This is a genomic window from uncultured Methylibium sp. (assembly GCF_902826655.1).
Lineage (GTDB): Bacteria > Pseudomonadota > Gammaproteobacteria > Burkholderiales > Burkholderiaceae_C > Methylibium.
The window spans coordinates 1-95,932 of sequence record NZ_CADEFR010000011.1; the positions used below are offsets into that span (position 1 = coordinate 1).

Annotated in this window: 91 protein-coding genes; 50 read left to right on the forward strand and 41 right to left on the reverse strand. The window is 70.6% G+C overall.

Annotated features, from left to right (window positions below; genetic code table 11):
* The coding region (locus QZV97_RS06930) for a DnaA/Hda family protein (RefSeq protein WP_295640516.1) at nt 1-727 on the reverse strand (727 nt) is incomplete at its 3' end.
* Nucleotides 728-1,010: 283 nt separating this feature from the next.
* Between QZV97_RS06930 and rpmH the strand changes: the two genes are divergently transcribed.
* From rpmH to QZV97_RS06960, 6 genes are all read left to right on the forward strand, one after another.
* Nucleotides 1,011-1,145 carry a 50S ribosomal protein L34 gene (rpmH, locus tag QZV97_RS06935; RefSeq protein WP_295640518.1) on the forward strand — a complete coding sequence of 45 codons (135 nt, stop codon included), beginning with the start codon at nt 1,011-1,013 and terminating at the stop codon, nt 1,143-1,145.
* 28 nt (nt 1,146-1,173) lie between these two features.
* Complete coding sequence (locus QZV97_RS06940; RefSeq protein ID WP_295640520.1) at nt 1,174-1,599, forward strand: ribonuclease P protein component; 426 nt, start codon at nt 1,174-1,176, stop codon at nt 1,597-1,599.
* Nucleotides 1,596-1,940: a membrane protein insertion efficiency factor YidD gene (gene yidD / locus QZV97_RS06945; RefSeq protein ID WP_295640522.1), complete on the forward strand. Its 345-nt coding sequence runs from the start codon at nt 1,596-1,598 to the stop codon at nt 1,938-1,940. The genes QZV97_RS06940 and yidD overlap by 4 nt, the downstream gene beginning before the upstream one ends.
* Complete coding sequence (gene yidC, locus QZV97_RS06950) at nt 1,937-3,592, forward strand: membrane protein insertase YidC (RefSeq protein ID WP_295640524.1); 1,656 nt, start codon at nt 1,937-1,939, stop codon at nt 3,590-3,592. The genes yidD and yidC overlap by 4 nt, the downstream gene beginning before the upstream one ends.
* A 22-nt stretch (nt 3,593-3,614) precedes the next feature.
* Nucleotides 3,615-5,021 (forward strand): tRNA uridine-5-carboxymethylaminomethyl(34) synthesis GTPase MnmE, encoded by a 1,407-nt coding sequence (mnmE, locus tag QZV97_RS06955; RefSeq protein ID WP_295640526.1) that lies wholly within the window; start codon nt 3,615-3,617, stop codon nt 5,019-5,021.
* A gap of 116 nt (nt 5,022-5,137) precedes the next feature.
* Nucleotides 5,138-5,605, forward strand: coding sequence for a cyclic nucleotide-binding domain-containing protein (locus QZV97_RS06960; RefSeq protein ID WP_295640528.1), 468 nt, complete (start codon nt 5,138-5,140; stop codon nt 5,603-5,605).
* Nucleotides 5,606-5,623: 18 nt separating this feature from the next.
* Here the strand turns inward: QZV97_RS06960 and QZV97_RS06965 are convergent, their stop codons facing one another.
* From QZV97_RS06965 to QZV97_RS06975, 3 genes are read right to left on the reverse strand one after another with little or no spacing between them, the layout of a single operon-like run.
* Entirely contained in the window at nt 5,624-6,166 is a 543-nt protein-coding gene (locus tag QZV97_RS06965) for an adenine phosphoribosyltransferase (protein WP_295640530.1), read from the reverse strand.
* Between the two features lie 24 nt (nt 6,167-6,190).
* Complete coding sequence (locus QZV97_RS06970; protein WP_295640532.1) at nt 6,191-6,766, reverse strand: histidine phosphatase family protein; 576 nt, start codon at nt 6,764-6,766, stop codon at nt 6,191-6,193.
* 4 nt (nt 6,767-6,770) lie between these two features.
* On the reverse strand, nt 6,771-8,768 hold the full coding sequence (locus QZV97_RS06975) for a monovalent cation:proton antiporter-2 (CPA2) family protein (RefSeq protein ID WP_295640534.1): 1,998 nt from the start codon (nt 8,766-8,768) through the stop codon (nt 6,771-6,773).
* A 176-nt stretch (nt 8,769-8,944) separates the two neighbouring features.
* Between QZV97_RS06975 and QZV97_RS06980 the strand changes: the two genes are divergently transcribed.
* The 4 genes from QZV97_RS06980 to QZV97_RS06995 are packed head-to-tail and all read left to right on the forward strand — an operon-like array spanning nt 8,945 to nt 11,969.
* A complete protein-coding gene (locus QZV97_RS06980) occupies nt 8,945-9,883 on the forward strand; it encodes a KpsF/GutQ family sugar-phosphate isomerase (protein WP_295640694.1) in 939 nt (312 codons plus the stop codon).
* Nucleotides 9,884-9,893: 10 nt separating this feature from the next.
* Nucleotides 9,894-10,487 carry an HAD hydrolase family protein gene (locus QZV97_RS06985; protein ID WP_295640536.1) on the forward strand — a complete coding sequence of 198 codons (594 nt, stop codon included), beginning with the start codon at nt 9,894-9,896 and terminating at the stop codon, nt 10,485-10,487.
* A 7-nt stretch (nt 10,488-10,494) separates the two neighbouring features.
* On the forward strand, nt 10,495-11,196 hold the full coding sequence (gene lptC, locus QZV97_RS06990; protein ID WP_295640539.1) for an LPS export ABC transporter periplasmic protein LptC: 702 nt from the start codon (nt 10,495-10,497) through the stop codon (nt 11,194-11,196).
* Entirely contained in the window at nt 11,193-11,969 is a 777-nt protein-coding gene (locus tag QZV97_RS06995) for an SDR family oxidoreductase (RefSeq protein ID WP_295640541.1), read from the forward strand. Before lptC ends, QZV97_RS06995 begins: the two co-directional genes overlap by 4 nt.
* Before the next feature lie 107 nt (nt 11,970-12,076).
* Here the strand turns inward: QZV97_RS06995 and QZV97_RS07000 are convergent, their stop codons facing one another.
* Nucleotides 12,077-12,571, reverse strand: a complete 495-nt coding sequence (locus tag QZV97_RS07000; RefSeq protein ID WP_295640543.1) for an RNA-binding protein — start codon at nt 12,569-12,571, stop codon at nt 12,077-12,079.
* A 196-nt stretch (nt 12,572-12,767) separates the two neighbouring features.
* On the opposite strand from QZV97_RS07000, the gene QZV97_RS07005 reads away from it, so the two are divergent.
* The 7 genes from QZV97_RS07005 (at nt 12,768) to QZV97_RS07035 (ending at nt 20,411) form a co-directional block, all read left to right on the forward strand.
* On the forward strand, nt 12,768-13,541 hold the full coding sequence (locus QZV97_RS07005; RefSeq protein WP_295640544.1) for a helical backbone metal receptor: 774 nt from the start codon (nt 12,768-12,770) through the stop codon (nt 13,539-13,541).
* A gap of 30 nt (nt 13,542-13,571) precedes the next feature.
* A complete protein-coding gene (locus QZV97_RS07010) occupies nt 13,572-14,210 on the forward strand; it encodes a MarC family protein (protein WP_295640546.1) in 639 nt (212 codons plus the stop codon).
* An 8-nt stretch (nt 14,211-14,218) separates the two neighbouring features.
* The gene (locus tag QZV97_RS07015) at nt 14,219-15,865 is read left to right on the forward strand and encodes a GMC family oxidoreductase N-terminal domain-containing protein (protein WP_295640549.1); all 1,647 of its coding nucleotides are present in this window, start codon (nt 14,219-14,221) and stop codon (nt 15,863-15,865) included.
* Nucleotides 15,866-16,166: 301 nt separating this feature from the next.
* On the forward strand, nt 16,167-16,928 hold the full coding sequence (locus QZV97_RS07020) for a TSUP family transporter (RefSeq protein WP_295640551.1): 762 nt from the start codon (nt 16,167-16,169) through the stop codon (nt 16,926-16,928).
* A 47-nt stretch (nt 16,929-16,975) separates the two neighbouring features.
* On the forward strand, nt 16,976-18,454 hold the full coding sequence (locus tag QZV97_RS07025; protein ID WP_295640552.1) for an alpha/beta fold hydrolase: 1,479 nt from the start codon (nt 16,976-16,978) through the stop codon (nt 18,452-18,454).
* Nucleotides 18,451-19,248 carry an ATP-binding cassette domain-containing protein gene (locus QZV97_RS07030; RefSeq protein WP_295640554.1) on the forward strand — a complete coding sequence of 266 codons (798 nt, stop codon included), beginning with the start codon at nt 18,451-18,453 and terminating at the stop codon, nt 19,246-19,248. The genes QZV97_RS07025 and QZV97_RS07030 overlap by 4 nt, the downstream gene beginning before the upstream one ends.
* On the forward strand, nt 19,245-20,411 hold the full coding sequence (locus QZV97_RS07035) for an ABC transporter permease (protein WP_295640556.1): 1,167 nt from the start codon (nt 19,245-19,247) through the stop codon (nt 20,409-20,411). The genes QZV97_RS07030 and QZV97_RS07035 overlap by 4 nt, the downstream gene beginning before the upstream one ends.
* A 133-nt stretch (nt 20,412-20,544) precedes the next feature.
* Here the strand turns inward: QZV97_RS07035 and QZV97_RS07040 are convergent, their stop codons facing one another.
* Complete coding sequence (locus QZV97_RS07040; RefSeq protein ID WP_295640558.1) at nt 20,545-20,871, reverse strand: hypothetical protein; 327 nt, start codon at nt 20,869-20,871, stop codon at nt 20,545-20,547.
* A 266-nt stretch (nt 20,872-21,137) separates the two neighbouring features.
* On the opposite strand from QZV97_RS07040, the gene QZV97_RS07045 reads away from it, so the two are divergent.
* From QZV97_RS07045 to QZV97_RS07060, 4 genes are all read left to right on the forward strand, one after another.
* Entirely contained in the window at nt 21,138-21,863 is a 726-nt protein-coding gene (locus tag QZV97_RS07045; RefSeq protein WP_295640560.1) for an autoinducer binding domain-containing protein, read from the forward strand.
* A 365-nt stretch (nt 21,864-22,228) separates the two neighbouring features.
* Nucleotides 22,229-23,515 carry an HlyD family efflux transporter periplasmic adaptor subunit gene (locus QZV97_RS07050; RefSeq protein ID WP_295640562.1) on the forward strand — a complete coding sequence of 429 codons (1,287 nt, stop codon included), beginning with the start codon at nt 22,229-22,231 and terminating at the stop codon, nt 23,513-23,515.
* 8 nt (nt 23,516-23,523) lie between these two features.
* On the forward strand, nt 23,524-25,668 hold the full coding sequence (locus QZV97_RS07055) for a peptidase domain-containing ABC transporter (protein ID WP_295640564.1): 2,145 nt from the start codon (nt 23,524-23,526) through the stop codon (nt 25,666-25,668).
* Between the two features lie 118 nt (nt 25,669-25,786).
* Nucleotides 25,787-26,008: a DUF2061 domain-containing protein gene (locus QZV97_RS07060; protein ID WP_295640566.1), complete on the forward strand. Its 222-nt coding sequence runs from the start codon at nt 25,787-25,789 to the stop codon at nt 26,006-26,008.
* Between the two features lie 13 nt (nt 26,009-26,021).
* Here QZV97_RS07060 and QZV97_RS07065 read toward each other — a convergent pair whose 3' ends face one another.
* On the reverse strand, nt 26,022-26,786 hold the full coding sequence (locus QZV97_RS07065) for an SDR family oxidoreductase (protein WP_295640568.1): 765 nt from the start codon (nt 26,784-26,786) through the stop codon (nt 26,022-26,024).
* 156 nt (nt 26,787-26,942) lie between these two features.
* On the opposite strand from QZV97_RS07065, the gene mnmG reads away from it, so the two are divergent.
* The 13 genes from mnmG to QZV97_RS07130 all read left to right on the forward strand — a co-directional run bounded on the left by mnmG (nt 26,943) and on the right by QZV97_RS07130 (nt 41,483).
* Entirely contained in the window at nt 26,943-28,931 is a 1,989-nt protein-coding gene (gene mnmG, locus QZV97_RS07070; RefSeq protein WP_295640570.1) for a tRNA uridine-5-carboxymethylaminomethyl(34) synthesis enzyme MnmG, read from the forward strand.
* Complete coding sequence (gene rsmG, locus QZV97_RS07075) at nt 28,928-29,596, forward strand: 16S rRNA (guanine(527)-N(7))-methyltransferase RsmG (RefSeq protein ID WP_295640572.1); 669 nt, start codon at nt 28,928-28,930, stop codon at nt 29,594-29,596. Before mnmG ends, rsmG begins: the two co-directional genes overlap by 4 nt.
* A gap of 51 nt (nt 29,597-29,647) precedes the next feature.
* Entirely contained in the window at nt 29,648-29,896 is a 249-nt protein-coding gene (locus tag QZV97_RS07080) for a type II toxin-antitoxin system prevent-host-death family antitoxin (RefSeq protein WP_295640574.1), read from the forward strand.
* Entirely contained in the window at nt 29,893-30,309 is a 417-nt protein-coding gene (locus QZV97_RS07085; RefSeq protein ID WP_295640576.1) for a type II toxin-antitoxin system VapC family toxin, read from the forward strand. Before QZV97_RS07080 ends, QZV97_RS07085 begins: the two co-directional genes overlap by 4 nt.
* Before the next feature lie 14 nt (nt 30,310-30,323).
* Complete coding sequence (locus QZV97_RS07090; RefSeq protein ID WP_295640578.1) at nt 30,324-31,097, forward strand: AAA family ATPase; 774 nt, start codon at nt 30,324-30,326, stop codon at nt 31,095-31,097.
* A gap of 21 nt (nt 31,098-31,118) precedes the next feature.
* Nucleotides 31,119-31,913 (forward strand): GNAT family N-acetyltransferase, encoded by a 795-nt coding sequence (locus QZV97_RS07095; RefSeq protein ID WP_295640580.1) that lies wholly within the window; start codon nt 31,119-31,121, stop codon nt 31,911-31,913.
* Nucleotides 31,914-32,013: 100 nt separating this feature from the next.
* The gene (locus QZV97_RS07100) at nt 32,014-33,555 is read left to right on the forward strand and encodes a S41 family peptidase (RefSeq protein ID WP_295640582.1); all 1,542 of its coding nucleotides are present in this window, start codon (nt 32,014-32,016) and stop codon (nt 33,553-33,555) included.
* Between the two features lie 8 nt (nt 33,556-33,563).
* The gene (locus QZV97_RS07105; protein WP_295640584.1) at nt 33,564-34,109 is read left to right on the forward strand and encodes an alpha/beta hydrolase; all 546 of its coding nucleotides are present in this window, start codon (nt 33,564-33,566) and stop codon (nt 34,107-34,109) included.
* A gap of 54 nt (nt 34,110-34,163) precedes the next feature.
* Nucleotides 34,164-35,069 (forward strand): ParB/RepB/Spo0J family partition protein, encoded by a 906-nt coding sequence (locus tag QZV97_RS07110; protein ID WP_295640586.1) that lies wholly within the window; start codon nt 34,164-34,166, stop codon nt 35,067-35,069.
* Between the two features lie 362 nt (nt 35,070-35,431).
* Nucleotides 35,432-37,354: a PrkA family serine protein kinase gene (locus tag QZV97_RS07115; RefSeq protein WP_295640588.1), complete on the forward strand. Its 1,923-nt coding sequence runs from the start codon at nt 35,432-35,434 to the stop codon at nt 37,352-37,354.
* A 31-nt stretch (nt 37,355-37,385) separates the two neighbouring features.
* Nucleotides 37,386-38,702, forward strand: a complete 1,317-nt coding sequence (locus QZV97_RS07120) for a YeaH/YhbH family protein (protein ID WP_295640590.1) — start codon at nt 37,386-37,388, stop codon at nt 38,700-38,702.
* Nucleotides 38,699-40,324: a SpoVR family protein gene (locus tag QZV97_RS07125; RefSeq protein ID WP_295640592.1), complete on the forward strand. Its 1,626-nt coding sequence runs from the start codon at nt 38,699-38,701 to the stop codon at nt 40,322-40,324. Before QZV97_RS07120 ends, QZV97_RS07125 begins: the two co-directional genes overlap by 4 nt.
* Nucleotides 40,325-40,430: 106 nt before the next feature.
* Entirely contained in the window at nt 40,431-41,483 is a 1,053-nt protein-coding gene (locus QZV97_RS07130; RefSeq protein WP_295640594.1) for a sensor domain-containing diguanylate cyclase, read from the forward strand.
* 21 nt (nt 41,484-41,504) lie between these two features.
* Here the strand turns inward: QZV97_RS07130 and QZV97_RS07135 are convergent, their stop codons facing one another.
* Together QZV97_RS07135 and QZV97_RS07140 are read right to left on the reverse strand one after the other, a co-directional pair.
* Complete coding sequence (locus QZV97_RS07135) at nt 41,505-42,050, reverse strand: hypothetical protein (RefSeq protein WP_295640596.1); 546 nt, start codon at nt 42,048-42,050, stop codon at nt 41,505-41,507.
* A gap of 79 nt (nt 42,051-42,129) precedes the next feature.
* Nucleotides 42,130-43,545 carry an FAD-linked oxidase C-terminal domain-containing protein gene (locus QZV97_RS07140; protein WP_295640598.1) on the reverse strand — a complete coding sequence of 472 codons (1,416 nt, stop codon included), beginning with the start codon at nt 43,543-43,545 and terminating at the stop codon, nt 42,130-42,132.
* A gap of 170 nt (nt 43,546-43,715) precedes the next feature.
* Between QZV97_RS07140 and QZV97_RS07145 the strand changes: the two genes are divergently transcribed.
* Nucleotides 43,716-44,225 carry a TlpA disulfide reductase family protein gene (locus QZV97_RS07145; RefSeq protein ID WP_295640600.1) on the forward strand — a complete coding sequence of 170 codons (510 nt, stop codon included), beginning with the start codon at nt 43,716-43,718 and terminating at the stop codon, nt 44,223-44,225.
* Nucleotides 44,226-44,245: 20 nt separating this feature from the next.
* Here the strand turns inward: QZV97_RS07145 and QZV97_RS07150 are convergent, their stop codons facing one another.
* The 3 genes from QZV97_RS07150 to QZV97_RS07160 are packed head-to-tail and all read right to left on the reverse strand — an operon-like array spanning nt 44,246 to nt 46,853.
* Entirely contained in the window at nt 44,246-44,587 is a 342-nt protein-coding gene (locus QZV97_RS07150) for a ribbon-helix-helix domain-containing protein (protein WP_295640602.1), read from the reverse strand.
* Nucleotides 44,588-44,621: 34 nt separating this feature from the next.
* On the reverse strand, nt 44,622-46,190 hold the full coding sequence (locus tag QZV97_RS07155; RefSeq protein ID WP_295640604.1) for a GMC family oxidoreductase: 1,569 nt from the start codon (nt 46,188-46,190) through the stop codon (nt 44,622-44,624).
* Between the two features lie 36 nt (nt 46,191-46,226).
* Nucleotides 46,227-46,853: a twin-arginine translocation signal domain-containing protein gene (locus tag QZV97_RS07160; protein WP_295640606.1), complete on the reverse strand. Its 627-nt coding sequence runs from the start codon at nt 46,851-46,853 to the stop codon at nt 46,227-46,229.
* Nucleotides 46,854-46,994: 141 nt separating this feature from the next.
* Between QZV97_RS07160 and QZV97_RS07165 the strand changes: the two genes are divergently transcribed.
* Nucleotides 46,995-47,573 (forward strand): cob(I)yrinic acid a,c-diamide adenosyltransferase, encoded by a 579-nt coding sequence (locus tag QZV97_RS07165; RefSeq protein WP_295640608.1) that lies wholly within the window; start codon nt 46,995-46,997, stop codon nt 47,571-47,573.
* Between the two features lie 12 nt (nt 47,574-47,585).
* On the opposite strand, the gene QZV97_RS07170 is transcribed toward QZV97_RS07165, so the two are convergent.
* The 4 genes from QZV97_RS07170 to tldD form a co-directional block, all read right to left on the reverse strand.
* On the reverse strand, nt 47,586-47,891 hold the full coding sequence (locus QZV97_RS07170; protein WP_295640610.1) for a hypothetical protein: 306 nt from the start codon (nt 47,889-47,891) through the stop codon (nt 47,586-47,588).
* A 153-nt stretch (nt 47,892-48,044) separates the two neighbouring features.
* The gene (locus tag QZV97_RS07175) at nt 48,045-49,163 is read right to left on the reverse strand and encodes a 3-deoxy-7-phosphoheptulonate synthase (RefSeq protein ID WP_295640612.1); all 1,119 of its coding nucleotides are present in this window, start codon (nt 49,161-49,163) and stop codon (nt 48,045-48,047) included.
* A gap of 245 nt (nt 49,164-49,408) precedes the next feature.
* Complete coding sequence (locus tag QZV97_RS07180; protein ID WP_295640614.1) at nt 49,409-50,626, reverse strand: threonine ammonia-lyase; 1,218 nt, start codon at nt 50,624-50,626, stop codon at nt 49,409-49,411.
* Nucleotides 50,623-52,086, reverse strand: coding sequence for a metalloprotease TldD (gene tldD, locus QZV97_RS07185; protein ID WP_295640616.1), 1,464 nt, complete (start codon nt 52,084-52,086; stop codon nt 50,623-50,625). Before tldD ends, QZV97_RS07180 begins: the two co-directional genes overlap by 4 nt.
* Nucleotides 52,087-52,229: 143 nt before the next feature.
* Between tldD and QZV97_RS07190 the strand changes: the two genes are divergently transcribed.
* Nucleotides 52,230-52,565, forward strand: coding sequence for a hypothetical protein (locus QZV97_RS07190; protein WP_295640618.1), 336 nt, complete (start codon nt 52,230-52,232; stop codon nt 52,563-52,565).
* Between the two features lie 8 nt (nt 52,566-52,573).
* On the opposite strand, the gene rsmI is transcribed toward QZV97_RS07190, so the two are convergent.
* Entirely contained in the window at nt 52,574-53,512 is a 939-nt protein-coding gene (rsmI, locus tag QZV97_RS07195) for a 16S rRNA (cytidine(1402)-2'-O)-methyltransferase (protein ID WP_295640621.1), read from the reverse strand.
* On the opposite strand from rsmI, the gene QZV97_RS07200 reads away from it, so the two are divergent.
* From QZV97_RS07200 to QZV97_RS07210, 3 genes are read left to right on the forward strand one after another with little or no spacing between them, the layout of a single operon-like run.
* On the forward strand, nt 53,505-53,873 hold the full coding sequence (locus QZV97_RS07200; protein WP_295640623.1) for a YraN family protein: 369 nt from the start codon (nt 53,505-53,507) through the stop codon (nt 53,871-53,873). The two genes, rsmI and QZV97_RS07200, sit on opposite strands and share 8 nt — an antisense overlap.
* Before the next feature lie 59 nt (nt 53,874-53,932).
* Nucleotides 53,933-54,529, forward strand: coding sequence for a phosphoheptose isomerase (locus tag QZV97_RS07205; RefSeq protein ID WP_295640625.1), 597 nt, complete (start codon nt 53,933-53,935; stop codon nt 54,527-54,529).
* On the forward strand, nt 54,526-55,176 hold the full coding sequence (locus tag QZV97_RS07210; RefSeq protein WP_295640627.1) for a BON domain-containing protein: 651 nt from the start codon (nt 54,526-54,528) through the stop codon (nt 55,174-55,176). The genes QZV97_RS07205 and QZV97_RS07210 overlap by 4 nt, the downstream gene beginning before the upstream one ends.
* 33 nt (nt 55,177-55,209) lie before the next feature.
* On the opposite strand, the gene QZV97_RS07215 is transcribed toward QZV97_RS07210, so the two are convergent.
* The 4 genes from QZV97_RS07215 to QZV97_RS07230 all read right to left on the reverse strand — a co-directional run bounded on the left by QZV97_RS07215 (nt 55,210) and on the right by QZV97_RS07230 (nt 58,997).
* Complete coding sequence (locus QZV97_RS07215; protein WP_295640629.1) at nt 55,210-56,103, reverse strand: NAD(P)-dependent oxidoreductase; 894 nt, start codon at nt 56,101-56,103, stop codon at nt 55,210-55,212.
* A gap of 64 nt (nt 56,104-56,167) precedes the next feature.
* On the reverse strand, nt 56,168-57,304 hold the full coding sequence (locus tag QZV97_RS07220; protein ID WP_295640631.1) for a PilT/PilU family type 4a pilus ATPase: 1,137 nt from the start codon (nt 57,302-57,304) through the stop codon (nt 56,168-56,170).
* Nucleotides 57,305-57,337: 33 nt separating this feature from the next.
* A complete protein-coding gene (locus QZV97_RS07225) occupies nt 57,338-57,919 on the reverse strand; it encodes a cyclic nucleotide-binding domain-containing protein (protein WP_295640634.1) in 582 nt (193 codons plus the stop codon).
* Between the two features lie 34 nt (nt 57,920-57,953).
* Nucleotides 57,954-58,997: a type IV pilus twitching motility protein PilT gene (locus QZV97_RS07230; protein WP_295640636.1), complete on the reverse strand. Its 1,044-nt coding sequence runs from the start codon at nt 58,995-58,997 to the stop codon at nt 57,954-57,956.
* A gap of 51 nt (nt 58,998-59,048) precedes the next feature.
* Here QZV97_RS07230 and QZV97_RS07235 point away from each other — a divergent pair, with 51 nt between their 5' ends.
* The gene (locus QZV97_RS07235) at nt 59,049-59,747 is read left to right on the forward strand and encodes a YggS family pyridoxal phosphate-dependent enzyme (RefSeq protein WP_295640638.1); all 699 of its coding nucleotides are present in this window, start codon (nt 59,049-59,051) and stop codon (nt 59,745-59,747) included.
* Between the two features lies 1 nt (nt 59,748).
* Here the strand turns inward: QZV97_RS07235 and QZV97_RS07240 are convergent, their stop codons facing one another.
* From QZV97_RS07240 to QZV97_RS07270, 7 genes are all read right to left on the reverse strand, one after another.
* Nucleotides 59,749-60,741, reverse strand: coding sequence for a branched-chain amino acid ABC transporter permease (locus tag QZV97_RS07240; RefSeq protein ID WP_295640640.1), 993 nt, complete (start codon nt 60,739-60,741; stop codon nt 59,749-59,751).
* Entirely contained in the window at nt 60,738-61,622 is an 885-nt protein-coding gene (locus QZV97_RS07245; RefSeq protein ID WP_295640642.1) for a branched-chain amino acid ABC transporter permease, read from the reverse strand. Before QZV97_RS07245 ends, QZV97_RS07240 begins: the two co-directional genes overlap by 4 nt.
* 33 nt (nt 61,623-61,655) lie before the next feature.
* Nucleotides 61,656-62,876 carry an ABC transporter substrate-binding protein gene (locus tag QZV97_RS07250; protein WP_295640644.1) on the reverse strand — a complete coding sequence of 407 codons (1,221 nt, stop codon included), beginning with the start codon at nt 62,874-62,876 and terminating at the stop codon, nt 61,656-61,658.
* A gap of 40 nt (nt 62,877-62,916) precedes the next feature.
* Entirely contained in the window at nt 62,917-63,636 is a 720-nt protein-coding gene (locus tag QZV97_RS07255; protein WP_295640646.1) for an ABC transporter ATP-binding protein, read from the reverse strand.
* 1 nt (nt 63,637) lies between these two features.
* The gene (locus QZV97_RS07260) at nt 63,638-64,408 is read right to left on the reverse strand and encodes an ABC transporter ATP-binding protein (RefSeq protein ID WP_295640648.1); all 771 of its coding nucleotides are present in this window, start codon (nt 64,406-64,408) and stop codon (nt 63,638-63,640) included.
* Between the two features lie 152 nt (nt 64,409-64,560).
* Entirely contained in the window at nt 64,561-66,312 is a 1,752-nt protein-coding gene (locus tag QZV97_RS07265) for an MFS transporter (RefSeq protein WP_295640650.1), read from the reverse strand.
* A gap of 70 nt (nt 66,313-66,382) precedes the next feature.
* Nucleotides 66,383-66,901 (reverse strand): Lrp/AsnC ligand binding domain-containing protein, encoded by a 519-nt coding sequence (locus QZV97_RS07270; protein WP_295640652.1) that lies wholly within the window; start codon nt 66,899-66,901, stop codon nt 66,383-66,385.
* 68 nt (nt 66,902-66,969) lie between these two features.
* Between QZV97_RS07270 and QZV97_RS07275 the strand changes: the two genes are divergently transcribed.
* The 4 genes from QZV97_RS07275 to QZV97_RS07290 all read left to right on the forward strand — a co-directional run bounded on the left by QZV97_RS07275 (nt 66,970) and on the right by QZV97_RS07290 (nt 73,735).
* On the forward strand, nt 66,970-69,975 hold the full coding sequence (locus QZV97_RS07275; protein WP_295640654.1) for an L-glutamate gamma-semialdehyde dehydrogenase: 3,006 nt from the start codon (nt 66,970-66,972) through the stop codon (nt 69,973-69,975).
* Between the two features lie 4 nt (nt 69,976-69,979).
* A complete protein-coding gene (proC, locus tag QZV97_RS07280) occupies nt 69,980-70,813 on the forward strand; it encodes a pyrroline-5-carboxylate reductase (protein ID WP_295640656.1) in 834 nt (277 codons plus the stop codon).
* Nucleotides 70,814-70,966: 153 nt separating this feature from the next.
* Nucleotides 70,967-72,277, forward strand: a complete 1,311-nt coding sequence (locus QZV97_RS07285; protein WP_295640658.1) for a Glu/Leu/Phe/Val dehydrogenase — start codon at nt 70,967-70,969, stop codon at nt 72,275-72,277.
* A gap of 66 nt (nt 72,278-72,343) precedes the next feature.
* Nucleotides 72,344-73,735, forward strand: coding sequence for an amidase (locus tag QZV97_RS07290; protein ID WP_295640660.1), 1,392 nt, complete (start codon nt 72,344-72,346; stop codon nt 73,733-73,735).
* A gap of 3 nt (nt 73,736-73,738) precedes the next feature.
* On the opposite strand, the gene ubiA is transcribed toward QZV97_RS07290, so the two are convergent.
* The 4 genes from ubiA to QZV97_RS07310 all read right to left on the reverse strand — a co-directional run bounded on the left by ubiA (nt 73,739) and on the right by QZV97_RS07310 (nt 78,485).
* Entirely contained in the window at nt 73,739-74,620 is an 882-nt protein-coding gene (gene ubiA / locus QZV97_RS07295; RefSeq protein ID WP_295640661.1) for a 4-hydroxybenzoate octaprenyltransferase, read from the reverse strand.
* A gap of 79 nt (nt 74,621-74,699) precedes the next feature.
* On the reverse strand, nt 74,700-75,200 hold the full coding sequence (locus QZV97_RS07300; protein WP_295640663.1) for a Dps family protein: 501 nt from the start codon (nt 75,198-75,200) through the stop codon (nt 74,700-74,702).
* 97 nt (nt 75,201-75,297) lie between these two features.
* Nucleotides 75,298-77,448, reverse strand: a complete 2,151-nt coding sequence (katG, locus tag QZV97_RS07305) for a catalase/peroxidase HPI (RefSeq protein ID WP_295640665.1) — start codon at nt 77,446-77,448, stop codon at nt 75,298-75,300.
* 116 nt (nt 77,449-77,564) lie between these two features.
* Entirely contained in the window at nt 77,565-78,485 is a 921-nt protein-coding gene (locus tag QZV97_RS07310; RefSeq protein ID WP_295640666.1) for a LysR substrate-binding domain-containing protein, read from the reverse strand.
* Nucleotides 78,486-78,655: 170 nt separating this feature from the next.
* Between QZV97_RS07310 and QZV97_RS07315 the strand changes: the two genes are divergently transcribed.
* The gene (locus QZV97_RS07315) at nt 78,656-81,349 is read left to right on the forward strand and encodes a transporter substrate-binding domain-containing protein (protein ID WP_295640667.1); all 2,694 of its coding nucleotides are present in this window, start codon (nt 78,656-78,658) and stop codon (nt 81,347-81,349) included.
* Between the two features lie 7 nt (nt 81,350-81,356).
* Here QZV97_RS07315 and QZV97_RS07320 read toward each other — a convergent pair whose 3' ends face one another.
* From QZV97_RS07320 to QZV97_RS07330, 3 genes are all read right to left on the reverse strand, one after another.
* Nucleotides 81,357-83,396, reverse strand: coding sequence for a diguanylate cyclase (locus tag QZV97_RS07320; RefSeq protein ID WP_295640668.1), 2,040 nt, complete (start codon nt 83,394-83,396; stop codon nt 81,357-81,359).
* Nucleotides 83,397-83,404: 8 nt separating this feature from the next.
* Nucleotides 83,405-84,409: an ABC transporter substrate-binding protein gene (locus tag QZV97_RS07325; RefSeq protein ID WP_295640670.1), complete on the reverse strand. Its 1,005-nt coding sequence runs from the start codon at nt 84,407-84,409 to the stop codon at nt 83,405-83,407.
* A gap of 137 nt (nt 84,410-84,546) precedes the next feature.
* A complete protein-coding gene (locus tag QZV97_RS07330) occupies nt 84,547-86,721 on the reverse strand; it encodes an ATP-dependent DNA helicase RecG (RefSeq protein ID WP_295640672.1) in 2,175 nt (724 codons plus the stop codon).
* A 143-nt stretch (nt 86,722-86,864) separates the two neighbouring features.
* On the opposite strand from QZV97_RS07330, the gene QZV97_RS07335 reads away from it, so the two are divergent.
* Genes QZV97_RS07335 through queA form a run of 3 tightly spaced genes read left to right on the forward strand, consistent with a single transcriptional unit; the run spans nt 86,865 to nt 89,090 of the window.
* Nucleotides 86,865-87,434, forward strand: a complete 570-nt coding sequence (locus QZV97_RS07335; RefSeq protein ID WP_295640674.1) for a hypothetical protein — start codon at nt 86,865-86,867, stop codon at nt 87,432-87,434.
* The gene (locus QZV97_RS07340; RefSeq protein WP_295640676.1) at nt 87,418-88,011 is read left to right on the forward strand and encodes a hypothetical protein; all 594 of its coding nucleotides are present in this window, start codon (nt 87,418-87,420) and stop codon (nt 88,009-88,011) included. Before QZV97_RS07335 ends, QZV97_RS07340 begins: the two co-directional genes overlap by 17 nt.
* Before the next feature lie 20 nt (nt 88,012-88,031).
* Nucleotides 88,032-89,090: a tRNA preQ1(34) S-adenosylmethionine ribosyltransferase-isomerase QueA gene (queA, locus tag QZV97_RS07345; RefSeq protein ID WP_295640678.1), complete on the forward strand. Its 1,059-nt coding sequence runs from the start codon at nt 88,032-88,034 to the stop codon at nt 89,088-89,090.
* 6 nt (nt 89,091-89,096) lie between these two features.
* On the opposite strand, the gene QZV97_RS07350 is transcribed toward queA, so the two are convergent.
* The 6 genes from QZV97_RS07350 to QZV97_RS07375 form a co-directional block, all read right to left on the reverse strand.
* Complete coding sequence (locus tag QZV97_RS07350; RefSeq protein ID WP_295640680.1) at nt 89,097-89,792, reverse strand: potassium channel family protein; 696 nt, start codon at nt 89,790-89,792, stop codon at nt 89,097-89,099.
* Between the two features lie 42 nt (nt 89,793-89,834).
* Nucleotides 89,835-90,536, reverse strand: a complete 702-nt coding sequence (locus QZV97_RS07355) for a Fe2+-dependent dioxygenase (protein ID WP_295640682.1) — start codon at nt 90,534-90,536, stop codon at nt 89,835-89,837.
* A 23-nt stretch (nt 90,537-90,559) separates the two neighbouring features.
* Entirely contained in the window at nt 90,560-92,854 is a 2,295-nt protein-coding gene (locus tag QZV97_RS07360) for a TonB-dependent siderophore receptor (protein WP_295640684.1), read from the reverse strand.
* Nucleotides 92,855-93,013: 159 nt separating this feature from the next.
* Nucleotides 93,014-93,430, reverse strand: coding sequence for a biopolymer transporter ExbD (locus QZV97_RS07365; RefSeq protein WP_295640686.1), 417 nt, complete (start codon nt 93,428-93,430; stop codon nt 93,014-93,016).
* Between the two features lie 13 nt (nt 93,431-93,443).
* Nucleotides 93,444-94,193, reverse strand: a complete 750-nt coding sequence (locus tag QZV97_RS07370) for a MotA/TolQ/ExbB proton channel family protein (protein WP_295640688.1) — start codon at nt 94,191-94,193, stop codon at nt 93,444-93,446.
* Nucleotides 94,194-94,196: 3 nt separating this feature from the next.
* Nucleotides 94,197-94,916 (reverse strand): energy transducer TonB, encoded by a 720-nt coding sequence (locus QZV97_RS07375; RefSeq protein WP_295640690.1) that lies wholly within the window; start codon nt 94,914-94,916, stop codon nt 94,197-94,199.
* A 139-nt stretch (nt 94,917-95,055) separates the two neighbouring features.
* Between QZV97_RS07375 and tgt the strand changes: the two genes are divergently transcribed.
* Nucleotides 95,056-95,932, forward strand: an 877-nt coding sequence (gene tgt, locus QZV97_RS07380; RefSeq protein ID WP_295640692.1) for a tRNA guanosine(34) transglycosylase Tgt, incomplete at its 3' end; no start/stop codon positions are given.

The following is a 95,932-nucleotide window of genomic DNA, read 5'->3' on the forward strand; positions in this document are numbered from 1 at the left end:
AGAACTGCACGTCGTCGATCAGCAGCAGGTCGAGCGAGTGGTACTTGGCCTTCAGTTCGTCGAAGGTCTTGCGCTGGTAGTTCTTGACGACGTCGGTGATGAACTGCTCGGCGTGCAGATACAGCACGCGGGCATCGGGCCGGTCGCGCAGCAGCGCGTTGCCGACGGCGTGGATCAGGTGGGTCTTGCCCAGGCCGACGCCGCCGTAGATGAACAGCGGGTTGTACATGACGCCCGGCGCGCCGGCGACGTGCAGCGCCGCGGTGCGGGCCATCTGGTTGGCGCGGCCGGGGACCAGGGTGTCGAAGGTCAGCACGGTGTTGAGGCGGTGCTTCGACGGCGGCGGGCTGGCGGGCGGGGCGGGCGGCGGCACGGTGCCAGCCTGCGCGCCCGCGGCGCCGAGCCAGGCCCCGACCGCCTGCGGATGGCCGTTGCTGCGCGAGGTTTCGGGGCCGCGCGCCGGCATCGCTTCGCGCGCGGCGAGCTGCAGGTCCAGGCGCACCGGCTTGCCGGCCACGTCGCTCATCACGCTTTCGATGCGTGCGGCGTACTGATTGCGGATCCAGTCGAGCTTGAAGCGGTTGGGCACGCGCAGCACCGCCACCGCCGCCCCGTCGCGGTCGACGACATCGGCCGCAGGCAGCGGTCGGATCCAGGTGTTGAACTGCTGTTCGGGCAGCTCGGAAGCCAGGCGTTCGCAGCTTCGAGACCAGAAATCAGCGCTCATGTCGTTGTGGACAATTCATGGCGAGACCCACGATTCTAGCCTCGCGAAGACCGCCGGCGACCGGGTTATCCACAGTTCCGAAGCCGGCGGTGCGCGCTCTCGCCCCTGCGCGGCAGTGGGCCAAGTCATTGACCGGGAATGGGATTCTTGATGTAATCCGCGGTTTTCCGCAGCGGGAGCGGGTGCGCCTTGCGCCAAGGTCCGAACCCGCGGAACCCGCGGACGCATCAGGCGGCTCGTCCACCGATCCGCACATCGCCCGCGCTGCGGGACAGAGGCTCACATGAAACGCACCTACCAGGCATCCAAGACCCGTCGCGCCCGCACCCACGGCTTCCTCGTCCGCATGAAGACCCGCGGCGGCCGCCAGGTGCTGAACGCGCGTCGCGCCAAGGGCCGCAAGCGCCTCGGCGTCTGAGCCGCCGGGGCCTCGCGGCCAGTCGGGCGTGAGCGTCGACCTGGCCGGTCTGCAGGCCACCGATTTCGAGCAAGCGCTCACCTCGCGGCCCTGCGCGCGGACGGAGCACTTTGCCTTGCATCATTTGCCAGCCCGCATCTCAGCGGCGGAGCCCAAGTTGTCAACAGCCGGGTCGTCACAAGACGTAAGTGCTGTGGACGAGCGGCGCCGGCTGGGTCTGGTCGTGCCCAAGCGCCACGCACGGCGCGCGGTGACGCGCAACCTGGTCAAGCGCCAGGGCCGGGCGGCCTTTTCCCGCCACGCCGCGGCAATGGCTCCCGGTTCCTGGGTGCTGCGCCTGCGCGCGCCGTTCGATCCCAGGCGCTTTGTCAGCGCCGCATCCGACGCGCTGCGCAGTCAGGTCCGGGCCGAGCTCGACACGCTCTGGCTCGCCAGCCCGGGCTACCGGCGATGAGCCGCCTGCCGGCGCCGGCCGACTGGCCCCGTGAGGGCCTGATGCTGCTGGTGCGCGGCTATCGACTCTTCTTCAGTGCCTGGCTGGGCAGCAGCTGCCGGTTCACGCCCAGCTGTTCGGCCTATGCGCTGGGCGCGCTGGAACGCCACGGGGCGCTGGCCGGCAGCTATCTCACCGGCCGGCGCCTGCTGCGTTGCCATCCGGGCTGCGACGGCGGGCACGATCCGGTGCCGGATCGTGCGCCGGGCTGGCTGACCCGGCCCGGTCACGCGGCGAACGCAGCATCCCATCACGACAGCGGCGCGCCGGCGGCGCGCCATCCCTCCGAGATCTCGACATGACCGATATACGCCGCACCCTGCTGTGGGTGGTGTTCACGATGTCGCTCGTCCTGCTGTGGGACGGGTGGAACAAGCACACCGGCCAGCCTTCGCTGTTCGGGCCGACCGCGCGGCCGGCCCCGGCCGCCACCGCACCGGCGACGCCGGGCAGCGGCGTGCCGTCGGCCACGGCCGTGACGGCCCCCGGCAGTGTCGTGACCCCCGGTGCCGCGCCGGCCGCCGCGGGCGCGGTGGCGCAGACCACCACGATCACGACCGACCTGATGAAGGTGACGCTCGACGCGCGTGGCGGCGACGTCGTCCGTGTCGAGCTGCTGACGCACAGCGACCAGAACGACGCGAAGAAGAACGTCGTGCTGCTGGACCGCTCGGCCGAGCGCTACTACGTTGCCCAGACCGGCCTGGTCGGCGCACCCGACCTGCCCAACCACCTGACGACCTACCGTCTGCTGCCCGGCGAGACCACGCTGGCGGCCGGCCAGGATGCGCTGACGATCGCCTTCGAGTCGCTCGCGCAGGGCGGCGTCACGCTGAAGAAGACGCTGACGTTCAAGCGCGGCAGCTATTCGGTGGACGTGAAGCACGAAGTGAGCAACGGCGGCGCCGCGGCGCTGTCGCCGCAGCTCTACACGCAGCTGGTGCGCGACGGCAATGCGCCGCCCGGGGAGTCGAGCTTCTACTTCACCTTCACGGGCCCGGTGATGTACACCGACGCCAGCAAGTTCCACAAGGTCGACTTCAAGGACATCGAGAAGGGCAAGGCCGAGCACGACAAGACGGCCGACAACGGCTGGGTCGCGATGGTCCAGCACTACTTCTTCTCGGCCTGGCTGCACAAGGACAAGGCCCCGCGCGAGTTCTACACGCGCAAGGTCGACACCAACCAGTACGCGATCGGCCAGCTGTTCCCGCTGGGCGCCATCGAGCCGGGCGCGAGCAAGAGCTTCGACAGCCTGCTCTACATCGGCCCGCAGGAGGAGAAGAAGCTCGAGCTCCTGGCGCCGGGCCTGGAGCTGGTCAAGGACTACGGTTTCTTCACCATCCTGTCCAAGCCGCTGTTCTGGCTGCTCGACCAGCTGCACAAGCTGCTGGGCAACTGGGGCTGGGCCATCGTCGCGCTGGTCGTGCTGCTGAAGGCCGCCTTCTACAGCCTCAACGCCAGCGCCTACAAGTCGATGGCCAAGATGAAGGCCATCAACCCGCGCATCATGGAGCTGCGCGAGCGCATGAAGGACAAGCCCCAGCAGATGCAGCAGGAGATGATGCGCATCTACAAGGAAGAGAAGGTCAACCCGATCGGCGGCTGCCTGCCCATCCTGATCCAGATGCCGGTCTTCATCGCGCTGTACTGGGTGCTGCTGTCCAGCGTCGAGATGCGCAACGCGCCGTGGATCGGCTGGATCGCCGACCTGTCGGCCAAGGACCCGTTCTACATCCTGCCGGTCGTGATGACGGCGACGACGCTGCTGCAGACCTGGCTGAACCCGACGCCGCCCGATCCGGTCCAGGCCAAGATGATGTGGATCATGCCGCTGGTGTTCTCGGTGATGTTCTTCGTCTTCCCGGCGGGCCTGGTGCTGTACTGGATCACCAACAACCTGCTGTCGATCGCGCAGCAGTGGGTGATCAACCGCCGGCTCGGCGTGGCCTGATCCGCGCCTGACAATCGCGGCCATGCTGCCGCGCCACGAGGACCCGATCGTCGCCATCGCCACCGCGCCGGGGCGCGGCGCGGTCGGCATCGTGCGGGTCTCGGGGCGCGGGCTCGGTCCGCTGGCGATGGCGCTGTGCGGCCGCGTGCTGCAGGCGCGCCACGCCCACTACGGCCCCTTTCTCGACGCGCACGGCGAGCCGCTGGACCAGGGCCTGGCGCTGCACTTCCCGGCGCCGCACAGCTACACCGGCGAGGACGTGCTGGAGCTGCAGGCCCACGGCGGGCCGGTGCTGCTGCAGCTGCTGCTGGCGCGCTGCCTGCAGGCCGCGGCCGAGCTCGACCCGGCCAGCGGCCGGCCGCGCCTGGCCGGCCTGCGCGTCGCCGAGCCCGGCGAGTTCACCGAGCGCGCCTTCCTGAACGACAAGCTCGACCTGGCCCAGGCCGAGGCCGTGGCCGACCTGATCGACGCCAGCACCGAAGCGGCGGCGCGCTCGGCCGGTCGCTCGCTGGCGGGCGCCTTCTCGCGCGAGGTCGAGACGCTGCGCGAGCGGCTCGTCGAGCTGCGCGTGCTGGTCGAGGCGACGCTGGACTTCCCCGAAGAGGAGATCGACTTCCTGCAGAAGGCCGATGCGCGCGGTCGCCTCGACCGCGTGGCCGACGCGCTGGCGGCCGTGCAGGCGCGGGCGCGCCAGGGCGCGCTGCTGCGCGAGGGCCTGCACGTCGTGCTGGCCGGGCAGCCCAACGTCGGCAAGAGCTCGCTGCTCAATGCGCTGGCCGGCGCCGAGCTGGCGATCGTCACGCCGGTGGCCGGCACCACGCGCGACCGCATCGCCGGCACGATCCAGATCGAGGGCGTGCCGCTGCACCTGGTCGACACCGCCGGCCTTCGCGGCGAGCACGAGACGCACGACGAGGTCGAGCGCATCGGCATGCAGCGCAGCTGGCACGCCATCGGCGAGGCCGATGCGGTGATCTTCCTGCACGACCTGACGCGGCACGGCGAGGCCGGCTACGACGCCGCCGAGCGCGAGATCGCCACGCGCCTGCCGGCCGGCGTGGCAGTGCTGGACGTCTACAACAAGCACGACGCGGCGCCCGCCGCCGCGCTGCCGCCGGACGGCCTGGCGCTGTCCGCGCGCACCGGCGAAGGCCTGGCTGCGCTGCGCGCGAGGCTGCTGCAGCAGGCCGGCTGGCAGGCCGGCAGCGAAGGCGTGTTCGTGGCCCGCGAGCGCCACCTGCAGGCGCTGCAGCGCACGCGCGAGCACGTCGGGCGGGCGCAGGCGCTGGTGGCGCAGCGCGACGCGGCGCTGGAGCTGCTGGCCGAGGAGCTGCGGCTCGCGCACGACGCGCTGGGCACGATCGTCGGCCACACCACGGCCGACGACTTGCTGGGCCAGATCTTCGGCCGGTTCTGTATCGGAAAGTGATGCACTTCACACCGCGTAGCACCCTCGCGCCGGGGGCGCGCGCTTGGATCGCCGGCGCGAGGCGCCGATAATCGAAAGACGCTCCCGACACCACAACAACAACCGGACCTGCCACCATGACGCACGAAGAACTGCTGCAAGCGATCCAGTCGCTCAATGCCGAGGACGCCTTCCGGCCGCGGCTCGATCCGTCGCAGTGGCGCACCTTCCTGCAGTACCTGACGCGCCACGAGGTCCGCTCCGGCGACCTGCTGCTGAAGCAGGGCGACATGGACCGCACGCTGTACTTCCTGGGCCAGGGCACGCTGCAGGTCTACGCGACCGGCGGCGCGCCCGGCTCCAACAAGATCGCGATCCTGCGCGCCGGCGGCATGTGCGGCGAGCCGGGCCTGTTCGCCGACGGCGAGCGCACCGCCAACGTCGAGGCCATGACGCCTTGCGTGGTTTGGGCGCTGCGGCTGCCGCGCTTCGAGGAGCTGTGCGCCCGAGCGCCGGTGATCGCGCTCGAGGTGCTGCGCGCGGCCGGCACGGTGATGGCGCTGCGCATGCGCGCCAACATCTCGCGCCAGCTGCCGATCACCTGAGGCGCGTTGCCGCGGGGCTCAGTGCCCCTCGAAGCTCACCAGCGTGAACAGGCTCAGGCCGGCCTCGCGCACGCGGGCCGAGCCGCCGAGTTCCGGCAGATCGACGATCACCGCGGCCTCGATCACCGTGGCGCCCAGCCGCTCGAGCAGGCGCTTGCCGGCGAGCATGGTGCCGCCGGTGGCGATCAGGTCGTCGATCAGCAGCACGCGCGAACCCGGCCGCACGGCATCGGTGTGGATCTCGACCGTGGCCGAGCCGTACTCCAGCTCGTAGCTCTCGGCGACGGTGTCGAAGGGCAGCTTCCCCTTCTTGCGGATCGGCACGAAGCCGAGGCCCAGCTCGTAGGCCAGCACCGAGCCGATGATGAAGCCGCGTGCGTCCAGGCCCGCCACCGCATCGGCCTTGAGGCCGAAGTAGCGATGCACGAACTGGTCGATCAGCACGCGGAACACGCGCGGGTTCTGCAGCAGCGGCGTGATGTCGCGGAACTGCACGCCCGGCGCGGGCCAGTCGGGCACGGTGCGGATGGTGTCGCGGATCAGTGCGCGGTCGTCGTCCATGACGGGTCTCCCGGGGTCGCGCGCTCAGGGTGGCGGCAGCCGCGCCAGCAGCTCGACGCTGCCGTCGGCGCGCGGGCCGAGCACCAGGCCTTCGCCCGAGGACGTGCTGCCGCCGGCCAGGGCGCTCAGGGTGAACTGGTGGCTGACCCAGACCTCGAAGCGGCCCGCCTCGACGCGCGCCAGGGCCGTGCGCAGCGCCGCCAGCTGGCCGGCTTCGTCGGCCGACGCACGCGGCGAGCCGAGCGGCGCCCAGGCCTCGGCCTGGCCGAAGGCCAGGCGCGCGGTGTCGAGGCAGCGGCACCAGGGGCTGGAGCGCACCGCCGCGGGTGTCAGCCGCTGCTCGCGGAACCAGGCGCCGAGGCGGCGCGCCTGCTCGCGGCCGGCGTCGTCGAGGTTGCGCTGGGTGCCGCACTCGCCGAGCCTGAAGCCCGGCGGGTCATAGGTGCCCGGCGCGTTGGCGTGGCGAAACGCGGCCACGACGCCGCCGCGGCGCAGCCGGTCCACGACGGCCGCATCGGCCATCGCGGCGCCGGGGAGCCAGGCCGAGAGGCCGGCGAGGCCGGCGAGGCCGGCCAGGATCAGTTCGCGTCGTGCGGTCATCGGGTCAACCTCGCAGCAGTCGGGCCTCGGCGCGCGCGAGCGCGTCGGAACGGCCCGACAGTACCAGCGTGTCGCCGGGCGCGAGGAACAGCGCGTCGGACGGCCGCAGCACCGCGCCGCCGGCGCGCCGCAGCGACACGACCTGCACGCCGAAGGCATCGAGCCCCTGATGGCCCAGGGTCTGGCCAAGGCAGGCGCAGCTGTCGGACAGCGTGAGGGTCTGCAGGCGCGCCTGCTTCAGTTCCTCGACCGTGTCGTCGTCGGCACCGTGGAAGTAGCCGCGCAGCAGGCCGTAGCGCGCGTCGCGCTGGTCCTGCACCACGCGGATCACGCGCCGCATCGGCACGCCGACCAGCGCCAGCACATGCGAGGCCATCATCAGCGAGCCCTCGATGGCCTCGGGCACGACCTCGGTGGCGCCGGCCGCCTGCAGCTGCTCGAGGTCGCTGTCGTCGATGGTGCGGACGATGACCGGCACGGTCGGCGCATGCTCGCGCACGAGGCGCAGGATCTTCAGCGCCGAAGCGGTGTCGTGGTAGCTGACGACCACCGCGGTGGCGCGCGCCAGACCGGCGGCCATCAGGCTCTGCAGGCGCGCGGCGTCGCCGAAGACGACGCTCTGGCCGGCGGCGGCGGTCTGGCGCACGCGGTCGGGGTCGAGGTCGAGCGCCATGTACGGGATCTGCTCGGCCGACAGCAGCTGCGCGAGGTTCTGCCCGCTGCGGCCGTAGCCGCAGATGATGACGTGCGCATCGGCGTGGATGGCGCGCTTGGCGATCGTCGTCAGCGCCACCGACTGCAGCAGCCAGTCGCTGGCCGCCAGTCGCATCACGATGCGGTTGCTGTACAGGATCAGCAGCGGCGTCGCGAGCATCGACAGCACCATCGAGGCCAGCACCGGATTGGCCAGCTCGGGCGGAATCAGCCGGTTCTGCGCGGCCAGCGTCAGCAGCACGAAGCCGAACTCGCCGGCCTGCGCCAGGTAGATGCCGGTCCGCAGTGCCACGCCGGCCGGTGCGCCGAACAGCCGCGCCAGCGCCGTCACCAGGCCGAACTTGAACAGCACCGGCAGCACCGTCAGTGCCGCGACCAGCGCCCATTGCTCCCACACCGCGCGCCAGTCGAGCTTCATGCCGACGGTGATGAAGAACAGGCCGAGCAGCACGTCGTGGAAGGGCCGGATGTCGGTCTCGACCTGGTGCTTGAACTCGGTCTCGGCGATCAGCATGCCGGCGATGAAGGCGCCGAGCGCCAGCGACAGGCCGGCGTGCTCGGTCAGCCAGGCCAGGCCCAGCGTGACGAGCAGCAGGTTCAGCACGAACAGCTCCTCGCTGCGCGCGCGCGCCACCTGCGTCAGCCACCAGCGCATCACGCGCTGGCCGCCGACCAGCAGCAGGGTCAGCAGGGCGACGGCCTTGAAGGACGCGATCAGCAGCGCGCGGGTCAGGGTCTCGGCCGACTCGGCGAGCGCCGGCACCAGCACCAGCAGCGGCACCACGGCCAGATCCTGGAACAGCAGCACGCCCATCACGCGCTTGCCGTGCGGCGTCTCGAGCTCGAGCCGCTCGGCCATCAGCTTGACGACGATGGCGGTGCTGCTCATCGCCAGCGCGGCGCCGAGCGCCAGCGCGCCCTGCCAGCCCAGGCCCCAGGAGCGGCCGGCCATCGCCAGGCCCCAGGCCAGCAGCGCGTTGCCGGCCAGCGCCGCGAGCATCGTCAGCGCCACCTGCGACAGTCCGAGCCCGAACACCAGGGTGCGCATGCTGCGCAGCTTGGGCAGGTTGAACTCGAGCCCGATGACGAACATCAGGAAGACGACGCCGAACTCGGCGAGGTACTGCATGCCGCCGGCATCGCCGGCCAGCGCGAGCGCATGCGGCCCGATCAGCACGCCGACGGCCAGGTAGCCGACCATCGGCGGCAGCTTCAGCGAACGGCAGGCCGTGACGCCGAGCACCGCGGCGACCAGGTAGAGCAGCGTCAGTTCGAGCGAAGTGGCCATTCGTCCGGGAGCTTGCAGGATCGGTGCCGCGGCAGGCCACGCCCGCGCGAGGGCGCGCCTAGAATCGTTCGATGCTACCCAAGGCCCGGCGGCCCGCGCCCCGGGTGCAGCCCTTGAGCCACCTCCCCGCAACCTCCCCGCAGCGCAGCGTCGAACTCGGCGCGCAGGCGCTGGCGATCGAAGCCCAGGCCCTGACCGCGCTGCAGCAGCGCATCGCGGGTCCGATGGCCGACGCCTTCGCGCAGGCGGTGGCGACGCTGCTCGGCTGCCGCGGTCGCGTCGTGGTGATGGGCATGGGCAAGAGCGGCCACGTGGGGCGCAAGATCGCCGCGACGCTGGCGTCGACCGGGACGCCGGCGATGTTCGTGCACCCGGCCGAGGCCAGCCACGGCGACCTCGGCATGGTGACGCCGCAGGACGTGGTGCTGGCCATCTCCAATTCGGGCGAGAGCGACGAGCTCGCCGCCATCCTGCCGGCGATGCGGCGCCTGGGCGTGCCGCTGGTGGCGATGACCGGCCGGGCCGGGTCGTCGCTGGCCAGCCATGCGCAGGTCGTGCTCGACAGCAGCGTGGCCGAGGAAGCCTGCCCGCTGAACCTGGCGCCGACGGCCAGCACCACGGCGCAGATGGCGCTGGGCGACGCGCTGGCGGTGGCGCTGCTGGATGCGCGGGGCTTCAAGGAAGAGGACTTCGCGCGCTCGCACCCTGGCGGCGCGCTGGGCCGCAAGCTGCTGACGCACGTGCGCGACGTGATGCGCAGCGGCGAGCGCGTGCCGCAGGTCGGCCCCGACACGCTGATGGCCGACACGATGCGCGAGATGAGCGCCAAGGGCATGGGCTGCACGGCGATCGTCGATGCGGCGGGCAAGCCGGTCGGTATCTTCACCGACGGCGACCTGCGCCGCCTGTTCGAGCGCGGCGGCGACCTGCGCCAGACCCGCGCGGCCGATGCGATGTCGCGCAACCCGCGCACCGTCGAGGCCGACGCGCTGGCGGTCGAGGCCGCCGACCTGATGGAGACCGCCAAGATCACCAGCGTGCTGGTGGTTGATGCGACGGGCGTGCTGGTCGGCGCCGTCACCTCGAACGACCTGCTGCGCGCCAAGGTCATCTGACGCCGAACCGATGCGCGAGCTGCGACCGACGCTGAGCTTCGATCCCGCGCTGCTGCTGAAGGCGCAGGGCCCGGCCGGCGGCCTCCGCGCGGCCCTCTTCGACGTCGACGGCGTGCTGACCGACGGCCGGCTCTACATCGGCGAGCATGGCGAGACCGTGAAGGCCTTCAACGCGCTCGACGGCCACGGACTCAAGCTGCTGAAGGCCGGCGGCATCGCGCCTCTCGTGGTGACCGGGCGCGACTCGCCGGCCGTGCGGCGGCGCGTGGCGGACCTCGGCATCGCGCACGCGGTCTACGGCGCCCACGACAAGCTGGCGGCGGCGCAAGGGTTGCTGCAGGCGCTGGCGCTGGACTGGCCGCAGCTGGCCGTGCTGGGCGACGACTGGCCCGACCTGCCGCTGCTGCTGCGCTGCGGCTTCGCCGCCGCGCCGCTCAACGCGCATGCCGAGGTCCGTGCGGTGGTCGACCACGTGACCGCGCTGCCCGGCGGCCATGGCGCGGCGCGCGAGTTCTGCGACCTGCTGCTGATCGCCGCGGGGCGCTATGCCGGGCTGCTGCGCGGCCAGCTGACGACGCTGGACGACGGCAAGCCGTCGGCCTGAAGGCGGCATGTCCGAGCACGCCGAGAGCCCGCAGGCGCCGTTCAGCGAGCTGGTGCCGCTGGCGCCGAGCGCGTCGGCGCGACCCCCGGTCACCGGGCCCTGGACAGCGCGCCTGTGGGACCAGGCACTGGGGTACCTGCCGGTGCTGCTGATGGGGGTGCTGGCGGCGCTCAGCTGGTGGCTGGTGAAGAACACGCCGGTGCCGGCCGACCCTTCGCGTGCGGCGACGCTGCGGCACGAGCCCGACTACACGATGCAGGACTTCTCGGTCGTCAGCTACCGGCCGGACGGCGTGCTGCAGTCGCGGCTCGAGGGCGACCGCCTGCGGCACTTCCCGGACAACGACACCATCGAGGTCGATGGCGTGCGCCTGCGCTCGGTCGATGCGGCCGGCCGCGTGGTCGTGGGCAGCGCCCAGCGCGCCCTGAGCAACGGCGACGCGACGCAGGTGCGCCTGACTGGCGGCGCCACCGTGGTCCGCGAGCCCGGGCCGCGGGACGCGCCGACGGACCGGCTCGAGATCCGCGGCGAGTTCATCGAGATCTTCACCGAGACCGAGCGCGTGCGGTCGCACCTGCCGGTCGTGCTGATCACCGGCCGCGGCGAGATGCGCGCCGGCAGCCTGGACTACAACCACGTCGATCGCACGGGGCAGCTCGGCGGTCGCGTCGTCGGCGAGCTGCGGGCGACGCCGCGGCCGGCGCCATGAGCGATCCGCTGGTCTTCATCACCGGCGCGTCGAGCGGCATCGGGCAGGCCCTCGCCGCGCGCTATGCGCGGGCCGGCTGGCGGCTGGCGCTGGTGGCGCGCCGCGTCGCGGAGCTCGAGGCCTGGTGCCGCGGCCAGGGTTGGCCTCAGGACCGCTGGGCCGTCTACGGCGCCGACATGCGCGACGTGGACGCCACGGTCGCGGCAGGTCGCGACTGCCTGCAGCGCCAGGGCCTGCCGGACGTGGTGATCGCCAATGCCGGCATCAGCGTCGGCGTCGACACGGCGGAGTTCGCGGACCTCGAGGTGATCCGCGCCACCTTCGAGACCAACAACCTCGGCATGGCGGCGACCTTCCAGCCCTTCCTCGCGCCGATGCGCGAGCGCCGCAGCGGCACGCTGGTCGGCATCGCCAGCGTGGCGGCCATCCGCGGCCTGCCCGGGCATGGCGCCTACTGCGCCAGCAAGGCCGGCGTGGTGGCCTATTGCGAGAGCCTGCGCGGCGAGTGTCGCGCGCACGGACTGCGCGTCGTGACCCTGCTGCCGGGCTATGTCGCCACGCCGCTGACGGCCGGCAACAGCTACGGCATGCCCTTCCTGTTGTCGCCGGAGCGCTTTGCCGACCGGGCCTGGCGCGCGATCGCCGCCGGCGACAGCTACCGGGTCATTCCCTGGCAGATGGGCGTGGTGGCGAAGCTGATGCGCGTGCTGCCGAACGCCTGGTTCGACCGCCTGCTCGTCGGCCGCGGGCGCAAGAAGCGCCAGGGCGAGTAGCCGCGCCGTAGAGACCGGGGCAAAGAAAAAGGCGGCTGGCTTTCGCCTTGCCGCCTTTTGTCCGCGTCGCCCGGCAGAGCCGGGTGGGGATCGGTGTTGCGCCGCGCTCAGTAGCCGCCGCGGCCACCGCCGCCGCCGCCGTAGCCCCCGCCGCCACCGCTGCGGCCACCACCGCCACCGCCGTAGCCGCCGCCACCGCTGCGGCCACCACCACCGCCACCGCCGTAGCCGCCGCCGCCACCACCGTAGCCGCCGCCACCGCCGCCGCCGCTGCGACCACCGCCGCCGCCGCCGTAGCCGCCGCCACTGCCGCCGCCGCCACCGTAGGGGCCGCGGAAGCCGCCGGGACGTTCTTCGCGCGGACGGGCCTCGTTGACCACGATGGCACGGCCCGACAGCGACTGACCGTTCATGCCCTGGATCGCGGCCTGCGCCTCGGCATCCGAGCCCATCTCGACGAAGCCGAAGCCCTTCGAGCGACCGGTGTCGCGGTCCATCATGACCTTGGCCGAGGTCACCGTGCCAAACTCGCCGAACGCCTGCTGGAGTTCTTCGTCACGCACACTGTAGGCAAGGTTGCCCACATACAGCTTGTTGCCCATGGAGAGCGCCTTCCTTCCCAAGAAAACGGTACCGCGGTACCCCGACCTATCTGTGGAGCCTCAACCCGCCGGAACCGATCCAGAGAAGGCGCCGCATCCAGACTTGAAATTCCATTATGGGTGAACCGCCGGCTTTCGGCGCAACCCCCCGGCGCGACTGTTGTATCGGAGCCGAGCGGCCGCGGGGGACGCGGGCATGAGCGAGCCGCCGCGCATCGCGAGCCTGGTGCCCAGCCTGACCGAGCTGGTCTGCGCCCTGGGCCTGGCGCACCGTCTGGTGGCACGGACGGGCTATTGCATCCACCCGGCCGAGGCCGTTCGCGACGTGCCCAAGGTCGGTGGCACCAAGGAAGTCAACCTGACCAAGCTGCGCCGACTGGCGCCGACCCACGTGCTGCTGAACGTCGACGAGAACCGCGCCGAGACGGCGGCGGCGCTGCGCGACTTCGTGCCCGAGCTGGTGGTGACGCATCCCTGCGACCCGCGCGACAACCTGGCGCTCATCGACCAGCTGGCGACCGTCTTCGTGACCGAACCCGGGGTCGCCGAGCGCGCGGCGGCCCTGCGCGCGGACATGGCCGGCGAGCTGGCGCTGACCGCAGCGCAGCAATTCATGCCCCAGCGGGTTCTCTACCTGATCTGGCGCGAGCCCTGGATGACGGTGGCGCGCGACACCTACATCGCCCGCATGCTGGCCGCCGTCGGCTGGAAGACGCTGCCCGAGGTGGAGGGCGGACCGACGGGCGCGGCCCGCTACCCGCAGGTCGATCCCGGGGCGCCCTGGCTGGCCGATGTCGACCGGGTGCTGCTGAGCAGCGAGCCCTACCGCTTCGACGACGTTCATGTCGCCGAAGCCCAGGCGCTGTGTCCGCAGGCGCGGGTGCAGGCCGTCGACGGCGAACTGCTCAGCTGGTACGGCCCGCGGGCGGCGGCCGGCCTGCGCTACCTGCGCGCGCTGGCGGCCGGCTGACGCGGGCGCGGGCCGCGCCACAATGCGCCGATGGACCTGAAGCCGCTGATCGCCCTGCTGGCCATCGTCAACCCGATCGGTGCGATTCCCTTCTTCATCAGCTTCACCCAGGGCTTCAGCCGCGAGCAGCGGCTGCGCACGATCCGCGTCAGTGCCTTCAGCGCCTTCGTCGTGATCGCGGTCAGCGCCGTGGCCGGGCTGCAGATCATCGAGTTCTTCGGCATCAGCATCGCGTCCTTCCAGGTCGGCGGCGGGACCTTGCTGCTGATCAGCTCGCTGCAGATGCTCAATGCCAAGCCGGCCGACACGACCAAGGAAGACGTCGACGAAGGCGCCGAGAAGGCCGATGCCGGCGCCAGCATCGCGGTCGTGCCGCTGACCATCCCGCTGCTGACCGGGCCGGCCACGATCTCGACCATGGTCATCTACGCGGAGCGCACCCGGCACTGGTCGCAGCTCGGCACGCTGGTGCTGTACGGCGTGGTGATCGGGGTCGCGGTCTACCTCGCCTTTGCGGCGTCCGGCCGCATCGCCCGGGTGCTGGGCAAGACCGGCATCAACGTGATGACGCGGCTGATGGGCCTGATCCTGGCCGCGATGGCGGTCGAGATCATGGCCGACGGGCTGGTGAAGCTGTTCCCGGTGCTGGCCAGCCACCTGAGCCGCTGACGCGACCCATGAGCGACGACGTCCCGACGTTCGACCACATCGTCATCGGTGCCGGCACCGCCGGCTGCCTGCTGGCCAACCGGCTGAGCGCCGACCCGAGCAAGCGCGTGCTGCTGCTCGAGGCGGGCGGCCGCGACGACTACCACTGGATCCACATCCCGGTCGGCTACCTGTACTGCATCGGCAACCCGCGCACCGACTGGCTCTACAAGACGGAGCCCGATCCCGGCCTCAACGGCCGCTCGCTGCGCTACCCGCGCGGCAAGGTGCTGGGCGGCTGCTCCAGCATCAACGGCATGATCTACATGCGCGGCCAGTCGCGCGACTACGACCACTGGGCGCAGTTGACCGGCGACGACAGCTGGCGCTGGGACGCCTGCCTGCCGGTCTTCAGGCAGCACGAAGACCATCACGCCGGAGCCGACGCCCTGCATGGCGCCGGCGGCGAGTGGCGCGTCGAGAAGCAGCGCCTGCGCTGGGACGTGCTGGACGCTTTCGCGCTGGCGGCGCAGCAGGCCGGCATCCCGGCCACCGCCGACTTCAACCGCGGCAACAACGAGGGCGTCGGCTACTTCGAGGTGAACCAGCGTGCCGGCTGGCGCTGGAACACGGCCAAGGCCTTCCTGCGCCCGACCTGCTACGGCCGGCCGAACTTCGAGCTGTGGACCGGCGCCCAGGTGACGCGGCTGCTGCTCGAGCGTCGCGCCGACGGCCCGCTGCAATGCACGGGCTGCGAGGTCGTGACGCCGCAGGGCCTGCAGACCGTGCGGGCCTCGGGCGAGGTGCTGCTGGCGGCCGGCGCGGTCGGCACGCCGCAGCTCCTGCAGCTGTCGGGCGTCGGGCCCGGCGACCTCTTGCAGCGTCACGGCCTCGGCGTGTGGCACGAGCTGCCGGGCGTCGGCGAGAACCTGCAGGACCACTTGCAGATCCGCGCGGTGTTCTCGGTGCAGGGCGTGAAGACGCTCAACACGCTGGCGAACTCGACGCTCGGCAAGGCCCGCATCGGCCTCGAGTACCTGCTCAGGCGCAGCGGGCCGATGAGCATGGCGCCCTCGCAGCTGGGCGCCTTCACGAAGTCCTCGCCCGAGCGCGCCTGGCCCAACCTGGAGTACCACGTGCAGCCGCTCAGCCTCGATGCCTTCGGCGAGCCCTTGCACGACTTCGATGCGTTCACCGCCAGCGTGTGCAACCTCAATCCGACGAGCCGCGGCAGCGTGCGCATCGTCAGCCCGCGCTTCGAGGACGCCCCGGCGATCGCGGCCAACTACCTCGGCACCGACGAGGACCGTCGCATCGCGGCCGACAGTCTGCGCCTGACGCGCCGCATCGCTGCCCAGCCGGCACTGGGGCGGTACCGGCCGCAGGAGGTTCGACCCGGCGTGCAGTTCCAGACCGACGAGGAACTGGCGCGCCTGGCCGGCGACATCGGCACGACGATCTTCCACCCCGTCGGCACCTGCCGCATGGGCCGCGACGACGACGCCCAGGCGGTGGTCGATGCCCGGCTGCGCGTGCGCGGCGTGAGCGGCTTGCGGGTGGTCGATGCGAGCGTGATGCCGACCATCACCAGCGGCAACACCAACAGCCCGACGCTGATGATTGCCGAGAAGGCGGCGGCCTGGATCGCCGCCGACCACGGGCATCGGCGGACGTGAGCGGCGAAGCTGTCGCCGCAGTGACTCGCCGCACCAACATGCTGCAGGAAAACCCCGATGCCGTGCAGCGGCGCACTCCCTACAGTTCGGCCACTCGCGGCGGGGTTCGCCCCGCCAGGCGGGGGATCGAGGAGACAAGCGAAGAGTGCGGCGGTCTGGACAACCGCCCGTTGTATGGAGATGAGCACAGCGCGGGCCGACCAGCCTTCGCTTGGAGAGCGCCAGTACCCCTGGCGCTCTTTTAGTTTGTGCTTCGCGTTTCGCTGTCCGCCGCCCCGATTCCGGCCCCGCTCCTGTCCGCATGCTCGATCTCTTCACGGTCACCCTCGCGTCGCTGTTCGCCGGCTTCGTCGATGCCATCGTCGGGGGCGGCGGGCTGATCCTCGTGCCGGCGCTGTTCAGCGTCTTTCCCGGCACGGCACCGGCCACGCTGTTCGGCACCAACAAGGGCGCGGCGGTCTGGGGCACGGCCCTGGCCACGTGGCAGTTCTCGCGCCGCGTGACGCTGGCCTGGCATGCCCTGCTGCCGGCCGCGGCTGCGGCGCTGATCGGCAGCTTCGCCGGCGCCTGGACGGTGACCCAGGTGCCGGCCGACGGCCTGCGTCGCGCGCTGCCCTTCGTGCTGCTGGGCGTGCTGCTCTACACGCTGGCCCGCAAGGACCTCGGCCGCATTCACGCACCGCGTCACGGCCCGCGTGCCGAGGCGGCCTGGGCGTCGCTGATCGGCAGCGTGATCGGCTTCTACGACGGCTTCTTCGGCCCGGGCACCGGCAGCTTCTTCGTGTTCCTGTTCGTGCGACTGCTCGGCTACGACTTCCTGCACGCCAGTGCCTCGGCCAAGCTGCTGAACACCGCGACCAACGTCGCGGCGCTGGCGGCCTTCGCGTGGACCGGCCATGTCTGGTGGCACATCGCCCTGGTGATGGCGGTGGCCAACGTGATCGGCAGCCTGGTCGGTACGCGCCTGGCGCTGAAGCACGGCGCGGGCTTCGTGCGCATCGTGTTCGTGTTCGTCGTCACGGCGCTGATCGCCAAGACCGGCTACGACGGCTTCCTGCGATGACCGGCGGCCGCGCGCCGGATCGATCGCGTCGCGCAGAATCGCGGCGCATGACGAGCCTGCCGATCCGCCTTGCCGCAGCCTGCTGCCTGGCCTGGAGCCTGAGCGCTGCCGCATGGGCGGCAGACGACGGCACGCCCCGGCCCTGCCGCGTCGCCGGACTGAAGCACGAGGTCCTGTGCGGCAGCGTCACGCGTCCCCTCGACCCGGCGCAGCCGGAGGGCCGGACGATCGCCGTGCACTTCGTCGTGGTGCCGGCGACGGCGCGCGAGAAGCTGCCCGATCCGGTCTTCTTCTTCGCGGGCGGGCCGGGCCAGAGCGCGATCGCGCTGGCGGGGTCGGTGCTGCCGCTGTTCCAGCGACTCGGCAATCGGCGCGACCTCGTCTTCATCGACCAGCGCGGCACCGGCCGGTCGGCGCCGCTGGAGTGCGAGCGCGACGATGCGCGGCCGCTCGCCTGGCAGCTCGATGCGGAGCGCGCGATCCAGCGGCTGGCCGATTGCCTGCAGCGATTGCGTGCGCTGCCGCACGGTGATCTGCGTTTCTACACGACCACGATCGCGATGGCCGATGCCGACGCCGTGCGTGCAAGGCTCGGCGCCCCGCGTGTCAACCTGGTCGGTGGCTCCTACGGCACGCGTGCCGCGCTGGAGTACCTGCGGCAGTTTCCCCGGCAGGTGCGTCGCATCGTGATCGATGGCGTGGCGCCGCCCGACATGGCATTGCCGGCCAGCATGGGCGAGGACGTCGCGGTGGCCCTGGAGCAGCTGTTCGCCGACTGCGACCGCGAGGCGGCCTGCCGCGCACGCCATCCGCGCCTGCGCGAGCAGTGGCGTGACCTGCTCGCGCGCTTGCCGGTGCCGGCCAGCGTGACCGATCCGGCGAGCGGTCGACAGGTCTCCGTCACGCTGACGCAGGACACGCTGGCCTCGACGGTGCGCGGCCCGCTCTATGCGCCGGCGCTGGCGGCGGCGCTGCCCTACGCGATCGGTGAAGCGGCCGAGGGCCGCTACAGCGCCCTGCTCGGTCTGGCCGGCGGCCTGGGCACGGGCTCGCGCAGCCTGCGGCTGGCCGAGGGCATGCACTTCGCCGTCGTCTGCGCCGAAGACATGCCGCGGGTTGCGGGTGTCGCGCCGGCACCGGGCCTCGGGGCTGCCTTGGCGCGGCCCTATCAGGCGATCTGCACGGGCTTGCCGCCGGCCCGGGTGCCGCCGGAGTTCTATGCGATGCCGCCGTCTGCCGCGCCGGTGCTGGCGCTGAGCGGCACGCTCGACCCGGTGACGCCGCCGCGCCATGGCGCGCGTGCAGTGGAGGCGCTGGGGCCGCAGGCGCGGCATGTGGTGGTGGCGAACGCGGGCCACGGCGTGCTGGCAATCGGCTGCGCGCGCGATGTGCTGCATCGCTTCATCGACGCCACGAGCGACGCCGAGGCGCTGGCGGTCGAAGCCGATTGCCTGGCGCGCCTGCCGCGCCCGCCGGCCTTCGAGCCGCCCCGGCCGGATGCGCTGCTGCCGGGAGCCGCGCGGTGATCCTCGTCGAGGCCCTGCACAAGCGCTTTGCGGCGCCGCGCCGGGGCTGGTTCGCGCGTGCCGCGGCGAGCATCGTGGCGGTCGAGCAGGTGAGCTTCACGGCGACCGATGGCCGCATCACCGGCCTGCTGGGCCCCAACGGCGCCGGCAAGACCACGACGCTGCGCATGATCGCCGGCCTGGTGATGCCCGATGCCGGCACGATCGCCGTCGACGGCATCGACGTGCTGCGCGAGACGCAGGCCGCGCAGCGACGCATGGGCGTGCTGAGCGATGCACGCGGTCTGTACCCGCGCCTGAGCGCGCGCGAGAACATCGTCTACTACGCAAGCCTGCAGGGCATGGCGCGCGACATCGCTCACGCACGTGCCGAACAGCTGGCCGAGACGCTGGACATGAAGCCGCTGCTCGAGCGACGTACCGACGGCTTCAGCCAGGGCGAGCGCATGAAGACGGCGCTGGCGCGCGCGCTGGTGCACGACCCGGCCAACATCATCCTGGACGAGCCGACGAACGGCCTCGACGTGCTGTCGACACGCGCGCTGCGCGAGGCGCTTCGGCACCTGGCCAGCCCCGCCGGTGGCGGCAAGTGCGTCGTGCTGTCGAGTCACATCATGCAGGAGGTCGAGCGCCTGTGCGATGCGGTCGTCGTCGTGGCGCATGGCCGCACGGTGGCCGAGGGCACGGTGGCCGAGCTGTGCGCGCGCACCGGCGAGAACGACTTCGAAGAGGCCTTCGTGAAGCTGGCGTTCGGGCGCGAGTTGACGACGGTCGAGGGAGGAGGGTCTTCATGAGCCGCCGAGCATGGTCGGTGTTCGCCAAGGAGATCGTCGACGCGTTGCGCGACCGGCGCACGCTGATGACCGTGCTGATGAGCTCGGTGCTGATGGGCCCGCTGGTGCTGGTGCTGCTGTCGGGTCTGGTGGCGTCGCTGGAAGAGCGGGCCGAGCGGCGCGTCGTGCTGGCGGTCGGCATGGAGCACGCGCCGAGCCTGCGCAACTACATCGAACGGCAGACCTTCCGCATCGAGGCCGCGCCCGCCGATCACGAGGCGAAGTTGCGCGACTCCAGCCTCGGGGATCCCGTGCTGGTGATCGAACCCGGGTTCGAGGACCGCCTCGCCCGCGGCGACGCACCCACGGTGCTGATCGTCAGCAGCAGCGGCAACCGGCAGGCCGAGGTCGGCACCGGGCGGCTGGAGCGGTTGCTGCAGGGATTCAACCGCGAACGCGGTGCGCTGGCGCTGGCCCTGCGCGCGATACCGACGACGATGCTGCGGGCCGTGGAGGTCGAGGAGCGCGACCTCGCGAGTTCGCGCAGCCGCGCCGCGCAGTTCACGGGCATGCTGCCGTTCTTCGTCATCATGGCCGTGCTGTACGGCGCGCTGAATGCGGCACTCGACACGACGGCCGGCGAGCGCGAGCGCGGCTCGCTCGAGCCGCTGCTGGCCAACCCGGTGTCGCCGATGGCGCTGGTGCTCGGCAAGTGGGGCGCGGTGGCGGCGGTGAGCCTGCTGATCGCCCTGCTCAGCGTGCTGAGCTTCCTGCCGGCGCAGTGGCTGATCCGCAGCGAGACCCTGAGGGCGCTGTTCATCTTCGGGCCGCGCGAGGCGGCGGCTTTCCTGGCGGTGCTGGTGCCGCTGGCGGCGGCACTGTCGGCCGTGATGATGGCGGTCGCGATCCGCTGCAAGAGCTTCAAGGAAGCGCAGGCGAGCAACACGGTGGTGATCCTGGCGGTGTCGCTGCTGCCGCTGGTGGCGCTGTTCAACCAGGGCGGCGAGAAGCCCTGGTTCATCTGGCTGCCGGCACTCGCCCAGCACACGCTGATGAACCGGGTGCTGCGCGGCGATGCGCTGTCGCCGGCCGAGGTGGCGGTGCCGCTCGCGGTGAGCAGCGTGCTGGCGGCCCTGAGCCTCGCGTACATCGCGCGGCACCTGCGTGCCGCGGCGACGCGCTGAGCGGCCGACCCACCGAGCTCGGGGCTTTGCAAGCCTCTCCGGCTTCGAATACCCTTGCCAGCCCGTGCCCGCTCACAGGAGGCGCATGCGCCCCGATTGCAGCCGTCTCGCGCCTGTCGCGCCTCCGTCCGGATCAACCCGGCTGAGTCGGCGCGCCGAAGTCGCGCAGTCTCAGCAGGCCGCGCTTTCGTTGCGCAACGGCAGGTTGCTGCGCCGGCCGGGCCTGCTCGAGCGCATGACGCACCTCGGCCTGCCAGGGCAGGCGATGCACGATGGCGTTGAGATGCGGAGCGACCTCGTGTGCCGTCAGCACTTCGCCTTCGCTGCCGAGCAGTCGCAGGTTGGTGGTCATCATCATCGGGTCGGCGATCGCGACGATGCCGTCAGCGACCTCGATCCAGTCCCACGAGATGCCGGCCGCGGTATCGCCGGCGCGACCCCCCCACACCGACTGACCCATGTTCGGCCAATCGGTGTTGAGTCGGGCCGACACATGTGTGCCAAGGTGCACGAAGTGAAGAGGCGAGTCGCGGCCGGGCTGCCACAATGCAGGCGGCCACGCGCTGATGGTCCATGCAGGCGTCATGATGTCGAATGGGCGGTGGCCCATGAACTGCTTCGATGGTCTGCAGTGTGATCAGCGCGAGCGGTTTTGACAGCTGTAAACCTTGTCAGGGACAACCAGTCGATTCCGTCACGGATCGGGATTGACACCATGCGGAATCGATGAACGGCGGGATGCTGCAAGGCAGCTATCAATCGGTGCTCGACGCGCGAAACCGTGATGAGTTTCGCGGCGAAGTCGTGCGCTTCGCGAAGCAGCTCGGCTTCGAGACCGTGTCGGCGATCACCGTCGTCGATCATCCGGTCGGCGACACCGAGTTCGTCGCGGTCGACAACGCGCCCGATGCATGGCGCGATGCGATCGAGGACGTCGAAGGCATGCGCCTCGATCCGGTGATGCAGCACTGCAAGCGCAACAGCGTGCCGATCATCTGGGACCAGAACACCTACGTTTCGGCCGGGCTCGGCGACATGTGGGAGACGCAGGCTCGGTACGGTTTCCGGTCGGGCGTGTGCCTGGCGCTGCACATGCCGGAGGGGCGCCACTTCGTGCTCGGCGTAGACCGCGACCAGGCCTTGCCGCGTGATCGCGGCGAGGTCACGCGCATCGTCGCCGACCTCCAGTTGTTCGCGGTCCATGCGCAGGACGCCGCGATGCGGGTGCTGGTGCCGGAGCGTCTGCAGCCCGAGCGTCCGAAGCTCACGCCGCGCGAACTCGACAGCCTGCGCTGGACCATGGAAGGCAAGACGGCCTGGGAGGTCGGCTCGATCATGGGCATCTCGGAGCGAACGGCCGTCCTGCATGTCAACAACGCCATGCACAAGCTCGAGTGCACCAACAAGCACCAGGCGGTGCTCAAGGCCTTGCGACTGGGCTTGATCCGCTGATCCGGGCTACACCCTGTTACTAGGGTTTTCCCTACCCCCTGTAAGACTTACCAGTACCCCTCGATCGCGGGGGCTGCTTCAATGCTGTCACTGCATCGCGAGTCGCGATGCGCCACCAGCCAGGAGCAGACCGTGCAAAACTTCCTTCAACTCGTCCTCAAGAGTGTTTCCGGCCAAGCGGCTGCCCCGTCGGCTCCGACCCCCCTGCATCCCAGCCTGCTCGGCAAGGTGGGCGGCGGTGTCGGTGAGGTGGGCGCCCCGCGCAACGGCTGGTAAGCGGGCGAGGTGCCGCGGGCGAGCCCCGCGTTTCCTGAGTTAGCGAGAACGACCGAGCCGCCACGCTGATCCGTGGCGGTTTTGCGCTGATGCCGTCCCTGTTCCGATCCGAGGTCGTCGACGCCCATCGCCATGCCTGGCTGGGCGGCATGCAGCTCATCAGGCCGCTGTCCCTGTCCTTGCTGACTGCCTGCGCAGTCGGCGCTGCCACCATCGTGCTGGCCTATCTGTGGATGGGCGAGTACACGCGCAAGGCACGGGTGCCGGGCGTCCTCGTCCCCGACCGGGGCGTGATCCGGCTGGTGACGCCCGAAACCGCCACGGTCGTCGAACGAACCGCTCGCGAAGGCGCGACGGTCCGGCGGGGCGACGTGATGTTCGTGCTCTCCGTCGATCGTGGGACCGCGTCCGGCGACGCCCAGGCCTCGGTCCAGCAGAGCCTGGCAGCCAAGGAGCGCAGCCTGCAGGGCGCGCTGCAGCAGCAAGCCGATCTCCTCGAAGCGCAGCGCGCGGCGCTGGAGCGTCAGCTGGCCGACCGCCGCAGCGAACTCGTCCAGCTCGACACCGAAGCCAAGCTCCACCGGCAGCGCCTGGCCCTGGCCCGGCAGGCGCTGGCCCGGCTCGAGTCCTTGCTGGCCGACCAGTACATCTCCTCCGCCCAGGTCCAGGCCAAGTCCGAGGAAGTGCTGGCGGTCGAGGCCCAGCTACAGGGCCTGGAGCGCCAGCGCGCCAGCCAGCAGCGGGAGATCGGTACGCTCGAAGCCCAGCGGCGCGAGCTCCCCTTGCGCGCCCAGACCACCAGCGGCGAGCTCGAGCGCGACCTCGCCACCGTGGCCAAGGAGGCGGCCGAAGCCGAATCGAGGCAGCGCATCGTCGTGCGCGCACCGACCGACGGTGTGATCGGCACCGTGCTGGCCGAGCCCGGGCAGTCGGTGTCGCCGTCGGCGGCGCTGGCCAGTCTGGTGCCGGCGGACGCGCGCTTGCAGGCGCATCTTTACGCGCCGTCGAGCGCACTCGGCTTCGTGCGGCCCGACCAGTCGGTGCTGCTGCGCTACGCGGCCTATCCGTACCAGAAGTTCGGGCACCAGCTGGGGCAGGTGTTGCAGGTGTCGCGCACGCCGCTGCAGGCCGGCGAGCTGAGCAACGTGCCGCTGGCCGGCGTGGCCAACACCTACTCGACCGTCAACGGCGAGCCGCTGTATCGCATCACCGTCGCGCTGCAGCAGCAGACCGTCGATGCCTACGGCCAGGCCCAGCCGCTGACGGCCGGCATGCAACTCGAGGCCGACGTGCAGCTCGACCGGCGCCGCCTGATCGAGTGGCTGTTCGAGCCCCTGCTCGGCCTGACGGGTCGGGTCACCGGCGGGCGGACCTGAGCGCCGCGATGCTCGACGCGCTGCGCCTGGGCTTCGGCGGTTCTCGGCTGCCGATGCTGCTGCAGACCGAGGCCGCCGAATGCGGGCTGGCCTGTCTGGCGATGATCGCGTCCCATCACGGCCAGCGCAGCGATCTGCCGACGCTGCGGCAGCGCTTCTCGCTGTCGCTGAAGGGGGCGACGCTGGCCGACCTGGTTCGCATGGCCGGACAGATGCAGCTGAACGCCCGGCCGCTGCGCGCCGAGCTGGCTCACCTGCCACAGCTGAACCTGCCGTGCGTGCTGCACTGGGATCTGAACCACTTCGTCGTGCTGGCCGCGGTCCGTCGCGGTGTCGCCGTGATCCACGACCCGGCGCGCGGCGTGCGCCGCCTGCCGCTGGCGGAAGTGTCGCGACACTTCACCGGCGTCGTGCTCGAACTGACGCCCGGCACCGGCTTCGAGTCGCGCACCGAACGCCAGCAGGTCGGCCTCCGGCAGCTGCTGGGCCCGGTGAGCGGCCTGAAGCGCTCGCTCGCGCAGATCTTCCTGCTGGCGCTGGCCCTCGAGGTCTTCATGCTGCTGGCGCCGTTCTTCCTGCAGTGGGTGGTGGATGGCGCGCTGTTGAGCGCCGACCGCGATCTGCTGCTGACGCTGGCGATCGGCTTCGGTCTGCTGGTGTGCCTGCAGGTCGCAACCGGTGCACTGCGTTCCTGGGCCGTGCTCTACCTGTCGAGCACGTTGAACCTGCAGTGGCTCGGCAACGTGTTCGCCCATCTGATGCGCCTGCCGGTCGCCTGGTTCGAGAAGCGCCACGCCGGCGACGTGATGTCGCGCTTCGGTGCGATCCAGAAGATCCAGCAGACGCTGACGACGAGCTTCATCGAGGCGGTGCTCGACGGCCTGCTGGTCGTGGTGACGCTGGCGATGATGGCGGTGTACAGCCTGGGCCTGACGGCGATCGCGCTCGGCGCGGTGGCGGTCTATGCGCTGCTGCGCTGGACGTTCTTCCGGCCCCTGCGCGAGGCGACCGAGGAGGCGATCGTCCACGAGGCCAAGCGCTCGACGCACTTCCTCGAGTCCCTGCGCGGCGTGCAGGCCATCAAGCTGTTCAATCGCCAGGACGAACGGCGCGCGCGCTTCATGAATCTCGTGGTCGATGCGATGAACGCCGACATCGCGACGCGCAAGCTCGACCTGGCTTTCGGCGTGCTGAACAAGCTCGTGTTCGGCCTCGAGCGCATCGCCGTCATCGGCGTGGGCGCCTTGCTGGTGATGCAGCAGCAGTTCACGGTCGGCATGTTGTTCGCCTTCCTCGCCTTCAAGGAGCAGTTCGCCCAGCGCATCAGCGGCCTCGTCGACAAGCTGGTCGAGCTGAAGATGCTGCGGCTGCAGGGCGAGCGGCTGGCCGACATCGTGCTCGCGACGCCCGAGCCGCAGGCCGACGGGGTCGAGGCGCCGCGCGAGTTCGCGGCACGCATCGAGGTGCAGCAGGTCGCGTTCCGCTACGCCGATACCGAGCCCGACGTGCTGAAGGACTGCAGCCTGGCGATCGAGCCCGGCGAGGCCGTGGCCATCGTCGGCCCGTCGGGGTGCGGCAAGACCACGCTGGTCAAGCTGATGCTGGGCATCCATGCGCCGCAGGCCGGCGAGATTCGCGTGGGCGGGGTCGCGCTGGCGCAGCTCGGCCTGTCGCGCTGGCGCGCCATGATCGGCACGGTGATGCAGGACGACCAACTGTTCGCCGGCTCGATCGCCGACAACATCGCCTTCTTCGACGTCCAGCCCGACAAGGCCTGGATCGAGGAGTGTGCGCGGCTGGCCTGCGTCAACGACGAGATCGAGGCGCTGCCGATGGGTTATCACACGCTCATCGGCGACATGGGTGCCAGCCTGTCGGGCGGGCAGAAGCAGCGCATCCTGCTGGCGCGCGCGCTGTACAAGCGGCCGCAGATCCTGTTCCTCGACGAGGCGACCAGCGCGCTCGACGTCGATCGGGAGCGCCTCGTGAACCAGGCGATCCGCGGGCTCAGCATCACGCGCGTGATCGTCGCCCACCGGCCCGAGACCATCGCCGCGGCCGGCCGGGTGATCGTGCTGCAGGGCGGGCGGGTCGCGCAGGACTTGCGCAGCGTCGGTGGCGGCACGGACGCCGCGTCATCCGGCCCGAACTGACTGGCGCCGTCCGCAGGCGCGGCAGGCGGGCTATGCCGGTGATTGCCATCACCCCATCGCCACGAACGGCCGATAGCCACAGAATATCGGATCGCAGAACTTCATTCGTGAGGCAGAGATGGCCAAGTCCGCCAGCTTCGGCGTCATGCACATCGGGATCGCCTTCGGGGTGAGCTACGCATTGACGGGCAGCGTCACGATCGCCGGCGCCATCACCGTCATCGAGCCGCTGGTCAACACCGTGGCCCATTACTTCTTCGACCGCTACTGGGACCACCCGGCGTTCCAGGCGCTGCGTGCCCGCTGGGCCGGTGCGCTGCCGTCGCTGGCGCGGGCCTGAGGCCTGGCCTCCGTCAGAAGTGCGCCAGATAGCCGCCGTCCACGGCGAGCGTCTGGCCAGTGATGTAGCTGGCTGCCGGCGACGCGAGGAACACCACCGCGCCGGCGATCTCGGGCGGCTGGCCGCCGCGGCCCAGGGACGTGCGCTGCCGCAGCCACTCGACCGTTCGCGGGTCCGCGGCGAGGCTGGCATTGGTCTCGGTCGCGAAGAAGCCGGGCGCCACGGCGTTGACGTTGATGCCCCGCGTGCCCAGCTCTGCCGCGAGCGCCCGCGTCAGCGCGTCGAGGCCGCCCTTGGCGGCGGTGTAGACCGCGTCGCCGTCGCGTGCGATCGGGCCTGCGATCGACGTGATGTTGACGATGCGCCCGCCGGCCGGCATCAGGTGTGCCGCGCGGCGCGCCAGGTCGAAGGGCGCCACCAGGTTCACGTCGAGCAGGCGCCGCACGTCGTCGAGCGAGAACGCGTCGAGTGCGCGCCGATCGCGCTGGCCCACGTTGTTGACGAGCACGTCGAGCCGGCCGTGACGCGCGGCGATGCGCTCGAAGGCCTGCGTCGCGGCGGCCTCGTCGGCGACGTCGAAGGGCAGGGCGTGCAGTTCGCCGGGCGGGTGTTCGCCGGCCAGTGCCGCCACCGCGCGCTCGAGGGCGCCTGCGTCGCGGCCGTTCAGCCAGACCCGGGCGCCGGCCAGCGCCAGGCCGCGCGCGATCTCCAGGCCCAGACCGCGAGCGGCGCCGGTGACGAGTGCGACACGATCGTTCAGCGAGAAGGGTGAGCTCATGCTTGCGGTGCGGCGGCGAAGCAGCCGCGGCATTGTCGCCGCGCGGCGCGCAGGGTCTGCGGCGACGACGGCCGACTGCTTAAAATTTAGGCTTCGGCACGGCGACTCCTTCGCCGGCGCCTGGCGGCGATCCCCCGCCGCAACCCAGGACCCGAGATGCTCTATCCCCAGGAGTTCGATGTCATCGTCGTCGGTGGCGGCCATGCCGGCACCGAGGCGGCGCTCGCCGCTGCGCGCATGGGCTGCACGACGCTGCTGCTGACGCACAACATCGAGACGCTCGGCCAGATGAGCTGCAATCCGTCGATCGGCGGGATCGGCAAGGGGCATCTCGTCAAGGAGGTCGACGCCCTCGGCGGCGCGATGGCATTGGCGACGGACGAGGCGGGTATCCAGTTCCGCATCCTCAATGGCTCCAAGGGACCGGCTGTCCGGGCGACCCGGGCCCAGGCAGACCGCGTGCTCTACAAGGCGGCGATCCGGCGACGCCTGGAGAACCAGCCGGGCTTGTGGATCTTCCAGCAGGCGGTCGATGACCTGATGCTGGAGGGAGACCGTGTCGTCGGTGCCATCACACAAGTGGGCATACGCTTTCGTGGAAAGTCAGTGGTGCTGACGGCCGGCACTTTCCTGGATGGGCGCATCCATGTGGGATTGGAGAACTACAGTGCGGGCCGAGCGGGCGATCCGCCGGCGCAGCGGCTGTCGGCGCGACTGAAGGAACTGGCCTTGCCGCAGGGACGGCTCAAGACAGGTACGCCGCCGCGCATCGACGGTCGGACGATCGCCTTCGAGCGACTGGTCGAGCAGCCCGGGGACCTGGAGCCGGTGCCGGTGTTCAGCTTCATGGGCGACTGCGCGATGCATCCGCGGCAGTTGTCGTGCTGGATCACCCATACCAACCAGCGTACGCACGAGATCATCCGCAGCGGCTTCGATCGCAGCCCGATGTTCTCGGGCGTGATCGAAGGGGTGGGGCCGCGCTACTGCCCGAGCATCGAGGACAAGGTCAATCGCTTCGCCGACAAGGACTCGCACCAGATCTTCCTGGAGCCTGAAGGCCTGACGACGAACGAGTTCTATCCGAACGGCATCTCGACCTCGCTGCCTTTCGACGTCCAGCTGGCGGCGCTGCGGTCGATGCCGGGCCTCGAGGGGGCGCACATCCTGCGCCCCGGCTATGCCATCGAGTACGACTACTTCGACCCGCGTGGCCTGAAGTCCAGCTTCGAGACCCGCGCGGTGGCCGGCTTGTTCTTCGCCGGGCAGATCAACGGGACGACGGGTTACGAGGAGGCCGCAGCCCAGGGGCTGTTCGCCGGGCTGAACGCCGCCTTGTCGGTGCGAGGCCAGGCTGCATGGCTGCCGGCGCGGGATCAGGCCTACCTCGGGGTCCTGGTGGACGATCTGGTCACAAAGGGCGTGACCGAACCCTACCGCATGTTCACGAGCCGCGCCGAGTTCCGGCTGCAGCTGCGCGAGGACAACGCCGACCTGCGTCTGACGGACGCCGGGCGGCAACTGGGCCTGGTCCACGACGAACGCTGGGCGGCTTTCAACCGAAAGCGCGATGCTGTTTCACGTGAAACCGAGCGCCTGAAGTCGACCTGGGTGAATCCGAGAATCCTGCCGGCCGACGAGGCGGAGCGTCTGCTGGGCAAGGCGCTCGAGCACGAATATTCGCTGACCGATCTGCTGCGCCGGCCCGGCGTCGGTTTCGACGTCGTCGCCGAGATCGCGCGGCTCGCCCAGCCGCGGCGGACCGCCCCCGGCGCCGAGGCTTCTGCACCGACCGATCGCGCCGCCCTGAGAGGCGAGTTGGGCGGCCCGCTCGCTGACGCCGTGATCGAGCAACTGGAGATCGCGACCAAGTACGCCGGCTACATCGACAAGCAGAATGACGACGTCGAGCGAGCGTCGCACTACGAAAACCTGCGCCTGCCCGACGCCTTGGACTACCGCGAGGTCGCGGCCTTGAGCCACGAGGTGCGGCAGAAGCTCCAGACGCAGCGGCCGCAGACTCTCGGTCAGGCTTCTCGCATCTCGGGCGTGACCCCGGCCGCGATCTCGCTGCTGCTGGTCCATCTGAAGAAGGGCCGGTTCCACGGATTCGTCGCCAAGGACCGCTCCGGTGCCGCCGCATGAGCGGTGTCGCTGACGATCCAGGGCTGGCAGCGCGGCTGCGTGACGGGGCCGAAGAGCTCGGGATCGCGCTGGACACGGCTCAGCAGCAGCAGCTGTTGCGTTATCTGTCGCTGATCGTCCAGTGGACCCGCGTCTACAACCTCACCGCCGTCCGCGATCCTGCGCAGATGCTGACGCAGCATCTGCTCGACAGCCTGGCCGTGGTCGCTCCCTTGCGCCGGATGACGGGCGGCCGGCCGGCGACTTTGCTCGATGTCGGCAGCGGCGCGGGCTTGCCGGGCATCGTCGTCGCAGTGGCTTGCCCCGAGATCTCGGTGACCTGCGTCGACGCGGTCGGCAAGAAGGCGGGCTTCATCCGGCAGGTCGGGGCAGAGCTTGGGCTCGAGCATCTTGTCGCCGTGCATGCGCGCGTCGAAGACGTGACCGGGCAGTGGGACATCGTCGTGTCTCGGGCTTTCTCGTCGCTGGAAGACTTTGCCCATCTGACGCGGCGCGTGCTGGCCCCGGGCGGGCACTGGATGGCGATGAAGGGGCGCGCTCCCGACGACGAACTGGCAGTTCTCCCGTCCGACATCGTTGCGTTTCACGTGGAACCGCTGCGGGTTCCCGGTCTCGACGCCGAACGCTGCATCGTCTGGATGCGTTCCAGCTTGACCGCAGCATGAATAGACCAGAAAATTCAACCAGTCTGTTTTCTGGTTTGAATTCTGCCCGCTATGCCCCGTTCCAGCGTCGGCGCCTTCGAGGCCAAGACCCATCTTTCGGCCCTGCTCGAACGGGTCGAGCATGGGGAAGAGTTCGTGATCACGCGGCACGGCCGGGCGGTCGCGCGCTTGCTGCCCGCGGCGCCATCGGCCGACCCGTCGGTGGCCGATGCCGTGGCCCGGCTGCGCGAGCTGCGCGCCAGCTTGAACCTGGGTCCGGCCGACTGGCAGGCCCTGCGCGGCCCGAATCGCGCCCCATGAGCGCCGTGGTGCTCGACGCAGCCGCGGCGCTGGCCTGGTGCTTTGCCGACGGCCCCGGCGCGACCGGCGATGCGCTGCTGGACCGCGTCGCCCGCGATGGCGCGGTGGTGCCGGCGGTGTGGCACGTCGAGCTCGCGAAGCTGCTGCTCGCGGCCGAGCGCGATGCGCGGATGACCGCCGCGCAGGTCAGCAGCGTCGTCGACAGCGTCGGGCGCCTGCCGATCAGCATCGAGGGCGTCGCGACGCCGCGGCACTGGAACGACGCCCTGCATCTGGCGCGGCAGCACGGCCTGGCCGTGCACGAGGCCTGCTACCTGGACCTGGCCATGCGTCGCCGGTTGCCGCTGGCCACGCCCGTCGTCGAGCTGCAGCGCGCCGCGCGCGACAGCGGCGTCGACCTGATCGAACTCTGACTCCCTCGCGACGCATGGCCAAGATCTTCTGCATTGCCAACCAGAAAGGCGGCGTCGGCAAGACGACCACCGCCGTCAATCTCGCGGCCGGCCTGGCGCATGTCGGGCAGCGCGTGCTGCTGGTCGACCTCGATCCCCAGGGCAATGCCACGATGGGTTCGGGCATCGACAAGCGCGCGCTGGAGCTGTCCGTCTACGACGTGCTGCTGGAGTCCGCGTCGATCGCCGAAGCCCGGCGGCGCGCCGACAAGGCGGGCTACGACGTTCTCGGCGCGAACCGCGAGCTGGCCGGCGCCGAGGTCGAGCTGGTGGCCCTCGAGCGGCGCGACCAGCGGCTCAAGACAGCGCTGGCGGCGACGGACGCCGAGTACGACCTCGTGCTCATCGATTGCCCGCCTTCGCTCAGCCTGCTGACGCTGAACGGCTTGTGCTCCGCGCACGGCGTGGTGGTGCCGATGCAGTGCGAGTACTTCGCGCTCGAGGGCCTGTCGGACCTGGTCAACACCATCAAGCAGGTCCACGCGAACCTCAATCCGGAGCTGCAGATCATCGGCCTGCTGCGCGTGATGTTCGACCCGCGCATCACGCTGCAGCAGCAGGTCAGCGAACAGCTGAAGGCGCACTTCGGCGACAAGGTCTTCGACACCGTCATCCCGCGCAACGTGCGCCTGGCCGAAGCCCCCAGCTATGGCTTGCCGGGGGTCGTGTTCGACCCGCAGTCCAAGGGCGCGCAGGCCTTCGTCGAGTTTGCGCGCGAGATGGTGGCGCGGGTGGCCCAGCTGCGCTAGGAGGCGGCGCTGGCCTCGCACGTGCCGCCGCTGCCGGGTCTGTCGCTGGACTTCGATGCCAGCCTGCTCGCGCGCATCGAGGACGCCGGGCTCAACGCCTCGGCCCCGCCCGAGCAGCGCGTGCTGGGCGGTTGGGTGCTGCGGCTGTCGCCCGGCAAGGCCAAGCGCGCACGCTGCGTGAACGCGCTCGCGGTGGGCCGCCTGCCGCTCGAGGAACTGCTGCAGCGGGCCGAAGCGAGCTTCGCGCGGGCCGGGCTGCCGTTCATCGTGCGCATCACACCGTTCTCGCAGCCGGCGGATCTGGATGCGCGACTCGCGGCCCGCGGCCTGCCGCGCTTCGACGACACGCGGGTCATGGTCCGCATGCGACTCGACCCGACCCGGCCGATGGCGCTGCCGCCGGCCTGCGAGCTCGAGACCCCGGGCCACGGCAGCTTCGCCGACTTCGTCGGCCAGCTCCGCGGGTCGCCGCTCGCGCAGCGGCAGGCGCATGCCGAGCGGCTGCGGGCCTCGCCGGTGCCGTACACCGGGGTGCTGCTCAGGCGCGCCGGGCAGGCGCTGGCCTGCGGGCAGATGGCGATCGAGGACGACCTCGTCGGCCTCTACGACGTCTTCACCGCGCCCGACGCGCGCGGCCAGGGCCTGGCGACGGCCCTGTGCACACACCTGCTGGCGCTCGCGCGGTCTCGCGGGGCGGCCTGCGCCTACCTGCAGGTCGACGCCGACAACGACCCGGCCCGAAGGCTGTACCGCCGACTCGGCTTCGAGGACGCCTACGCCTACCACTATCGCGGCAGCGATGCGGCGCTCGCCTGACGCTGACGGGAAGGGCGGCGCCCCGCAGCCGAGGGGCGCGGCGTGCGAGGCACTGCCTAGAATCGCGCCCGGCCACCGCCACGACGAGACCCACCCTCCCATGCAGCACGCAGTACCGGATCGATCGGCAAGCTCCGGCACGCGGCGGGCCTGGGCTGCGCTGGCGACGGTCGTTCTCGTCGCCGGCTGCGGCGGAGGCGGTGGCGGCGGGAGCGCCGCATCGTCGCCGGCGCTCGCTGCGTCGGCCGACGCGCAGCACTGTTCGGCCAGCAACCCCTTCCGCTTCGATGCGACTGCAGCCACCAGCCCCGGCGACCTGGCGACGGAGAAGCGCTGGCTGCGCGCCTACATGGACGCGGCCTACCTCTGGTACCGCGAGATCCCGGTCGTCGACGCAGCGGCGCCCTCCTTCAGCGCCGACACCGCCGCGGGCTTCTACCCGTCGATCGACAACTACTTTGCGGCGTTGAAGACGCCGCAGGTCACCGTCAGCGGACGGGCCAAGGACGAGTTCAGCTTCACTTACCCGACGCGTCTGTGGCGGCAGCTCTCGCAGTCGGGCATCACGCTCGGCTACGGCATCGAGTGGAGCCTGCAGTCGGCGGCGCCGCCGCGCAACATCCGCATCGCCTACGTCGAGCCCAGTTCGCCGGCCGCGGACGCCGGCCTGCAGCGCGGCGACACGCTGGTGTCGGTCAACGGGGTGTCGGCCGACGACGGCACGGATGCCGGGGTCGAGTTGCTGAACGCGGCCCTGTTCCCGACGGCCGTGGGGACCTATGGCTTCAACTTCAGCCGCAACGGCAGCGCCCTGCCGGCGCAGGTCTTCACGGCCGGCTACATCGTCAAGCAGCCCGTGCTGCAGACGCAGGTTCTCGACGTCGGAGGCCAGCGCGTCGGCTACATCGTGTTCAACGATCACGTGATCCCGTCGGAGGCGCAGCTGATCGCCGCGGTCCAGACGCTGGCGGCGGTCGGCGTGAGCGACCTGGTGCTGGACCTGCGCTACAACGGCGGCGGCTATCTCTACATCGCCAGCGAGCTGGCCTACATGATCGCCGGCCCGGCGCGCACGGCCGGCAGGGCGTTCGAGCGCCTCCGGTACAACGACAAGCGCAGCGCCGAGAACGTCACCGAGCCCTTCCGCAACGTCTCCTGCCTGCTGAACAGCAGCTTCAACTGCACCTCGGTCCAGCCGCTGCCGACGCTGGATCTCGGCCGCGTCTACGTGCTGGCGAGCGGCTCGACCTGCTCGGCCAGCGAGTCGCTGGTCAACAGCCTGCGCGGCGTCGATGTCGAGGTCCATCTGATCGGCGGCCGCACCTGCGGCAAGCCCTACGGCTTCACCGCCCGCGACAACTGCGGCATCTCCTACTTCCCGATCGAGTTCCAGGGCGTCAACGACAAGGGCTTCGGCGACTACGCCGACGGCTTTGCGCCCGCCTGCGAAGCGGGGGACGACCTGAGCCAGCCGCTCGGTGCCGCGACCGAAGGCCAGCTGGCCGCGGCGCTGTACCTGCGCGCCAACGGCAGCTGCGCGCCGCCGGTCGCGGTCACGACCGGCAGCACGACGGCGCGCGCGCGCCTGATGCTGCGCGGCCCGGCGCGCGAGAACCGCATCTTCGCGCCGCAACTGCGCTGAGCTGCCGCATGCCCGGGTCTTCCGCTGCGCTGCGCGTGCTGCTGCTGCCGGGCTGGCAGAACTCGGGCGATGCCCACTGGCAGAGCCGCTGGGAGCAGCTGTACGGCGACCATCGCGTCGACCAGAGCGACTGGATGACGCCGCGCCGAGGCGACTGGATGGCGCGGCTGGAAGAAGTGCTGCTCGAGTCCGAGCCGCCGGTCCTGCTGGTGGCCCACAGCCTGGGCTGCCTCCTGGTAGCGGCCTGGGCCGCGCACACCCGCCAGGCCGGTCGCGTGCGCGGCGCGCTGCTCGTCGCGCCGCCGGACGTCGAGCGCGAGGACATGCCGCCGCAGCTGCACGGCTGGAGACCGATCGCGCGGCGGCCCTTGCCGTTCGCAGCCACGACCGTGATCAGCACCGACGATCCCTACTCCAGCGCTGAACGGGCCGGCGCGCTGGCCGAGGCCTGGGGCGCCAGCCTCGTCGTCGCCGGACCGCGCGGCCATCTCAACGGCGAGTCCGGGCTGGGCGACTGGCCCGAGGGACGGTCGCTGCTGACGGCCTTGCGCTGAGCGGCGGCCTCGGAGCCCCGCAAGCCGCCCCGCTTGTCGGGGACAATGAAGCGCATGGTCACCAAGAAACCCAAAGGCCTGGGGCTCGGCCTCGAGGCCCTGCTCGGGCCCAAGGCGCAGGACAAGCCGGCGGCGTCGGCCGCCGAGGCCGCGCCGAGCGCGCTCAAGCTCGATCGCCTGCAGGCCGGCAAGTACCAGCCACGCACCCGCATGGACGAAGCCTCGCTGCTGGAGCTGGCCGACAGCATCCGCAGCCAGGGCGTGATGCAGCCGATCCTGGTGCGGCCGGTGGGCGACCCGAAGCAGGGCCGCTACGAGATCATCGCCGGCGAGCGCCGCTACCGTGCCGCGCAGATGGCCGGGCTGGGCGAGGTGCCGGTGCTCGTCAAGGACGTGCCCGACGAGTCGGCGGCGGTGATGGCGCTGATCGAGAACATGCAGCGCGAGGACCTGAACCCGCTCGAGGAGGCGCAGGGGCTCAAGCGACTGACCGACGAGTTCGGCCTGAGCCACGAGCAGGCCGCCCAGGCCGTCGGCCGATCGCGCAGCGCTGCCAGCAACCTGCTGCGGCTCTTGAACCTGGCAGAGCCGGTGCAGCAGATGCTGCTGGCCGGTGACCTGGACATGGGGCACGCCCGTGCGCTGCTGGCGCTGGACAAGGCGTCGCAGATCACCTCCGCGCACGAGGTCGTCGCCAGGCGCATGACGGTGCGCGATGCCGAGAAGCTGGTGGCCCGCGCCGCCGCGCCCGGCCGGCAGACCCAGCTGCTGCGCGGCAAGCAGGCCAAGTCGCGCGACATCACGCGACTCGAGGAAGAACTCTCCGACCTGCTGACCGCAGCGGTCGAGGTGCGCGTCAAGAAACGCACGAAGCGCGGCGAACAGGGCGAAGTGGCGATCGCCTTCGGCTCGCTCGACGAGTTGTCGGGACTTCTCGACAAGTTGCGCGCCGGCCGCTGAGCCCGCGCACGCTGTCACACCCGCGCCAGCGCGGGACGGTGAACCCGTGACGCGTGTCGCGCGTTGATGCAGACAGACGCCGGTTCGTCGATCGACGGAACCACCCCCGCGCGCCGGGGCTCCCAGACCACGGCTGGCGTGAAGCGCCGGAAAGGGGCATGCTAGTTGCAAGGGCCGGCCTCATGGGGCATCGTTCCGACAGCCAGGCAAAGACCCCGCTTCTGTTGCCCTCGGGGACGACAAGGATGCATGATCGTTGACACCGATCGATCGATGAAACCACAGGCAGCGCTGCACAGTGGCCTCCACCCCCGGCCGACCACGTGGCGACGCCGCCTCCTGACCCAGGATTGGAGGACGCGATGGATGTGATCAGCAGTTTCGCCGCCCGCTACGAGCGCAGCCGCGAAGAGGAACTGAGCCTCGAGGACTACCTCGCGATCTGCAAGCGCGACCCGGTCGCCTACTCGACCGCCGCCGAGCGCATGCTCAAGGCGATCGGCGAGCCGGAACTGGTCGACACACGCAACGACCCGCGGCTGTCGCGGCTGTTCGCCAACAAGGTCATCAAGCGCTACCCGGCCTTCGCCGAGTTCTACGGCATGGAGGACTCGATCGAGCAGGTCGTCTCCTACTTCCGCCATGCGGCCCAGGGTCTCGAAGAGAAGAAGCAGATCCTCTATCTGCTGGGCCCGGTCGGTGGCGGCAAGAGCTCGATCGCCGAGCGTCTGAAGCAGCTGATGGAACACGTGCCCTTCTATGCGCTGAAGGGGTCTCCGGTGAACGAATCGCCGCTGGGCCTGTTCAACGCCGACGAGGACGGCCCCATCCTCGAGAAGGAATACGGCATCCCGCGTCGCTACCTGAACCGCATCCTGTCGCCCTGGGCGGTGAAGCGGCTCGACGAGTACGGCGGCGACATCCGCAAGTTCAAGGTGGTGAAGCGCTACCCGAGCGTGCTCAAGCAGGTCGGCGTCGCCAAGACCGAGCCGGGCGACGAGAACAACCAGGACATCAGCTCGCTGGTCGGCAAGGTCGACATCCGCAAGCTCGAGACCTTCGCGCAGGACGACCCGGACGCGTACAGCTACTCCGGCGGCCTGTGCCTGGCCAACCAGGGCCTGCTCGAGTTCGTCGAGATGTTCAAGGCGCCGATCAAGGTGCTGCACCCGCTGCTGACCGCGACGCAGGAGAACAACTACAAGGGCACCGAAGGTTTCGGCGCGATCCCGTTCGACGGCATCGTGCTCGCGCACAGCAACGAGAGCGAGTGGAAGACCTTCCGCAACAACAAGAACAACGAGGCCTTCCTCGACCGCATCTACATCGTCAAGGTGCCGTACTGCCTGCGCATCAACGAGGAGGTCAAGATCTACGAGAAGCTGATCCGCAGCTCCTCGCTCGCCGACGCCAAATGCGCCCCGGGGACGCTCAAGATGATGGCGCAGTTCGCGGTGCTGTCGCGCCTGAAGGAGCCTGAGAACTCGTCGCTGTTCAGCAAGGCGCTGGTCTACGACGGCGAGAGCCTGAAGGACACCGACCCCAAGGCCAAGAGCTACCAGGAGTACCGCGACTACGCCGGTGTCGACGAAGGCATGAGCGGCGTCTCGACGCGCTTCGCGTTCAAGATCCTGTCCAAGGTCTTCAACTTCGACTCGAGCGAGATCGCCGCCAACCCGGTGCACCTGATGTACGTGCTGGAACAGCAGATCGAGCGCGAGCAGTTCCCCGCCGAGACCGAGCAGAAGTACCTGGGTTTCATCAAGGAGCACCTGGGCGCGCGCTACGCCGAGTTCATCGGCAAGGAGATCCAGACCGCGTACCTCGAGAGCTACTCCGAGTACGGGCAGAATATCTTCGACCGCTACGTCACCTACGCCGACTACTGGATCCAGGACCACGAGTACCGCGACACCGACACCGGCGAGGTGTTCGACCGCGCCTCGCTGAACGCCGAGCTCGAGAAGATCGAGAAGCCGGCCGGCATCGCCAACCCGAAGGACTTCCGCAACGAGATCGTCAACTTCGTGCTGCGCGCGCGCGCCGGCAACCAGGGCAAGAACCCGCTGTGGACCAGCTACGAGAAGCTGCGCACGGTGATCGAGAAGAAGATGTTCTCGAACACCGAGGAGCTGCTGCCCGTCATCAGCTTCAACGCCAAGGCCAGCGCCGACGAAGCCAAGAAGCACGAGGACTTCGTCAACCGCATGGTGCAGAAGGGCTACACCGCCAAGCAGGTGCGGCTGCTCTGCGAGTGGTACCTGCGGGTGCGGAAAAGCTCCTGACCGCTGACCGCCGGAGGACGACGAGCACTTCATGGCCCTGCAGCAGATCATCGATCGCCGGCTGGCCGGCAAGAACAAGTCGATCGGCAATCGCGAGCGCTTCCTGCGTCGTCACAAGGCGCAGATCAAGGAAGCCGTGCGCCGCGCGGTCAGCGGCCGCGGCATCCGCGACATCGAGCAGGGCGAGGACATCACGCTGCCCAAGCGCGACGTGTCGGAGCCGCTGTTCGGCCATGGCCAGGGCGGGCGCCGCGAGATGGTCCATCCGGGCAACAAGGAGTACGTCAAGGGCGATCGCGTCAAGCGGCCCGAGGGCGGCGGGGGCGGCAAGGGCGGCGGACAGGCCAGCGACTCCGGCGAGGGCGAGGACGACTTCGTCTTCCACCTCAGCAAGGAAGAGTTCATGCAGGTCTTCTTCGACGACCTGGCCTTGCCCAACCTGGTGAAGACGCAGCTCGCCGAGGTGCCCGACTACAAGAGCCAGCGTGCCGGCTACACCAGTGACGGCACGCAGAACAACCTGCACGTGCTGCGCTCGATGCGCGGCGCGATCGGCCGGCGCATCGCGCTGGGCGCCGACTCGAGGCGCGAGCTGCGCCACCTGGAGTCGCACCTCGCCGGCCTGAAGAAGCACGGCCGCTCTCGACCCGAGAGCGGGTGGGCCGACCTCGACCCGGGCCACGAGCTGCGCGAGCGCGAGATCAAGGCCCTCGAGCTGCAGATCGCCGAGCTGCGCCAGCGCGTCGCCCGCATTCCCTACCTCGACCCGATCGACCTGCGCTACCGCAGCCGCGTCAAGGTGCCGGTACCGACGACGCGGGCGGTGATGTTCTGCCTGATGGACGTGTCCGGCTCGATGGACGAAGGCCGCAAGGACCTGTCCAAGCGCTTCTTCATCCTGCTGTACCTCTTCCTGACGCGCCACTACGAGAAGATCGACGTCGTCTTCATCCGCCATCACACGCAGGCGCAGGAGGTCGACGAGGAAGGCTTTTTCCACTCCACCGAGACCGGCGGCACGGTGGTGTCGAGCGCGCTGGTGCTGATGGAGGAGATCATCCGCGCGCGCTACCCCACCAGCGAGTGGAACATCTACGGCGCGCAGGCCAGCGACGGCGACAACTGGCACCACGACAGCGGACGCTGCCGCGAGATCGTCGCCGAGCAGCTGCTGCCCCTGTGCCGCTACTTCGCCTACGTCCAGGTCGCCGAGCCCGAGCAGAACCTGTGGGAGGAGTACTCGCAGATCGCCACGACGCAGCCGCACTTCGCGATGCGCAAGGTGCTGGAGCCGGCGCAGATCTATCCGGTGTTCCGCGACCTGTTCAAGAAGGAGGGGGCGACATGAGCCGCAAAGCCGGTGCGGGGCCGGAGGCCACGCACGACCTCTTCACCGTCGCCGACCTCGCGGCCACGGCCGCCGCGGCGCCGGTGCGCGCCGCCCGCGACATCCGCCCTCGGCCGCGCGCCGCCCAGCAGTTGCCGAGCACCAGCGACTGGAGCTTCGAGCACATCGACCAGTACCACGAGGTGATCCGCCGCACCGCGGCCAGCTACGGCCTGGACACCTACCCCAACCAGCTCGAGATCATCACCGCCGAGCAGATGATGGACGCCTACGCGTCGGTCGGCATGCCGGTGAACTACCGCCACTGGAGCTACGGCAAGGAGTTCATCGCGACGGAGAAGAACTACCGCCGCGGCTACATGGGCCTGGCCTACGAGATCGTCATCAACTCCAACCCCTGCATCAGCTACCTGATGGAGGAGAACTCGATGGCGATGCAGGCGCTGGTGATCGCGCATGCCGCCTACGGCCACAACAGCTTCTTCAAGGGCAACTACCTGTTCCGCATGTGGACCGATGCGTCGTCGATCATCGACTACCTGGTCTACGCGAAGAACTACGTCGCCGAATGCGAGGAGCGCCGCGGCCTCGACGCCGTCGAGGACCTGCTCGACAGCTGCCATGCGCTGATGAACCACGGTGTCGACCGCTACCGCCGGCCGACCAGGCTGTCGCTGGCGCAGGAGCAGGCGCGCCGCACCGAGCGCGAGGCCTATGCGCAGCAGCAGGTCAACGACATGTGGCGCACGCTGCCACGCGGCAAGGAGCGCGCCGCCGAGGAAGCCGATGCGCGCCGCTTCCCCGACGAGCCGCAGGAGAACCTGCTCTACTTCATCGAGAAGAACGCCCCGCTGCTCGAACCCTGGCAGCGCGAGATCGTGCGCATCGTGCGCAAGGTCGCGCAGTACTTCTACCCGCAGCGCCAGACCCAGGTGATGAACGAGGGCTGGGCGACCTTCTGGCACCACAAGCTGCTCAACACGATGTATGACGACGGCCACCTCGGCGACGGGATGATGGTCGAGTGGCTGAAGTCTCACACCAACGTCGTCTACCAGCCGCCGGTCGGCCATCCGGCCTACAACGGCATCAATCCGTATGCGCTGGGCTTCGCGATGTACAACGATCTCAAGCGCATCTGCGAGGCCCCGACCGACGAGGACCGCAGCTGGTTCCCCGAGATCGCCGGCGGCGACTGGCTGGCGACGATCGACCATGCCATGCGCAACTTCAAGGACGAGAGCTTCATCGGCCAGTACCTGTCGCCGCGCATGATGCGCGAGCTGCGCCTGTTCGCGGTGCTCGACGACGAGCAGGAAGACGAGCTCGAGATCTCGGCCATCCACGACGAGACCGGCTATCGCCGGCTGCGCGAGGCCTTGTCGCGGCAGTACGACCTCGGCCAGCGTGAACCCAACATCCAGGTCTGGAACGTCGACCTGCGCGGCGATCGCTCGCTGCTGCTGCGCCACACCCAGCACAACAACCGGCCGCTGAACGACCAGACGACCGAGGTGCTCAAGCACGTGGCCCGGCTGTGGGGCTTCGACGTGCACCTCGAGAGCGTCGACGGCGCGGGCGAGACCACCAAGCGTTGGACCGTGCCCGCGTCGCGCCAGTGAGCGACGCCCGCACCGGGCAGTGACGGAGAGCGGGCCGCAGAGCCCGTCGGCGTGCATCGAGGCAGCGCTGCCGTGGCGGCGGCGCGGATGTGCAGAGGAGACAGCGATGGCCCAGACCCTGACCGAGGCCGCGACCGCCGCCTTGCCCGGCGCCGCGATGGCGCCTGCCGCGTGGGCGGAGGCCGAGTCGCAGCGGCTGGCGGCGCTGTATCGCTACGGTGTGCTCGACACCGAGCCTGAGCCGGCCTTCGACGCGATCACCGAACTGGCGGCGTGCATCTGCCAGACCGAGGCCGCGCTGCTGTCGCTGGTGGACCAGGACCGGCTGTGGTTCAAGGCCCAGCTCGGCTTCGACCGCGACAGCGTGCCGCGCGCCCATGCGCCCTGCGCGCAGGCCATCGAGCAGGCCGACGACCGGCCGATGCTCGTCGACCCGGCCGGCGATCCGCGCTTTGCCGCGCACCCGGCGCTCGGCGCTGCGGCGGGCTGGCACCTGTACGCGGGCGTGCCGCTCGTCACGCCGCAGGGCTGGGCCGTCGGCACGCTGTGCGTGCTGGATCACGCACCGCGCGCGCTGTCGGCACGCCAGCAGCACGCGCTGCAACTGCTGGCCGATCAGGCGGTGGCGCAGCTGGAACTGCGCCGCGCCCAGGCCTTGCTGGAGCTGCAGGGCAACACCGACGAAGTGACCGGCGCGTGGAACCGCACGGCCTTCGAACGGCGACTGGCCGAGGAGTGGGCACGCTGGAGCCGCCACGGTGGCAGCCTCGCGCTGCTCGCCATCGACGTCGATCGCTTCAAGCACTTCAACGACCTGCACGGCCACGCCGGCGGCGACGGGGCGCTGCAGCAGGTCGCCGGTGCGCTGGAGGGCACGCTGCGCGCGCACGACGTGCTGGCGCATTGCGGGGCCGGCGAGTTCAGCGTGCTGCTGCCGGCCACCGACATCAGCGGTGCGACGGCCGCGGCCGAGCGCATGCGGCAGGCCCTGGGCCACGTGGTCTGGGCCAGCGAGCCCTTGACGGTGAGCATCGGCGTGGCGGTGAGCCTGCGCGAGGGCGACGTCGAGGCGGCCTCGCTGGCCGAGCGCGCGCACCGGGCGCTGACGCGCGCGAAGGCGCAGGGCCGCAACTGCGTGGAGGTGTGCGTCGCCGGCTGACCCTGACGACGCGGGCCGCTGCTAGCCGGGACCCAGGACCCACACCCCCGCCGGCGGCAGATTGCCCCAGATGACCTCGCGCAGCGACCAGCGCAGGCGCGTGTCGGCCGGCAACTCGAAGGGCGCACGCGGCTGGTAGGTGTACTGCACCAGGCGGCGTGCCGGATGCGACTCGAGGAAGCCGATCAGGGCGCGCTGCGTGATGCCGCGCAGCGGCTCGGGCAGGCTGCGAAAGGGCAGCGAGGACACGAGCACCGTGTCGTCCGGCGCATCGTGATCGGCCAGCACCTCGTGCGCAGGCGCGCAGGCCACGTCGACATCGGGGAAGCGGCGTTTGAGGCCGGCCGCGAGATCGGGCTGCAGCTCGACCGCGAGCAGCGGCCGCTCGGGGACGGCATCGCGCAGTGCGGCCGTGACCGCGCCGGTGCCGGCACCGAGCTCGATCAGCGCGTCGGGGTCACCGACCTGCTCGGCCATGGCTCGAGCCAGGCGGCGCGACGACGGGGCCAGGGCCCCGACCAGGCTCGGACGGGTCAATGCGAGGGCGACGAAGGCCGATGTGTTCATGGCGTCGGTGTACTCCAGTCATCGGCGCTGTGGCGCTCGCCTTCGCAAGCAGGTGTTGCGGTGGAAGACCCGCGGTACTTCAGAGCTCGAAGATTTTGCCCGGATTCATGATGTTGCGGGGGTCCAGCGCACGCTTGATCTCGCGCATCAGCGCCACGCCGCCGGCACCGGCCTCGTCGAGCAGGAAGCCCATCTTGTGCAGGCCGATGCCGTGCTCGCCGGTGCAGGTGCCTTCGAGTTGCAAGGCGCGGGCCACCAGCTGCCGGTTCAGGCGCTCGGCGGTTTCCCGCTCGGCAGGCTGGGCCGGGTCGATCAGGTAGCCGACGTGGAAGTTGCCGTCGCCGACATGGCCGACGATGAAGTAGGGCAGGCCGCTCGCATCGACCTCGGCGACGGTCGCATCGATGCATTCGGCCAGGCGCGAGATCGGCACGCAGCAGTCGGTGGTCACCGCGCGGCAGCCCGGTCGCGTCTGCAGGGCCGACAGATAGGCGTGATGGCGTGCAGTCCACAGCCGTGTGCGTGCCTCGGGCGTCGTCGCCCACTCGAAGCCTTCGCCGCCGAACTCGGCCGCGATGTCCTGGACGACCTGGGCCTGCTCCTGCACGCCGGCGGCGCTGCCATGGAACTCCATCAGCAGCATCGGGGCCTCGCGCAGGCCGAGCCGGTCGTGGGCATTGACCGCGCGCACCGCGTGCGCATCGAGCAGCTCGCAGCGCGCGATCGGCACGCCGAGCTGGATCACCTGGATCGTCGTGCGAACCGCCGCATCGACCGACGGGAAGTGGCAGACCGCGGCGCTGATGGCCTCGGGCAGCGGATAGAGCTTGAGCGTGATCTCGGTCATGACGCCGAGCGTGCCCTCGCTGCCGACGAAGAGCCGCGTCAGGTCGTAGCCGGCCGAGGACTTGCGGGCCCGCGTGCCGGTGCGGACCACTTCGCCGCTGGCCGTCACGACCGTCAGGCCGAGGACGTTCTCGCGCATGGTGCCGTAGCGCACCGCGTTCGTCCCGCTGGCGCGCGTGGCCGCCATGCCGCCGATCGAGGCGTCGGCGCCGGGGTCGATCGGAAAGAACAGGCCTTCGTGGCGGATCGCCTCGTTGAGCTGCTTGCGCGTCACGCCGGCCTGCACCGTGACGGTCAGGTCCTCGGCGTTGACGCGCAGCACCTGGTCCATGCGCGACAGGTCGATGCTGACCCCGCCCTGCACCGCCAGCAGGTGCCCCTCGAGCGAGGAGCCGACGCCGAAGGGGATCACCGGCACGCCGTGCTGCTGCGCCAGCGCCACCGTGAATGCGACCTCGTCGGTGCTGGCGGCGAACACCACGATGTCGGGCGGCGGCACGTCGAACGGCGACTCGTCGCGGCCATGCTGCTCGCGCACCGCGCGGGCCGTGGAGCAGCGATCGCCGAAACGCGCCTTCAGCGCGTCGATCAGTGCCGGCGGCACCGGGCGCGGATCGAGTCGAGGCATCAGGTCGGCGGGGGCATTCATGGCATCTCCTGGCGACGGCTCGCGACGCGCGACCGATTCTAGGAACATGTGGCGGACCTCACGATAGCGCGCCGCCGGCACCCGGGCGGGTCGCGCGGGCTGCAAGGCTCAGGCAGGTCACGACGACTCAGGGTCATCGGGTCATGTGGCCCGCCGGACCTGGAGAGCCCATGTGGATTCCGCTGCAGCGATTCATTCAAGTCATCGTCGCGAGCTTGCTGCTGGGCGCGGCGACGCTGGCGACGGCGCAGACGACGCCCACGGCCCGCATCGATGGCCGGGGTCTCGACGGCAAGCCCTTCGATCTGGTCACCCAGCGTGGCAAGGTGGTCATGGTCGTGTTCTGGTCCACGGCCTGCGCCGTGTGCCGGGACACGCTGCCTGAGCTGCGCGCCAACTACGCCGGCTGGCGCGGCAAGCCTTTCGAGCTGGTGCTCGTCGCGACCGATCCGCTGCGGCAGGACGTGGTGGACTACGAGAAGCTGCTGGAGCGCATCGTGCCGACGACGTCCCGATTCCCGAGCCTGTGGCGCGCCGAACCCGGTCACCGCGATGGCTTCGGCGCGGTCGGGCAACTGCCGGCCACCTTCGTGCTCGACCGCGAGGGCCGCGTTGTCGAGCGCTTCAACGGCCGCATTCCGACCGAGGCCTGGGACCGCGTGGCCGAACTGTTGCCCTAGGCGGCGGCCGGCGTGCGGCTTCAGGGACGGGCTGCCAGCGGAACCACCGCCGACCGGGCCCGGGTCGGCGCCGCCGCGGCGTCGGCCTCGCTGCGCTGGGTGAGCTTGCGGCGCAGGTAGCGCATGGCCGTGACGCGCAGGAAGGAGGCGAAGTTCGGCACCTCGCCGCGGTGCGCCAGGATCTCGTCGTGGAAGGTGGCGATGAGGCTGTTGGTGGTGCAGCTCTCCTCGAGAGCCATCTCGGCCAGCGTGTCCCAGACCATGTTCTCGAGCCGGATGCTGGTCAGCACGCCATGGATGCGGATCGTGCGCGAGCGCGATTCGTAGAGGATGGGGTCGGCCTTGACGAAGAATTCGCACATGCGGGTCTCCTGGCGGGCGGGCTGCCGCGGCGGATCAGATCGTTCGTGCCGTCATCTGCCTGGCGATGTAGTCGGCCTGACGGATCGCGAGGGTCACGATGGTCAGCGTGGGGTTCTCCGCGCCGCCGGTCGTGAACTGGCTGCCGTCCGAGATGAAGAGGTTGCCGATGTCGTGCGTCTGGCCGTAGGCGTTGCAGACGCTGTCCTTCGCGCTGGCGCCCATGCGGCAGGTGCCGAGGTTGTGCGTCGACGGATACGGCGGCGTACGGAAGGTCTTGACCGCGCCGGCCGCCTGGTAGATGCGCTCGCCCTGCTGGAAGGCGTGGTTGCGCATCGCGACGTCGTTGTCGTGGTCGTCGAAGTGGACGTTGGGCGCCGCGTTGCCGTACTTGTCTTTCACGTTCGGGTTCAGCGTCACACGATTGGTCTCGCGCGGCATGTCTTCGCCGACCAGCCACATGCCGGCCAGGTTCTCGTAGCGCTCCATCCACCACGTGAAGTCCGCGCCCCAGCCGCCCGGGTTGAGGAAGGCCGCCATGAAGGGCACGCCGAGAGCCAGCGTCTCCATCTCGTAGCCGCCGGCGAAGCCGCGCTGCGTGTCGTGGCCGGCCTCGTCGCGCACGATGCCTGCCATCGTCGTGCCGCGGTACATGTGCACCGGCTGCTTGAAAGCCGCGTAGACCGAGCCCGTCATGTGGCGCATGTAGTTGCGACCGACCTGGCCGGAACTGTTCGCCAGCCCGTCCTTGAACTTGTTCGAGGCCGACAGCAACAGCAGCCGCGGCGTCTCGATCGAGTTGCCGGCGACGCAGACGATGCGGGCTTTCTGGCGCTGCTCCTTGCCGGCCTTGTCGAAGTAGACGACGCCGGTGACCTTGCCGCTGTCGTCGTGCTCGATGCGTGACACGTGCGACTCCGGCCGCAGGTCGAGCTGACCGGTCGCCTCGGCCTTGGGCAGCTCGGTGTAGAGCGTGGACCACTTCGCGCCGCTCTTGCAGCCCTGGAAGCAGAAGCCCAGCTGCATGCAACGGCCGCGGCCGTCGCGCGGCTGGCTGTTGATGGCCATGTTGCCGGTGTGCACGTCCTTGTAGCCGAGCTTCTTCGCGCCGGCGTGGAAGACCTTGAAGTTGTTGTTGCCGGGCAGGCCGGGGATGCCGTGCGTGCGCGTGACGCCCATCTTGTCTTCGGCCTTGGCGTACCAGGGCTCCAGCTCCTTCAGCGTCAGCGGCCAGTCCATCAGGTTCGCGCCCGGGATGCCGCCATAGACGGTCTTGACGCGGAACTCGTGCTCCTGCAGGCGCAGCGAGGCGCCGGCCCAGTGCGTGGTCGTGCCGCCGACGGTCTTGCAGATCCACGCCGGCAGGCCGGCGAAGTCCTTGGCCACGCGCCATGAGCCGGAGGTCGTTCGCGGGTCGAGCCAGGCCAGCTGGCCGAAGGACTTCCATTCGTCGTTGATGAAGCTGGCCGGCGACTGCACGGCACCGGCCTCCAGCACCACGACCTTGATGCCCTTCTGGCACAGCTCGTTGGCCAGCGTGCCGCCGCCGGCGCCGGAGCCGATGATGACGACGACCGAGTCGTCGGTTTGCTCGAACTTGGCCATGTCCTGTCTCCGTGTCGTTCTGGGGCGCTCGCGGGCTCAGCCGAAGTAGGGCTTCGGACTGGCGGCTTCGGGCGGCGCCGGCAGCCACTTCAGGTCCTGGAAGCCGCGCGTGATGTAGCCGCCCTTCTCCCAGGCCGACCCGGGATAGCCCAGCGCGGTGAACGCCATGTCGTTGTCGTACAGCGAGGTCACGCACTGGCCACGCACCTTGCCGAAGAAGGGGCTGCCCTCGATGGCCTTGACCGCAGCCAGTCGCTTGGCCTCGTTGGCCCTGGCGAATCCACCGCTGGCCCGGTTCAGGCCGGCGATGCCCTCGCGCAGCAACGTGGCCGTCGCCGGGTCGGACGAGGCCGCGCCGTCCAGGTCCTTGGCGAGGAGCGCATAGACCGCATCGGGCAGCTTGCGGTGTGGGTACAGGGTGCGGCCCAGCTTCATCAGTGCCTCGCCCTCGGCCTTGCTCAGCGTCTTGAGCTCGACGGCCCAGACCGTCGAAGGCGCCAGCGCTGCGAGCGGGCTGCCGACGGCCAGGCTGCCGATCAGCACGCCCGAGCCCTTGAGGAACTCGCGCCGGGCCAGCGGCAGGGGGAGCTTGGGAGCGGATGCCGGTGCGTCGTCGCAGCTCGCGAACGCCACGGCATCCCCGAGGATGGGGACGATCTTCATGCCTTGTCTCCTGTGTTCTTCGTGGCCCATGTCGATGCCGGGCCTGCGAATCAGTATTGCACCAGCCTTCGCGGGGCGGGTGATAGTTGGCTACCTACCAGGGTCGCCCGTTCGTCCGCAGGCCGCTGCTACGATGACCGCATGGCCAATCGACTGACGCAGATCGCCACCCGCACCGGCGACGACGGCACCACCGGGTTGGGCGACGGCAGTCGCGTCCCCAAGGACCACCTGCGCGTGCAGGCCATGGGCGACGTCGACGAGCTGAACTCGACGCTCGGCCTGCTGCTCTGCGAGCCGCTGCCGGATGCGGTGCGGGCCTTGCTGGTGACGATCCAGCACGAGCTCTTCAACCTGGGCGGAGAACTGTCGATCCCGGGCTATGCGCTGCTGAAGGACGAGGCCGTGGCGGCGCTCGATGCCGCGCTGGCCGAGCACAACGCGCAACTGCCGCGGCTGCAGGAATTCATCCTGCCGGCCGGCACCCGCAGCGCGGCGATCGCGCACGTCGGGCGGACCGTCGCGCGTCGTGCCGAGCGTGCCGTGGTGGCCCTGGCCAACGCGGAAAGTGGCGCGGTGCGCGAGGCGGCGCGCCAGTATCTGAATCGCCTGAGCGACCTGCTGTTCGTGCTGGCGCGGGTGTTGAACCGCGCCAATCTCGACGGCCTGGGCGGCGACGACGTCTATTGGCGCAGCCCGAAGCTGGAAGCTTCGGGCTGACGCCGCGCTGCCCTACTTGGCCGGCGCCTGGTAGCCGAGCGCGAACTCGGTGCTGCTGAGCATGCCGTCCTTGTCGGTGTCCAGCGCCTCGAAGCGCGCGGCGATGGCCGGCAGGGCGACGGCCTCCGAGGGGCTCAGCTTGCCGTCGCTGTTGGCATCGGCGCGCTTGAAGGCGGCCTGGGCCGTGGCGTCGGCCGGCTTGGCCGCCGGCATCGTGGTCTGAGCCTGGGCCACCGCGGCGCCGGCCACCGAGAAGGCGGCCACCGTCACGCCGAGGATGCGTCGGGCCTGGGCTTGCATGGTGCGAGTGCGAGTCATCGTCTGTCCTTTCGGATCGATTGCGGGAACCCTCATTGCAGCCGCCAATGCCCCCTGAGGCCAGCACTCTTGCCGGGCCTTGCCTGCGTTACCCGAAGACCTGTCTTGCTTACTTGCGATAGCACACGCTCACTTTGTTGCTGAACGTCAAGCTCAGCCGCGACGCGCCCGGACCGCTGCGGCCAGGATGTCCAGCACCTCCAGCGAATCGTCCCAGCCGATGCACGCGTCGGTGATGCTCTGGCCGTAGGCCAGCTGGGTCGGGTCGTCCCTGCCGGCGCTGAACTTCTGGGCACCGGCCTGCAGATGGCTCTCGACCATCACCCCGAAGACCTGACGGCTGCCGCCGGCAGTCTGCCCGGCGATGTCACGCGCCACGTCGAGCTGCTTCTGGTGCTGCTTGCTGCTGTTGGCATGCGAGCAGTCGACCATCAGCGTCGCGGGCAGGCCGGCCTTGGCCAGTTCGGCGCAGGCCGCGCCGACGCTGGCTGCGTCGTAGTTCGGCGCCTTGCCACCGCGCAGGATGACGTGGCAGTCCTTGTTGCCGCGGGTCTCGACGATCGCGACCTGGCCGTTCTTGTGCACCGACAGGAAGTGGTGCGGGCGGCTCGCCGACTGGATCGCGTCGACGGCGATCCGCAGGTTGCCGTCGGTGCCGTTCTTGAAGCCGATCGGCGCGCTGATGCCCGAGGCCAGCTCGCGATGCACCTGGCTCTCGGTGGTGCGGGCGCCGATCGCGCCCCAGGAGATCAGGTCGCCGATGTACTGCGGCGAGATCACGTCGAGGAACTCGCTGCCCGCCGGCAGGCCCAGCCGGCCGATCTCGAGCAGCAGCTGGCGCGCGATGCGCAGGCCCTCGTCGATGCGGAAGCTCTCGTCGAGGTAGGGGTCGTTGATCAGTCCCTTCCAGCCGACCGTCGTGCGCGGCTTCTCGAAGTAGACGCGCATCACCACCTCGAGCTCGCCTGCGTGCTTCTCGCGCTGGACCCTGAGCTTGCGGGCGTACTCGATCGCGGCCGCCGGGTCGTGGATCGAGCACGGTCCCATGATGACCAGCAGGCGGTCGTCCTGGCCGTTCATGATGTCGCGGATGCGGCGCCGGGTGCTGACCACCAGCTCCTCGACCGCCGTACCGCGCACCGGGAAGAAGCGGATCAGGTGTTCGGGCGGCGGCAGCGGCATCACGTCCTCGATGCGCTCGTCGTCGGTCTGGCTGGTCTTGTCGGCGGGCGGTGCCCATCCCTCGGGGACATTGGCGGACAGGGCATTCATCGGGGCTTCTCCAGTGGCGGATCGGGGTTCGTGAGGGCGTGCGGACGAAAAAAAACCGCCGGGGGAGGCCCGGCGGTTTGGGGATTCGGCTGCGCTGCGTCTTAAGCGCTGGCCTCTCCTCCGCCGGGGCGGTGCGAGAACCAGAAGTACGCAAAAAAGTAGGCGTTCGAGCGCATACGCTGGAATGTAGCACGGGGTCGGCGCCACGGCCGCGCGCTGTTGCGCCCGCGCCGCGCGGTCTTCGGTCAGTAGGCCGCGGCCTCGAAGCCCTGGGCCTGCAGTGCCGCAATCACGGCACCGATGTGCTCGTGGTTGCGCGTCTGCAGCACCAGCTCGACCTCGACGTTGAGTGCCGCCAGCATCGTGAAGGCGCGCTGGTGATGTACCTCCTCGATGTTGGCGCCAGCCTCGGCCACCACCGCGGTGATGCGCGCCAGCGCGCCCGGCGTATCGCGCGCGCCGACGCGGATCCGCGCCAGGCGGCCGGCGCGCACCATGCCGCGCTCGATGATCGCGGCCAGCAGCAGCGGGTCGATGTTGCCGCCGCACAGCACCAGGCCGACCTTGCGGCCCGCGAAGCGCCGGGGATCCTTCAGCAGCGCGGCGAGGCCGGCGGCGCCGGCGCCTTCGACGAGCGTCTTCTCGATCTCGAGCAGCATCACGATCGCCTGCTCGATGTCGCCCTCGTCGACCAGCACCATGTCGTCGACCAGGGCCTTGATCAGCTCGCGCGTGAGGCGCCCCGGCTCGCCGACCGCGATGCCTTCGGCGATGGTGCTCGACCCTTGCGGATGGGTCGTGCCCTTGATCGCGTTGACCATCGCCGGGAAGCGCGAGGTCTGCACGCCGACGATCTGCAGCGAGGGTTTCAGGGCCCGCGCGACCGTGGCGATGCCGGAGATCATGCCGCCGCCGCCGACGGCGATCACCAGCGTGTCGAGGTCGGGCTGCTGGCGCAGCATCTCGAGCGCGATCGTGCCCTGGCCCGCGATCACCAGCGGGTCGTCGAAGGGGTGGACGAAGGCCAGGCCTTCGGCCTCGGCGACGCGCATGGCCTCGGCGCGCGCCTCGTCGAAGCTCTCGCCGTGCAGCAGCACCTCGGCGCCGAAGCCGCGGGTGCGCGCGACCTTCACCGTCGGCGTGTGCAGCGGCATCACGATCACCGCGCGCAGGCCCAGCCGTTGCGCGTGGTGGGCCACGCCCTGGGCGTGGTTGCCTGCCGAGGCCGCGATCACGCCTTTGAGGGAGGCGCCGTCCCGGGCCAGCGTCAGCAGCTTGTTCAGCGCGCCGCGCTCCTTGAAGGAGGCGGTGAACTGCAGGTTCTCGAATTTCAGGAAGACCTGGGCGCCGGTGATCTGCGACAGCGTCTTCGACTCGACGCAGGGCGTCTCCAGCACCTGGCCGCTCAGGCGCCCGGCAGCGGCTTCGACATCGGCCAGCGTGACCGGTGCCGCAACGCTCAAGCCGTGCCTCCGACGGTCAGACCGTCGATGCGCAGAGTGGGTTGACCGACGCCGACCGGCACGCTCTGGCCTTCCTTGCCGCAGGTGCCGACGCCGGTGTCGAGCTTCATGTCGTTGCCGACCATCTTGACGCGCGTCAGTGCATCCGGACCGTTGCCGATGATGGTCGCACCCTTGACCGGGTACTGGATGCGGCCGTTCTCGACCCAGAAGGCTTCGCTGGCGGAGAAGACGAACTTGCCGCTGGTGATGTCGACCTGGCCGCCGCCGAAGTTGGTGGCGTACAGGCCCTTCTTCATCGACGCGACGATCTCGTCGCTGGTCTTGTCGCCGCCCAGCATGTAGGTGTTGGTCATGCGCGGCATCGGCACGTGCGCATAGCTCTCGCGGCGACCGTTGCCGGTGGGGGCGACCTTCATCAGGCGCGCGTTCATCGAGTCCTGGATGTAGCCCCGCAGGATGCCATCCTCGATCAGCACGTTGCGCTGCGTCGCGTTGCCCTCGTCGTCGACATTGAGCGAGCCGCGGCGGTCGGGGAGGGTGCCGTCGTCGAGCACGGTCACCCCCTTGGCCGCAACGCGCTGGCCGATCTTGCCGCTGAAGGCCGACGAGCCCTTGCGGTTGAAGTCGCCTTCCAGGCCGTGGCCGATGGCCTCGTGCAGCAGGATGCCGGGCCAGCCCGGGCCCAGCACCACGGTCATCTCGCCGGCCTTGGCGGGCCGGCTCTCGAGGTTGGTCAGCGCGGCGTTGACGGCCTGGTCGACATAGCCCGCGATCATGTCGTCGTGGAAGTAGCCGAGGCCGAAGCGCCCGCCGCCGCCGCTGGAGCCCATCTCGCGGCGACCGTTCTGCTCGGCGATCACCGTCACCGACAGGCGCACCAGCGGGCGCACGTCGGCGGCGATCGTGCCGTCGGCGCGCGCCACCAGCACCACGTCGTACTCGCTCGCCACGCCGGCCATCACCTGGGCGATGCGCGGGTCCTTGGCGCGCGCCATCTTCTCGACCTTCTCGAGCAGCGCCACCTTCTGCGTGCTGTCGAGCGTGGCGATCGGGTCCATCGGCGCGTAGAGCACGCGGCTGCCCGCCAGCTTGGCGGCGCCGCCGACCTTGACCTTGCGGCTCGCGCCCGAAGCCGCGATCGTCCGCACCGTGCGCGCGGCGTCCAGCAGCGCGGCCTCGGAGATGTCGTCGCTGTAGGCGAAGGCGGTCTTCTCGCCGACCACCGCGCGCACGCCCACGCCCTGGTCGATGCCGAAGCTGCCGCTCTTGACGATGCCTTCCTCCAGGCTCCAGCCTTCGCTGCGCGTGTACTGGAAATAGAGGTCGGCGTCGTCGATGCGGTGCTCGCCGATCGTGCGCAGCGCGCCGGCCAGCTTGCCTTCGTCGAGACCGTAGGGCTCGAGCAGCAGCGTTCTGGCGACCGCCAGACGCTCGACGGTGGGTTCGCGAGAGATCATGGGTCGATTCTAGGCAGCTGCCCACCACCCTGCGCTTGAAGTTTCTTTACCGCCGCGATACCGATCGCGGTCCGCGGCGGCCCGCCCCGGGCGCGTTGTGCAGACGTGGGGTCGTCCCACCGAACGCAGCGAAAGGAAACCGCATGCACACCGCCCGCACCCTGGCCGCCCTTGCCCTGCTCACGCTGGCTGGTACCGGCATCGCCCAAGCCACCCCGTACCGCGCTGCCGCGCCGGACCGCCACGAGTGGCAGCAGGACCAGCGCATCCGTCAGGGCCTCGCCAGCGGCGCGCTGACGCGGCACGAAGCGCGCGTGCTGAATCAGCGCCAGGACCGCATCGACGCGCTGGAGCGGCGATTCCGCGCCGACGGTCGCTACACCCCGCAGGAGCGCCGCCAGGTCGCCCAGCTGGAGCGCGATCTCGACCGCGACATCACGCGCGAACTGCGCGATCGCCAGACCGCCTGGCATCGCTGAAGCGCCGCTCAGCGCGCGCCGTCCTCGGCCTCGTCGTCGGTTCCACCGTCGGCCTTCAGGGCGAGCGCGCGCTGGTAGAGCGCATTGCGCGGCGCGCCGCTCGCCTCGGCCGCCAGCGCGACGGCCTGCTTCAGCGGCAGCGCCGCCAGCAGGACGCGCAGCAGTCGCTCGGCGGCATCGACGGGCCGGTCGGCTGCCGGCGCCGTCGTCGCGTGCAACACCACGACGAACTCGCCGCGCGAACGGTTCGGATCGGCCGCCAGCCAGCCCGGCAGCGCCGATGCCGGCAGGCGGTCGATGGCCTCGAACTGCTTGGTGAGCTCGCGACACAGCGTCACCGTGCGCAGCGGCATGGCCTCGGCCAGCGCGGCGGCTAGCGCCTCGATGCGATGCGGTGATTCCAGCAGCAGCAGCGTCTGCGACTCGGCGGCCAGGGCATTCAGCTGGCCGGCCCGCTCGGTGGCTTTGGGCGACAGGAAGCCGACGAAGCGAAAACCCGGCGACTGCGCATCGCCGGCCGCGCTGAGCGCGGCGGTCACGCTGCTGGCGCCCGGCAGCGGCAGCACACGATGGCCGGCGGCCTGCACCGCGGCCACCAGGCGGGCGCCGGGATCGCTGACGGCCGGCGTGCCGGCATCGCTGGCGTAGGCGATGCGCTCGCCGCGCGCCAGCCGGTCGACCACGGCCTGCGAAGCCTCGACCTCGTTGTGCTCGTGCAGCGCGACCAGGGGCTTGTCGATGCCGAAGTGGCGCAGCAGCGCGCCCGTGACGCGCGTGTCCTCGCAGGCCACAGCGTCGACCAGTCCCAGCACATGCAGCGCCCGCAGGCTCAGGTCGGCCAGGTTGCCGATCGGCGTGGCGACGACGTAGAGCGCGCCTTTGGGATACTGCTGCGCGCCGGCCGCACTGGCGGCGGCCTGCCGGATCAAAGAGGCATCGATGCTCACGACCAAGGCTCGAGGCGACGAGGGGGAAGACCGTGCGCTGGCTCACCTGCAGCGCGCCGGCCTGAAGCTGGTGGAGCGCAATTATCGAGTCGCCGCCGGCCCGCGGGCCCGCGGCGGCGAGATCGACCTGGTGCTGCGCGAGCGCGACGGCACCCTGGTCTTCGTCGAGGTCCGCCGGCGCGGCGACACCCGCCACGGCGGCGCGGCCTTCAGCGTGTCCGCGGCCAAGCGGCAGCGCCTGGTCTACGCGGCCCGCCACTACCTGACGCGCTACGCATCGCCGCCGCCCTGCCGTTTCGACGTGGTCGCGATCGACGGCGAACGGCTCGAGTGGCTGCGGGCCGCCTTCGACGCCGGCTGACAGCTCGATACAGCTGTACGGAACCGCTGGTCGCGAAGCGGTGTCATATCATCGTGAGCATGCTTGAACAACGCATCCAGCGGCATTTCTTCGACAGTGCCGACCTGAAGAACCAGTGCGCCGAGGTCCTGAGCAAGCCGATCGCCGATGCGGTGCAGGCCGTGCTGGGCTGCATCACTGCCGGCGGCAAGGTGCTGGCCTGCGGCAACGGCGGATCCGCCAGCGACGCGCAGCACTTCGCGGCGGAGTTCGTCGGTCGCTTCGAACGCGAGCGACCCGGCCTGGCCGCCATCGCGCTCAACACCGACACCTCGATCCTGACCGCGATCGGCAACGATTACGACTACAACTCGGTCTTCTCGAAGCAGGTGCAGGCGCTCGGCAATCCGGGCGACGTGCTGCTGGCCATCACCACGAGCGGCAACTCGGCCAACGTGCTGGCCGCCGTCGACGCGGCCCACGACAAGGACATGACCGTCATCGCGCTGACCGGTCGCAACGGCGGCAAGCTCGCCCAGCGCCTGCTGGAGACCGACGTCAACATCTGCGTGCCGCACGAGCGGACCGCGCGCATCCAGGAAGTTCACATCCTCGCGATCCACTGCCTGTGCGATGCGGTGGACGTGCAACTGCTCGGCGAACAGGACCCCGCATGAGACCTCTCCGCTCCTCCCTCGTCCCGACCCTGCTGGCCGCGGCCTTGCTGACCGGCAGCTTGAGCGCCTGCGCGCCGCTGCTGATCGGTGGTGCGGCGGTGGGCGGCGCGCTGTCGTACAGCGATCGTCGCACCACCGGGGCCCAGCTCGAAGACCAGTCGATCGAGCTGAAGGCGGCGCCGCGCTTCCGCGAGGCGATCGGCGACCGCGGCCACATCAACGTGACCAGCTTCAACCGTACCGTGCTGCTGACCGGCGAGGCGCCGACCGAGGCCGACAAGGCGGCGGCCGAGGCGGCGATCACGAAGCTGGAGAACGTGCGCGCCACGCTCAACGAACTGGTGGTCGCCCCCAACAGCTCGCTGGTCGACCGTTCGAACGACGCGCTGATCACCAGCAAGGTCAAGGCGAGCTACGTCGACGCCAAGGACATCTTCGCCAACGCCTACAAGGTCGTGACCGAGCGGGGCGTCGTGTACCTGATGGGCCGCGTCACCGAGCGCGAGGCCGACCGCGGCGTCGCGATCGCCCGCGGCGTCTCCGGAGTCACCAAGGTCGTCAAGGCCTTCGAGATCATCACCGAGGACGAACTCGCCGGTTACCGCTCCAAGCCGGCGCCGCCGGCGAGCCCGACGCCGGCACGCTGACCGGCACTGCGGCCGGGCTGCCGGCGGCCGTCCTCAGCCCAGCCGCCGGATCAGGCTCGAGGTGTCCCAGCGCCGGCCGTCCATCGCCTGCACGTCGGCATAGAACTGGTCCACCAGGGCCGTGACGGGCAGGCGCGCGCCGTTGCGCTGGGCCTCCTCGAGGCACAGGCCCAGGTCCTTGCGCATCCAGTCGACCGCGAAGCCGAAGTCGAACTTGCCGTCGATCATCGTCGGGCCGCGGTTGTCCATCTGCCAGCTCTGCGCGGCGCCCTTGCCGATCACGCCGAGCACCGCCTTCATGTCCAGGCCGGCCTTCTGGCCGAAGGCGATGGCCTCGGACAGGCCCTGGACCAGGCCGGCGATCGCGATCTGGTTGACCATCTTCGCCAGCTGCCCCGAGCCGGCCTCGCCCAGCAGCGTGACCGCCTTCGAGAAGGCCATCGCCACCGGCTGGATCTTCGCGAACGCGGCGGCGTCGCCGCCGCACATCACGGTCAGCATGCCGTTGATCGCCCCGAGGTTGCCGCCCGAGACCGGCGCGTCGATGAAGGCCAGACCGCGGGCCTGGGCTGCGGCCGCCAGTTCGCGCGCGATGTCCGCCGAGGCGGTCGTGTGGTCGACGAACACGGCGCCCGGCTTCATCCCGTGGAAGGCCCCCGCCTCACCGACGGTCACGGCGCGCAGGTCGGCATCGTTGCCGACGCAGGCGAACACGATGTCGGCGCCGGCGGCGGCCGCCTGCGGCGTGGGGGCACTCGCACCGCCGTACTCGGCGACCCAGGCCTGCGCCTTCGCTGCGGTGCGGTTGTAGACGGTCACGCGGTGCCCGGCGCGCGCCAGGTGGCCGGCCATCGGGTGGCCCATCACACCCAGGCCCAGGAAGGCCACGGTCTGCGAGGGAACGGGGTCGTAGGTCTTGCTGCTCATCGCCATCGTCTCCGGAAAGGAAAACGGCCTCGAGACGAGGCCGTCCATGCGGGCGAATGATCGCCTAAACGATGCTGAGATGCTCGGTGCCGGCCGCGAGGTCGGCGTTGCGCGCGCGGTTGCTGTTGAGCTTGATCTGCAGCCGCAGGTCGTTGACCGAGTCGGCGTTGCGCAGCGCATCCTCGTACGTGATCATCTGGCCTTCGTAGAGGTCGAACAGGCTCTGGTCGAAGGTCTGCATGCCGAGTTCGCGGCTGCGCTTCATCAGCTCCTTGATGTCGGTGACCTCGCCCTTGAAGATCAGATCGGCGATCAGCGGCGTGTTCAGCATGATCTCCACGGCCGCGACGCGCCCCTTGCCTTCCTGGCGCGGCACCAGGCGCTGCGAGACCAGGCTCTTCAGGTTCAGCGACAGGTCCATCAGCAGCTGGGCGCGGCGCTCCTCGGGGAAGAAGTTGATGATGCGGTCGAGCGCCTGATTGGCGCTGTTGGCGTGCAGCGTGGCCATGCACAGGTGACCGGTCTCGGCGAAGGCGACCGCATGCTCCATCGTCTCGCGGTCGCGGATCTCGCCCATCAGGATCACATCGGGCGCCTGGCGCAGCGTGTTCTTCAGCGCCGCTTCCCAGCCGTCGGTGTCGATGCCGACCTCGCGCTGCGTGACGATGCAGTTCTTGTGCGGGTGCACGAACTCGACCGGATCCTCGACCGTGATGATGTGGCCGTAGGAGTTCTCGTTGCGGTGGTCGACCATCGCGGCCAGCGAGGTGCTCTTGCCCGAGCCGGTGGCGCCGACGAAGATCACCAGGCCGCGCTTGCTGACCGACACGTCCTTCAGGATCTGCGGCAGGCCCAGCGCGTCGATGGTGGGGATCTTGGCAGGAATCGTCCGCAGCACGAGGCCGACGTTGCCCTGCTGCATGAAGGCGTTGGCGCGGAAGCGCCCGATGCCGGTGGGGGCGACCGCGAAGTTGCACTCCTTGCTGCGCTCGAACTCCGCCGCCTGCTTGTCGTTCATGATCGACCGCGCCAGCGCGATCGTGTGCTGCGGCGTCAGCGGCTGCGGCGACACCTTGGTCACCCGGCCGTCGACCTTGATGGCCGGCGGGAAGTCCGCGGTCAGGAACAGGTCCGAGCCGGCGCGAGCGACCAGCAGGCGCAGCAGGTCGTTGACGAATTTCGACGCTTGATCGCGTTCCATCGAGGACTCCCTTTCACCACCGGCGGTCGGGGTTCAACCGCCGGACAACAAGGCTGACAGTCTGGCGCCGACCTGGCGCAACCGCAAGGACAAACGTCTCGCCAGCGACGCCAGCAGGGCCAGCGCCAGCCGCGGTTCCGCGGCCATCAGGGCCTCGAAGCGCGGCGCTTCCAGGACGGCCAGCAGGCAGGGCGTGATCGTGGTGCAGGCCGAGAAGCGCGAGCCGGCGTCGAGCATCGACATCTCGCCGACCATGTCGCCGGCACGCACCTCGGCCAGACGCGTGCGGGCACCGCCGGCCGGGACGCGCTCGACGGCGATCCGCCCCTCGAGCACCACCAGCAGGTAGTCGCCCTGCTCGTCCTGGCCGATCAGCTGGGCGCCGGCCGGCACGCTGACGTAGTCGAGGAAGCCGGCCAGTCGCTGCAACTCGCCGGGGGCGAGGTCCAGCGCGTGGCTGTCGGCCTGCCACAGCTGGACGAACAAGGCCGCGCCCTGGCTGGCATCGAGGGGCCGCGCGCCGATGGCGGCGGCGCGGTCCGGCCAGCCGACCGGCGCCAGCGCGTCGTCGCCCGCGGGCTCGGCCTCGGCGTCTCGGTCAGGCGATTTCTTCACGACGGCACGACCGCTGGGCGAGGCGAGCCGCGGCTCAGCCCGGGAAGTTCTCGGGCGACTTGGCCTTGCCGCGCGCCTCGGCGGGCGTGATGATGTTGCGGCGCACCAGGTCGGACAGGTTCTGGTCCAGGGTCTGCATGCCCATGCTGTTGCCGGTCTGGATCGAGCTGTACATCTGCGCGACCTTGGCCTCGCGGATCAGGTTGCGGATCGCCGGCGTGCCCAGCATGATCTCGTGCGCGGCCACGCGGCCGCTGCCGTCCTTCAGCTTGCACAGCGTCTGCGAGATCACGCCGATCAGCGACTCCGACAGCATCGCGCGCACCATGTCCTTCTCGGCTGCCGGGAAGACGTCGATCACGCGGTCGATGGTCTTGGCGGCGCTGCTGGTGTGCAGCGTGCCGAACACCAGGTGGCCGGTCTCGGCGGCGGTCAGCGCCAGGCGGATGGTCTCCAGGTCGCGCATTTCGCCGACCAGGATCGCGTCCGGGTCCTCGCGCAGCGCCGAGCGCAGCGCGTTGCTGAACGACAGCGTGTGCGGCCCGACCTCGCGCTGGTTGATCAGGCAGCGCTTGGAGTCGTGCACGAACTCGATCGGGTCCTCGACGGTCAGCACGTGGCCGTACTCGTTCTCGTTGAGGTGGTTGACCATCGCCGCCAGCGTGGTCGACTTGCCCGAGCCGGTCGGGCCGGTGACGAGCACCAGGCCGCGCGGCTTGAGCGCCAGCTCGGCGAAGACCTTCGGTGTGTTCAGCTGCTCGAGCGTCAGGATCTTCGACGGAATCGTCCGGAACACCGCGCCGGCGCCGCGGTTCTGGTTGAAGGCGTTGACGCGAAAGCGCGCCAGGCCCTGGATCTCGAACGAGAAGTCGCACTCCAGCGTCTCCTCGTAGGCCTTGCGCTGCGCATCGTTCATGATGTCGTACACCATGTCGTGGACGCTCTTGTGGTCGAGCGGGTCCACGTTGATGCGCCGCACGTCGCCGTGCACGCGGATCATCGGCGGCAGGCCGGCGGACAAGTGCAGGTCGGAGGCCTTGTTCTTGACCGAGAAGGCCAACAGCTGGGTGATGTCCATGGATGATGGTGCAGGCGCGTCACGCGCCTCGCGGCAGAGGGCTGGAAGATTATGGCGACGATCGCGAGCAAGATACAAGAAGTGAGCGGGCGCATCGCACGCGCCTGCGATGCGGCCGGCCGTCCCGTGGCAAGCGTCACGCTGCTGGCGGTCAGCAAGACGCAAGGCCCCGACGCGGTGCGTGCAGCGGTGGCGGCCGGGCAACGCGCCTTCGGCGAGAACTACGTGCAGGAGGCGCTGGACAAGATGGCCGCGCTGGCCGACCTGCGGCCGCAGCTCCAGTGGCACCTGGTCGGTCCGCTACAGAGCAACAAGACGCGCGCCGTGGCCGAAGCCTTCGACTGGGTGCACTCGGTCGACCGACTGAAGCTCGCGCAGCGCCTCAGCGAGCAGCGCCCGGCCGCGCTGCCGCCCTTGCAGGTCTGCCTGCAGGTCAACATCAGCGGCGAGGCCAGCAAGAGCGGCGTCGCGCCGGGCGAGGTCGAGGCTTTGGCGCGGTCGATGGCCGCCCTGCCGCGGCTGAAGCTGCGCGGGCTGATGGCCATCCCCGAGCCGATCGACGGCAGCGAGGCGCAACGCCGCCCTCACCACGCCCTGCGCGAACTGCTGGAATGCCTGAACAGCCGCGGCCTGGCGCTGGACACCCTGTCGATGGGCATGACCGCCGACCTGGAGGCCGCGGTGCTGGAGGGCGCAACGATCGTGCGCATCGGCACCGCGATCTTCGGCGCGCGGGCGCGGGTGGCCTGACTCAGGCCTTGCGCCAGCGGCGCCAGAGCTCGGCGAACTCTCCGACCAGCCCGCGGCGGAAGGCCAGCACGCAGACGATGAAGATCAGGCCGGTGACCAGGGTCACCGACTCGCCCAGGCCGTTGAACCAGGCGATGCCGGTGGTCTCGGCCAGCGCCTTGCCCAGGTCGCCGATCTTGTTCTCCAGCGCGATGATGACCAGCGCGCCGACGATCGGGCCGATCATCGTGCCCATGCCGCCGACCAGGGTCATCAGGATCACCGCGCCCGAGGTGGTCCAGACCGCGTCGGTCAGCGTCGCGAAGCCCAGCACCAGGGTCTTGGTCGCGCCGGCCAGCCCGGCCAGCGCCGCCGACAGCACGAAGGCGACGAGCTTGAAACGCTCGACGTCGTAGCCCAGCGAGACTGCGCGCGCCTCGTTCTCGCGGATCGAGGTCAGCACCTGGCCGAAGGGCGAGTGCACGGTGCGGTAGATCAGCCAGAAGGCGCCGATGAAGATCGCCAGCACCACGTAGTACAGCGTCAGGTCGGACGCCAGGTCGAGGCCGAGGAAGTTGCCGCGCGGCACCGACTGCAGGCCGTCCTCGCCGCCGGTGAAGGGCGCCTGCAGGAAGTAGAAGAACAGCATCTGCGCCAGCGCCAGCGTGATCATCGAGAAGTAGATGCCGCTGCGGCGGATGGCCAGCCAGCCGAAGGCCAGTCCGGTCAGCGCCGCCATCGCGGTGCCGAACAGCAGGCCCAGCGGCGCCGGGAAGCCCCAGACCTTGAGCGCGTGCCCGGCGGTGTAGGCCGCCATGCCGAGGAAGGCCGCGTGGCCGAAACTCAGCAGGCCGGTGAAGCCGATCAGCAGGTTGAAGGCGCACGCGAACAGCGCGTAGCACATCACCTTCATCACGAAGATCGGGTAGGCGCCGATCGCCGGCAGCAGCGCGATCGCGAGGAACAGCGCGGCGTAGCCGATCAGCGGCGATTTCGCGGCGGAGGGAGTCGTCATTTCTCTTTACCGAACAGCCCCGCCGGACGCACCAGCAGCACGATGGCCATGACGACGAACACGACGGTGCTCGAGGCCTCGGGGTAGAACACCTTGGTCAGGCCCTCGACCACGCCCAGGCCCAGGCCCGTGAGGATGGAGCCGAGGATGGAGCCCATGCCGCCGATCACCACCACCGCGAACACCACGATGATCAGGTTGCTGCCCATCAGCGGCGAGACCTGCAGGATGGGCGCGGCCAGCACCCCGGCGAAGGCCGCCAGCGCCACCCCGCCCGCATAGGTCAGCGTGATCATGCGCGGCACGTTGATCCCGAAGGCCTGCACCAGCCGCGGGTTCTCGGTGCCGGCGCGCAGCGTGGCCCCCAGCGAGGTCTTCTCGATCAGCGCCCACACCGCCAGGCACACCACGATCGAGGCGACGACGACCCAGGCGCGGTAGTTCGGCAGGATCATGAAGCCGAGGTTGGTGGCGCCCTGCAGCGCGTCGGGCACCGGGTAGGGCTGGCCCGAGACGCCGTAGAAGCTGCGGAACACGCCCTCGGTCACCAGCGTGATGCCGAAGGTCAGCAGCAGGCCGTAGAGGTGGTCCAGCTTGTAGAGCCACTGCAGCAGCAGCCGCTCGATCAGGATGCCCAGCACGCCCACCACCAGCGGGGCCAGCAGCAGCATGGCCCAGTAGTTCAGGCCCAGGTACTCCAGCCCCATCCAGGCCAGGAAGGCCCCCATCATGTACAGCGCCCCGTGGGCGAAGTTGATGATGTTGAGCATGCCGAAGATCACCGCCAGGCCCAGCGACAGCATCGCGTAGAACGAGCCGTTCACCAGGCCCAGCAGCAGCTGGCTCAGGAACGCGGACAGCGGAATGCCGAAGATCTCCATCGCGACCGTCTCAGTCCGTCGTCCGTTCCGGGATCACTTCTTGACCAGCGGGCACTTGCTGTCGGCCAGCTTGGTGTAGGCGTCGTCGCCCGGGATCTTCTGGATCACGTTGTAGTAGTCCCAGGGCTCGGTCGACGCCGACTGCGCCTTCACCTGCATCAGGTACATGTCGTAGCGGTGGCGGCCGTCCGGGCCGATCTTGCCGCCCTTGGCGAACATGTCGTTGACCGGCGTGGCCTTCATCTGCGCGATGACCTTGTCGGCGTCGTCGGTCTTGGTCGCCTCGATGGCCTTGAGGTAGTGCATCGTGGCCGAGTAGTCGCCGGCCTGGATCATCGACGGCATGCGCTTCATCTTCTCGAAGAAGCGGCGGCTCCAGGCACGCGACTCGGCGCTCTGGTTCCAGTACCAGCCGTCGGTCAGGTACATGCCTTCGGTGGCCTTCAGGCCCAGCGCATGGATGTCGTTGATGAACATCAGCAGGCCGGCCAGCTTCATCGTCTTGGTGATGCCGAACTCGTTGGCCGCCTTGATCGAGTTGATCGTGTCGCCACCGGCGTTGGCCAGGCCCAGGATCTGCGCCTTGCTCGACTGCGCCTGCAGCAGGAAGGACGAGAAGTCGCTGGCCGACAGGGGGTGCTTGACGCTGCCGACGATGGTGCCGCCGGCCTTCGTCACCACCGACGAGGTGTCGTTCTGCAGCGAGGCGCCGAAGGCGTAGTCGGCGGTCAGGAAGTACCAGGTCTTGCCGCCCGACTTGACCACCGCGTTGCCGGTGCCGTTGGCCAGCGCGACCGTGTCGTAGGCGTAGTGGATCGTGTAGGGCGTGCAGTCCTCGTTGGTCAGGCGCGCGCTGGCGGCACCGATCGAGATGAAGGTCTTCTTCTTCTCGGCCGCGACCTTGGCCATGGCGAGGTTGGCGCCCGAGTTGGTGCCGCCGACCAGCATGTCGACGCCCTGCGTGTCGAACCACTCGCGCGCCTTGCTGGCGGCGACGTCGGCCTTGTTCTGGTGGTCGGCGAAGATGACCTCGACCTTCTTGCCGGCCGCCATGCCCTTCATGTCGGCGACGGCCATCTTGATGGCCTCGACGCCGCCGGCGCCGTCGATGTCGGCGTACAGGCCCGACATGTCGGTGATGATGCCGATCCTGACGACATCGCCGGAGACCTGGGCGTGCGCCGCGGTGGCGGCGACGGTGAGACCGCAGGCCGCGGAGGCGGCCAGGGCAATGCGCTTCAGGACGTGGGTCATGCAGGTCTCCTTGGGGTGTTGAGCGAGGAAGCGCGTCCGTTCAGACGCTGAGCAACTCGTCGAGCGCTGCCTGTTGGGCGGCGAGCTCGGACGCGGGAAAGGACAGCGCCACGTGGCCGTGCTCGATCACGTGGAAGTGGTCGGCCAGCGGCGCGGCGAAGCGGAAGTTCTGCTCCACCATCACGATGGTGAAGCCCTGGGCCTTGAGGGCGCGGATCATGCGCGCCAGCGCCTGCACGATGACCGGGGCGAGCCCTTCGGAGATCTCGTCGAGCAGCAGGATGTCGGCGCCCGTGCGCAGGATGCGCGCGACCGCCAGCATCTGCTGCTCGCCGCCCGACAGCCGCGTGCCCTGGCTGGCCTTGCGCTCGGCCAGGTTGGGGAACATCGCGTAGATCTCGGCCTCGCTCATCGCCTTGCCGCGCCCGCCCGGCAGTCGCGGCGGCAGGTGCAGGTTCTCCTCGGCCGACAGCGAGGCGAAGATGCCGCGCTCCTCGGGGCAGTAGCCGATGCCGAGGTGGGCGATGCGGTGCGTGGGCAGGCCGATGCTCTCCTGGCCGTGCACCTTGACGGAGCCCTTGCGTGCCCCGGTCAGGCCCATGATCGCGCGCAGCGTCGTGGTGCGCCCGGCGCCGTTGCGCCCCAGCAGCGTGACGACCTGGCCGCGCGGCACCGTCAGGTTCACGCCGTGCAGGATGTGGCTCTCGCCGTACCAGGCGTTCAGGTCGCGGATCTCGATCGCGGGCGTCTCGGTCGACATGTCAGTGCGCGCCCTGCAACTCGGTCGCCTCGGTGCCCATGTAGGCCTCCAGCACCGCGGGATGCTTCGACACCGCGGCGTAGTCGCCCTCGGCCAGCACCGCGCCGCGCGCCAGCACGGTGATGCGGTCGGCGATGCTGGCGACGACCTTCATGTTGTGCTCGACCATCAGCACGGTGCGCCCTTCGGCGACGCGCTTGATCAGCCTGGTGACGCGCTCGACGTCCTCGTGGCCCATGCCCTGGGTCGGCTCGTCCAGCAGCATGAGCTCGGGCTCCATCGCCATGGTGGTGGCGATCTCCAGCGCGCGCTTGCGCCCGTAGGGCAGGTCGACGGCCTTGAGGTGGGCCATGTCGCGCAGGTCGACCAGCTCCAGCAGCTCGAGCACCTTGCCGTCGAGGCGCTTCAGCTCGCCCAGGCCGCGCCAGAACTGGAAGGAGGTGCCGGTGAAGCGCTGCAGGCCGATGCGCACGTTCTCCAGCACGCTCAGGTGCGGGAAGACGGCCGAGATCTGGAAGGAGCGGATCACGCCGCGCCGGGCGATGTGGGCGGAGTTCTCGCCGGTGATGTCGTGGCCGTTGAAGTGGATGCTGCCGCGCGTGGGCGACAGGAACTTCGTCAGCAGGTTGAAGCAGGTGGTCTTGCCCGCCCCGTTGGGCCCGATCAGCGCATGGATGTGGCCGCGCTGCACCTGCAGGTTCACGCGGTCCACGGCCGTGAAGCCCTTGAACTCCTTCGTGAGGTCGCGCGTCTCGAGGATGAAGTCGCTCATGCGGGCCGGGTCGACAAGGAGCCGCACTGTAAGCAGCGGTGTTGCGCTGCAACAGGCGGGGTTCCACTTATGCGGGTCTGCGCAGGGTCAACCCGCACCCGCGGGCGGCCGCGCGCAGCCCGGTCCGCTGGTGCGCGAAGCGTCGTCGCGGCTCAGTGCGCCGGCGCTGTCGCGTCGCCGGTTTCGCGCAGCGGAGACCAGGGCTGCAGTGCGTGCAGCAGCAGCACCACACCTCCCAGCAGCGCGACGACGTCGAAGCCGACCGTCGCCACCGGCCGCAGGCTGTCTGCGCCGACGCCCAGCCAGCCGGCGATCGTGTCGACGTGGTTGCGCGCATGCATGACCAGCAGCAGCAGCGCGACCCACGGCGCGACGCGCGACAGGCGCCGTGCCGTGCCGCCCAGCACCGCCGCGCCGGCCAGCAGGAACACCGCCGAGCCGACGAAGACGAGCGTGAAGAAGATGCTGACGATGGGCCGGGCGGCGCCGGCCAGCTCCTGCCAGGTCGAGTAGGGCAGCCAGGCCAGGCACATCACCCCCAGCAGGGCCGCCAGGCCGCGGGCGCGCGGCGCCGCGGCGCCATCGGCCGCGTAGCCGCCGTCGGTATTGGCCTTGCGCATCAGCGGGATCAGCAGCAGGCAGCTCAGGCCGAAGATCGCGTCGATCACCATCGTCTTCGGATAGCCCCAGGCCTCGATCGCGATGCCTTGCCAGATCGCCGAGTAGGCGATGGCCAGGTTCATCAGCGCCATGTAGGCGGTGAACTGGGTGCCGGCCACGCGCGGGTTGGTCACGTCCATGTACATCGCGGCATTGGTGCCGTACATCAGGCCGTTGACCGCGTTGTAGGCCAGCGTCGCGGTCCAGAAGGCGGCCAGCAGCGCGGCCGGGACCTCGGGGCGGTTGGCGGCGTCCAGCGCCACCGGCATGATCCAGCCGGCGCCGGCCAGCACGTTGGCCAGGTACAGCACCGGCAGGCCCATCATCGCGATGTAGATGAAGTTCATGCGGCGTCGGCCGTAGCGGTCCGACAGGCGGCCGCCGATCACCATGAAGGCCGCGTTGATGCCGCCCGAGCACAGGTTGAGCCAGGCCACCTGGTCGTCGTCCATGCCCAGCTCCACCGCCAGGTTGGATTGCAGCGCCAGGCCCAGACACATCGCGCCCGGCGGCAGCAGCGCGTAGAACAGCCCGCTGAAGGCGCCGCGCGAGCCGAGGAAGGACCGGAAGGAGCTGACCGCGAAGTCGCGCATCTCGCGTCCCGCGGCGCGCAGCTTCGGGCCGACGACCGCCGGCCGCGGCGGGCCGGCCGGCTCGCGCAGCGGCAGCACCACCAGCACGGTCACCGCGAGGATGCAGCCGGCCACGAAGAAGAAGGTCGGCTGGAAGCCCGTGTAGCCCGACAGGAACAGCACGCCGCTGCCGCCGATCACCTGGCCGATGGCCGCGCCGGCGAACATCAGCCCGTTGGCCAGCCCGCGCTCGTCCTCGTGCAGCGTGTTGACGGCCAGCGCGTCGATGGCCACATCCTGCATCGCCGCGAAGCTGTTGTGCACCAGCAGGATCATGGTGAAGAGCGCCAGCTGCTCCGGCAGCTTGAGCAGCACGGTGGACATCAGCGTGATCGCCATCATCAGCTGGGTGCCGAGGATCCAGCCGCGGCGCCGGCCCAGGCGGTCGGACGCGAACACGTCGATGAAGGGCCCGAACGCCCACTTGAAGGCCCAGGGCAGGTAGAACGAGCCGACGAAGAGCCCGATCTCGGCCGGCCCGACGCCCTGGCGCCGCAGCTGGGTCGCGACCGCGGTGGCTGCGAAGCCCAGCGGCAGCCCCTCGGTCAGGTAGAGGCAGAAGAAGGCGGTGAGGCGGCCACGGGTGGTGGCAAGCAGATTGGGCAGGCGCATGGTGGGGGTGGTTCCGTGGCCGCGCGATTCTCTTTCAAGGGCGCGTCCGCAGCGGTCTGCAGCCTGATGGCTAGATCGGCAAGGCAGTGGTGTTCTTCACTTCTTCCATCACGGCGTAGGTCCGCGTCTCGCGCACGCCGGGCAGGGCCCAGATGACGCTGGCCAGCATCTCGCGGTAGGCGGCCATGTCGGCCACGCGGGTCTTGATCAGGTAGTCGAAGCCGCCGGCCACGAGATGGCACTCCAGGATCTCGGGCCGCACCTGCACCGCGGCGCGGAAGCTCTCCATCACGTCGGGCGCCGTGCGGTCGAGCATCACCTCGATGAAGACCAGCATGCCGGCGCCCAGCCGCGCCGGGTTCAGGCGCGCCTCGTAGCCGAGGATGTAGCCCTCGCGGGTCAGGCGCTTCACGCGCTCGAGCACCGCGGTCGGCGACAGGTGGACCTGCTGCGCCAGCTCGAGGTTGGTGATGCGGCCGTCGGCCTGCAGCACGCGCAGGATGCGCTGGTCGGTGCGGTCCAGGCCCTCGATGGTCCGCACGGACGCTTCAGTGGGCGCTTCGCTGGATTTATGTCGGCTGTTGGCCATGTTCTTGGCGAAAGATTCAAGGCAACTGGTCTTACGCTAACAGGATCGACACCCGACATCCAGCTGCCATGCCCACCGAGTCGCCGCCGCCCGCCCGCCTGCCCTCGCCGCTGCGCGAGGAGCTCCCTGCCCTGGCCGCCCGCCTGCAGGCGCTGTCCGGTGCGCTGGACTGGTCGCGGGCCCAGGCGCTGGCGCGGCCCTGGGTGCAGGCGGTCCGCGACGAGCCGGCGCCGTTCTGGGCCATGGAGTCGCTGCTGCGCGAGTACCCGATCTCCAGTGTCGAGGGCCTGGCGTTGATGCGCCTGGCCGAGGCCCTGCTGCGCGTGCCCGACGCCCAGACCGCGATCGCGCTGACGGCCGACCAGCTGGGCCGCGCCGACTTCGAGTCGGCCGGCGGCGACGGCCCGCACAAGATGCTGGCCAGCCTGTCGGCCAGCGCGATCGCGCTGTCCAAGAAGTTCCTGCCGGACGAGGAGCGGCCGCCGGGGTTGATCAAGCGCCTGGGCGCGCAGACCGTGGTCGCGGCGACCGTGCGCGCGATCCAGCTGCTGGGCCGGCAGTTCGTGCTGGGACAGAGCATCGCCGAGGCCCTGGACGAGGCGCGCGGCCAGCGCAAGGCGCAGCCCGCGCTGCGCTTCTCCTTCGACATGCTGGGCGAGGGCGCGCGCACCGACGCCGACGCGAAGCGCTACCTCGCGTCCTACCGTCACGCGCTCCAGGCGATCGCGGCGAGTGCTGCGCCCGGCGCCGGCCCGGAGGCGAACGACGGCATCTCGATCAAGCTGTCGGCGCTGTTCCCGCGCTACGAGGAAGCGCAGCGCGCCCGCGTCTTCGGCGAGCTGCTGCCGCGCGTGCTGGGCCTGATCGACGACGCGGCGCGCGCCGACCTCAACCTCACCATCGACGCCGAGGAGAGCGATCGCCTCGAGCTCTCGCTGGACCTGATCGACGCGGCCGCCGCGCACATCGCGGCGCGACACCCGCAGTGGCGGGGCTTCGGCCTCGCGATCCAGGCCTACCAGACGCGCGCCGAGGAATGCGTGCACGAGGTCGCGCGCATCGCCAAGGCCCACGGGCTGCGCTTCATGGTGCGGCTGGTCAAGGGCGCCTACTGGGACGGCGAGATCAAGCGCGCGCAGGAGCTGGGCCTGACCGGCTATCCGGTGTTCACCCACAAGCACCACACCGACATCAGCTACCTCGCCTGCGCCAAGGCGCTGCTGGACCATGCCGACGTGATCTACCCGCAGTTCGCGACGCACAACGCCGGCACGATCGCGGCGATTGCGCACATGGCGCAGCTGAGGAACGCGCCCTTCGAGCTGCAGCGGCTGCACGGCATGGGCGAGGGCGTGTACCGCGAGGCGATGAAGTCGCTGGACGCGCCGCTGCGCATCTACGCGCCGGTCGGCGAGCACCGCGACCTGCTGGCCTACCTGGTGCGGCGGCTGCTGGAGAACGGCGCCAACTCGTCCTTCGTGCATCAGCTCGCCGACCCGCAGGTCGACGTCGACGCGCTGCTGGCCTCGCCCCTGCAGCCGGCGGACGCGCCCGGCCAGCCCGCGCCCGCGGCGATGTTCGGCAGCGCGCGCCGCAACTCGGCCGGCGTGGACCTCAGCATCGCGGCCGAGCGCGCACCGCTGCTGGCGGCCGTTGGCGCTGCCGCCGTGCCCGAGGTGCGCGAGACACCGACGACGGAGATCGACGCGGCGATGCGGCGCCTGCACGCCGGCCACCGGACCTGGAACGACACGCCGCTGGCCGAGCGCGTGGCCGTGCTGGACCGCGCCGCCGACCTGCTGGAGGCCGACCTGCCTGCGACCTGCGGCCTGCTGGTGAAGGAAGCGCACAAGACGCTGGGCGACTGCGTCGCCGAGGTGCGCGAGGCCGTCGACTTCTGCCGCTACTACGCGCAGCAGGCGGCCGCGAACCTGGCGCCGCGCGAGCTGCCCGGCCCGACCGGCGAGAGCAACACCCTGCACCTGCACGGCCGCGGCGTCTTCGTCTGCATCAGCCCCTGGAACTTCCCGCTCGCGATCTTCGCCGGCCAGGTGGTGGCGGCGCTGGTGGCCGGCAACGCGGTGGCGGCCAAGCCGGCCGAGCAGACACCCGCCGTGGCGCAGCGTTTCGTCGAGCTGCTGCACGCGGCCGGCGTGCCGCGCGAGGCGCTCGCGATGCTGCACGGCCCCGGCGAGACCGTCGGCGCCGCGCTGGTCGCACACCCGCTGACCGCCGGCGTGTGCTTCACCGGCTCGACCCAGGTCGCCAAGATCATCCAGCGCACGCTGGCGGCCAAGGACGGCGCGATCGTGCCGCTGATCGCCGAGACCGGCGGCCTCAACGCGATGATCGTCGACAGCAGTGCCCTGCCCGAGCAGGTGGTCGACGCCGTCGTCCAGAGCGCCTTCCGTTCGGCCGGCCAGCGCTGCTCGGCGCTGCGCCTGCTGTGTGTGCACGGGGCCATCGCCGACGGCGTGATCGCGATGATGGCCGGCGCGCTGCAGGAACTGCAGCTCGGCGACCCGGCGGACTACGCCACCGACGTCGGCCCGGTGATCGATGCCGAGGCGCACGCCGGCATCGCGCGCCACGTCGAGCGGCTGGACCGCGAGGCGAAACGGCTCGCGCGACGCAGCCCGCCCGAGGGTCTGGCCGGCCACTACATCGCGCCGGTGGCCTACGAGATCGCACGCGTCGCCGAGCTGAAGCACGAGGTCTTCGGCCCGGTGCTGCACGTCGTGCGCTGGGGCCCGGGCAGTGCGGCACCGGACGTCGATGCGCTGGTCGGGCAGATCAACGCCCTGGGCTACGGCCTGACGCTGGGCGTGCAGACGCGCATCGACTCGCGCGCGCAGCGCATCGCGCAGGCGGCGCGGGTCGGCAACGTCTACGTCAACCGCAACATGATCGGCGCGGTGGTCGGCGTCCAGCCCTTCGGCGGCGAAGGCCTGAGCGGCACCGGGCCCAAGGCCGGCGGGCCGCTCTACCTGTACCGCTTCTGCGGCGAGCAGACGGTGACGGTCAACACCGCGGCGGCGGGCGGCAATGCGGCCCTGCTGGCGGGCATAGACTGAGGCGATGAGCACCTCGCCCGACCTCCTGCGAGCACCGGTCGCCTTCATCGGCGGCGGCAACATGGCCAGCGCGCTGATCGGCGGGCTGCTGAAGAGCGGTCGCCCGGCCTCGCAGGTTCTGGTCGTCGAACCGTGGGACGAGCAGCGCGCGAAGCTGAAGGCCCAGTTCGGCATCGATGCCGCGGCCGCGGCATCGACGGCGCTGGCGCAGGCCGGCCTCGTGGTCTGGGCCGTGAAGCCGCAGTCCTTCAAGGAGGCGGCGGCGCCCTGTGCCGCCCACGTGGCCGGCGCGGCCCAGCTGAGCGTGATGGCCGGCATCCGCAGCGACGCCATCGTCGCCGCGACCGGCAGCGCGCGCGTCGTGCGTGCGATGCCCAACACCCCGGCGCTGATCGGCCGCGGCATCGCCGGCCTGTACGCGCGGCCCGAGGTCGACGCTGCGCTGCGCACCGCTGTCGAGCATCTGCTTGCACCGACCGGGCAGACCCTGTGGGTCGAGCGCGAGACCGACCTCGATGCCGTCACCGCGCTGTCGGGCTCCGGCCCGGCCTATGTCTTCCTCTTCATCGAGGCCCTGACGGACGCAGCGCGCGAGATGGGCTTGAGCGATGCCCAGGGCCGTGCGCTGGCGCTGGCCACCTTCTCCGGCGCCACGGCCCTGGCCGAGCAGAGCGCCGAGCCGCCGTCGGTGCTGCGCGAGCGCGTCACCTCCAAGGGCGGCACGACCTACGCGGCGCTCGGCTCGATGCAAGCCGCCGGCGTGCGCGAGGCGATCACCAAGGCGGTGCGGGCCGCGCAACGGCGAGCCGCCGAACTGGGCGACGAGTTCGGCGGCTGAGCCGCAGCCCGTCCGGTGGCATGAGCCGCGCTTCCGGCCGGCATGCAAACCCGGCATGAACCCGGTGTGCGCAGGCGCGTCCCGGCGCCTAAAGTCCCGCCAGCCGCCACACCCGCGCGGCCCCCTGTCGAGACGACCCCACAAGGACCCCGCATGAGCTCTGCCACACCGCATTCGACGCGCCCGAAGCAAACCTCCTTCGTCTCCTACGTCAGCCCGACGCCGACCAGCCCCTGGGGCACCTACCTGTCGCAGGTCGACCGCGTGGTGCCCTACCTGGGTCACCTGGGCAAGTGGGCCGAGACGCTCAAGCGCCCCAAGCGCGCGCTGATCGTCGACGTGCCGATCGAGATGGACGACGGCACGGTGCAGCACTACGAGGGCTTCCGCGTGCAGCACAACCTGAGCCGCGGCCCCGGCAAGGGCGGCGTGCGCTACCACCCCGACGTGACGCTCGAAGAGGTGATGGCGCTGAGCGCGTGGATGACGGTCAAGTGCGCCGCGGTCAACCTGCCCTACGGCGGCGCCAAGGGCGGCATCCGCGTCGATCCCAAGCAGCTGTCGATGAAGGAGCTGGAGAAGCTGACGCGCCGCTACACCAGCGAGATCGGCATCATCATCGGCCCGCAGCGCGACATCCCGGCGCCCGACGTCAACACCAACGGCCAGATCATGGCCTGGATGATGGACACCTATTCGATGAACACCGGCGCCACCGCGACCGGCGTCGTCACCGGCAAGCCGATCCACCTGGGCGGCTCGCTGGGCCGCGTCAAGGCCACCGGCCGCGGCGTCTTCGTCACCGGCCGCGAGGCGGCGCGCCGCCTGGGCCTCAAGCTCGACGGCGCGACCGTCGCGGTGCAGGGCTTCGGCAACGTCGGCGGCTCGGCGGCCGAGCTGTTCGCGCAGGCCGGCTCGAAGATCGTCGCCGCGCAGGACCACACCGGCACCATCTTCAACGCCGCGGGCCTGGACCTGGCCGAGCTGATGCCCCACGTGAAGCAGGTCGGCGGCGTCGGCGGCTTCAAGGGCGCCGAGGCGCTGGAGCCCGAGGCCTTCTGGGACGTCAAGTGCGACATCCTGATCCCGGCCGCGCTCGAAGGCGTGATCAGCGCCGCGCGCGCCAAGCGCGTGACGGCGAAGCTGGTGCTCGAAGGCGCCAACGGCCCGACCGTGCCCGAGGCCGACGACATCCTGGCCGAGCGCGGCGTGCTGGTCGTGCCCGACGTGATCTGCAACGCCGGCGGCGTGACCGTCAGCTACTTCGAGTGGGTGCAGGACTTCAGCAGCTTCTTCTGGAGCGAGGACGAGATCAACGTGCGCCTCGACAAGATCATGGTCGACGCGCTGAAGAAGATCTGGGACACCGCCGATCGCCACCAGATCACGCTGCGCACCGCAACCTTCGCGGTGGCCTGCGAGCGCATCCTGATCGCGCGCGAGGAGCGCGGGCTTTATCCATGATCCACCCCCGTTGCGGCGTCTGCCTGGTCCATGCAGTGCGATGCCAGGCGCAGTGCACACGCTCGCATGCATGAACTGAGCGCCGACGAGCTGCTCACGCGCTACCGCCGTGGCGAGCTGTCGCCGGTGGACGTGACACGGGCGGTGCTGGCCCACATCGAACGCTGCGAGCCCGCGCTGCGCGCCACCTGGGCGCTCGACGCCGAAGCCGCGCTCGATGCCGCGCGCACGAGCGAGGCGCGGTGGATGCGCGGCGAGGCGCTGCCCCTCGACGGCGTGCCGGTCACGATCAAGGAGAACATCGCGACCCGCGGCACGCCGGTGCCGCTGGGCACCGCGGCCACCGAGCTGCGCCCCGCCGACGCCGATGCGCCGCCGGCCGCGCGGCTGCGCGAGGCCGGCGCCGTGCTCCTCGCCAAGACCACGATGCCGGACTACGGCATGCTGTCCTCGGGCCTGTCGAGCTTTCACGCGCTGACCCGCAACCCCTGGAACCCGGCCTGCAACCCGGGCGGGTCCAGCGCCGGCGCGGGCGCCGCAGCGGCGGCCGGCTACGGGCCCATCCACCTCGGCACCGACATCGGCGGCTCGATCCGCCTGCCGGCCGGCTGGTGCGGCGTGGTCGGCTTCAAGCCCAGCTTCGGCCGCGTGCCGATCCAGCCGACGACCTTCGGCCGCGTCGCCGGGCCGATGACGCGCACCGCGGCCGACGCCGCGCTGGCGATGGCCGTGCTGTCTGCGCCGGACGCGCGCGACCCGATGAGTCTGCCGCCGCAGCCGCTGCCCTGGCGGCACCTGGAGCGCGACCTGCGCGGCTTGCGGCTGGGCCTGATGCTCGATGCCGGATGGGGTCTCGACCCCGGTGCCTCCGTGCTGAGTGCGGTGCGTGCGGCGGCGCGCGCCTTCGAGTCGGCCGGCGCCGTGGTCGAGACCCTGGCGCCGTTCAGCACCCGCGACATGGCCGAAGGCATCGACCGCTACTTCCGCATCCGCTCGTGGGTGGACCTGCAAGCCCTGCCGCCGGAACGCCGGGCGCGCGTCCTGCCCTTCATCGCCGACTGGGCGGCCGGCGCGCGCGGCCTCGCGGCCGAGGACGGCTACCGCGCCTGGAGCCAGTGGCAGGCGCTGCGCGAAGCGGCGGTGGCAGCCTGCGCGCGCTTCGACTACGTGCTGTCGCCGGTCTGCCCGGTGGCGCACTTTCCCGCCGAATGGGCCGGGCCCACCAACGACCCGGCGCGTTCGCTCGAGCACATCGCCTTCACGCTGCCGGCCAACGTCGGCGAGCAGCCGGCCGTGTCGGTGAACGCCGGCTACGCCGACAACGGCGTGCCGATCGGCCTGCAGATCGTCGGCCGGCGCTTCGACGACTGCGGCGTGCTGCAGCTCGCGCGCGCCTGGGAGCAACTGCGCCCGGCGCAGCGGCCCTGGCCCGCGCCGCCGTTCGCGCCCGCCGGCTGAGTCTCAGGCGCGCCGCGCCAGGTCGATGGCGATGCCGGCGAACACCGCGAAGCCGACCCAGTGGTTGAGCCGGAAGGCCTTGAAGCAGCCCTCACGCGAGCGCCCGCGGATCAGCGTCCAGTGCCAGGCCACCTGCACCGCGGCCGCGGCCAGGCCGATCGCGAACGGTGCGCCCAGGCCGGCGTGCAAGCCCAGCGCGCCCCAGCTCAGCAGGTAGAGCGCGTAGAAGCCCATCACGCCGCTCACGTCGTGCCGGCCCAGCGTGATGGCCGAGGTCTGGATGCCGATCTTGAGGTCGTCGTCGCGGTCGACCATCGCGTACTCGGTGTCGTAGGCCAGCACCCAGAACAGGTTGCCGAGCAGCAGCGCCCAGGCCAGCCAGGGCACGGCGCCCTGCACCGCGGCCCAGGCCATCGGGATGCCGAAGCTGAAGGCCACGCCCAGCACCGCCTGCGGCATCGACACGTAGCGTTTCGCGTACGGATAGGCGATCGCGATCGCCAGCGCAGCGAAGGACCAGGCGATGGTCGGTCCATTGGTGGTCAGCACCAGCGCGAAGGCCGCGAGCGCCAGCCCCGCGCCGAGCGCCAGTGCCTCGCGCACCGACACCCGGCCGGCGGTCACCGGCCGCTGCGCGGTGCGCTGCACATGGCGGTCGAAGTCGCGGTCGGCGACGTCGTTGACGCAGCAGCCGGCGCTGCGCATCAGCACCGTGCCGAGCGTGAACACCGCCAGCAGGTGCCAGCCCGGGAAACCCGCGGCCGCCAGCCACAGCGCCGACAGCGTCGGCCACAGCAACAGCAGCCAGCCGGCCGGGCGGCTCCAGCGGATCAGGTCCAGGTACAGGGCCAGGCGCGACGCGGGAGGGGAGGTCGAGGCGGTCATGGCGCGGCAACTATGCTGCCACGTCGCCGGCGCTGCCCGGCGCCCGACCCGGCCGCACCTGCAGCGGATCCGCGCGCGTTCAGTCTTCCAGCAGGCTGCGCAGCATCCAGGCCGTCTGCTCGTGCACCGTGAGGCGCTGCGTCAGCAGGTCGGCGGTCGGCTCGTCGCTGGCCTTGTCGGCCAGCGGGAAGATGCCGCGCGCGGTGCGCGCGACGGCCTCGTGGCCTTCGACGAGGATGCGCACCATCTCCATCGCCTTCGGCGGCGTGACCGGCGCGTCCTTGATCGAGCTCAGCTTGCCGAACTGCGCGTAGCTGCCGGCGGCGGGGAAGCCCAGCGCGCGGATGCGCTCGGCCACCGGATCGACCGCGTTCCACAGCTCGGTGTACTGGGCCATGAACATCGCGTGCAGCGTGTTGAACATCGGCCCGGTGACGTTCCAGTGGAAGTTGTGGGTCGTCAGGTACAGCGTGTAGGTGTCGGCGAGCAGGGTGTTCAGGCCCTTGGCGATCGCCGCGCGGTCCTTCTCGGTGATGCCGATGTTGATGGCAGGCGTGGCGCTCTTGCTGTTCTTGGCCATGGCGGGCTCCTTCGTGGATCGGAAGCGACGACTTTAGCGAAGGTGCACGAAAGAAAAAGGGGCGGCCTGACGGCCGCCCCGGGTCCGGTCGGGCCGATCAGGCGAGGTCGAAGCGGTCCAGGTTCATCACCTTCGTCCAGGCCGCGACGAAGTCCTTGACGAACTTCTCCTTCGCGTCGGCGCTCGCGTACACCTCGGCCAGCGCGCGCAGCACCGAGTTGGAGCCGAACACCAGGTCGGCGCGCGTGGCGGTCCACTTCGCCTTGCCGGTCTTGCGGTCCTTGCCCTCGTACACGCCGGCGCCCGACTCCTTCCATACCGTGCCCATGTCGAGCAGGTTGACGAAAAAGTCGTTCGTCAGTGCGCCGGTCTTGTCGGTGAACACGCCGTGCCTGCTGCCGCCGCTATTGGCGCCCAGCACGCGCAGGCCACCGACCAGCGCCGTCATCTCGGGCGCGGTCAGCGTCAGCAGCTGGGCCTTGTCGACGAGCAGGTGCTCGGCGGCCGTCGTGACCTTGCGGCTCACGTAGTTGCGGAAGCCGTCGGCCAGCGGTTCCATCACGTCGAAGGACTCGACGTCGGTCTGGTCCTGCGAGGCGTCGACGCGTCCCGGCGCGAACGGCACGGTCACCGTGACCCCCGCGGCCTTGGCGGCCTGCTCGACGCCCACACCGCCGGCCAGCACGATCAGGTCGGCGAGCGAGACCTTGCCCGACGCCTTCTGGATCTCGCCGAGCTTGGCGAGCACCTTGGACAGCTGCGCCGGCTGGTTGACCTCCCACTCCTTCTGCGGCGCGAGGCGCACGCGGGCGCCGTTGGCGCCGCCGCGCTTGTCGCCGCCGCGGAAGGTCGCCGCCGACGCCCAGGCGGTCGACACCAGCTCGGCCACGGAGAGGCCGGAGGCAGCGAGCTTCGCCTTCAGGTCGGCGATGTCGGCGGCGCTGGCCTTGGGCAGCGTGGCCGCGGGCAGCGGGTCCTGCCAGATCAGATCTTCCTTCGGCACTTCCGGGCCGAGGTAGCGGACCTTCGGGCCCATGTCGCGGTGCGTCAGCTTGAACCAGGCGCGCGCGAACGCGTCGGCGAAGGCCTGCGGATCCTTCTGGAACTTGCGCGAGATCTTCTCGAAGCCGGGGTCGAAGCGCAGCGTCAGGTCGGTCGTCAGCATCATCGGCTTGTGCTTCTTGCTCTTGTCGTGCGCATCGGGGATCTCGTCCGGCGCGTTCTTCGCGACCCACTGCTTGGCGCCGGCGGGCGACTGGATCATCTCCCACTCGTACTTGAACAGGTTGTCGAAGTAGTCGGTGCTCCACTTCGCCGGCGTGCGCGTCCACGTGACCTCGAGGCCGCTCGAGATCGTGTCGGCGCCGTGGCCCTTGCCGTGCTTGCTGGTCCAGCCGAATCCCAGTTCCTCGATCGCTGCACCCTCGGGCTCGGCACCCTTGTGCGACTCCTCGGCGGCGCCGTGGCACTTGCCGAAGGTGTGGCCGCCGGCGATCAGCGCGACCGTCTCTTCGTCGTTCATCGCCATGCGGCTGAAGGTGACGCGGATGTCCTTGGCCGCAGCCACCGGGTCGCCGTTGGCGTCCGGGCCCTGCGGGTTGACGTAGATCAGGCCCATGTGGGTGGCGGCCAGCTGCCGGTCGAGCTCGCGATCGCCGGCAAAACGCTTGTCGACGGCCAGCCACTCGGCTTCGGCGCCCCAGTTGACGTCGTTGTCGGGCTCCCAGACATCGGCGCGACCGCCGCCGAAGCCCAGGGTCTTGAAGCCCATGGACTCGAGCGCGACGTTGCCGGTCAGGATCATCAGGTCGGCCCAGCTGATCTTCTGGCCGTACTTCTGCTTGATCGGCCACAGCAGGCGGCGCGACTTGTCGATGTTGACGTTGTCGGGCCAGCTGTTCAGCGGCGCGAAGCGCTGCTGCCCGCGCCCGCCGCCGCCACGACCGTCGGCGGTGCGGTAGGTGCCTGCGGCATGCCAGGCCATGCGGACCATCTGCGGCCCGTAGTGGCCGAAGTCCGCGGGCCACCACTCCTGAGAGTCGGTCATCAGCGCCACGAGATCCTTCTTCAGCGCGGCGTAGTCGAGCTTGCCGAACTCGGCGCCGTAGTCGAAGGCCTCACCCAGCGGATTGGACTTGCTCGAATGCTGATTCAGGAGCTCCAGGCGCAACTGGCTCGGCCACCAGTCCTTGTTCGTGGTGCCGCCGGCGGCGGTGTGGTGGAACGGGCATTTGGCTTCGGTCGACATGGCGGGTCTCCTGATGGCGTTCGAGGGGAAAGCCGGAGGTTAGAGAGTCGGCCGGCGCCCGTCCATAGGAAAGGATTAAGCACGTCGATAGCCGCGGCCGAAGGCGGCCGCGCGGGTCATGACAGGCGGGTGACGCCCGGCAGCTCGCAGGCGTAGATCGCGTTGCGCAGTGCGGCAATCGCCTCGTAGCGGGTGAAGGTGCGGCGCCAGGCCAGCACCACGCGGCGCGTCGGCACCGGCTCGCTGAACTTCACGTACCTCACGTGCGTCTGGGGCTCCTTCGGCACGCTGAGCTGCGGCACGACGGTGAGTCCCATGCCGGACGCGACCATGTGCTTGATGGTCTCGAGCGAGCTGCCCTCGAAACTCTTGCGGATGCCCTCGGCGTCGCTGGAGAAGCGCGCGAACTCCGGGCAGACCTCGAGCACGTGGTCGCGGAAGCAGTGCCCCGTGCCCAGCAGCAGCATGGTCTCCTTCTTCAGCTCCTCGGAGGACACGCTCTTGCGCCTGGCGAGCGCGTGGGTCGCCGGGCAGGCGACGACGAAGGGCTCGTCGTACAGCGGCGCGATCGCCAGCCCGGTGTCGGGGAAGGGCTCGGCCATGATGGCCGCGTCGAGCTCGCCGGTGCGCAGCATCTCGAGCAGCTTGACGGTGAAGTGCTCCTGCAGCATCAGCGGCATCTGCGGAAACATCTCGATCGTGTGCTTCACCAGGTCGGGCAGCAGGTAGGGGCCGATCGTGTAGATGATGCCCAGCCGCAGCGGCCCGGCCAGCGGGTCCTTGCCGCGCTTGGCGATCTCCTTGATCGACTGGGCCTGCTCGATCACCGCCTGCGCCTGGCGCACGATGTCCTCGCCCAGCGGCGTGACCGAGACCTCCGAGCTGCCGCGTTCGAAGATCTTGCAGTCCAGCTCGTCCTCCAGTTTCTTGATCGCGACGGACAGCGTCGGCTGCGAGACGAAGCAGGCCTCGGCCGCACGGCCGAAGTGCCGCTCGCGGGCGACCGCCACGATGTAGCGCAGTTCAGTCAGGGTCATCGTTCCAGTTCCACGTCCGATGAGGATTCTGGCGGCATTTGGGCCGGCTGCCATGTACACCGGGGCTTGCCGCGTGCTACTGTGAAGCACGGATACGCCAGGGAGGGCGGCCTTTGACGGTGTGGCATGCACTGCGGCATTGGGGTCGGCGGGTCGGCGCGACCGTGGCCATGGCGCTGGCCTTCGGCAGCGCCGGGGCGGCCGAGCCGGGCGAACTGCGCTACGGCCTGCTGGCCGACTTCCCGCCCTTCCAGGTCTGGCCCGAAGGCGCCGACCCCGGCGGGGCCGACCTCGAGATGCTGCGTCGCATCGCCCCGGCGCTGGGCAAGCGCATCCGCCCGATCCGCTACACCGACATCCAGGCCCTCGAGCGCGACCTGCGCGACGGCCGCATCGATCTCGCCTCGTCGATGGCCCGCACGCCGGAACGCGAGGCGGTCTACGCCTGGTCGCTGATCTACGCGCTGATCGACCAGGCCGTGATCACGCGCGCCAGCGAGGTCTCGGGCTCGCTCGGGGCCGACCTGGCCGGCCGGCGCCTCGCGGTGGTCGTGGGCTACCCCTCGGAGACGCGTTCGCGCGAGCTCTTCCCGCTGGCGCAGCTGGTGCCGGTGCGCAGCATCGAGGACGGCCTGCGCGCGGTGCAGGAGGACCGGGCCGACGTGCTGATCGAGGCCCAGCCGGTGATCGTCGACCTGATCGAGCGCCAGCGGCTCGCCGGCCTGCGCATCGCGCGCTCGCTGGCCCTGCCGAGCGGCTCGCTGCACTTCGCCGCGCCCCGGGCCCAGGCCGCGCAGCTGGAGTCGCTGTCGGCGGCGCTGGCCGGCATGGACGACGCGACGCGCGAGCACATCGTGCGCAGCTGGAGCGTCGAGCCGCAGTTCGTGCGCCGCGGCGGCACGCTCAGCCTGAGCGAGGCCGAACGCAACCAGCTCGCCGCGCTGCCGCCGCTGAACGTCGCGCTGGTCGGCGCGCGCCTGCCCTTCGCGGCCTTCGACGCCGACGGCCAGCCGCAGGGCCTGTCGGTGGACGTGCTGCGCTCGATGCTGGGCCGCCTGGGCGTGCGCATCGGCCAGTTCCGGTCCGCCACCGCGTCCGAGGCCCTGGGCCTGATGCAGCGCGGCGAGGCCGACCTGGCGCTCGGGCTCCAGCAGGCCACGGCGCTCAGCGACGCGCTGCAGTTCGTCGGGCCCTACATCGAGCATCCTCTGGTACTGCTGGGCCGGCCCGAAGGCAGCGCCTGGGGGCTGGACCAGCTGATCGGCCGCAAGCTGGCGCTGCCGGCCGTGCACTTCGCGCGGCCGCTGATCGGTGCGCGCTACCCGGGCATCGAGCTGGTGGCCTGCGACCCGCTGCCGGCCTGCGTCGACAAGGTGTCGCGCGGCGAGGCCGAGGCGGTGCTGGCCGACGTCGTCACCGCTGCGCTGCTGCTGGCCGAGGCGCCGCGCAGCGACGTGCAGATCACCGGTGCCGTCAGCGGGCTGCGGCAGGAGCAGAGCATCGCCGTCTCGACGCGCCGTGCGGCGCTGCTGCCGCTGATGCAGCGCTCGCTGGACGTCACCATCGCCGACGACCTGCTCGAGGTCAAGCGCCGCTGGCTCGCACGGCCCAGCCCGCAGCGCATCGCCGAGCAGCTGCTGTGGCGCAGCCTGCCGTGGATCGCCGCGACGCTGGCGCTGCTGTTCGCCGCCTGGTGGTGGCACAGCAGCGCGCTGCGTCGCGAAGTGCGGCGCACGCGGACCGCGCAGGCGCGGGCCGAACAGGCGCGCGCGGCGAGCGAGCGCTTCGTGACCTTCCTCGCGCACGAGGTGCGCAACTCGCTGCACTCGGTGATCGCCGGCGCCGAGCTGCTGCGCAGCGCGCGCCAGGTGCCGCCGACGGTGGCCGGCTCGCTCGGCGAGTCGGCGCGATCGACGCTGAGCCTGTTGAACAACCTGCTCGACCGCGACCGGCTCGAGGCCGGCCGCCTGAGCCTGCACCTCGAGCCGGCCCGGCTCGAGCCGCTGTTGCGCAGCGTCGCGGTCGAGATGCTCCCGGCGGCCCTGGCCAAGCAGCTGGCGCTGCAGCACGCGGCACCGGCCTACGATCCGCTGCTGCGCATCGATGCGCTGCGCGTGCAGCAGATCCTGCGCAACCTGGTGGCCAACGCCATCAAGTACAGCGACGCGGGCGAGATCGCCATCGAGGCGCACTGCGAGCCCCTGCCCGGCGAGCCCGCGCGCTGCGCGATCGAGGTGCGCGTGCGCGACCAGGGCCCCGGCATCGCGAAGGACGACCTGGCGCGACTCTTCGAGCCCTACTTCATGGTCGGCGGCGGCACCACCCTCGGCAGCAGCGGGCTGGGCCTGGCGCTGTGCCGCGACCTCGCCCGCCTGATGGGCGGCGAGCTGACGATCCAGAGCGAGCCCGGCCACGGCACCACCGCCGTGCTGACCTGGCAGGCCGAGGTCGAGGATGCCGCGCCCGGCCGCGCCGGCGCGCTGCCGCGCAGCTTCCTGCTGGTCGAGGATGCCGAGGTCTACGCGATGCTGCTGGAGCGCGCGCTCAGCGCCCAGGGGCTGCCGGTCACGGTGGCGGGCTCGCTGGCGCGGGCCAGCGAGCTGCTGGCCCGCGAGCGTTACGACGTCGTGCTGACCGACCTGAACCTCGGCGACGGCGACGCGCACGCGGTGATCGCCGCCGCCGGTGCGCCGCGCGGCGGCGGCGCGCCGCCGGTGGTCGTCGTCATGTCGGCCGAACTCGAGGACCTGCAGGTCCGCGCGCTGCGCGAGGCCGGCGTGCAGGCCGTGCTCAAGAAGACCGGCGACGTCGCGCTCTTCGTGCGCCAGCTGCTGCAGCATCCGGCGCTGCGCCACGTGGGCTGAACGGGCCTCAGGCCGGCAGCAGCGTGCGGAACAGCCGGAAGGTGTTGCGGCCCGCCGACTTGGCCTCGTACATCGCCGCGTCGGCCTGCTCCAGCAGCACGGCCGCGGTGGCGGCGCTGTCGGGATAGACCGCGACGCCGAGGCTGGTGGTCACCAGCAGCTCGTTCGGGCCATCGACCACCGGCTGCGCCATGCGCTGCAGGATCGCGCTGGCGATGGGCTCGATGTCGGCGCTGCCCCGGATGCCGTCGAGCAGGACCACGAACTCGTCGCCGCCCATGCGGGCCACCGTGTCCGAGGGGCGCACCGAGGCGAGCAGCCGCTCGGCGACCGCCTGCAGCAGCCGGTCGCCGGCGGCGTGGCCGAGCGTGTCGTTGATGCGCTTGAAGTGGTCCAGGTCCAGTGCCATGACCGCCACCCGCTCGCCGTTGCGCTGTGCGCGGCGCAAGGCCACGTCGAGCCGGTCCGCCAGCAGCGAGCGGTTGGGCAGCCCGGTCAGTGGGTCGTGATGGGCGAGGTGGCGGATGGTTTCCTCGGCGCGCTTGCGCTCGGTGATGTCGATCGCCAGCGCCAGGTAGCCGGTGATGCGGCCGGCGTCGGCGCGGATCGCCGACACCGTCAGGCCGACCGGGAAGCGCGAGCCGTCCTTGCGCAGGTAGGTCCACTCGCGTTCGTCCGGGGGGCCGAGCCGCGCCTTGGCACCGAGTGCCTGCAGCGGCGTGATCGGCCGGCCGAACTCGGCCGAGAGCTCGGCCGCGCGGGCGGCCAGTTCGGCCGGGTCGTGAAGGCGCTCGGGCGTGGCGGTACCGATCAGCTCGTCGGCGCGGTAGCCCAGCATGTCGAGCGCGGCCGGGTTCACCGAGCGGATCACGCCGGTGGTGTCCACCGCGATGACGCCGAAGCCGGCGCTGTCGAGCATCGCGCGCTTCCACGCCAGGGCCTCGACCAGCTGGAGTTCGGCGGCGCGGCGCTCGCTGATGTCGAGGGCCATCACGTAGAAGCCGGTGACGGCGCCGGCGGCATCGTGCTCGGGAGTGAACTCGCAGAGGACGGTGATGCTGCGGCCCCGCACCTCGAGCGGGCTCTCGAAGCGCTGCGGCGTGCCGGCCAGCGCGGCGCGGACGCGCGGTTGCAGTGCCGCCTGCACCGCGGGCCCAAGCAGGTCGCCGATCGAGCGGCCGACGATCTCCTGCACCGGGATGCCGAAGCTGCGCTCGTACTGTGCGCTGCAGAAGCGGTAGCGCTGATCGCGGTCGACGAAGGCCACCATGGCCGGCAGCCGCTCGGTCAGCGCGCGCAGCTTGCGCTCTTTCTCCTGCAGCTCGTCGTTGCGGCTGGCCAATGCTTGCGTCATGGCGTTGAAGTCGCGTGCCAGGTCCCCGAACTCGTCCTGGGCCTGGTCATCGCAGCGCGCCGACAGGTCACCCGCATGCACGAGTTGCGTGCCGGCCTGCAGCAGGCGCAAGGGACGCAGCACACGGCGCTCGATCAGGAACGCCAGCCCTGCCAGCACCAGCATCACCGCGATCGCCGACGCGCGCACCAGCGAGCGCCGCTGCTGCTCGCTGTTGCGGCGTTGCGCCGCCAGTTCCTCGGCCACCTGGTGCACGCCGTCGGCGATGCTCTGGGTGCCGACCAGCAGGTGGTCGGCCAGCATCTCGCGCTGCGCCAGTGCCAGCGGCGTGGGGCCGGCCGCGGCCGTGGCCTCGAGCTTGGCGAAGAGATCGCGCAGGCCGGCGTGGGTCGCGCGCAGCGCCTGCAGCGTCTGCAGGGCCGACGCGGGCAGGCCGTCGCCGTCCTGCAGCGCCTGCGCCAGCGAGGCATGGCGGGTGTGCCATTGGCGCGCTGCGCGGGGGCTCTCGTGCAGCAGGTAGTCCTGGCTGAGCGCCAGCAGCGCCGAGGCCTCGCGCGCTGCGGTTTGGGCCTCGGTCTGCGCCGCATCCAGCCGGTCGGCCTCCTGCGCGGTCCGCACGCCCACGACGAAGGCGCCCGCGCACAGGACCAGCGCCGACGCCGCGGTCGCGATGAGCAGCAGGCGGATGCGCACGGCCGCGCCTACTTCACCAGTGTGACCGCGCGGGGATCGAGCGACCGTAAGGGCCCCGGGTGCACGTAGTCGAGGTAGTCGGGGGCGCGCGCGCCGTCGACGAGGCCTTGGCGGCGGGCCCAGCGCGCCTGCGCCTCGAGGGCGCTCAGCAGCGACTGGTCGAGCGTCAGCTCGAAGCGGTAGTCGACCCAGATCGCGTCGAGCATCGCCGTGTCGGTGCCGAGCCAGTCCGCGGCCAGCGCACGGGCGCGGGCCGGCTCCTCGCGCATCATCCGCGCGGCACGCTGCATCGCGCGCAGCAGCTTCTTCAGGTCGGCGTCGCTGACCGCGCCCTTCTTGGCGACCAGGTTGAAGTGGATGTTGAAGAGCTTGGGGGTGGGCAGGAACACGGCCTGGTCGCCCAGCCGCCGGCGCGCCTGATAGCCCATGGGCTCGTAGGAACCGACCGCGTCGACCTCGCCGCGGGCCAGCAGGACGACCTGGTTGGCCGGGTCCAGCGGCACCAGCGTCACCTGCGAGGGCTCGATGCCGTGATACAGCAGGTAGCTGTCGGTGAAGTAGTGGCCCGAGGTGCCTTTGACGACGCCGATGCGCTTGCCCTTCAGGTCGGCCGGCGTGCGGATGCCGCGGTCGGCCCGCGCGACGACCTTGTTCTCGCTGGCCGAGGTGGCAACGGCCGCGACGATCGCGAAGTCGCTGCGCGCAAAGCTCGCCAGCACGATCGGCGCGTCGGCCACGGTGGCGAGCTCGGCTTCGCCTTCCAGCAGGTGCTGCAGGCAGCGCCTGCCGTTGACGCAGCGGATGACGTCCAGCGTCAGGCCTTCGGCGGCGAAGTAGCCTTGCACCTTTGCCAGCTGCACCGGCGTGAAGCCCGGCCCGGCGGCGATCGCCAGCGTCAGAGCCGATGCCGGCGCGACCAGGGCGCCCAGGCCGACGCCGGCCAGCAGCGCCCACGAACGGCGCCGCACCGACCGCTGCAGCGCGGCCCAGTCGGACAAGGAACCCACTGCCATCTCTTGAGGCTTGTTCCAGCCACGCCGCCCAACCGGCGTGCAGTCACCCGACGTTATCGCTATCGCGGCCAGAACTGGCTTGCGACTTACCCGATCTGGACACCCGAGTTCGGCCGATGGCGGCTGCAGGCCCGGTCTCAGGCCTTCAGGTACTCGGCGCGGCTGCCGAGCCAGCGCTCGATCTGCGCCGACGCGGCCTGCGGGTGCGAGGCCAGCAGTCGCGGCGCCAGCTGCCGCGCCTGGTCCAGCAGGGCGGCATCCTCGGTCAGGTCGGCAAAGCGCAGCAGCGCCGCGCCGCTCTGGCGCGCGCCCATGAACTCGCCCGGGCCGCGGATCTCGAGATCGCGCCGGGCGATCTCGAAGCCGTCGTTGGTCTCGGCCATGGCCTTGAGCCGGGCCTTGCCGGTGTCGGACAGCGGCGGCGAGTAGAGCAGCACGCAGACGCTCGCCACCGCGCCGCGGCCGACGCGGCCGCGCAGCTGGTGCAGCTGGCTCAGGCCGAAGCGCTCGGCATGCTCGATCACCATCAGGCTGGCATTGGGCACGTCGACGCCGACCTCGATCACCGTGGTGCTGACCAGCACCGCCATCCTTGGGCCCCCCGGTGCGCCGCCCTGCGGCGCACCGCCCCCCGCGGAGGACGAGGACGCTCGGGAGCGGCCCGTCGCGTCCTCGGGCCCGCCGGTGAACAGCGACATCACCGCGGCCTTCTCGGCCGCCGGCATGCGGCCGTGCAGCAGGCCGACCAGCGTGCCGGGCAGGGTCTCGCTCAGCTGGGCGTGGGTCGCGGTCGCGTTCTGCAGGTCCAGCGTTTCGGACTCCTCGATCAGCGGGCAGACCCAGTAGATCTGGCGACCCTGCGCGACCTCGGCCTGGATGCGGGCAATGACCGAATCGCGCTTGCCGTCGGCGAAGACCTTGGTGACGACCGGCGTGCGCCCCGGCGGCAGCTCGTCGATGGTGCTGACGTCGAGGTCGGCGTAGTAGCTCATCGCCAGCGTGCGCGGGATCGGCGTGGCCGACATCATCAGCAGGTGGGGCTCGACACCGGCCGAGTCGAGCTTGCGCTTGAGCTGCAGCCGCTGCGCGACGCCGAAGCGGTGCTGCTCGTCGACGATCGCGAGGCCGAGCTTCGCGAACGCCACGTCGTCCTGGATCACCGCGTGCGTGCCGACCACCAGCCCGGCCTCGCCCGAGGCCACGCGCGCCAGCATCTGCGCGCGGCCCTTGCCCCTGCGGCTGCCGGTCAGCCAGGCCACCGTGATGCCCAGCGGCTCCAGCCACTGCACCAGCTTGCGGAAGTGCTGCTCGGCCAGGATCTCGGTCGGCGCCATCAGTGCGCACTGCCAGCCGGCGTCGATGGCCACCGCGGCAGCGAGCGCCGCCACCACGGTCTTGCCCGAGCCGACGTCGCCCTGCAGCAGGCGGTGCATGGGTTGCGGCCTCGCCAGGTCGCGCGCGATCTCCTCGGCGACGCGCTGCTGCGCCGCCGTCAGCTGGAACGGCAGCGCCGCCAGCAGGCGCTCGTGCCGCCCGCCGGGCAGGGCCTGCAGCGCCGGGGCGCGCAGCGCCGCGCGTTCGCGCTGGGCCTGGGCCTGCGACAGTTGCTGCGCCAGCAGCTCCTCGAACTTCAGGCGCTGCCAGGCGGGGTGGCTGCGGTCTTCCAGCGTCGCCATCGGCACGCGCGGTGCCGGGTGGTGCAGGAAGGTCAGCGCGTCCTTCAAGGTCGGCAGGCCCGGCGGCACGATGCCGGGCGGCAGCAGTTCGGCCAGCGGTGCGCGCAGCAGCGCCGAGGCCACGGCCTTGCGCAGGTAGGCCTGCGGCAGCTGGGCGCTGGACGGATAGACCGGCGTCAGCGCCTCGGCGAGCGGCGTGTCGGCGCTGACCGCCTTGACGGCCGGATGCACCATCTCGCGCCCGAGGAAGCCGCCGCGCAGCTCGCCGCGCACGCGCACGCGCGTGCCGACCGCCAGCGCCTTCTGCTGCGACGGGTAGAAGTGCAGGAAGCGCAGCACCAGCTCGTCGCTGCCGTCGTCGACGCGCACGACCAGCTGGCGGCGCGGCCGGAAGTCGACGCGGCTGTCGCTCACCACGCCCTCGACCTGCACCGCGTCGCCTTCGCGCGCGTCGGCGATGCGGGTGAGGCGCGTCTCGTCCTCGTAGCGCAGCGGCAGGTGCAGGGCGAGGTCGATGTCGCGCAGCAGGCCGAGCTTCTCGAGGGCGCGCTGCGGGGCGGACCGGGCGGGGCGGCCGTCACCGGGCCGCTGCGGTGCCGTGGCGGATTGCTCGCTGGCCTTGGACACGGGCGCCATCCACTCATTCTGCCGTCCGCGGGCCGCTAGGATCGCGCGGCGGCGCTGGCGTCGCGCAGACTCAATCAACCAGAGGGAGACTTTTCCATGTCCGTTGCGGACCCCACCCCACGTCGCGCCTGCAGCGCCTCTTCACCGTCGTCGTGCTGGCCACGCTGACGGCCCTGGCCAGCGGCTGTGCCAGCGGCTACGTCGACACCGCGACCAGGGAAGTCGATGCCGCGCAGTTCCGCAAGCCGGCCCAGCCGCAGGCGGCGCAACTGCTGTTCGAGTTCCAGACCAAGGGGGCCTTGAACACGCGCGCGACCGACTTCCTGAAGGCCCAGGTGACGGAACAGATCAAGACCAGCGGCCTGTTCTCGCAGGTCGACGAGAAGCCCGTCGCCGGTGGGGCGCTGCTGAGCGTGACGCTGAACAACGTGCCGCTGACCGACGATGCGTTCACCAAGGGTTTCGTCACCGGGCTGACCTTCGGCCTGGCCGGCTCGCAGGTCTCGGACGGGTATGTCTGCACGGTCAAGTACGCCGGCCCCGGCCAGCCCGAAGCGCTCGTCAAGACGGCACGGCACGCGATCCACACGACCGTCGGAGCGAGCAGCGCACCGGCCAACGGCGTCAAGGCGGACAGCATCGAAGCGGCCGTGCGGACGATGACGCGGCAGGTGGTCAGCACCACCCTGGACGAGCTGTCGCGCGATGAGCGCTTCCGCTGACACGCGCCCGGCGGGCCGCGGCGTCGCGGCCGCGGCCCTGCTGGGGCTGACGCTGCTCGCGGGCGGTTGTGCACAGATGCCGCTCGGCGCCCCGGTGGCCAGCCTCGAGAACATCCAGCGCGCCCGGGTCGTCGCGCTGCAGCCGCTGGCGCTGGGCAGCTTCGGCCCGGCCGCCGACCAGGAGCGCGCGCTCGTCGACCACTCGCTGCGCGGGTCGAGCATCGTGCCGCCGCAGGGGTCGTTCGCGGCCTATCTGCGCCAGACGCTGGAGACCGAACTGGCCGCGGCCGGTCTGCTGGACCCCGCCTCGACGACCGTCGTCAGCGCCACGCTCCTGGCGAGCCGGGTCGACGCGGCGGTCGGCGAAGGCCGCGGCATGCTCGCGGCGCGCTTCGTGCACACCCGCGACGGGCGCACGCGCTACGACCGCGAACTGCAGGCCGAGGGGCGCTGGCCCTCGTCCTTCGTCGGCGTCGAGGCGCTCCCGGCGGCGTTCAACGGCTACGCGCTGCTGCATCGCGAGCTCGTCGGGCGACTGCTGGCCGACCCGGATTTCCGCCAGGCCGCAGCGCGCTGAAGACCACCGACAGGCTCGCCATGATCGCTCCCCGCCACACCCTCGCCGATTTCGACTTCGCCCTCCCGCCCGAACTGATCGCCCAGCAACCGGCCGCCGAGCGCAGCGGCTCGCGGTTGCTCGACGGCCGCGGCGAGCTGGCGGTCGACCGCGGCTTCCGCGAGCTGCCGTCGCTGCTGGCGCCGGGCGATCTGCTGGTCTTCAACGACACCCGCGTCATCAAGGCGCGTCTGTTCGGCGTCAAGGCGAGCGGCGGCGCGGTCGAGGCCCTGGTCGAGCGCGTGCTGCCCGGCGGCCACGAGGTCTGGGCCCACCTGCGCGCCAGCAAGTCGCCCAGGGTCGGCAGCACGATCCGCTTCGGCACGCCGGCCGAGTCCTTCAATGCCGAGGTGCTGGGCCGCTGCGGCCCGGAGGGCGTGCTGTACCACCTGCGGCTGCCCGAGGACCCGTTCGCGCTGCTGGCGCGCCATGGCCATGTGCCGCTGCCGCCCTACATCCGGCATGCCGATGGCGCCGACGACGAGCGCCGCTACCAGACGGTGTTCGCGCGCGCGCCCGGTGCGGTCGCCGCCCCGACCGCGGCGCTGCACTTCGACCAGGCCGTGCTGTCGGCGCTGTCGGCGCGCGGCGTCGGCAGCGCGAGCATCACGCTGCACGTCGGCGCAGGCACTTTCCAGCCGGTGCGTGTGGAGAACCTGGCCGACCACCGCATGCACAGCGAATGGTTCGAGGTGCCGGCGGCGACGGTCGCGGCCATCGGGCGCACCCGCGAGGCCGGCGGCCGCGTCGTCGCGGTCGGCACGACGACGCTGCGGGCGCTGGAGTCGGCGGCACGGGGCGGGACGCTCGAGGCCGGCGCGCGCGAGACCGACATCTTCATCACGCCCGGCTTCGACTTCCGCGTGGTCGACGTGCTGCTGACCAACTTCCACCTGCCGAAGAGCACGCTGCTGATGCTGGTCAGCGCCTTCACCGGGCACGAACGCATGCGTGCGCTGTACACGCACGCGGTGCGCGAGCGCTACCGCTTCTTCAGCTACGGCGACGCCATGCTGCTGGCGCGCGCGGCCGGTGCCTGAGCGCGCTCACGACTTCGACGGCGGCTGCAGCGTCATCACCGACACCAGCCAGCCCAGCAGCGCCACCGGGTAGAGCACGCCGATCAGCGCCTCCAGCATCGCCAGCGAGCGTGCGGCGGCGTGCGCCGGCGTGATGTCGCCGTAGCCCAGCGAGGTGAGGGTGACGAAGGAGTAGTAGCCGAGCTGGGTGACGATGTCGCTGTAGGCGGCCGGTTGGCCGAGGATCAGGTAGGCGCCGTCGAAGTGCATCGCGACCAGCCGGTGCAGCTGCGCGAAGGTCAGGCCGATCAGCAGGAAGGCCGCGACCGCGCCGAGCACGCGGTGCACGTTGATGCGCCCGGCCGCCAGCGTGTAGGCCAGCGTCAGCCAGCACAGCACGCCCAGGTTGGCGGCGGCGAAGCCGGCGTCGGCGGTGCGCAGCAGCGCGTCGGGCAGCCAGACGTTGGCGATGCGCAGTGCCGCGGTGACGAAGGCGGTGACGATGAACAGCCGGCCCGGCAGCGTGTGGTCGGCCAGGATCCACACGCCGAGCGCCAGGCCACCGACGAACACGGCGTCGGCCACGTGGCGGTTGAAGATCCCCAGCTCGACCAGCGCCGGCACCAGCACGACCTCGGCCAGCAGCAGCAGGGTCAGCGCGGTGAGACTGCGGTCGGTGACGGCCTGGCGGGTCAGGCGGGCCCAGAGGCGTTGCAGCGGCATGAGGACCCGAGGATACGGGCCGCAGGCTTCATTCGCAGCGTCTCAGGTGTCCGTCCACATCCTCAGCAGGTTGTGATACGTCCCGGTCAGGGCGACGATGGTCTCGGTGTCGCCGTGCGTTTCGCGCAGCGCGAGGATCTGCATGTCCAGCTCGTAGAGCAGCCGGCGCTGGTCGTCGCGCCGCACCATGCTCTCGAGCCAGAAGAAGCTGGCGAGCCGCGCGCCGCGGGTGACCGGCTCGACGCGATGCACGCTGCTCGACGGGTACAGCACCAGGTCGCCGGCCGGCAGCTTGACGCGCGGGCGATCGAGGGCTGGCTCGGGCGACTCGATCACCAGCTCGCCGCCGTCGTAGCTGTCCGGCTCGGTCAGGAACAGCGTGCAGGAGATGTCGGTGCGCACCCGCTTGCCGCGCATCTCGCCGAAGCGCGCCAGGCGCACGGCGTTGTCGACGTGGTTGCCGAAGGCGTTGGTCGCGCCCGCGTAGCGGTTGAACAGCGGCGGGAAGATCTTCTTCGGCAGCGCGGCGGTGAAGAACAGCAGGTTGGCCGCCAGCGCGTCCATCACGATCTGCTGCAGCTGCAGCGTGAGCGGATGGTCCTCGGGCAGCTGCTCGTTGTTCTTCACCTGCGCCGACTGCGTGCCCGCGGTGACGCGACCATCGCCCCAGGGTGCCGACGCGAGCAGCGACCGCGTCTTCGCGAGCGCTTCGGCGTCGAGCACCTGGGGGATGTGCAGCAGCATGGCGAACGAGTCTACGGCCGGCGTCAGAACTTGAAGATGCCCGTCATCAGGAACACCCGCCCCGGGCCGGGGATGTAGTGGCCCGACGTGTACAGCGACTCGGCATAGAGCTTGTCGGTCACGTTGTTGAGGTTGAACTTGAAGGCGAGCTGGTCGTTGGCCTTGAACTCGGCCATCAGGTCGCCGGTCACATAGTGCGGCGCCTCGAAGCCCGGGTTGCGGTTGGGCTGCATGCCGGAGCGGGCGTTCAGGCCACCGCCGACGCGCCAGGCCTGCGTCACCTGGTAGGTGCTCCAGATCGTGCCGGAGTGGCGCGGCGTCAGCGACGGCCGGCTGCCCTGGCGCTCGGAGTCGACCGGGCTCGCGGCCACGTCGATGCTCGCCGACGGGATCCACATGTAGGAGCCGTACACCTCCCAGTTCGGCGTCAGGCGGCCGGTCAGGTCGAGCTCGAGCCCGGAGGCATGCCGCTTGCCCGACAGCGTCACGACGTTGGTGAGCAGCGGATCGGTGTTGCGCTCGTGCAGCTTGGTGGTGCGGAAGATCGCCGCGCGCGCGGTGAAGTTTCGGTCGGCCGACTCGACGCGCGCGCCCAGTTCGGCGTTGATCGACTGCTCGGGCGGGATGTTGACGTTGGCGTTCGACAGCGAGTAGGCATCGCCCGAGGTGTTGAACGACGTCGCCCCCGACAGGTGGAAGGACAGGCGATCGTTGGGCTGGAACAGGATCGCCGCGCGCCGGCTCACCTCGCTGACCGTCATGCGGTAGCTGGTGCGCGTCTCGGGGCCGGGCGCGGCGTTCGGGATCGCGATGGTGTCGTAGTCGCCGGTCAGGTAGTCGTAGCGCAGGCCGGCCAGCAGCTTCCAGTTCGGCAGGAACTCGATCATGTCCTGCACGTACACGCCGCCGGCGCGGCTCGTGTACTCGCTGGTCAGGCGCAGCACGCGCAGGGATTCGTCGATCGTGGCGCCGTCGTCCGGCGTGCCGACGGTGGTGGTGGGCTTGGCCGGTACCACGCCGCCCTGGGCCGCGTTGCGTGCACCGTAGACCTGCTTCTTCTCCTGGGCCACGTCGACACCGGCCTGCAGCTGATGCTGCATGCCGAACCACTTGAAGTAGCCGGTGTAGTCGCTCTGCGCGTGCACCGTGTCCATGTCCTGGATCTTGAGCTGCGTGCCGCGCGTGAGCACGGTGTTCGGCCCGAAGGTCTCGAGGCTCACCGGCACGCCGCCGGGTTGCTGGGCCGCCGCGGCGAAACGCACGGTGCCGGCGCGCTGGTCGCGCGTGTAGTCCCCCTTGCGCAGCTTGGTGACGAGCTCGCCGCCGCCGGCCAGGCGCCAGGTGTGCGACAGCGTCAGGATGCCGGCTGTGCCCGCGTTGCGGTCGCTGGCCATGCCGTAGTAGGCCGTGGGCGAGATCGGCAGCAGCGTGCTCGTGCTCACCGGCGAGGTCGGCGTCGGCCGGATCCACGGCATGCCGTAGTTCATGCCGTTGTCGTTGTCGAGGTAGTACAGCGTCGCGGCGAACTCGTGGCGCTCGCCGATGCCGGTGCGCCAGGCGGCGGCGACGCCGCGCTTGTCGATCGAGCTGCCGGCGCCGTTGTTGTCGGCCGCGTTGATCATGGTGCCGAAGCGCACCGCGCTCGACTCGCCGAGACGGACGTTGAAGTCGCCCACGGCGCGGGCGTAGCCGTGGCTGCCGACGGTCACGTCGACCTGGTTCTGCGTCAGCAGATAGGGCGACTTGGTGACCTGGTTCACCGCGCCGCCGGTCGAGCCGCGGCCGAACAGCAGGCTGGCCGAGCCGCGCAGCAGCTCCAGCCGGTCGAGGAAGAAGGTGTCGCGGTCGTAGAAGGCCGGGTCGCGCATGCCGTCGATGAAGACGTCGCCGGCGGCCTGCAGCGAGAAGCCGCGCAGGCGGATGTCCTCTTCGCCGCCTTCGGCCGCGAGGAAGCTGATGCCCGCGGTGCTGCGCAGCGCCTCCTTGACGGTGTCGAGACGACGGTCGTCCATCAGGCGCTCGGTGACGACGGTGACCGACTGCGGCACGTCGCGCAGTTCCTGGTCGCCCTTGCCGATGCGGGTGCGCTTGACCTGGTAGTCGTCCTTGCCCTGGCGCTCGATCTCGGCGGTGGCCTTGACCGTCGGCAGCATCGGCGAGGCGGGCGCGGCCGCGGCCGGCGCCGAGGCGGCGGGGGTCGGCGCCGCCGGCGCGCTGCCTTGGGCCAGTGCGGCCTGCGCCAGGCCGAAGCCGGCCGCCAGTGCGCCCAGCGGGGCGAGGGTGAAGCGCCGCGGCGGCGCAGGGTTGTACGAGTTCATGCCAGCTCCAGGAGGTTGTCGTTGGATGTGCGGGCCGGTCCGTGGCTGGCATCGGGAAAGCCGTCGCGATCGTGTCGCGGCGGCCGCTGCGCGCGGGGCGCAGCGCTGGCGGGGGACTTCCGGCGGGTCGGGGAAAGCGGAAAGTGGGTGTGGCGGGCCTCAGGGCGTGGGTTCGCTGACGAAGCCGATCTTGTGGAGGCCGGCCTTCGACGCGTCCGACAGCGTCTCGGCCACGAAGCGGTAGGCCACCGACTGGTCGGCGCGCAGGTGGATCTCGGGCTGCGGCTGGCGCTTGCCTTCGTCGGCGAAGCGGCGCGCCGCGTCCTCGCGCGCGATCGCCTCGCCGTTCCAGTAGCGCAGGCCGGCGGCGTCGATCGCGAACTCGATCTTGTCGGGCTTGAGCTCGTTGACCTGGCTGCTGGCCTTGGGCAGGTCGAGCTTGACGGCGTGCGTCAGCAGCGGCGCGGTGACGATGAAGATCACCAGCAGCACCAGCATCACGTCGATCAGCGGCACCATGTTGATGTCGGCCATCGGGCCGGACGAGGTCTTGCGGTCGAAGCTGGCGAAGGCCATGGTGCGGCTCCGCTCAGGCGACGACCGGCTTGGCCGAAGGCAGCGGACGCACGTTGTCGGCCTTGGCGGCCTCGGCCAGCGGCGTACCCATGGCCAGGAAGGTCAGCAGCTCGAAGGCAAAGGCGTCGAGCTTGGCATTCAGCACGCGGTTGCTGCGGGTGAAGGCGTTGTAGGCCATCACCGCCGGGATCGCGACCGCGAGGCCGATGCCGGTCATGATCAGCGCCTCGCCGACCGGCCCGGCGACCTTGTCGAGCGTGCCGCTGCCGCTCATGCCGATGGCGACCAGCGCGTGGTAGACGCCCCAGACCGTGCCGAACAGGCCGACGAAGGGGGCGGTCGCGCCGATGGTGGCCAGCCAGGTCAGGCCGTTCTCCAGCCGCGTGGTCTCTTCGTCGAGCACCTTCTTGATGGTGCGCGTGACGAAGTCCTGCGCGCTGCCGGCCTCGGCCAGCTTGGCGGCGCCGTACTTCGCGTGGTGCACCTGCGCGTTGATCGCGTGCGCGGTCAGGTGCGCGAAGGGCTCGTGCACGCCGTGGGTGGTGATCTCGGCGCTGACCTCGTCCAGCGAGCGCGCGTTCCAGAAGAAGCCGAGGAACTTCTCGCTGCGCTGCTTGCGCACCACCTGCGTCAGGCCCTTGACGGCGATCAGCACCCAGGAGATCAGCGACATCAGCAGCAGGATCGCCAGCAGCGACTTGCCGACCACGTCGGCCTGGGCGATGAAGTGGGCGAAGCCCAGCGAGGATTGAACGTCGGACATGACCTACCTTTGGAGTTCGAAGACCAGGGGCATCACCACCCAGAACGGCTGCGGCACGCCGTTCTCGGTGTAGGGCTTGAAGCGGGTGGCGCGCACCGTGGCGAGGGCAGCGTCGTCCAGGCGCTGGAAGCCGGTCGACTTGATCATCTGCATCTGGCGCGGCATGCCTTCGGCGTCGACCAGGATGCGCACCTGGGCATCGCCCGACTCGCCGAAGCGCTTGGACGTGGCGGGGTAGGTCAGCACCGGCGGCGTCAGGTAGGTGACCTGGGTGATCGCGACGGTCTTGGGCTGCGGGGCGGGGGCCGGCGGTGCCGGCGGAGCGGGCGGCGGCTCGATCGCGACGATCGGCGCCGGCGGTTCCACCGGCGGCGGAGGGGCCTCGAAGATCACCGGAGCCGGCGACGGTGCGGCCGTCACCAGCGCCACCGGCGGCGGCTTTTTGAGTTGCGGCGGGGCCGGCGGCGGCGGGGGCGGCACCGGGGGGACGGGCGGGGCCGGCGGCGCGATCAGGTCGACCATCAGCGGCGCCACCTCGCCGACCGCCTGGCGGACGGCTTCGATCTGCAGCAGGCCCCAGGCGCCGACCAGATGGGCGGCGACCACGCCGGCGACGGCACCGCGCCGCGCGGCCGGGCTCAGCCCGTCGGACCGGCCGACCGGCAGAGGCGGCGGCGCGGCGACGAGGGCAGACCGGGGAAGCTTGGGCGAGGCGGCGGACATGGACAGGGCAGACGACGTCAGGCGAGGCACGCAGGGAGGAGCGGCAGTGTAACTTAATAATAAGAATGATTCGCATTGGTGTTTCCCTGGCGAAGTCGTGTCGGGCGGGCTGCTCCGGACCCGCTGAGACAATCCGCCGATGCTTCGCTTCGATCTGCTGGCCACCGAAGGCTTGGCGCGCCGCGGCCGCCTGACGCTGAACCACGGCGTCGTCGAGACGCCCGTCTTCATGCCGGTCGGCACCTATGGCACGGTCAAGGGCGTGATGCCGCGCGACCTCGAGGCGATGGGCGCGCAGATCGTTCTGGGCAACACCTTCCACCTCTGGTTGCGACCCGGGCTGGACGTGCTGAAGACGTTCGGCGGCCTGCACCGCTTCGAGAACTGGCCGCGGCCCATCCTCACCGACAGCGGCGGGTTCCAGGTCTGGTCGCTCGGCGGCAGCGACGGCAAGGGTCGCCGCATCAGCGAGGAGGGCGTGAAGTTCGCGTCACCCGTCAACGGCGACAAGCTGCTGCTGACGCCCGAGGTCTCGATGCAGATCCAGACGGTGCTGAACAGCGACATCGTCATGCAGTTCGACGAGTGCACGCCCTACGAGACCGCCGGCCAGCTGACCACCGAGCGCGAGGCCCGCGCGTCGATGGAACTGAGCCTGCGCTGGGCCGCGCGCTGCCGCGACGAGTTCGCGCGGCTCGAGAACCCGAACGCGCTGTTCGGCATCGTGCAGGGCGGCATGTTCGAGTCGCTGCGCGCGGAGTCGCTCGCGGCGCTGGCGGCGATGGACCTGCCGGGCTACGCGATCGGCGGTGTCAGCGTCGGCGAGCCCAAGGACGAGATGCGGCGCATCGTCGCGCACACGCCGCAGCGCCTGCCGGCCCACAAGCCGCGCTACCTGATGGGCGTGGGCACGCCCGAGGACCTGGTCGATGGCGTCGCGAACGGCGTCGACATGTTCGACTGCGTGATGCCGACGCGCAATGCGCGCAACGGCCACCTGTTCACCCGCTTCGGCG

What these genes read in the sequence shown, in the direction of transcription:
- rpmH (WP_295640518.1), top strand. Translation starts at nt 1,011, where the DNA reads ATGAAACGCACCTACCAGGCATCCAAGACCCGTCGCGCCCGCACCCAC.
- yidD (WP_295640522.1), top strand. Translation starts at nt 1,596, where the DNA reads ATGAGCCGCCTGCCGGCGCCGGCCGACTGGCCCCGTGAGGGCCTGATG.
- yidC (WP_295640524.1), top strand. Translation starts at nt 1,937, where the DNA reads ATGACCGATATACGCCGCACCCTGCTGTGGGTGGTGTTCACGATGTCG.
- mnmE (WP_295640526.1), top strand. Translation starts at nt 3,615, where the DNA reads ATGCTGCCGCGCCACGAGGACCCGATCGTCGCCATCGCCACCGCGCCG.
- QZV97_RS06960 (WP_295640528.1), top strand. Translation starts at nt 5,138, where the DNA reads ATGACGCACGAAGAACTGCTGCAAGCGATCCAGTCGCTCAATGCCGAG.
- QZV97_RS06965 (WP_295640530.1), bottom strand. Translation starts at nt 6,166, where the DNA reads ATGGACGACGACCGCGCACTGATCCGCGACACCATCCGCACCGTGCCC.
- QZV97_RS06970 (WP_295640532.1), bottom strand. Translation starts at nt 6,766, where the DNA reads ATGACCGCACGACGCGAACTGATCCTGGCCGGCCTCGCCGGCCTCGCC.
- QZV97_RS06975 (WP_295640534.1), bottom strand. Translation starts at nt 8,768, where the DNA reads ATGGCCACTTCGCTCGAACTGACGCTGCTCTACCTGGTCGCCGCGGTG.
- QZV97_RS06985 (WP_295640536.1), top strand. Translation starts at nt 9,894, where the DNA reads ATGCGCGAGCTGCGACCGACGCTGAGCTTCGATCCCGCGCTGCTGCTG.
- lptC (WP_295640539.1), top strand. Translation starts at nt 10,495, where the DNA reads ATGTCCGAGCACGCCGAGAGCCCGCAGGCGCCGTTCAGCGAGCTGGTG.
- QZV97_RS06995 (WP_295640541.1), top strand. Translation starts at nt 11,193, where the DNA reads ATGAGCGATCCGCTGGTCTTCATCACCGGCGCGTCGAGCGGCATCGGG.
- QZV97_RS07000 (WP_295640543.1), bottom strand. Translation starts at nt 12,571, where the DNA reads ATGGGCAACAAGCTGTATGTGGGCAACCTTGCCTACAGTGTGCGTGAC.
- QZV97_RS07005 (WP_295640544.1), top strand. Translation starts at nt 12,768, where the DNA reads ATGAGCGAGCCGCCGCGCATCGCGAGCCTGGTGCCCAGCCTGACCGAG.
- QZV97_RS07010 (WP_295640546.1), top strand. Translation starts at nt 13,572, where the DNA reads ATGGACCTGAAGCCGCTGATCGCCCTGCTGGCCATCGTCAACCCGATC.
- QZV97_RS07015 (WP_295640549.1), top strand. Translation starts at nt 14,219, where the DNA reads ATGAGCGACGACGTCCCGACGTTCGACCACATCGTCATCGGTGCCGGC.
- QZV97_RS07020 (WP_295640551.1), top strand. Translation starts at nt 16,167, where the DNA reads ATGCTCGATCTCTTCACGGTCACCCTCGCGTCGCTGTTCGCCGGCTTC.
- QZV97_RS07025 (WP_295640552.1), top strand. Translation starts at nt 16,976, where the DNA reads ATGACGAGCCTGCCGATCCGCCTTGCCGCAGCCTGCTGCCTGGCCTGG.
- QZV97_RS07035 (WP_295640556.1), top strand. Translation starts at nt 19,245, where the DNA reads ATGAGCCGCCGAGCATGGTCGGTGTTCGCCAAGGAGATCGTCGACGCG.
- QZV97_RS07040 (WP_295640558.1), bottom strand. Translation starts at nt 20,871, where the DNA reads ATGGGTCAGTCGGTGTGGGGGGGTCGCGCCGGCGATACCGCGGCCGGC.
- QZV97_RS07045 (WP_295640560.1), top strand. Translation starts at nt 21,138, where the DNA reads ATGAACGGCGGGATGCTGCAAGGCAGCTATCAATCGGTGCTCGACGCG.
- QZV97_RS07050 (WP_295640562.1), top strand. Translation starts at nt 22,229, where the DNA reads ATGCCGTCCCTGTTCCGATCCGAGGTCGTCGACGCCCATCGCCATGCC.
- QZV97_RS07055 (WP_295640564.1), top strand. Translation starts at nt 23,524, where the DNA reads ATGCTCGACGCGCTGCGCCTGGGCTTCGGCGGTTCTCGGCTGCCGATG.
- QZV97_RS07060 (WP_295640566.1), top strand. Translation starts at nt 25,787, where the DNA reads ATGGCCAAGTCCGCCAGCTTCGGCGTCATGCACATCGGGATCGCCTTC.
- QZV97_RS07065 (WP_295640568.1), bottom strand. Translation starts at nt 26,786, where the DNA reads ATGAGCTCACCCTTCTCGCTGAACGATCGTGTCGCACTCGTCACCGGC.
- mnmG (WP_295640570.1), top strand. Translation starts at nt 26,943, where the DNA reads ATGCTCTATCCCCAGGAGTTCGATGTCATCGTCGTCGGTGGCGGCCAT.
- rsmG (WP_295640572.1), top strand. Translation starts at nt 28,928, where the DNA reads ATGAGCGGTGTCGCTGACGATCCAGGGCTGGCAGCGCGGCTGCGTGAC.
- QZV97_RS07080 (WP_295640574.1), top strand. Translation starts at nt 29,648, where the DNA reads ATGCCCCGTTCCAGCGTCGGCGCCTTCGAGGCCAAGACCCATCTTTCG.
- QZV97_RS07085 (WP_295640576.1), top strand. Translation starts at nt 29,893, where the DNA reads ATGAGCGCCGTGGTGCTCGACGCAGCCGCGGCGCTGGCCTGGTGCTTT.
- QZV97_RS07090 (WP_295640578.1), top strand. Translation starts at nt 30,324, where the DNA reads ATGGCCAAGATCTTCTGCATTGCCAACCAGAAAGGCGGCGTCGGCAAG.
- QZV97_RS07100 (WP_295640582.1), top strand. Translation starts at nt 32,014, where the DNA reads ATGCAGCACGCAGTACCGGATCGATCGGCAAGCTCCGGCACGCGGCGG.
- QZV97_RS07105 (WP_295640584.1), top strand. Translation starts at nt 33,564, where the DNA reads ATGCCCGGGTCTTCCGCTGCGCTGCGCGTGCTGCTGCTGCCGGGCTGG.
- QZV97_RS07110 (WP_295640586.1), top strand. Translation starts at nt 34,164, where the DNA reads ATGGTCACCAAGAAACCCAAAGGCCTGGGGCTCGGCCTCGAGGCCCTG.
- QZV97_RS07115 (WP_295640588.1), top strand. Translation starts at nt 35,432, where the DNA reads ATGGATGTGATCAGCAGTTTCGCCGCCCGCTACGAGCGCAGCCGCGAA.
- QZV97_RS07120 (WP_295640590.1), top strand. Translation starts at nt 37,386, where the DNA reads ATGGCCCTGCAGCAGATCATCGATCGCCGGCTGGCCGGCAAGAACAAG.
- QZV97_RS07125 (WP_295640592.1), top strand. Translation starts at nt 38,699, where the DNA reads ATGAGCCGCAAAGCCGGTGCGGGGCCGGAGGCCACGCACGACCTCTTC.
- QZV97_RS07130 (WP_295640594.1), top strand. Translation starts at nt 40,431, where the DNA reads ATGGCCCAGACCCTGACCGAGGCCGCGACCGCCGCCTTGCCCGGCGCC.
- QZV97_RS07135 (WP_295640596.1), bottom strand. Translation starts at nt 42,050, where the DNA reads ATGAACACATCGGCCTTCGTCGCCCTCGCATTGACCCGTCCGAGCCTG.
- QZV97_RS07140 (WP_295640598.1), bottom strand. Translation starts at nt 43,545, where the DNA reads ATGAATGCCCCCGCCGACCTGATGCCTCGACTCGATCCGCGCCCGGTG.
- QZV97_RS07145 (WP_295640600.1), top strand. Translation starts at nt 43,716, where the DNA reads ATGTGGATTCCGCTGCAGCGATTCATTCAAGTCATCGTCGCGAGCTTG.
- QZV97_RS07150 (WP_295640602.1), bottom strand. Translation starts at nt 44,587, where the DNA reads ATGTGCGAATTCTTCGTCAAGGCCGACCCCATCCTCTACGAATCGCGC.
- QZV97_RS07155 (WP_295640604.1), bottom strand. Translation starts at nt 46,190, where the DNA reads ATGGCCAAGTTCGAGCAAACCGACGACTCGGTCGTCGTCATCATCGGC.
- QZV97_RS07160 (WP_295640606.1), bottom strand. Translation starts at nt 46,853, where the DNA reads ATGAAGATCGTCCCCATCCTCGGGGATGCCGTGGCGTTCGCGAGCTGC.
- QZV97_RS07165 (WP_295640608.1), top strand. Translation starts at nt 46,995, where the DNA reads ATGGCCAATCGACTGACGCAGATCGCCACCCGCACCGGCGACGACGGC.
- QZV97_RS07170 (WP_295640610.1), bottom strand. Translation starts at nt 47,891, where the DNA reads ATGACTCGCACTCGCACCATGCAAGCCCAGGCCCGACGCATCCTCGGC.
- QZV97_RS07175 (WP_295640612.1), bottom strand. Translation starts at nt 49,163, where the DNA reads ATGAATGCCCTGTCCGCCAATGTCCCCGAGGGATGGGCACCGCCCGCC.
- tldD (WP_295640616.1), bottom strand. Translation starts at nt 52,086, where the DNA reads ATGATCTCTCGCGAACCCACCGTCGAGCGTCTGGCGGTCGCCAGAACG.
- QZV97_RS07190 (WP_295640618.1), top strand. Translation starts at nt 52,230, where the DNA reads ATGCACACCGCCCGCACCCTGGCCGCCCTTGCCCTGCTCACGCTGGCT.
- QZV97_RS07200 (WP_295640623.1), top strand. Translation starts at nt 53,505, where the DNA reads ATGCTCACGACCAAGGCTCGAGGCGACGAGGGGGAAGACCGTGCGCTG.
- QZV97_RS07205 (WP_295640625.1), top strand. Translation starts at nt 53,933, where the DNA reads ATGCTTGAACAACGCATCCAGCGGCATTTCTTCGACAGTGCCGACCTG.
- QZV97_RS07210 (WP_295640627.1), top strand. Translation starts at nt 54,526, where the DNA reads ATGAGACCTCTCCGCTCCTCCCTCGTCCCGACCCTGCTGGCCGCGGCC.
- QZV97_RS07215 (WP_295640629.1), bottom strand. Translation starts at nt 56,103, where the DNA reads ATGAGCAGCAAGACCTACGACCCCGTTCCCTCGCAGACCGTGGCCTTC.
- QZV97_RS07220 (WP_295640631.1), bottom strand. Translation starts at nt 57,304, where the DNA reads ATGGAACGCGATCAAGCGTCGAAATTCGTCAACGACCTGCTGCGCCTG.
- QZV97_RS07230 (WP_295640636.1), bottom strand. Translation starts at nt 58,997, where the DNA reads ATGGACATCACCCAGCTGTTGGCCTTCTCGGTCAAGAACAAGGCCTCC.
- QZV97_RS07235 (WP_295640638.1), top strand. Translation starts at nt 59,049, where the DNA reads ATGGCGACGATCGCGAGCAAGATACAAGAAGTGAGCGGGCGCATCGCA.
- QZV97_RS07240 (WP_295640640.1), bottom strand. Translation starts at nt 60,741, where the DNA reads ATGACGACTCCCTCCGCCGCGAAATCGCCGCTGATCGGCTACGCCGCG.
- QZV97_RS07245 (WP_295640642.1), bottom strand. Translation starts at nt 61,622, where the DNA reads ATGGAGATCTTCGGCATTCCGCTGTCCGCGTTCCTGAGCCAGCTGCTG.
- QZV97_RS07250 (WP_295640644.1), bottom strand. Translation starts at nt 62,876, where the DNA reads ATGACCCACGTCCTGAAGCGCATTGCCCTGGCCGCCTCCGCGGCCTGC.
- QZV97_RS07255 (WP_295640646.1), bottom strand. Translation starts at nt 63,636, where the DNA reads ATGTCGACCGAGACGCCCGCGATCGAGATCCGCGACCTGAACGCCTGG.
- QZV97_RS07260 (WP_295640648.1), bottom strand. Translation starts at nt 64,408, where the DNA reads ATGAGCGACTTCATCCTCGAGACGCGCGACCTCACGAAGGAGTTCAAG.
- QZV97_RS07265 (WP_295640650.1), bottom strand. Translation starts at nt 66,312, where the DNA reads ATGCGCCTGCCCAATCTGCTTGCCACCACCCGTGGCCGCCTCACCGCC.
- QZV97_RS07270 (WP_295640652.1), bottom strand. Translation starts at nt 66,901, where the DNA reads ATGGCCAACAGCCGACATAAATCCAGCGAAGCGCCCACTGAAGCGTCC.
- QZV97_RS07275 (WP_295640654.1), top strand. Translation starts at nt 66,970, where the DNA reads ATGCCCACCGAGTCGCCGCCGCCCGCCCGCCTGCCCTCGCCGCTGCGC.
- proC (WP_295640656.1), top strand. Translation starts at nt 69,980, where the DNA reads ATGAGCACCTCGCCCGACCTCCTGCGAGCACCGGTCGCCTTCATCGGC.
- QZV97_RS07285 (WP_295640658.1), top strand. Translation starts at nt 70,967, where the DNA reads ATGAGCTCTGCCACACCGCATTCGACGCGCCCGAAGCAAACCTCCTTC.
- QZV97_RS07290 (WP_295640660.1), top strand. Translation starts at nt 72,344, where the DNA reads ATGCATGAACTGAGCGCCGACGAGCTGCTCACGCGCTACCGCCGTGGC.
- ubiA (WP_295640661.1), bottom strand. Translation starts at nt 74,620, where the DNA reads ATGACCGCCTCGACCTCCCCTCCCGCGTCGCGCCTGGCCCTGTACCTG.
- QZV97_RS07300 (WP_295640663.1), bottom strand. Translation starts at nt 75,200, where the DNA reads ATGGCCAAGAACAGCAAGAGCGCCACGCCTGCCATCAACATCGGCATC.
- katG (WP_295640665.1), bottom strand. Translation starts at nt 77,448, where the DNA reads ATGTCGACCGAAGCCAAATGCCCGTTCCACCACACCGCCGCCGGCGGC.
- QZV97_RS07310 (WP_295640666.1), bottom strand. Translation starts at nt 78,485, where the DNA reads ATGACCCTGACTGAACTGCGCTACATCGTGGCGGTCGCCCGCGAGCGG.
- QZV97_RS07315 (WP_295640667.1), top strand. Translation starts at nt 78,656, where the DNA reads ATGGCGCTGGCCTTCGGCAGCGCCGGGGCGGCCGAGCCGGGCGAACTG.
- QZV97_RS07325 (WP_295640670.1), bottom strand. Translation starts at nt 84,409, where the DNA reads ATGGCAGTGGGTTCCTTGTCCGACTGGGCCGCGCTGCAGCGGTCGGTG.
- QZV97_RS07330 (WP_295640672.1), bottom strand. Translation starts at nt 86,721, where the DNA reads ATGGCGCCCGTGTCCAAGGCCAGCGAGCAATCCGCCACGGCACCGCAG.
- QZV97_RS07340 (WP_295640676.1), top strand. Translation starts at nt 87,418, where the DNA reads ATGAGCGCTTCCGCTGACACGCGCCCGGCGGGCCGCGGCGTCGCGGCC.
- queA (WP_295640678.1), top strand. Translation starts at nt 88,032, where the DNA reads ATGATCGCTCCCCGCCACACCCTCGCCGATTTCGACTTCGCCCTCCCG.
- QZV97_RS07350 (WP_295640680.1), bottom strand. Translation starts at nt 89,792, where the DNA reads ATGCCGCTGCAACGCCTCTGGGCCCGCCTGACCCGCCAGGCCGTCACC.
- QZV97_RS07355 (WP_295640682.1), bottom strand. Translation starts at nt 90,536, where the DNA reads ATGCTGCTGCACATCCCCCAGGTGCTCGACGCCGAAGCGCTCGCGAAG.
- QZV97_RS07360 (WP_295640684.1), bottom strand. Translation starts at nt 92,854, where the DNA reads ATGAACTCGTACAACCCTGCGCCGCCGCGGCGCTTCACCCTCGCCCCG.
- QZV97_RS07365 (WP_295640686.1), bottom strand. Translation starts at nt 93,430, where the DNA reads ATGGCCTTCGCCAGCTTCGACCGCAAGACCTCGTCCGGCCCGATGGCC.
- QZV97_RS07370 (WP_295640688.1), bottom strand. Translation starts at nt 94,193, where the DNA reads ATGTCCGACGTTCAATCCTCGCTGGGCTTCGCCCACTTCATCGCCCAG.
- QZV97_RS07375 (WP_295640690.1), bottom strand. Translation starts at nt 94,916, where the DNA reads ATGTCCGCCGCCTCGCCCAAGCTTCCCCGGTCTGCCCTCGTCGCCGCG.